A 113992-nucleotide genomic window follows, 5' to 3' on the forward strand; every position below is an offset into this window, starting at 1 on the left:
GCCCGCCGCGCGGACGGCGCAGCTGCTGACGATGATCTTCTTGCGGTCGTAGCGGTCGGCGAGCACCCCCATGGCGGGAGCGGCCAGCAGGGCCGGGAGGTGTTCGCTCAGGACGCCGAGGGACACGGCCCGCGCGGAACCGCCGGAGGCGGAGTAGAGCCAGAGGATGACGGTGATGCCGCGTAGGGCGTCGCCCACGAGCGACACCGCGTCGGCGGACCAGAAGAGGCGGAACGCCGAGGGCAGTTCGGTGCGGGGTGCATGAGGAGCTGGGGTGGTGGTCATGTGCCCGACGTATCGGGAGAGTCGCTGGGGATGGCGGATGCACTCGGAGCGTCGAATGCATCCGCGGTGAGCGGCGGGAGAAGCGGGAGAAGCGGGAGCGCCTTGGCGTCCTGGGAATTCGTGGATTGCTTGATCTCGGCGGGGGTGGCCGGGGGCGTGGCAGTGGCCTCCGCCCAGTAGTCGTTCTTCAACTGCCGCATCAGCACGTGCCACAGGTGCGGCATCACCGATTCGGGGGTGGGGCCGAGACCTGTGTCGAACTCGCCTGTCGTCACGGACGTGATGGGCCGCATCGGCAGCATGTGGTGCCCGTCGGCCGCGAGTTGGGCGACGTTGCGCCGTACGGCGGGGCTGTCCCACATCGCCGGGTTCATCGCGGGGGCGAACACGACCGGTCGCGGGCTGGCCAGGATCGCGGTGGACAGCAGGTCGTCGGCGATGCCGTGCGCCGCCTTGCCGAGGATGTCCGCTGTCGCGGGCAGCACGACGAAGAGCTGTGCCCAGCGGGTGAGGCGCATGTGCGGGCTGGGCAGCGCGTCGGTGCCCATGAGGTCGGTGAACACCGGTTCGTCGATGTACGTGCGTACGAGGTGCGGCGGCAGCATGCGGGCCGCCGTACCGGTCATGACGACCCGGATGCTCCGGGCGAACGTCCGGCGGAACTGGGTGAGGTACTGGGGCAGGTTGACGACGTGGATGGATCCGGTGACGCCGAGCAGGAGCCGCTCGCACGGAAGAGAGGTGAGCACGGTCGCTCCAGACTGGAGAAGGCGGGGGAGAGGAGGCGGGGTGTGGGGTGGCGACGGCTCGCGGAAGCGAGGCGAGGAGCGTCGCCACCCCTTTGGGTCAGCTGGGTCAGCAGCCCTGACAGTTGTCCAGGGACACCCCCCGTACTTCGGCTTCTTCTTCGGTGATGGGCTTGGCGATCCAGGTCACAGCGATACACCTCCCTCAGGGCGTCGAGATCGGGTGGTCGCCCACCTGCTGGCCCGTGGGCATCGGGGACGGGCCAGCGGGCGGGGGCTTCAGAGGAGCCCACGCGGTGATCAGCCCTTGGGGCATACCGCCGCAGGTCCCGAGTCCGGGAGCTCGAAGAGGCTCTCAGCGCGGATGAGGGTCAAGGAATCCTTGACGAAGTGCTTGTTGGTGGGACAGGCGCACTCCGGCTCGTCCATCCACTCCTTCGGGCAGACCGCGCCATGGCAGGTGGGGCTGAAGTAGCAGCTTCCGCACTTCTTGCCCTCGTCCATGCCGTTGGTCTCGCACCACAGCGCCATCTTCTGCCAGTCCAGGTCCATGCTTCCGTCGGGATGGAGCTGGCCGACGATGTTCCGGTCGTGGTAGTCGAGTTCGACGGTGCACTTGTAGGCCTTGCCGTCGGAGCCGATCACGAAGGACCTGGGGTTGGCGGCGTAGCAGACGTAGCCGTTCGGCTGCATGCCGGGCAGGGCGTGCGCGTCGCGGAACCCGGCCGCCGTGGTCATCCTTCGGGCCTGCTGGACGGCGTCGATCAGGGCCCGGTCCTCGCAGACGTCGAGGTTCTCGTCGTTCGCGCCGCCCCAGCGGCCGATCGCTTCCATCTCGACGTCGAAGCGGCTGTCGCCGCCGAACTCGCCTTTGAGCATGCCCAGGAAGTGGGCCATCTTCGGCAGGCCGGCCGGGTCGAAGTTGTGCCGAATGATGACTTTGACGTCGTGGTCGGAGGCGCCGAGGTGGCGCAGGTTCTCCCAGATCCGGGTGAAGGTGGGTTCGCCGTTCGCGCCGATGCGGCGTTTGTCGTGTTCGTGCTGTGGCCCGTCGAGAGTGATCTGGAAGTAGCGCAGGCCCGCGGGGATCACCTTGTCCGCGTACTCCGGAGTGAGCAGATAGCCGTTGGTGGTGGCGAGCGCGCTGAAGGGGACGCCGCGGCTCTCGCAGTGCCGCCGGAAGTAGTCGGTCAGTCCCAGCACGGTCTCGCCGGCCAGCAGGGGCTCCCCGCCGAACCAGGACAGCTGGAAACGGTCCAGGCTCTCCTGCCCGGTGACGAACCGCTTCAGGCCCTCCTGCAGTTCGGGGTTCATCTCGCCGCGCAGGAACGACTCGTAGCAGTAGATGCAGCGGAAGTTGCACTGCTCGGTGGGCATCACGATCAGATGCAGGCCGCCCGCCGTGTACCGGCTGATGTACTGCTCGTGCACAAGGGCTGCCTCGTCGGTGCCTTTCGGCACGAGGAACCCGCCGTAGGCGAGGTCCTGGAGCACCCCGGTGAGCGGCCCCTTCGTCACGGAGGTGGCGACCAGCGCCTGCCGAGCCTGCCGCACATCCTCCGCCGGCACCACGCCCACGGCCCCGGTGCGGGCGCAGTGCACCACCAGGGCGCCGTCCTTCTGGTGCGACAGGCTCACATACCGGGAGGGCACATACAGTTCGTCGTCGTGTTCGTTCTTCGCAGGCGCGGGTGCGTGCACGTCTTCCTCCAGATCAGGGCGTATCCGAGTGGGTCGGCCGGCCCGATGAGACGACGCTAGGCGGTGCGCCGACGCCGGTGTTATCCCTAGATCTCGGGGTTGCGGGCGGGCAGAGAACGTGCCTTACCCCCTGGCTCAGGTCTCTCATTCGGCTCGGTGTGGGGACCAGAGGAAGGTGCCCGCGAGGAGGAGTCCGGCGCGGTGGATGGTGGCGGTCTTGTCGTCACGAGTGGCCAGGCCGCGCGACTGCTTGAGCGCGTTGATGCGGCGTCCGACGGTGTCGCGGTGCTGGTGGGCGTCGTGGTCGAAGGCCGGTGCCCTGCCGCTCCGTTGGCCCACACACTTAGCTCCAATGCCGTTGCGTTAGCTTGCGGGCGTACGCTGAAGTTCAGTGGTCCCGGGGGTGGTTCGGGTGGCTGCAAGCGTCTCTGAGTTATCGGGTTTAGGCCTGCTGACCTGGGTCTATCCGCCAGGTCTGGTGGATCGGGTGGTGGCTGCCTGTGGTCGTGTGGAGCAACGCAAGCGCCTGCTCCCGGCCCGGCTGGTGGTGTATTTCGTGCTGGGGCTGGCCCTGTTCTCGCCCGCTCCGTATCTGGACGTGATGCGGCATCTGGTCGAGGGACTGCGCGGTCTGCGCCTGCTGGGCACCTGGCATGTCCCGGCGAAGTCGTCGCTGTTTCGGGCCCGGCAGCGGCTGGGCCCGGAACCGCTGCGGGTGCTGTTCACCACGACCGCGAAACCGATGGGCACCGAAGCCACCCCGGGCGCCTTCTGGCGCGGACTGCGGCTGCTGGCGGTGGACGGGACCTGCTGGGACGTCGCCGACAGCCCGGCCAATGAGGCTGCCTTCGCACGCCCCGGAAACACCCGCGGCCACGACAAAAGCGCCTTTCCCCAGGTGCGGATGGCCTGCCTGGTGGAGGTCGGCACGCACCTCGTACTGGACGCCGAACTCGCCGGCTGCCGCACCGGGGAAGTGACCTTGGTGAGCCGTCTGCCCCGTTCCTGCGGCCCCGGGCAACTGGTCCTGGCCGACCGCGAGTTCCTCGGTGTGCCGTTGTGGCGGTCCTTCACCGCCACCGGCGCTCAGCTGCTGTGGCGGGTGCCCGCCAACCGGGTCCTGCCCGTCGAGCGGCAGTTGCGGGACGGGTCCTGGCTTTCGCGCATCCACGCCCACACCGATCCGGCCCACACCGACCCGGTCACCGTGCGGGTAATGGCCTACCGGCTGAACGGCACCGGCCATGCTGCCGAGGGCTACCGGCTGGTGACCAGTCTGCTCGACGCCCGCCGCTATCCCGCCCGCCAGCTGGCCGCGCTCTACCAGGAGCGCTGGGAAGTAGAGAGCGTCTTCGCCGAGATCAAGACCCATCAACGCGGAGCCCACGTCGTCCTCAGCAGCAAAACCCCCGACGGCGCCCTGCAGCAGATCTGGGCACACCTGCTGGTCCACCACGCCCTGCGCGAACTGATGGTGAGAACGGCCGCGACCCGGGGCCTGGACCCCGACCGGATTTCCTTCACCGAAACTCTGCGCTCCGCCCGACGCAGTGTGACCGTCACGCCGGGCAGTTTTTCCCCCTGACCTCCTGGTCAGAACGCTCGTCCTGCTCCAGCACGACCTACTCGAACGACTCCTGCCGGCCAGACGCCTGCGCAGCCAGCCCCGCGTCATCAAACGCAAGATGTCCACCTACCGGCTCAAACGGGCCGAACACCACACCTGGCCCCAACCCACCCGAACCGGCACCCGAGCAATCACCATTCAACGACCCCAACCCGCAAACCCGTAACGCAACGGCATGACTCTGTTGGTGATCTCGGGCGTCAGGTGATCGCGAATCCGGCTGTGTTGCAGAGAGTTCGGAAGCGGGGTGCCCGGCGGGCCGACGGGGCGGTGTCGTTCCAGTCTGCGAGGCGGCTGAGGTTGCAGGCCATGGCCGTCAGGACGTGCTGCACGTGGGTGCGGGCCAGGCCTCGATAGCGGGCTCTGCGCAGGCCGTGAGTTCGGACGTTTTGCGAGAGGGTGGCCTCGATGCCGGCGCGGATCGCGTACCGACGTTGCCACTGCTCGGTCTGCTGGTCGAGCCGATTGCGCATCTGGATCTCGTGCAGTGCCCGCGGCAGCACCGCGACGGAGCGGGCTCGAGTGGCGGAGGAGGTGCACCGGGCACGGTCTGGGCAGGGCCGGCAGTCGGTCTCGGCGAAGCGGGCCTGAAGATAGGTGTGGCCGGAGATATTCAGCTTGGTCCAGGACGCACTGGTCGCACCGCGCGGGCAGATGGCCTGCTCGTTGACCCAGTCGATGGTGAAGGCCGCCTTGTCGAAGCCCGAGCCGGCTTTGGCCTGGCGGCTGTTGTCGGCGAGGATCGGGCCGAGCAGCGTGATGCCGTGGACGCGCTGGGCCCGCTCGACGTGGGCGGGAGTGAGGTAGGCGGTGTCCACGATGTGCTCGGCAGGAGCCAGGCGACGGGTCGCGAGGTCGTCGTGGATCTTCTCGGTCAACTGCCCATCCTGGACGGGAGCAATGGTGGTGGCCACGTGCACCACCAGGTGCGGCAGGTCCTGATCACACGACTCGGTGAAATGAACCCGGTATCCGCTCCACTCGACATCACGTTTGACGCAGTAGTGCGCGTCCGTGTCATACGGGGAGTCGAACCGCAGGGAGGCCGGCGGCAGGGCAGTGCCCTCCCGCCAGCGCAGCTGCCCCTCGCGATCCCAGTAGTACTGGTGGATCCAGACCTGCCGCAGGATCTCCACCTGCCGCAGCATCTGCAGACGGGGTGGGGCGTCGGCCGCCCAGGCCGCGGTGAGAAGTCTCTGCCCGTCCCGGCCGAACTCCTCGGCGCGTTCGCGCACCGCCACCTTGCCGCCCGGGACTTTCCCGATCTCGACTTTCCGGCCGTACCGCTTGGCCCACTCGGGCTCGATCAGCGGCACCAGCCAGTCCGGATCGGCCTCGGCGATCTCCTCCAGAGCAGCCCGAACGCTCTCGCCCGCCAACTCCAGCCGACTCAAACGCCGCACCGCCGCCAGGACATGGGTGGCGTCGGTACGCTGTCGGCCCCGCCCCTTGAGCAGCCCGGCCGCCACCAAGCGGTCCAGCATCAACTGCAGCAGTTGATCGGCCCGGTCGCCCTCGGCCAACCGGGCCCGGAACTCGCTGAGCATCGAATAGTCGAACCCCGGATCGTCCAGTTCGAGGCCGAGCCCGTACTTCCAGTCGATCCTCGTGCGCACCGCATCCGCCGCCGCCCGGTCCGAAAGGTTCTCCGCGAACTGCAGCACCGACACCAGCGCCAACTGCCCTGGCGAGAAACCCGGTCGGCCATCGGCCGGATACAGATGAGCGAAGTCCTCGTCGGCGAACACCACATCCAGCCGGTCCCGCATCAGCATCACCGGCGTCCCCCTCGGACACGCCGCCCACGCCGTCCGGACCGTCACCGGGGGAATCCGCTGGAAACTTGCCGGACGCATCGACACCGTCCACCGCCCCTAAACCGAGGCCGCCCCGCTACCGACCAGCCAACCACCACCAGCGACCGCCGTCACCACCCCGCCAAGATCACCAACAGAGTCACGGCATTGCACTTAGCTCGTGTCTCAAGGTCGGCTTCCCGACGGCATGGCCAGCGGCCGCGCCCGGCTGCCTGGACAGTGGCAGCCCGGAAATCACTTCGCCCGTGCTCGCCTCGTCCGGTACGGTCGCGGGATTGTTTTCGCTGCCGGGCGCCATGAGGTTCGCGTGTGGCCTCCCCAGCAGTTCCCACGCTGAGAGTAGGTTTCGTCGATGGCATGTCGTATCAGTGAGCTCGTGCTCGGTTGCCGCGACCCTGAGGCGCTGGCGCGGTTCTGGTGCGAGGTCCTGGACTTCGTAGTGCTCGGTCGCGAGGACGACGGCTCGATGGAGATCGGGCCGCGCGAAGGGTTCGGCGGTCCGCAGCCGACGATCTTCCTCAGTCGCAGGGATGAGCCGGAAAAGGGGAAGTCCCGGCTGCACATCGACGTCAACGCCACCGACCGTGATCAGGACGCCGAGCTCGAACGCCTTCTCAAGCTCGGTGCTCGCCCGGCCGACATCGGCCAGACAGGGGAGGAGCAGTGGCATGTCCTGGCCGACCCGGAAGGCAATGAGTTCTGTCTGCTCAAGGCCCGCCTCGCCCCACTCTGATGCCCATCGGTCACGCCTCGGCACCAGGGACCTGGGGTCTGCCGCGCAGTCCGGCGCGACGGGCGTGTCGTGATCGTGAAGCGAGTGAGGTCTCCGGTAGAGGGTCCATCGGCCAAGAAGAACCTGAACACCGGAGACCTCGTGGCCACCCCGGTGGTGACGAGGCGGCTTGACCTGACCGATGAGCAGTGGGCGCTGCTGGAACCGCTGTTGCCTGTGACCTGTCTTCGATCCGCTCCTTCGCCAGCTTCCTCTGACAGAACCTCGACGCCGTCACAGCTGGCCTCACCCTCGCCTACAGCTCAGGCGTCGTCGAAGGGCATGTCTGCAGAGTCAAGCTCCTGAAGAGGAGCATGTACGGGCGTGCGTCCTTCTCCCTCCTGCGAGCGCGGATTCTTACGCATTACGGGTAGGAAAGGACGTCACGTCACAGGCAACCTGCGACCAGCACGGCGCAGCGGCGGTCCCAGGACATCTTCAACCTCGGCGGCCACCGTATCCAGCAGCTCCTGGCCGAACAGACACACCGACGACTCCCAGGGGTGCCCGAAGCTGCCAAGCCGGAAGTCTCCCGAGAGGTAGACGTAGTAATCGCCGTCGGGGTAGGGACTCAACGGCCATGGTTCCTGTCCATGCCCGCCGACACGATGCGGAGCAAAGGAGTAGGAGATGTGCTGCCAGTCGAGCGCGAACAGCCTGGCTCCCGGCTCGACGCACGCGGTCAGCCCCTGCTCGACAACCGCGACAAAGTGGTCTAGACGTAGATGGCCCGGGTCTTCGTCCAGTGACGCCAGACTCCATGTGACGGAGTCAGCCGGCTCCTTGATGGCAGGCCACTTGGCCGGGTTCACGCTCGGACGGAATGCGAACTCCGCGTAGAAACGGTCCCAGACGCTTCGGTACTCGGCCTCCGCCAGCTCGGTTACGAACTCGCTCGTCATCCGCAGAGACTATCGAGCGAGCCCAGTGTGATCCCTTCGACGTGTATTCATCACGAGATCGCTGACAGAACCTTGAAATCCCCAGCACCGTTCTTCGTCCCCACTTGGTTGTGGGCTTGGCCAGGGGGCGGGTCCGTCTGATAGCCGCGAGATTCGAGGGGCGTCGCAGACTGTCAGGGGTGGGCATAGGCCATCGCGGGGCGACGCTCGAAGGGTGCCTTGATCGGCCGTGGCGCTCCCGCACCCTCCGGAAGCCGGGCGGACCCGTTTCTGTGACTGAGCGCCCTGGTTGGCCCGACGGGTCAACCAGAGCGCCCAAAGGAAGTGCTGGCCAGCCCGGTCGCCGGAGGCGGGGCACCACCCCGGCGTCCGGTCAGCGGGTGGCGAGGAACTCGAGCGTGTCGATCACGCGGTTCGAGAAGCCCCACTCGTTGTCGTACCACGCGACCACCTTGACGTGGCGGCCGTCGACGCGGGTGAGGGCCGAGTCAAAGATCGACGAGGCGGGATTGCCCGTGATGTCGGACGACACGAGCGGGTCGTCCGAGTACTCGAGGATGCCGGCGAGCGGCCCCTCCGCCGCGGTGCGGTACGCCGCCAGCACGTCGTCGCGCGTCACGTCGCGGGCGACGGTCGTGTTGAGTTCGACGATCGAGCCCACCGGCACCGGTACGCGGATCGAGTCGCCCGACAGTTTGCCGTTGAGGTTGGGCAGCACCAGGCCGATCGCCTTGGCGGCGCCGGTCGTGGTCGGCACGATGTTGACGCCGGCGGCTCGGGCGCGACGGGCGTCGCGGTGCGGACCGTCCTGGAGGTTCTGCTCCTGCGTGTAGGCGTGCACCGTCGTCATGAACCCGTGCTCGATACCGGCGAGTTCGTCGAGGACCGCGGCCAGCGGCGCGAGCGCGTTGGTGGTGCAGGAGGCGTTCGAGACGATCGTGTGCAGGGCCGGGTCGTAGGCGTCGGTGTTGACCCCGAACGCGAGCGTGACGTCGGCGCTGTCCGACGGCGCGCTGACGAGTACCTTCTTGGCGCCCGCGTCGAGGTGGGCGCCGGCGGCCTTGGCCGAGGTGAAGCGGCCGGTGGCTTCCAGGACGATGTCGACGCCGAGTTCAGCCCACGGCAGCTGCGCCGGTTCGCGCTCGGCCAGCACCGTGATCCGACGGCCGTCGACGACGAGGGTGTCCCCGTCGACGGTCACCGGGCGCCCGAGCCGGCCGGCCGTGCTGTCGTAGGCGAGCAGCCGGGCGAGAGTGGCGGGCTCTGTCAGGTCGTTGACGGCGACGACCTCGAGGGCGCTGTCGCGCTCCAGCAGAGCGCGCAGCACATTGCGTCCGATGCGGCCGAATCCATTGATGGCGATGCGAGTCATGAGTGATGTCCCTTCCCTTCCAGACCAGGCTCGCCCGCGGCTGGCGCCGCTGACAGTGGCGGGATCGCCATGGTTCAAAAGGATCCCGCCACGCGGTGCCGGGCGGTTATTCGCCCCGGGTGAAGGTGCGCCGGTACTCGCTCGGTGTGGTGCCGAGGATGCGCTGGAAGTGCAGGCGCAGGTTCGCGCCGGTGCCGAGCCCGACGTCGGCGGCGATCTGTTCGACGCTGCGCTGCGAGCGCTCGAGCAGTTCGCGGGCCAGGTCGATGCGGGCGCGCATCACCCACTGCATCGGCGTGTAGCCGGTCTCCTCGACGAAGCGCCGGGAGAACGTGCGCGGCGAGACCTCGGCCTGCCGCGCCAGTGTGTCGAGAGTGAGGGGCTCGCCGAGCCGGTGCAGCGCCCACTCGCGGGTGGCGGCGAACCGCTCGCCGAGTGGCTCGGGGACGCTGCGCGGTACGTACTGGGCCTGGCCGCCGCTGCGGTAGGGGGCGGCAACCAGACGCCGGGCCGCGTGGTTGGACGCGGCCACTCCGAGGTCGCCGCGCAGGATGTGCAGGCACAGGTCGATGCCGGAGGCGGCGCCGGCCGAGGTGAGCACGCTGCCCTCGTCGACGAACAGCACGTTCTCGTCCACCTGGACGAGCGGATGCCTGGCCACGAGTGCCCGCGTGTAGTGCCAGTGCGTCGTGGCGCGTCTGCCGTCGAGCAGGCCCGTGGCGGCGAGCGCGAAGGCGCCCGTCGAGATGGCGGCGAGCCGCGCGCCCCGGTCGTGGGCGGCGATCAGTGCCTCGACGACGGCCTGCGGCGGGTCGTCGCGGTCCGGGAACCGGTAGCCGGGGATGAAGACGATGTCGGCCCACGCAAGCGCGTCGAGGCCGTGGGCGACGTGGTAGGCGAGGCCATCGCCGCCGGTCACGAGACCGGGTGTCGCCCCGCACACCCGCACCTCGTACGGCATGCTCGCGCGGGTCGTGAAAACCTGCGCGGGAATTCCGACATCGAGCGGCTTCGCACCCTCGAGCACGAGGACGGCGACGCGATGCAGGCGGGGTGCAGACACAGGGAGAGGTTACGTGGGGTGTGACTTCGATACGCCCACTGCGCGGACCGGGCAGACGACACACCGGCCGGGCGGGCTGTCTTCCACGTTGCAGTCCTCCGCCCGTCCCACCCGGCGCCCGCCTCCAGCCGATCTGACACCGAACACGCGCTCAAGAGGAACCTCTACCCTCCACGCTCTCCAGAACCCCCGCGCCCACTGGGCATCAGTCAACGACAGGCCCGGACCAACGATCAGTTGGCCCAGAGGAAAGCCCTGGACGCCGTACGGACTGATCACGAACTCAGCCCCAGTGTCAGAACAAGCAGGCGATGAGCTCCTCCCTGCTGGTCACGCCGGTCTTGCGGTAGACCGCCTTGAAGTGGTCGTTCACCGTGTGCGGTGACAGGTCGAGCCGGCGGGCGATCTGTTTGGCGGCCTGCCCCTGCAGAGCCTCCTCGATGACCGTCCGCTCCCTGGCGGAGATGCCGTACCACTGGGCGAGCGCGGGCAACAGTTCAGTGGCCGTGGCGGGCTGGAGGGTGACCACGACATCGCCCGCCATCGCGCCGTCGAGCAGCTGCGCCTGCAACGAGAACCATCCCAGCGGAGTGGGGGCGCGCGTGATCGCAGGCATGCCCGTGCGCCGAACGGTGTAGGTGATGTGCCAGATGAAGCTGAACAGCTCCTGGTCACTGGCGGGGTAGACGCCGGGCAGGATCCCGCGCAGCGCGTCGCGTCCCGCCGAAGTCGCCCCCGCGATCTCGTCGTTCTTACCGACGACAACGACGGCAGACGGGAACCGCACCTGCCGGGGGCGCAGCGGCTTGTCCGTCACGTACCGCGTCACGGCCGAGGCGAGCGACTGCGCCAACTCGGCAGCACGCACGGTCTCCGCCGGCGAGAACGGCCTGGAGCCCCGCTCACGCAACAGCACCAGCGCGCCCCAGGTGACGCCGCGTTGGGTCAGGGCGATGCACAACTCGCTGCCGTAGTCGCCGGCGGCCATGATGTGGTGCAGTCGGCGCGTCTCGGGGCACGGGTCCTGCGAGCCCGCGCCGAGCACGATGGCCGGGCAGGGGCCGTGGATGAGATCGGCGACGGGCCTGCGGGTCCTCCCGAGGGCGTTTGCCTGGTCCATCCGGCGCCGCGCGCCGCTGCTGTAGCTGTTCTCACAGGCCAGGAAGCACCGCGCGCCGGTGATTGGGTCGAACCCGGAGAGTAAATACCCGTCGTGCGGCAGGACCCGGCTGAGATGGTGCGAGAGCACGCCGCCCAGCTCCGCCACGGTCCCCGCTCGCGCCGCAGCTTCCGGCACCGTGCGACCCACCGAGTCCACCGCATTCGTCCCCATAACCATGTATTGAGATTGGCAGCCACCATTCCGCAACTCCAATCAAATCGCGGCTGACATTGCCCTCGGGGGTCTCGACGATCACGTACACGTTCTTGTTCAGCACCGGAGTTGGCCGCAAGAAGTCCAGGGCGGCCGCGCGCGGGGTCAGCCGGGCTGGGGTTGCAGCCGGTGGACCGGCGGGACACGGACGACCGAGTGGGGAGCGGCCAACTGCTCGGAAAACCGCAGGTTTTGGGCTCAGTTGGCTCTGTCAGTGAGTCGCGATGTCGTTTGTCGTTCAGCGCGGATGGCACCGTCGTGTCGGCCAAGACGATGTCGCTGAGCTCTATTCGGATTGCAGTGCGCGATGTGCACCGGGGCGTGCCGTGTTCATCAGCACGTTGACGTTGACCTTCCTCTGCCCACCCCAGGGACGGACCGCGGTGCGATCGCGGGCGTGTCGCCGCCCCGCTATCCTGAACAAAGATGCATATATGTGTGCAAATAGTTCAAATGGCGTCGTTGCTGCCCCAACCCTGCAGGGAAAGGAAGATCAGCATGACTGCAGTGCTTCCCCCTCCCACTCCGATCCTGGAGCCTGCGGCGAAGGACCTGACCGAGGCGACCTCCCCGCACCCGCGGATCTACGAGGTGCCGCCGGATCAGGGGCGTGACATCCTCGCCGGCCTGCAGACCGGAGAAGGTGTCGCGAAACCCGACGTCGAGGAAGAATGGGTGACCGTCGACGCCGGCAGGTGGGGGCAGGTACGCACCCGCATCGTGCGCCCGCGCGGCATCTCCGGGACTCTTCCGGTCATCCTCTACATCCACGGAGCCGGGTGGGTGTTTGGCGACGAGAACACCCACGACCGCCTCGTACGCGAACTCGCCGTCGGCGCCGGCGCGGCTGCGGTCTTCCCCGTCTACGACCGGGCCCCCGAGGCCAAGTACCCCACCCAGATCGAGCAGAACTACGCCGTGGCCCAATGGTCCGTCCGCGAAGGCGCACAGCACGGCCTGGACGCCTCGCGCCTGGCCGTGTGCGGTGACTCCGTGGGCGGAAACATGTCCGCGGCCCTCGCCCTGATGGCCAAGGACAGGGGCGATGATGTCCGGGTCGGCTGCCAGGTCCTGCTCTACCCCGTCACCAACGCCGACTTCGACACCCCGTCCTACCTGCAGTTCGCGGACGGGGACTACCTGACCCGGGACGGAATGATCTGGTTCTGGGACCAGTACACCACCGATGCCGCCCAGCGCGCCGAGCCCTACGCCTCGCCGCTGCGGGCCAGCATCGACCAGCTGCGCGGCCTGCCCCCGACCCTGGTCATCACCGACGAGGCCGACGTCCTGCGTGACGAGGGCGAGGCCTACGCGGCCAAGTTGCGTGAAGCCGGCGTCGACGTCACCGCGGTCCGCGTTCTGGGCATGGTCCACGACTTCCTGATGCTGGACCTCCTTCGTGACACCAACGCCACCAAGGTCGCTCGTCACCTCGCCATCGACGCACTCAAAACCGCCCTGCACGACTGACCGTGATGATGTCAGTGGTGACGCTTCGGCGGTTCCTACTTCGCCGATGAGCGTGTTGAGCTTCCTTTCGGCGATGAGTTCACCATCAGCTACTGGCGGATGACGCTGCCGAGAGGGCATCGAAACTCACCGACATGCACAGGCTCACGGGCCCTCGCGTGACATCCGAACTCATCGACAAACGACATTCGTTGAGAGCCACGCAGCCACTCAGTCGCTGCTCGTGCCGCGGCCCAGCGCCCGATGAAACCGCCACACCGGGTTCTTCGCGCCCGAACGGGTTACCCGTTGGGGGATGTCACCGGTGCGGTCGAGGGAATCCAGTGCCGCGGATCCCGGCGCAGCAAGGCGCTTGACCCGGGTGACCGTGTTGTAGCCCTGCGGGCCCGCCGCATTGCTCAGCCGCCACCGCTTCACCAGCGTCGCACTCAACTCGTCAAGCTCGCGCGGCACAGGGTCCTGCTGGGCGACGAACGCCGCGAACTGCTCCGAGAATTGGTACGTCACCTTGGACGAGAGATGGCTCGACCACAGTCCCGCTCTGACCTTCATCATCAAGGGCATCTACGACGAAGCCTGGCTGCTGGAGATCGAAGCAGTCGCGGCGCAGTGGCAGAGCCGGTGAAGGTCCGCAGACTCACGTGACGAGACTTGTGCAGGGTCGGCGGGCGCGCGGTCAGAACCAGTGCAGGCAGTGCGGGGAGCGCTCGGCGCGGAAGAGGGCGTCAGCGAGGGTGGCCGCGCCCGGGCGGTGGGCCCGGATGTGTCCGGCACGCACGAGCGTGCTCGGGGCGGTTCCGCCGAGGTAGACCGCGCCCAGGTCTCTCACGTCCAGGGACAGGTCGGGCTCCCGGTCCGTCGGGACGCAGTCGGCCTTGCCGTCCCGGACGGTCAGCAGGTAGCGGCCGTGCTCGCCGAGGAACGGGTCGTCGACGTCGAGGACGAGCTCGCCGTCCATGAACCAGCCGCGCGCGGTCAGCGCATGCGGGACGTCCAGCAGCCGCACCCAGAGCCAGTCGGTGTCGTTGCTCACCTCGCCGGCGCGGAAGTCCGCAAGCTGCCAGCGCAGCGGGTGTTCGGGCGGGAAGTGCTTGAACACGACCTGAGTGACCAGGTCGTGTCCGAGCACGAACCGGGCCAGGGCCGTGGAGACGGCGTCGTCGGTCGCTATGGTCTCGTCGACCGTCAAGGTCTCGGACTCGCCGATCGAGTAACTGGCGTACCCGTCCGGGACGCCGTCGGCATCCCGGTGGACGGCGACGTAGCGCGGCGCCGGAGAGATCGGCGGCTGCCCCGCGCCCAAGGTCCACCAGCGGTGCGGCCGGGACAGCGCGCCGGGCTGTGCGCGGCGGTACCGGTCGTAGACCTCTTCCAGGATCTCGCCGCACTCGGCACGCCGCAGCAGCTCGACCGAGCCGGTGTCCGCGCCGGTCGCTGGGGCGTCGGCCGTTCCGCGCGCCCGGGGGAGGGCGAGGGTGGCCTGGCGGCGCGGCACCGTCAGCCGCGCCGTGTAGGTCGCCGGTCCGTAGCCGAACCTGCCGTAGATCGTGGCTTCAGAGGCCAGCAGTACGGAGAGGAACTCCCCTCGGGCCCGCAGATCGGTGAGCTGATGCCGCATCATCGCGCTGAGCACGCCCTGGCGTCGGTGCGAGGGCAGGACGCCGACGGCGGTCACCCCGGCGGCCGGGGCCAGGACCTCACCGGGCAGGGTGAGCTCGAAGGAGTACGCAGCGGCGGTGCCGACGGGCCGCCCGTCCGCCGTCATGGCGAGCAGGCTGCGGTCCATCTCGTACGCCGCCCAAAAGACCCCGCCGCCGTCCTCGGTCGGGGTTTCCGGGAAGCGCCCGAACGCGGCATGGACGGTGTCGACGAAGACGTCGAGATCCTGCTCGGTCGTGGGACGGATCTCCATTGCTGCCGCTGCCTCCTTGGGATACCGGCACCACAACTCGTGGTGTCCCGCCACAATGCAGCGTTGACCCGTGGCCAGGTCAATCGAATTATCAGGCCCCTGCCCGGTCGCCAGCGGCATGTCCGAGCAGTGCATCGCCGCCCGCTTACGGCGAGACCCCCCGCCTACCCGCACCCCGACCTCGAACCCGTCCTCGCCGACACGTACGGCGTCGTCATCCGGCACGAACAGATCATCGAGATCTTTCAAGGGCACCTGCTTGAAGTGACCTAGCTGGTCAGGCCGGTGGAGTCGATTTTCGGCTCCACCGCTTTCGGTGTCTGTGGCGCCTGATGGTTGCCTTGGACGCAACAGGATGCCCAGCGAGAGGGCCTTGTCGTGGTGAGTGACGTGATGGCATGCTCAGGGACATGATCAAGAGAATCGAGTCCTCCGTCCGCCGGTGAGCGAGATGCCCGGGACTGAGGTTTCCGGAACCAGGACCCCGCTGTTCGAGCACGCCCTCCGGCTTCATGAACTGACTCCCGACGTCCCACTGCCACGTGACGGCGAGCCGTACCCCGACGAGGAGCGCCGCCGCCGTAGTCCGCAACCAGGCTGTCCACGTGATCGTGAGCAGGTCGGGGCCGAGGTCGCGGCGATCCTTGATGAGCACTTCACCGACCCACGGTCCGTGCCCAGTCAACTGGTCGGCCGTTTCCAAGACGTCCACGTGCCCATTCATCCCAACGCACGCATCACAGAAGCTGCCTTGCGAGCAGGAGCACGGGCCAGGGAGGCCGGGCGCCGGCTCGTCAGGTACGGAACCGACACGGACGACGTCGTCGTAGGTCTGGCCCTGCTCGCCGCAGTGGGCACTGTCCACGATATTCCGTACGTACAGACCATTGGGCTCCTCTCCTGTACCTTCGGCCCACTCGCGGCGAACGCAATCGAGCGGCTGCCAGATGGAGCGGGGCCACTCCTATGGCTGGCGGATCGAGTGGCCGGCTGGGGGCGCGTGTATGTGGTCGAGGCGCTCTGCCGGCTGGGCGACGGTGATCCGGACGTTCAGCACTGGCTGCTGCGGAGAGCTGTTGACGGGGACTTCCTCAACGGCTACTTCGCCGGCAAAGTAGCCGAGGCGGCGGGCCTCCATCAGGCCCTCGCCGGATCGGCTGTGGATGCCGAGACCGTGGACCATGCAGGCAGGCTCGTCCATGTGCTCACCTACTGCCAGGGCATGGGCATGACGCTCGCGCGCTATCGGCACGCCGAGGAAGTACTGGCTGCACACCTGCGTCACCTTGAGCAACTGGGGCCTTCCCCCAGCCGGTACCACATCGCTGCCCTGCTCGCGAGGAATCTCGGCGAGAGTGGAGACGCGGGCTCAGTGGCACCCATCAGTCGGTGGCAGACCTATCGGGATGGCTACCTGGCACTCCTTGATCAGGAGGACTGGTGCGAGACGGCAAGAAGCGCCCTAGTGGCTGACGACCGTGAGATTGTCTGGCTTGCCGAGACGGCATCCGACTTGGGGCTGCGGGCCTTCGGTGACCCTGCACCATCCAGCGAGGAATAGCGCGCGTCGGGAATAGCCGCCCTCCGCCAGTGCTCTGAGTCTTCGCCATCTTCGAACATGCAGGTCGGAGGCTCTGGCGTGGCGCTCGCTCGGGATACTCATGCTGATCTCGGGCGGGAGTCTGCGGTCTTGATCATCCGTCATATCATGGGTCGAGGCTGTCACATTTGGGTCATTGAACCCAGCCCAGCCAGCCAGGTTGTCAATGTCAAACAGCCGCTCGCGGCGGCGCGGCCCGAAGGGAACATCAGCCCCGAGCGTCATCTCCCGGTGCGGTACGCTCTCGCGGCCCACGGCCGGCGACGGCGTCCGCGAGGGCCGCAGCCAGGTCTCCGTCGTATGTAGTGTGCGGAAATGACAAGAAGCGAGCGGCTCGCGGAGCAGCTGGACTGGTACTGGCACAAGAACCTGCGGCCGCGGCTGGACGGTCTTGCCGATGAGGAGTACTTCTGGGAGCCGGTGCGTGGCTGCTGGAGCATCCGCCCACGAGGCACGTCGGCCGCACCGATGTCGGCAGGCTCGGGGGAGTGGACGATGGACTCCGCGTCCCCTGACCCGGTGCCGGCGCCGGTGACCACGATTGCCTGGCGGCTGGCGCACATCATCGTCTCGTGCCTGGGCTATCGGGTCGGATGGTACTTCGGCGGCCAGGACGTCGACTCCGAGACATTCGCCTACGCGGGGACCGCTGACGAGGCGCTAAAACAGCTCGATGAGATGTATGGGAGATGGAACGCGGGGGTCCGCGAACTCTCGGACGCTGACCTGGAGAATCCGCCCACGGTGGGTCCCGAGCGGTTTCCCATGGAGAACAGGGTCCTGCACGTCAACAGGGAGCTGATCCATCACGGCGCCGAGATTTCCCTGCTGCGCGACCTCTACCGCTGGCAGGACGGAGCCGTACCGCGCCGAATATGACTTTCCGGTAACCGGCGATCGAGCTTCGGAAACCTACGCGGACTCCGTGACGCTCCGTGGCTGCGAGCTTCAGTGAAGCTACGCCCTCTTGAAGTAGCTGGTCAGGGTGGTGGCGTGAGGGTCGTTCGGGGTGGTCATGCTGGTGTTGGGCGGATGTCTCGGGTCTAGATCATCTGTCAGCGTGCTCCTTCGAGGTTCGTCAGGACGAACAGGACGCGCAGCAGGCCGATCGCGCGGGCGGGATCGGTGCGGAGCTTGGTGAGGATCCGCCAGTTCTTGAGATGGGCGAAGCCGTGCTCGACCAGGGCGCGTGCGGCGGCGAGCGCCCGGTTCCCTTCCTTTTCGCTGGTGGTGAGCTTGCGGGCGCGGGTGGCCTTGAAGCCGGTGACGACCACGGGGTCATCCGGGTCGTCGTCCAGGCCGAGGAAGCCGAGATCGGCCAGGGCGCCGAGGCCGGCGGCGCGTAGGTAGGACAGGATGCGGTCACGGCGGGCGCGGCGGTGATGTCGTGAGTGCGGCCGGGCCGAGCCGCGGAGATCCAGATCATCCGGCCCCGTTCGTCGGTCAGGGCGAGGACGTGCAGGCCGTGGCGGTGGTGTTTGATGCCCCTATGTTCGTCAAGCTGCGGTGGCTGTGGTTGGCAGCGGGATGCTGGACCGGATGATCTTGTAGATCGCTCGGGCGAGGTACCGCTTCAAGCAACGGATGATCTCGCGTTTGGTCCGTCCTTGTGCCGTTCGCCGTGCGAGGTAGTCGCGGGTGCTGTCATGGCAGCGCAGGCGGGTAAGGATCACTCTGAACAAGGCCGCGTTGGCCTGGCGATTACCCCCTCGGTTGAGTCGGCGACGCTGAGTCTTGCCCGAGGACATCTCGACAGGGCTGGTGCCGCACAAGGCGGCAAAGGACGCCTCGCTGGCGAGACGTTCAGGGTTGTCGCCAGCTGCGATGAGCAAGGTGGCGGCGGAATCCTGGCCCACGCCGAACAGTTGCAGTAGCTCTGGCGCAGTGTCGTTGACCTGGGCGGTCAGGTGTTTCTCCAGGCTGCGGATCTCCTCGGTCAGGTGCTGAATGCGCCGGGCCAGCAGCCGCAGTGTGTACTGGACGGCGTTGTCGACGTCAGCCCGAGGGATCGGTTCGAATTGTGCGCACTGGCTGACCAGTGCTGTGGTGCTCAGCCCGGCCAGGTGCTCACGCAGTGCTGGGTCCGCCGATATGAGCACTGATTTGAGCTGGTTGATCGCCTGGGTACGGGACTTGACGGCAGAGTCCTTGGCGAGTTTGAACAGCCGCAGCATTTCCACGGCCCCGTCGCCAGCCTTCGGTACGGTGGTTGCGCGCCCGGAGATGACCGAGCGGGCGGCGGCTTCGGCGTCCACGGCGTCACTCTTGCCGTGCCGGCGCCGTAGTGCACGGTCGGGCCGATTGACCTCGGTCACCGCGACCCCTGCCGCGCGCAGGTGCCGGCACAAGCCCGCACCGTAAGACCCCGTCCCCTCCACGCCAGCGCGCAGCACCGGGCCGAAATCTCTTGCCCAGGCGAGAAGCTCGTCATATCCGACAGCCGAAGCGGGGAATCCGCCGCTGTCCAAAAGCCGCCCGCCCTCTGTCACAACCGCGGCAACGTGCACGTCCTTGTGGGTGTCCACGCCGAGGATCACTGGCTCGGCAAACTGCTCGCTATTACGGGCTTGAGGCGTGACGGGCGCGGTCATAAGGCTCCTTGCCTGGCTTCGACGGTCGGATGGCCGACGCTGGCCCAGAGCAAGCAGTCAGGACTGTGACGGCGCTTTGCGGAGCAAGGCCCCTATTGAGACACGCATGCGCTGGACAAGCGGTAGCAGGCACCGCTCCGGCCGGTGATCGACAGACCAAACACAAGGCACCAAGGGCCAGCCAGAGTACGAGTCAGACCACCGGCCGAAGCGGAGCAGAACCCATACTCACAGCCGGAGTAGTTCGGCCGGTTCGCCGTCCCGGTGCGGCGCTGGGTGGGGATCACGGTGCCGTCGATCAGGACGACCTCGCCCCGCCGGGCGATCTTCTTCAGGGCGCGGTCCAGCCGTGGGGCCTTGGCGGCCAGCAAGGTGATCAGCTAGTCGCGCCGACGCCGGATGGTGGTGGCGGAGACGTCGTTGCCGCCGGCCATGTCGGCCAGGCGCTGATCGTGCCGTAGCACGGCCAGCACGATGGTCGCGATCCTCCCGGCCGGCAGCGCCCGCCACCACCACCGTATCGACTTCAGGTGGCCGCGCAGCAGATCGGCGAGGTAGTTCACGGTGCGCGTGGGCAGCGGCAGGCGGCACTGGTGGACCAGGGACACGGTGTCCCCGGCATGCTTATTGGTTTTCGTCACACAATTCCAACAGCCGCCGGGGGCACCTTGGTTACGCCCTGCCGTCCATGCGGGCCGGTCACCGGTGGACGGTGAACTTCCCGTCGGGCCGTTTGTGCAGCCGGCCGCGGTCGGCCGGCTTCGTCAGCTTCCCGCGCAGCGGCTCCAGCTTGCCCCGCACCCCGGTGTCCACGCCCAGCGCCTCGCCGATCTGCCGGGTAGCGACCGGACTGCCGGCCGCCCGCACGGCAGCCAGGATGCGCTGATACTCCGCCGGCAACGCGGACTCCAAAACTCCCGGCCCACGCTCCGGGACCACCCTCACTGCCCGACCCGCCACCTGAACCACCGGCGATCCGGCCTGGGCCCGCTCGTCGACGAGATGCTCACTCATCCGCTGCCACACCCGCTCGGCCACGGCAAGTTCATCCCGCTCGGCCCGCACCTCCGCCAGCTGCCCGACCAGCTGTTCTTCGAGTCGGTCCAGCTCCGCACGACGCGCGGCGATCCGTTCCTGTATGTCGGGATCCATCATGCGCCGGAGCGTACGAGCGGCGCCGATCCCGACGGACGAGAACCCGCAAAACCAACCCTGCCAGATGATCTACACCTCAGACTGCCGCCCATCACCAGCACGAGCACCCCGAACGACCCTCACGCCACCACCCTGATCAGCTACTTCAAGATGGCGCAGCTTCTCTGAACCAGGGCGTGTCTGATAAAGGCTCAGTCTTGGAAAATCACGTGACGCGCGGCACCCGATCGTCGATAGTCCACGCGTGGCCATCATGAACGTCGACAGGACCCAACGCGACCCGTCCCCCCGCTTCTCCCTGACCGCGCCGGCCGGACGTACCTTCGGCGCGATCCCGCCAACGGCACTGGTACTGGTCGGCATCGTCAGCGTTCAGGTGGGCTCGGCATTGGCCAAGCACCTGTTCAGCACAGTGGGCAGCTTCGGGACAGTCGCGTTGCGACTGTTCTTCGCGGCGGCGCTGTTGATGCTGTTGTGGCGGCCGTCATTGCGCATGAACCGTCGCACGTGGACAGTGGTGCTCAGCTACGGCGTGACTCTCGGCTTGATGAACCTGTGCTTCTACCTGGCGCTGGCCCGGCTCCCGTTGGGGATCGCGGTAACCATCGAGTTCCTTGGGCCGCTGGCGGTGGCCCTGGCCGGGTCGAGGCGATGGCCGGACGCTTTTTGGGCGGTGCTCGCGGCAGGCGGTGTGGTCCTGCTGATGGAGGGACGCGGCGACCTCAACCTTGTCGGTCTTCTGTTCGCCCTCGCCGCAGGAACGTGCTGGGGCCTGTACATCCTGGTCGGCGCGGCGCTGGGCCGCCACACCACGGAAGGCAATGGTCTGGCTCTGGGAATGGCCGTCGCGGCACTGGTGGCTGTGCCATTCGGCGTGGCCGACAGCGGAACAGCGCTGGTTGAGCCGTGGGTTCTGGTTGCGGGGCTCGGCGTGGCACTGCTGTCGTCGGTGATCCCGTACTCGCTGGACCTGGAAGCACTGCGCAAGATCCCACCGCGGGTGTTCGGCATCCTGATGAGCCTCGAACCAGCGATGGCGGCCCTCATCGGCCTCCTCGTTCTCCAGGAGTCGCTGCACTGGTCGCAGTGGATCGCGGTGCTGTGCGTGGTGGCCGCATCGGCGGGCGCCACACGCGGCGCCCGTCCAGATGTCTGAGAAGTCCCTGATTTGGTTGCCTCGGTAGGCTTTTGGCTCCGGAGGTACCCACGCGGCCCCGGGCGGTGGCCGGCCAAGGCATGGTGACCGTGAAGTGCTGGCTGCCATCGTGCTCGTGGCGATGTCCGGCTGTACCTGGCAGCAGCTGACTGCCCCATCGTTTGGCCCGTCCGGCATGGTTCGCCCTCGTTCGGCTCCGGATCCGGCTCCCACCGGGAAGAGGCGAGGCTACTGCGGGGCCTGTCACGGTCCGGCGAGAGCGGCCCGCGCCATCATCCGATGACGCGGGCTTCGGGGGAGCGGGCAACCGTCAATGGTCGGTGTCCCGGTGGAGCTTGAGCAGGTCTACGCCGTAGTCGTTGCCGTTGGGTGTGCGGACGATGGTGTGGATGTGCTGCGTGGTGGGGGTGGAGTCGCCCTGGGAGCCGCCGCCCGGGCCGGGGCTCGCGCTCGCGGAGGCGGAGGCGGTGGCCGAGGCGGAGCTGGTGTCCTTGTCGCCGTGGTACGCGAGCGCGTGCTCGGCGTCGTACTCGATGAGGATCACGGGGCTGTGGACGCGGTAGTAGAACGCCGAGTCGTCCTCGTACTCGCCGATCCAGTAGAAGTACGTGTCGTCGAGGTGCTTCTCGACCTCGCGCATCTTCACCCGCGCGTGGCCCTCGTCCATATTGCCGACGTACACCTCGACCAGATCGAGGAGCAGCTGCTGCTGGTGACGACCGGTCAGGTCCGAGCCCTTGACGCCGGCGTAGGGGATGACGCTGTTGTCCTTGCCGGCGCCGGCGATCAAGTCTTCGCCGGTCTTGTCGGCGGTGGAGAGCGCGGCGGCGAGTTGGGTGTCGTCCAAGGAGCGCAGCAGCCGGAGGCCGGCGGCGGTCTCCTCCTTGAAGAGGTGGTAATCGACGCCGTTGTACGTGATCTTCGTTGGCTCCGAACCCATGAAGGTCGGCGTCATGACGACCTGGTCGCCGAGGACGAAGTAGTTGATGACGAGGTGGTGGCCCTCGAACTGGAAACCCCAGGCTTCGGTCGCCGAAGGGGTGCCCATGATCGTGAACCAGTAGGCGTCCTCGTTGAGCGCCTTCGAGGTGTCGCCCGCGTACTCGCCGAGGAACTGGTTGAGCTTGCGGATCTGGTTCGACTGCTTGAGGCCGCGGGCCGACAGGGACGCTTTGAGCAGCCGCATGCCGAGCGCGTACTGCTTCTCGGTCAGGTCGCGCAGGGCGACACCGTCGCGGTCGTTGGAGTCGACGTTGGTCCAGTCGAGCCACTGGTCGGAGTCGACGTCGAAGAGGGTGGCAGACTTCTGATCGTCGGTCAGCGCGTCGACGAAGGCCTTCGCGGCGCGGATCACCGGGACGGTGGAGACGTGGGTGGAGTGGATCGCGTACAGGTCGCCGAGGACGGTGCCGTCCGTGGTGACGCCGACGAAGTCGTCGTACGCGATGGTCTGGCCACCGCCGGGAGGTGCGCCGGTCGGTGCGCCCGACGGTGATGCGCTCGCCGTTGCGTCGGTGGACGACGTCGTCTCGGCTCCGGCCGAGGAGGCTGCGTAACCGCCCATGACGGCGACGGCGGAGACGCCGCCGGCGAGCATGGCCTTGTTCATGAACCAGCGGCGGGAGCGGTGGGCGCCGGGGGTGCGTGACTTAGGAATCGTCGACGGATGTAGCTACACCCATCTTGTTGAGTGCGGCCCTCCTGAAGTGACTTGTCGGTCGGCGTAGTTGTGGGGCGGTCTTGCGTGATTGGCGTGGCGTGGTGGCCTCTGCAGATCACCTGGGAGACGGTCGCCGAGATCCTCGGCCAGACAGACGCGGATCATGTGGACGCGGCTGCGGCGGCTCGCGCCGTCAGCGCGCCGACGGCTCGGACGCGGTGAAGCGCTCGAAACCCGCGTGGAAGGCCGTGCCCTGCGGGTCGGTCGCGCTGTAGTGGAAGGCGGCCACACCGCAGCCCCGCTCGTCGAAGGCGGTGCCGGTGTACGAGGCGACCCGGGTGCCGTCGACGGCGAGCTCCACCTTGATCCGGCCCTCGCCGGCCGAGGAACAGGTCATCGACATGTCGATCTGCTGCTGACTCTCCACCTTCAAGCCCACGTCCGCGAGGTCGACCTCGACGACCCGGTCATGCTGGAAAGTTCCCTTGAACCGGAACTCGCGCACGATCAGGGCCTCCTGACCCGTGGTCAGGTAAGTCGCCCAGCGGGAACCCTTCTGGTAGTCCCCCGAGCCGTTGCACCACAGCCCGACCCCGCCCTCGCCCCCGTACCAGGCTGTCTGGGTGCTCAGCCGTACCGCGAACGAGGACGGCTCGAAGGGCGCCTGCGGCCACACCTCCAGCTCGGTCCTGGGATCCACCAGCATGGTCCCGCCCTCGTGCGTGATCTTCCCCAGGGCCGGGTCCTTGTGCGACCAGTCGCCCGAGTCGGTCAAATCGTCGGTGTACGAGCGAGGTTGGGAGCCGGCGGATCTCCCGGACGGCGCGGACGAGGACGCGGAGGACGAGCCATGGGCCTGCGGGCCGCCCTCCGTCGGCGATCCCCCCGAGGTGGTGCTGAGCACGATGGCAAGCAGCACTGCCGCCGCGGCACTACCGGCCGCCAACCCCCACAGCCGCAGCTGCTTGGCGCTCGTGCCGGGGCCGGGGCCGCCGCTCCCGTCTTTGGGCGGTGGCGGTTGCGGTGGCGTGCCCGACTCTGTCTGCGCGCTCTCCGTCGCCTCCGCCGCCCTCGCGAGCCGAGTGACGAGCTGGGCAGCGGTGGGGCGTTCCGCCGGGTCCTTGCGCAGACAGTCGGCGATGACCGAACGGACCGGCTCCGGGACCGCTGTGAGATCCGCGTCGCGCTCGCACACGGCGACGAGGACTTCGTAGTCGCTCTCGCCGTCGAAGGGATGCCGCCCCGTGGCGGCGAAGTACAGCGTGCCACCGAGCGAGAACACATCGGAGGCGCTGGTGACCCGGAGCGACTTGACCTGCTCGGGCGACATGTACGCGGGCGAGCCGAGCACACTGCCCGGTGTGGTGAGCGCCGACTCGAGCAACCGGTCGTCGCGGGCGATACCGAAGTCGATGATCCGCGGTCCGTCCGGGGAGAGCAGGATGTTGGACGGTTTGATGTCCCGGTGCACGACACTCACCCGGTGCACCTGCGCCAACGCGTGCGCGACGGCCAGCGCCAGGGACTGGAGCCGCCCGGAGGGTAACGGGCCGTTGGCGGCCACATGCTGATGGATCGTGGGACCCGGGACGAACTCGCTGACGATGTAGGGATGTCGCCCGGACAGGTCGGCGTCGAGGACCCGTGCCGTGGCCAGCTCACCGACTCGGCTCGCTGCGCCGAACTCCCGGCGTACGCGGGCGAGCGCGACCTCGTCGTACTCCTTGCCCGGCAGCAGGAATTTCACCACGACCTGCCGCCCCGTCCGGTCCCGGGCGAGCCACACCACACCTTGCCCGCCCCGGCCGAGCTCGCGCTCGCAGACGTACCCGCCCACCGACAACTGCATCCGCGGATCCATGCCCCCGCCCCCAGCCCCGCCCCCGGTTCATGGCTGCCTTCCAGCGTATCGGCTCCCCGGGCCGCGACACGCCTGTTGGCCGGGTCTCGTGCAAGCAGGAGTTTCAAGTCGATCCGCTGGGGTCAGCGGCTCACCAAGGCCGCAGTCAGGTTCGGGACCGATGTACTGCACCGCCGGTCTTCGGGTAACGCCGGCCCGTGGTCTGCCGTGAGGGCTGCTGCGGCATCGCGTAGGTCACGCCGCTCCGCCGTCGGGTGGGGCGGCGGTCGAGTTGCGCACCACGAGTTCGGTGCCGACCTCCATGTGCTCCATGAGTAGCTGCTGACCTTCGATGACGGACAGCAGCGCGCGGGCCGCCTTCTGGCCCATGTCGTGCAGCGGCTGGCGGACAGTGGTCAGGCCGGGAAAGCTCTGCGCCGCCTGCGGAAGGTCGTCGAAGCCGACGACCGAGAAGTCGGTGGGTACGTTGAGGCCGCATGCCCGAGCGGCGTCGACGGCGCCGAGTGCCATCAGATCGGCTCCGGCGACGATGGCCGTAGGGCGGTGTTCGGTGATCAGCCGCGTGGCGGTGCGGAAACCGCTGGCGTAGGAGAAGTCGCACGTGGCGACCAGTTGCTTGTCGACTTCCAGTCCGGCGAGCCGCATCGCGTCCTCGAAGCCCTGAAAGCGGATCGACGTGCTTTCGAGGTCCTCCTCGCCGCGGAGGTAGGCGATCCGGGTGTGTCCCAGGTCGATCAGGTGCTGTGTGCCCTGGCGCATCCCGTGGTAGTTGTCCACGCTCAGCCGGGGCAGCGGTACGTCCAGGCGTCGGGGATCGATGATGACGCAGGGGAGTTTCTGGCGGCGCAGCAGCTCGATCGTCTCGTCTTCCAGGACGGGTGCGATCAGGAGCACACCGTCGACGAGGCCGCGTGCCAGGAACTCGATCCGGTCCTTCTCCCGCACCGCGTCGTGGTACGAGGCGTTGACCAGCAACTCCTGCTCGGCACTGGCCAGCTCGTCGGCGACTCCGCGGAGGATCTCCAGGCCGTACTGGCTGGTCAGATCCAGGGCGATGAGGCCGATGAGGCCGCTGCGGCCGGCTTTGAGGTTGCGGGCCGAGACGTTCGGCCGGTAGCCGAGTTTCCCGGCCACCTCCATGACGCGGCGTCGGGTCTCCTCGGAGGCTCCCGGCTTGCCGTTGATGACGTTGGACACGGTCATCGCGGAGACGCCGGCCTCCTCGGCCACCTGTGCGATGGTCACCCGCCGCGCCACCCGAACTCCTTCTGTCTGCCGATTCTTCGGTCGAACCGACACTAGAGCCTGCTCTTCCCCGCGCCTGCCACATACTCAGGAAAACTTTAACGATAAGTAGAACTGGACGTCAATGGAGCCTTGGCGAGGGTGGGCCTCGGCCCTGTGGTCAGGGGGTGTGGGGCTCTGGCGCCTGGGGCCGCGAGAGGCGTGGCGACTTCCGACCCGGCCGGTCGGCCACGGAAAGTTACGTATAGATGTCACGTAAGTTTTGCGTTACAGTCCCGGCCATCGGCGCGTAACGTTCGCCGCAACTCGGGTCGACCGGCCCCTTTCCATACGCATCAGTGCTGTACCCACACGGCGCAGGCTGATCGATCCAAAACCCTTTGAGACATGACAAGTCGGTCCGTACCGACGAGTGAGGTGTGCAATGAAGCGTTCTGGGAGACGTCTCGCGGTCGCCACCACGGTCATCGCCATGGCGATGTCGCTGGCCGCGTGTGGCGGCGGGTCGTCCGGTGCCTCCAGCGACGGCACGGTGACCATCCATGTGCAGGCGTGGAAGGGCGGCGGCGCGGAGCCCGCCAACGTCGCGGAGATCAACAAGGCGTTCGAGAAGGCCCACCCGAAGATCAAGGTCGACTTCGAGTACACCACTGCGGACCCCACCTACACGCAGAAGCTTCAGCCGGAGCTGCTGGGCGGCAAGGCCGGCGACGTCCTGATGGTCGACGCGGACAAGATGAAGAAGTGGGGCGCCTCCGGGTACCTCGCCGACCTGTCCGGGGAGTCGTGGGCGAGCAAAATAGCCTCGGACGCGAAGCCCTTCGCACAGTCCGACGGCAAGACCCTCGCGATGCCGATGGAACTGATCGGCATCGGCCTGTACGCCAACATGGACCTGCTGAAGAAGGCGGGTATCACCGAAGTCCCCGCCGACTGGCCGACGTTCCTCGCCGACCTCGCCAAGGTCAAGAAGGCCGGCATCACCCCCATCGCGCTGCCCGACAAGAGCGCCTGGACCGGTAGCTCGGTGTTCCAGGCCGCCGGATCGACCCTCGTCTACCAGAAGAACAAGACGTGGGACGCCGACTTCCTGGCCGGCAAGACGTCCTTCGACCCGGACTGGAAGGGCTCGCTGGAGCAGTTGAAGACCCTGGAGGACAAGGGGTACGTCAACTGGAAGAACCAACTCGGCGTCGACGAGTGGGCGCAGGGCCCGCAGGACTTCAGCGCGGGCAAGAGCGCCTTCTGGTACCAGGGCGCGTGGCAGGTCTCCAACGTCAAGAAGGCCGGCTTCCCGGTCTCCTTCGCGCCCTGGCCGGGCGGTGCCGCGGGAACCAAGCCCAACGGGATGCTCTTCTCCGGCACCATGTGGGCCGTCAACTCCCAGTCCCAGCAGGGTGACGCGGCGCGCGAGTACGTCAAGTTCTGGTCGCAGAGCGAGAACCTCGCCAAGTACCTCGAAGCCGAGCACGCGGAGTCACCGTTCACGGGCGGCACGACGCCGGAGAGCACCGAGACGACGGCCTTCACCACGGCCTTCACGGACGGCCGTTACCGGATCCTCCCGTCCAACTCCTGGTACAGCACGGCCGCCGAGACCACGACCGGCTCCAAGATCCAGGCCTATCTGCTGGGCAACGCGTCCGCCGCGCAGACCCTCAAGGACATCCAGACCGCGGCGAACGCCAAGTAACCCGGCCACCCCCGGTCAGCCGTGGTGCGGGCGCGGTCGACGGCTCACGCCCCGCCCCACCACGGCCCCTTCCGGGCAAGAGGAGGATCCCGTGTTCCACCGACGGCGCGCCACCATGGCCGCCTTCCTGCTTCCGGCGATCGTCGTGTACGGCGTGTTCATGCTGTATCCGCTGGCCCGAGGCGTCTATCTGAGCATGACCGACAGTCTCGGCGGCCCGATCGCGAACTTCGTCGGCACCCAGCAGTACCGTGCCATGGCCGACGACCCGGCCGTCACCGACGCCCTGTGGCACACCGTGCTCTACGCGGCGGTCGTCGTGGTCGTACAGAACGGCCTCGGGCTGCTCTTCGCGAGCATGCTGTTCCGCCGCCCCGGGGTCCGCAAGGTGCTCAGCGTCGTACTGCTGACGCCGACGCTGATCTCACCGGTGATGGCGGCCTTCATCTGGTCGTACCTGTTCGCCCCGACCGGCGGCATCAACGGGCTGCTGGACCTGGTCGGCCTGCACAGCCTCAACCATGTCTGGCTCGGCGACACCTCGACCGCCCTGTACTCGGTGGCCGCAGTCAACATCTGGATGTTCACCGGCTACTCCTGCGCGATCTTCCTCGCCAGCTACATGAGCATGCCGACCGAACTGCTGGAGGCGGCCGCGCTGGACGGCGCGAGCGGCTGGCGGCGCTTCGTCAGCATCGAATGGCCGCTGCTGGCCCCGGCGCTCACGGTCAACGTGACGCTCAGCCTCATCGGTTCGCTGAAGGTCTTCGAGTTCCCCCTCGTCCTGACCAACGGAGGCCCCGCCGGAGCCACGGACACGCTGACCCTGCTGGTCTACCGGAACGTCTTCGGCGGCGGGAAGTTCGCCTACGGCGTCGCACTGTCGGTCGTCCTGCTCGTCACCGTGGTCGTCCTGTCCAGCGCCACCTCCTCCCTGCTCCGGCTCCGCGAGCGACGCATCTGAAATCCGACGGAAGCTGACGGATCGCCACCATGACTTCAGACACCACCGCGCCGGACGTCCCGTCGGTCTCCGGGACCCGGCCCGCCTCCCGCCTCCCCGGCAGTCGTACGACATCCGGGACGTCCCGCAGCCCGCTGCGCCGGCTGACCACCGGCCTCGGCACCGTCCTGCTGTGCCTGGGCACGCTGCTGTTCGTCCTGCCGTTCCTGTTCACGGTCGTCACCTCGCTGCGCACCGCGGCGGACGTGGCCCGCTCCCCGCTGGGCGTCCCGCACTCGCTGACCCTGAAGAACTTCTCCGACGCCTTCAGCCAGATCCACTACGGGTCCAGCACTCTCAACACCCTGCTCATCACCAGCCTTTCGTGCGTGGCCGTCACCGTGATCGGCTCCCTCGCCGCCTATCCGCTGGCCCGGATCACCCAGCACTGGTCCACCGCGGTGTACCGGCTGTTCATCCTGGGCACGTCCGTCCCCGTGTTCGTCGTGGTCGCGCCGCTGTACCTGCTGATGCGCGACCTCAACCTGCTGGACAGCTATGCGGGAGTCGTCCTCATCTACACGGCCCTGAACCTCCCGGTCGCCGTGTTCTTCTACACCAGCTTCATCCGCTCGATCCCGGGGGACCTGGAGGAGGCGGCGGCACTCGACGGCTGCGGCGCCTTCCGTACGTTCTTCACCATCATCCTGCCGCTGCTGCGACCGGTCACCAGCACGCTGCTGACGTTCATCTCCCTGCAGATCTGGAACGACCTGCTGGTTCCCCTGGTCTTCCTGCAAGACCCGGGCAAGCGGACCGTCATGGTGAACGCGTACTCCTTCATCGACCCGCACACCGTGCAGCCGACCACCCTGTTCCCGGCCGCCCTGCTGGGTGTCCTGCCGCTGCTGGTCATCTTCGTCTTCTTCCAGCGCCAGGTGGTTGCCGGCATGTCCGCCGGGGCGGTCAAGTGAGGAACGCGGGCACGGCCATGTCCCTCGCCCCTCGGCCGGGACGCTCCCGCGCTGCACGTCGGTGCCCTGGTGTCGGCTCCGGAGCCGGATGACCGGCCGACACACTCCGGGTCCAGGCAACGTCGGCCCGGAACCGGGCTGTGCCGGGATCGGACCCAGCACCGTGGGTGCCTCCGCCCTGCGCCCGACGCACGCACGACCGGACCGGCAGCCCGCCCCGTCGGTCCGCCGCACTCGGTGGATTCAGATCGCGCCTGCCAGGGCGGCCACCTGGCCGAACCACTCGCGGGCGATCCACAGGACCAGCCCCTGAGCAGGGCGGTCCCACTCACCGTCCGGAGTCCCCGCACCCCGCCCTCAACCGGCCTGCCGACCGCACCCGTTCCCTCGGTCGTCCAGACCTGCCTGTCGATCCGCGGGCTCCAAGCCACACGACGACCTCACCGTCCAGGGGCGCCCCCTGCCCCGATGTTCCGGAAGGACCCCACCACCGATGTACGTGGTCTCATACTTCACCGACGCCGACGAAGCGCTCCACCTGGCCTACAGCCACGACGGCGAGGAGTTCGCGACGGTGAACGGCGGCCGGCCCGTGCTGCGAGGCACGGTCGGCACCGGCAGACTGCGGGATCCGTTCATCGGGGTGGGCCCCGACGGCCTGTTCCATCTGCTGGCCACCGACGGCTGGACGAGCCCCCGCATCGTCCATGCCACCTCCGCCGACCTTGTCACGTGGTCGGCCCAGGAACTCCTCCCGGCCATGGCCGACGTGGAGGGTGCCCTCAACGCCTGGGCGCCGGAGTTCTTCCTCGACCGCGGGACCGGGCTGTACCACCTCATCTGGTCCTCGGTCGTCGAGGCGGGGGGCACGGCCGAGGGCCGCGACTTCGAGCACGTCGGCCAGAACCACCGCATCTGGCACTGCACCACCGGGGATTTCAGCACGTTCTCGGCTCCTGGTCTTTTCTTCGACCCCGGTCACTCGGTCATCGACGCCACGGTGCGGGAGCTGGACGGCGGCGGCTTCCTCATGGCCTACAAGGACGAGCGCGGCACCAATGACCTCGCCACCGCTCACAAGGACATCCACCTGACCACCTTCGAGACCCCCGGCGGTCCGTACACCGACTCCGCTGGACCGGTCACGCCCTCGGTGGTGGAAGGACCGTCGATCTTCCACCGCGGAGACGAGATGGTCATGATCTTCGACCACTACCTCGAAGGACGGTACGGAGCGGCCCGCAGCAAGGACGGCGTGGACTGGGAGCCCGCCTCCCTGGCGCTGCCGGAGGGCATGCGACACGCCTCCGTCCTCGAAACGCCCCTCCCGACAGCACTTCCCCCGCGGTAGGGCGGCCGCTCGCCGGACCACCGCGACGGCCCCGCCACAGACCCCGGGCAGGGCAGCTTCGGCCGGCCCGCCCGGTGCTGGAAGACCCCGCGTCGCGCCCCGCAGCGCGGAGGACACCTCACCCACCAAGGAGCGCCGCAATGAAGCGTCGCAGAACGGACCGCCCGGGCCGCCGGGCATCCCGGATCCTCACCCTGCTCGCCACCCTGGCGGGCGTCCTTCTCCTCCCGGCCTCAGCCGCCCTGGCCGCCGGTACCTCCTACTACGTGAACTGCTCCGCCACGACCAACGGCACAGGCACCCAGTCCAGCCCCTGGAACTCGGTCAGCAGCGTCAACAGCACCACTTTCGCCGCCGGCGACAGCATCCTGTTCGCCACCGGCACCACCTGCACCGGCCAGCTCTCCCCGGGCGGCTCGGGAGCCTCGGGCAGCAACATCTCGATGAGCTCCTACGGCTCCGGCGCCAAGCCGGTCATCGACGCGGCCGGCGCCACGGGCGCGGTCATCCACCTGCTCAACCAGCAGTACTGGGACATCGGCGGCCTGGAGCTCGTCGACAACGCCTCCTCACCTGCCTACCGCTCGGGCGTTCTGGCCGAGAACAGCTCCGGCGGCGTCCTGCACCACATACGCGTGCACGACATGTACATCCACAACATCACCGGCTACGGCGGCGGTTGGTACTCCACCAACGCGGGCGTGGGCGTCCAGACCGACCACACCACCCCCGTCTCCACCTGGGACGACGTCGTGGTCGAGAACAACACCTTCGACCACGTCGACCGCATCGCGGTGGCCGTGACCCCCGACGCCGACGGCCAGGGCACCGGCCTGACCACGGGCACCGTCATCCGGGGCAACACGATGACCTACGACGGCGCGGACGACATCCTCGTGGTGAAGAACGACGGCGCCCTGATCGACGGCAACAAGGCGGGCTACGGCGGCGCGAAGGCGACCTGCCCGCCGTCCGGCCAGTACTGCAACGGCGCCTCCGCCGGCATCTGGATGTCCGGCAGCAGCAACACCGTGGTCCAGAACAACGAGGTCTACTGCCACGTCAACGGCGCGGACGGCACCGGCTTCGACGTGGACTGGGGCAACCACAACACCACGTTCCAGTACAACTACAGCCACCAGAACCTCGGCGGCTTCCTGCTGGTGATGCCGCCCTTCACCATCGCCAACGAACCCACCTCGACCGTGCCCAGCGACGGAACGGTGGTCCGCTACAACATCAGCGAGAACGACGGCAGCAACTCCGGCTGCCCCACCTCCGGCACCCAGACCCACGGCGGCGGCGTCCTGCACTTCGTGGGCGGAGTACCGAACCAGAGCGGCAGTTCATCCGCGATCCCGCAGTTCTACAACAACACCTTCTCCGTCCGGGACGGCCTGAGCACCCCGATCCTGTACTCCCGTTCCGGCACGTCCATCAGCGGTGCCCTGTCCTTCCGGAACAACGCGGTCTTCAACTACGGCTCCGGCAACTACTTCACCACCACCGGTACTTCGACCTACTCCAACAACCTCTTCTACGGCAATCACCCCTCCCGCGAGCCCACCGACGCCGCGAAGGTGACCGCGGACCCCGAGTTCCGCAACGCGGGCAACGCCAGCACCTCGTCCTCGTACACCGGCAAGAACGCCTACCAGGTGCACGCGTCCTCCCCGGTGCTTCGGGCCGGGGCCGTGATCAGCTCCAACGGCGGCTACGACGCCTTCGGCAACACCGTCTCCGCGACGGCCGCCCCCAACATCGGCGCCTACAACGGCACCGGCGGCAACCTGCTCACCAACGCGGGCTTCGAGACGGGGGCGTTGTCGCCCTGGACCCAGGCGAGCGGCAGCGCGTCGTCCGTGACCGCGGCCAACGCGCACACCGGCAGCGACGCCTTGACCACCGCGGCGAGCGGCAGCGGTTCCAACCAGGCGCTGACCGGCCTGAGCCCGTCGACCACCTACCTGCTGACCGGCTGGGGCAAGGTGGCCACGGCGGGCGAGACCTTGGCGATCGGCGTCAAGGGCTTCGGCGGCACGGAGACGTACGCCAACATCGCCGCGACGTCGTACTCCCAGGCCGCGGTCCTGTTCACCACCGGCTCCTCCAGCACCACCGCCACCGTCTACTGCTGGAAGAACGCCGGCGGCAGCGGCGCGGGCTACTGCGACGACCTCGCGGTCGAGCCGCTGTCCTCCGCCACCAACGCGGTCACCAACCCCGGCTTCGAGACCGGCACCCTGACCCCGTGGACCCAGAGCACCGGCACGGCGTCGAGTGTGGTCGCGTCGAACGCCCGCACCGGCACGTACGCCCTCCAGACCGGAGCCAGCGCCAGCGGCGGCATCCAGACGGTCAGCGGCCTCACCTCCGGCGCCAGCTACCTGCTGGCAGCCTGGGCCAAGGTGGGCACCGCCGGTGAGGAGGTCGCGGTCGGCGTGAAGAGCTTCGGCGGCACCGAGACCTATCTGCGGGCCTCGACGACCTCCTACGCCCAGCAGCCCATCTTCTTCACCACGGGCGCCTCCACCACCTCGGCCGCCGTGTACTGCTACAAGAACTCCGGCTCGGCGGCCGGCTACTGCGACGACTACACCCTGATCAAGCTCCCCTGACCACGGGCGACTCAGAAGGAGGGCCGGCGAGAGTGGGCGGGCCGGTGCATCCGACCCGCCCTCGGGCCTGCCGACGGCTGACACGCAGCCGTTCTTCGCACCGACTGCCGACCGTCGATGTCGACGGTGCCGGTGCGCCGGTTGCCGTGCAGGAACGTGACGTCACCGAACGTCGCAAGGGTGACGCAGTAGGCCGCGCCGGCATAGGGCCCCTTGCCGGCCGGCAGAGGCGTCATCGCGACCACCAGGCCCGGATAGCTGGTAACAGCTGTTACCATGCCGGTATGGCGAAGACTCAGCTAGGTGTGCGCGTCGACCCCGAGGTCAAGAAACTCGCACAGGCCCGGGCCAAGGACCGCGGCCTGGACCTGGGCGACTACATCGCCCGTCTCGTCCGCGAGGACGCCGACGGCCTGCGCCGGCGCGGCCTGGACGCCGCGCGCCGCTTCCTGGACGAGCACCAGCAGCTCTTCGACGAGGCCGAGGACGCCGACCGCAACGCGCCGGGGGCACACGCCGCGTAATGGAACTGCACATCGACGTCCCCTGGATCCTGCAGGTCGCGGAGATCGCGGGCTCCGGAGACCCGTCCCCGGACGACTACGGCGTGCCGGTGGCCGCGGTCGCCTGCCACAAGGCTGAACTGCTGGACCAGCCCGTCTACGACGGTCCCTACGCCCGTGCCGCAGCCTTGATGCACATCCTCGGCCGCTGCCGCTGGCTGGAGCGCTCCAACATGGCCGTTGCCGCGGCGACGGGCGTCATGTACCTGGAAGCCTCCGGAATCCCGGTCAAACCCACACGCGAGGACGCGCTCAGCCTGCGCGAGATACTGCGCGACCCCACCTGCACGGCCACAAAGATCGCTGCCCTACTGCGCGTGTGGCCCGTCGCCAGCTGACCTGGCAGGTTTCACCATCACCCGCCGATGTGCCGCCCGTTGGCCCGGTCGCGCTCGTCGCTCGTGGATCCGCCGGGTGAAGTACCCGGGGACCGGCGGTGTCACCAGCGTCTCCTTCGGTCTCGGCAACGCCCGGTATCAGCCGGTGCAGATGGTCAGGCTGAACAGAGCAGAGCCACAATCCTGCGCGCACTGTCCGACGTCGTCGTCAGCCGGGCCCACGACCCATCCCGGAACGAGATCTTGAAGTCGGACTCGGCCATACTGAATCGCTTGAGCTCCGCGCCGACGATTTCCTTCCGAGGCAGCGACCAGAGGACAGCCTCGGATCCGGGCACCTTCTCGCCACCGCCCCATGAGACGAGCCAACTGCCCCGCGCCGTGTCCTCGTACGACGTAATGCGCACGAGCCCATCAGACTCGGCCAGTTCGATCTCGGTCACCGTGCGCCAGGACCGCCGGGAGGGATCGAGCTGCCAGGGCAGCGTACGAGCCGTCTCGCCCACGCCCGCCCACATGACAGGGAAGTCGTCGACTTCGTTCTCACGCTCCTCCAGCTTCCCCCGCTTGTCGGGCGACGCGGGACTGCCGAGGGCGCTGGCGATGATGTACAGCGGCAACATCAGAAGCCCGGTGATGAAAGCACGGACGTGTTGGCCGAGCTTGCCGAAGAACCCCCGCACCGCGAAGGCCTGTCCAGGGGGCCAGCCGGGCAAGTCGGGTTCTATGTCGTTGCGCTCGCAGTCGCGGAAGGAGCGCCGATTCTCCACCGAGGCGGCACTACCACTCGCGAACTCGACCCGGTAGCGCACCGGTTCCTCGTCCATGACCCTTCCTTCCCTGCCGCTTTGGCGGGGTCAACTATGTCAAGCGAGGGCACAGCACCCGCACCCGGCACCTGACTGGCACCAGCAGAGCCGTCTTGTGCGGATGTGAGCCGTGCACGGCAAACTTGATCTTCGAGACGCGTGAAATTCTGCGAGGGTCCCTCGCACCGGCCGGACCCCAGTTCGCGGTCCCCGGTGGCGCGCGTTGTGCAGGGCGGTGATCCAGTACTGGCTGGCGTGAGTGTGGCTGCCCAGGTCGAAGCGCTGCCAGGCGATGGTCTGGGAGGCGTTCGTGGCCAGGAAGTGCAGGCGCGTTCGACGGCAGGTGTGCGGCGGACGTACGCGAGCAGATCGGCCACGGAGTCGAGGCAAGCCTTCAGCAGAGGGATCGCGCGCTGGCGCTGCTCGCCGCGCAGTCGGTGGCCGGGGCAGCGCCCGGGATCGTGAGGAAGATGCGGCGGTCCGTCGCAGTTCGCAGGGCCTCTCTCCGGGAGGGAACGGGCGGGCTGAAGGCGCGCACCGATGCCGACCGGGCCGTGGCCCCGTGCCCGGTCGGCGGGAACGGGGCCACGTACGCGGGTGGGTCAGAGGGCTGCCGCGGCGCTGTGCAGGTTCTTGGCGGCCAGGGCGAGTCCTTCGGTCTGGGAGTAGGCGGCGTCCTCGTGCTCGATGTTGACGGCCATGTCCGGGTCGATCTCCGCAAGGGCGCGCAGGAATTCGGTCCAGAAGGGCACGTCGTTGCCGAGACCGACGGCGACGAACTTCCACGCCGGGTTCTCGGGCCAGGCGTTGCACCAGAAGCCGTAGCCGGTCGGGACCTTGCCGGGTGCGTCGGCGGGCACCCGGGTGAACGACGTGTCCAGCACGCCACGGATGTCGGCGCCGGGGCAGAGCATCGCGTCCTTCGCGGCGGCGTGGAACACCAGCGGGCCCAGCCACTTGATCGAGGCGACGATGTCCATGCCCTGCCACATCAGGTGCGAAGGGTCCATCTCCGCGCCGACGTTGGTCGCGCCCGTCTCGTCGACGAGCCGCTTCAGGGTGACCGGGGAGAACACCAGGTTGTGCGGGTGCATCTCGATGGCGACCCGGACGTCGTTCTCGCGGGCCAGCGCGTCGATCTCCTTCCAGAACTCGACGGCCACGCCCCACTGGTAGTCCAGGACGTCCATGTAGACGCCGTCCCACGGATTCACCACCCAGGACGGGTACTTGGCGTCGGGGTCGGAGCCTGGCGTGCCGGACATGGTCACCACGTGTCGCACCCCGAGCAGGCCCGCCAGCCGGATGGTGCGGCGCAGGTCGTCGGCGTGCTTCGGGCCGACCCCCGGGAGCGGGTTGAGCGGGTTGCCGTTGCAGTTGAGCCCGGTCAGCTCCATCCCCCGGTCGGCGAAGGCCGCCAGGTACTCCGCACGCGCGGTGGCCGAGGACAGCAGCAGATCGACCGGGCAGTGCGGGGAGGGGATGAAGCCACCGGTGTTGACCTCCACGGAGGTCAGGCCGTTCTCCTTGAGGATGTCGAGGGCCTCGGGAAGGGGGAGGTCGTGCAGACAGGCGGTGTAGGCGCCGAGCTTGAGAGCCATGTGTCTCTTCCTTCTGAACAGGGTGTACGAGCTGTATGCGAGGTCAGGCGACGGGCGGGACCGCGGTGACCGCGCCGCCGCCCAGGGAGGAATCGACGACCGCCTGGATGATCTGCATGGTCCGCAGCGCGTCGGCGAAGGTGGCACAGGCCGGCAGCGGATCGGCGACCCCCGCCACCTGGTCGAGGAACGCCCGGGCCTGGTAGGTGAAGTTGTCGGCGTTGCTGGCGCCCACGCCCGGCGCCTCCATCGGGACCCCGCCCGCGAAGTAAGGCAGTTGCGGGCCGGCGATGATCTGACGGGCGCCGCGCGTACGGGCCTCGGGCTGGGCGTCGTCGAAGAGGTACTCGGCGGGCCGGTGCTGGTCGAACGCGGCCCGGCCGCCCAGGCCCAGGACGTCGAAGGAGAGCCCGTTGGGCAGACCGAAGCCGGTGCGCGTCACCGAGAAGGTGCCCACGAGCCCGGACTCGAAGCGGGCGGTGAAGGACGCGGTGTCCTCGTTCTCGACCTCGCCGAACTCGTCGGAGACGGGAGCGGCGTTGTGCCCGACGACCACGCCGAGCGGCAGCGGCCGCTTGGGGATCTGCGTCGACAGCGAGGCACCGGACACCGAGGCGATCGGCCCGGCGACGTACTCGGCGGCGTCGATGATGTGCGAGCCGACGTCCCCGAGCGCGCCGGAACCGGGGCCGCCCTTGAACCGCCAGCTCAGCGGCCCGTTCGGGTCGGTCGCGTAGTCGCACCAGTACCGGCCGCTGAACAGCGAGAGGTCGCCCAGCTCGCCGCGCTGGACATGCTCGCGGATCGCCGCGATGCCGGGGGACCGGCGGAAGGTGTAGCCGACGGCGGTCACGACCTCGGCGGTGCGCTCCAGCTCCGCCATCGCACGGGCGTCTTCCAACGACCCGGCCAGTGGCTTCTCGCACAGCACGTGCTTGCCCGCGGCGACCAGCGCCTCCGCGATCGGGCGGTGCAGCGCGTTGCCCACGACAATGCTGACGGCGTCGATCGTCGGGTCCTCGGCGACGGCCTCCCAGCTTGGGAGCGCCTTCTCGAACCCGTAACGACGGGCGGCGTCGACGCCGAGCTCGACGTTGGCGTCGGCTATCGCGGCCAGCCGGACCGGCGGCAGACCGGCGCCGAAGACCGTGTTGACGTTGCGGTAACCCGCGGCGTGGCTGCGGCCGGCCATGCCGGCTCCGATCACCGCGACGGAGATCGGCTTGCTGGATGTGGTCATGGCGTGTCCTTGGGGGAGGGATCGGGAGATCTCAGTTGGAGGTGGGGAAGTTGAACCCGGCGTTCACCTGCTGGGCGGGCTGCGGCCAGCGCGTGGTGACGACCTTGGGGCGGGTGTAGAAGCGGATGCCCTCGGGGCCGTGGACGGGGGAGTCGCCGATGAGGGAGTCCTTCCAGCCGCCGAAGGAGTAGTACGACATCGGCACCGGCACGGGGACGTTGATGCCGATCATGCCGACCTTGATCCGGCGCTGGAACCGGCGTGCCGCCTCACCGCTGCCGGTGAACAGGGCAGTTCCGTTGCCGTACGGATTGGCGTTGATGAGGTCGATCGCCTCGTCGAGCGAGTCCACCCGGACGACGGCGAGCACGGGCCCGAACAGCTCCTCCTTGTACGCGTCCATCTCGGCGGTGACCCGGTCGAGCAGGGACGGCCCGGTGAAGAAGCCCTCCTCGTGACCGTCGACCTTCAGCCCGCGCCCGTCCACGACGACCGTCGCGCCCTGCTTGGCGGCGACACCGACGGCGTGCTCGACGCGCTCCTGCGATGCCTTGGTGACGAGCGGCCCCATCTCGACGCCCGGCATGTCACCGGGGCCGACCTTGACCTCGCGCGCCTTGAGCTCCAGGGCCTCGACCAGTGCATCGGCCGCCGTACCCACCGCGACGGCGACGGACACGGCCATGCACCTCTCGCCGGCCGAGCCGTAGGCGCCCGCCGTGATGTGGTTGGCGGCGAACTCGATGTCGGCGTCGGGCAGCACGACGGCGTGGTTCTTGGCGCCGCCGAGCGCCTGGACCCGCTTGCCGTGCGAAGTGGCCTGCTCGTGCACGTACTTGGCGATGGGCGTCGAGCCGACGAAGGAGACGGCCTCGATGCCGGGATGGGTGAGGATCGCGTCGACCGCGTCCTTGCCGCCGTGCACGACGTTGAAGACGCCGTCCGGGAGACCGGCGCGCCGGTACAGCTCGGCGACGAAGTTCGCGGCGGACGGGTCGCGCTCACTGGGCTTCAGGACGAAGGTGTTGCCGGTGGCGATGGCCATCGGGTGCATCCAAAGAGGCACCATGGCCGGGAAGTTGAAGGGCGTGATCCCCGCGACGACACCGAGCGGCTGCCGGAAGTTGTGCACGTCGACACCGCGCGACACCTGGTCCGAGAAGCTGCCCTTCAGTACGTCGCCGAGCCCGCACGCGAACTCCACGACCTCCCGGCCGCGTGTGATCTCGCCGCGCGCGTCGTCGACCGTCTTGCCGTGCTCGGCCGAGATGATCCGGCCCAGCTCCTCCTCATGCTCCACGAGCAACTGCCGGAAGGCGAACATCACTTGGGTGCGCTGCGCCAGCGACGACTCCGACCAGGTCTCGAACGCGGCAGTGGCGACCGCGACGGCGGCATCGACATCGGAGCCGCCGCCGAGCAGGACCCGCGCCTGCTCCAGGCCGGTGGCCGGGTTGAACACCGGCGCGGTGTGCGGGGCGGAGCCCTCGGCGGGCGTGCCGTTGATCCAGTGCTGGATGGTTGTCACGTGAGGGTGTCCTTACAGGTAGTGGCGCTGGTCGAGCTTGTGGGAGGCGTACGTCTCGTATGCGGCACGGGTGGAGTCCAGGGCGGACGTCTGGGCGACCGGTACGTCCCACCAGCCGTGGCCGGGCGGATTCGGCCCGTACAGATCGGTCTCGACATGCACGACCGTGGTGCGGGTGGCCGCCTTCGCCTTCTCCATCGCCGCACGGAATTCGTCGACGGAGGTGGCGTGCAGAACGTCCGCGCCGAGCGAGGAGGCGTTGGCGGCGAGGTCGACGGGGAGTACGTCACCGTCGAGCTGGCCCGAATCGCCGTTGCGGAAGCGGTACTTGGTGCCGAACCGCTGCGAGCCGAGCGACTCCGACAACGCGCCGATGGACGCGAAGCCATGGTTTTGCACCAGGACGACGATGACCTTCAGCCCCTCGGAGACCATGGTCACGATTTCCTGAGCCATCATCAGATATGAGCCGTCGCCCACGAGTACGACGACCTCGCGCGACGGATCGGCCATCTTGGCGCCGACGCCGGCCGCGACCTCGTACCCCATGCAGGAGTAGGCGTATTCGACGTGGTACGCCTTCGGATCCCGGGCTCGCCACAGCTGTTGCAGGTCGCCCGGCAGGGAACCGGCGGCGTTGATGACGACGGCGCGGTCGTCGAGGACGTCGTTGAGTGCGCCGAGGATCTCGGTCTGGGCGGGCAGTGGGCCGTGCGCCCGGTTGAAGCACTCGTTCTCGATCTCCCGTGTGCGCGCGATGAGTTGACGTATGCGGTCCCGGTAGGCGGGGTCGACCTCCCAGTCGGAGAGCACACCCGCCAGCGCCTGGATGCCGAACCGGGCATCCGCCACCAGCGGTTCCGCCGAGTGCTTCACGGCGTCCAGCCGGGCCACGTTGAGGTTGACGAACGTGACGTCCGGATTGCCGAAGACCGTGTGACTGGCGGTGGTGAAGTCGGAGTAACGGGTGCCGATGCCCAGCACGACATCGGCGTCCTTCGCCAGCTCGTTGGCCGCGTACGAACCCGTGGAGCCGATGCCGCCCACCGCGTACGGGTGGTCCCACGGCACCGCGCCCTTGCCCGCGTGCGTGTCCGCGACCGGGATGCCGGTGGCCTCCGCGAAGGCACGCAGCTCGGTCTCGGCACCCGAGTAGACGGTCCCGCCTCCGGCCACGATCAGCGGCCTGCGTGCGCCGCGCAGCAGCCGCGCGGCCCGCTCGACGGCGGCCGGCTCCGGCACCGGGCGGCCCACATGCCAGACCCGGCGCCGGAAGAACTCGGCCGGCCAGTCGAAGCCTTCCGCCTGCACGTCCTGCGGCAGTGCGAGCGTGACGGCGCCGGTCTCCACCGGGTCGCTCAGCACCCGCATCGCGGCCAGCGCGGCAGGGATCAGCTGTTCGGGACGCGAGATGCGGTCGAAGTACTTCGATACGGCACGGAAGGCGTCGTTGACCGTGACGTCCCCGCCCCGGGTGTCCTCCAGCTGCTGAAGCACCGGGTCTGCGGCCCGGGTGGCGAACATGTCGCTGGGCAGCAGCAGGATCGGAATCCGGTTGGTCGTGGCCAGCGCCGCGCCGGTGATCATGTTCGTGGAGCCGGGGCCGGTCGACGCCGTACAGGCGAAGGTGGCCAGCCGGTCGCGCATCTTGGCGTACGCCACGGACGCGTGCACCATGCCCTGTTCGTTGCGGGCCAGGTAGTAGGGGAGGTCGGCTTCCCGGGTGACGGCGGCCTGGAGCAGGGCCTGCCCGATCCCGGCCACGTTGCCGTGCCCGAAGATGCCCCACACGCCGGGGATCAGCCGTTGCTCCTGGCCGTCGCGCTCGCTGTACTGGTTGGCCAGGAAGCGGACCAGGGCCTGGGCGGTGGTGAGGCGGATCGTGGTCATCGTGGGGCCTCCTCGCCGGCGAAGGGGAGACGGGGGTCGACGGTCTGGGACTCCCAGGTTTCGCGGACCCACCCGTGCGCGGGGTCGTCGCAGATCAGCCAGGCGCGGTCCTGGCCTGGGCCCGCCATGACGTTGAGGTAGTAGAGGTCGTAGCCGGGCGCGGCGATCGACGGCCCGTGCCAGCCGTGCGGGATCAGGACGGTGTCACCGGAGCGGACCTCGGCGAGCACGTCGATCGGCCGGTCCGCGGTGCCGTACACGCGCTGGTAGCCGAAGGCCCGCTCGCCGCCGCCGACCTCGAAGTAGTAGATCTCCTCCAGCTCGGATTCGGCTCCGGGGCGCGCTTCGTCGTGCTTGTGCGGCGGGTACGAGGACCAGTTGCCGCCGGGCGTGAGGACCTCGCACACCAGCAGCTGCTCGGCGTCGAAGGTGCCGGGCAGGCAGTAGTTGTTGACCTGGCGGGAGCAGTTTCCGGCGCCGCGCAGCTCGACGGGCACTGTGTCCTTCGGGCCGTAGCGGGCGCGGAGGCCGCCTTGCCCCGTACGGGCCGAGGGCAGTGCGAAGGTTCCTCCGGCGGCGCTGCCCAGGACGGCCACGGACCCCCGGGGTACGTACGCGAAGTCGGTGACCGAGGCGAAGACGCCCGTACGGCCGTCGAGTTCGAAGCTCTGCCCGCCGACGGTGACTGTGCAGCCGCCGCGCAGGGGGAGCACCAGGAACTCGGAGTCACCGGTGGTGAGCGTGTGCGTCCCGCCCGGCCTCAGGGTCAGGATTCTGAGGCCGGAGTATCCCCAGCCCGCCGACTCGGGCGTGACGAGGAGGTCGTACGGACCGTCGGACGAAGTCCCTTTCGGCAGGTGGTACTTGCTTGTGTCCGTCACAGCAGGCTCACCGCCTTGTCCACCGCCCCGGCGACATCGCCGTTCGACGGGTAGAGGAGCGAGCGGCCCACGACCAGGCCCTGCGCGGTGGGTTGCTTGAGAGCCTTGCCCCAGGATGCGAACGCCGCCGCGGGATCTGTGACCTCGCCGCCCAGCAGGAGTGCGGGCAGCGTCGAGGCGGACAGCACACGCTCCATGTCGTTCACGACCGGCAGCTTCAGCCAGGTGTAGGCGGTGCGGCGGCCCAGCCCGGAGGCGATGGTGATCGACTTGACGACGGCGTCGGGGGAGAGGTCGTTGCGGACTCTCCCGTCCTGCCAGCCGCTGAGGAACGGCTCGACCATGGCGATGAGCTGACGGTCATTCAGCTCGTCCACGGCCCGGGCGGTGTTCTCCAGTACGGACGGGGTCGCCGGGTCGTCGAGCGCGATACGGGTGAGCATCTTGCCGCCGTCGAAGCCCATCTCGGCGATCGTCTCGGCGTCGTAGCCGGTGAACCGGTCGTCGATCTCGAACGCCGAGCCGGCGAGCCCGGCGCGGTTCATGGAGCCGAAGACGCTCTTGCCGTCGAGGACGCCGAGGAGCAGCAGGTCCTCCAGGATGTCGGCGGTGGCCAGCACACCGGTCACACCGGGCCGCTCCAGGGCGACACACAAGCGGTCGAGCAGCTCGAAGCGGTCGGCCATGGCGTTCGGGTCGCCGCCCACGCCGTTGGCGCCGCGCGCCGGATGGTCCGCCGCGATGATCATCGCCTTGCCGTGCCCGCCGAGCGGGGAGGTGGCCTTCACGCGTCGCGCGGCCGCTGCCGCGATGGAACCGGGGGCGTTGACCCGGGCCTCCACGATCCGGTTCACATGGTCAGAGAGCACGTCGTCACACCTCTCGCTGGGGATCGTCGAGGGAATCGGGGGCCGTAGGAGCGGGGGTCGCCGGGTGGAGCTTCGCTTCCACCTCGGCCTCCGTCGGCATGGCGTCGGAGCAGGCGAGGCGGCCCGCGACGATGGCGCCGGCGGCGTTGGCGAAGGCGAGCGTGCGGCGGATGTCCCAGCCGGACAGCAGGCCGTGGCAGAGCGCGCCACCGAAGGCGTCACCGGCACCGAGGCCGTTGACGACGTCCACCGGGACCGGCGGTATCGCGGTGGCCGAACCGTCGCGGGCGACAGCCAGCACGCCCTTGGGCCCCTGCTTCACCACCGCCAGCTCCACTCCGGCGGCGAGCAGGGCCTTCGCGGCGGCGTACGGATCACGCTCGCCGGTGGCAACCTCGCACTCGTCGAGGTTGCCGACGGCCACCGTGGTGTGGGACAGGGCCTCGGCGTAGTACGTACGCGCCTGGTCGGGATGGCGCGAGGCTGCGTCTTTCCAAAACGCCGGCCGCCAGTCGAGGTCGAAGACCGTCGTGCCGGACTTCGCCCGGTGTGCCAGGGCCGCGAGGGTGGCCGAGCGGCTCGGTTCTTCGCTCAGGCCGGTGCCGGTGACCCAGAAGACACGGGCGTCGCGCACGGCGTCCAGGTCCAGCTCACCGGGGTGAATGTCCAGGTCGGGGGCGCTCGGCAGGCGGTAGAAGTAGAGCGGGAAGTTGTCCGGCGGGAAGATCTCGCAGAAGGTCACCGGCGTCGGCGCGATGTCCGACGTACCGACGAAACGGCTGTCGACGCCGTAGCCCTCCAGGGCCGTGCGGACGTAGTCCCCGAACGGGTCACGGCCCGTCTTGGTGATGACGGCGGAGGAGTGCCCGTAGCGGGCGGCCGCCACGGCGACGTTGGTGGGACTGCCGCCGAGGTATTTGCCGAACGAGGTGACCTCCGCCAGCCCCACGCCGGTCTGGAGCGGATACACATCCACTCCCACACGGCCCATGGTCAGGACTTCCAACGGCATGACGCGGTTTCCCTTCGCTCCGGAGACCCGGGGGTTGACTGGATTTAAAGCGCTTTAAAAGACCTTCCAGCGGAGTACGATGCCTACGCTGATATGTCATGTCAATAGGTTTTTATTGCGAGATTTCGCGATTCTGGTGACCGCACCCTGGCCGACGCGGATCGGCGGTGCGACGAAGGGGCCGGCGGCCCGTGTGAGGCGTCCACACGGGCCGCTCACGGCACGGCGGCACCGTCAGGACAGGCCGGCCAGGTATGCGTCGATCGTCTTCCGCATGAAGACGGAGGACTCCTTGGCCCGTTCTTCCCAGGCGAAGACGCAGGCCGTCAGGGTGCCGTCGAAGTTGTGGGTGCGCAGTTCGCGGAAGAGTCCGTCGAAGTCGACTTCGCCCTGGCCGATGTCGAGGTGCTGGTGGATGCGGGCGGCAGTGCCCGGTGGATTGAGGATGTAGCGGTTGCCGGATGACGCCGTGTGGTCGAAGGCATCAGCCAGATGGACGTGGGTGAGCAGGTCGCCCGCGTACTCGATGATGCCGGGGGCGTCGTTGCCGATGTGGAACGTGTGTGGGGCGCAGTAGAGGAAGCTGACGGCCGGGTTGTTGATGCCGCGGATCAGGTTGATCGCGTCGTGGCCGTTCTCGATGAAGTCGTCGGGATGCGGCTCCAGGGTGAGGCGGATGCCTTCGCGTTCGAAGAGCGGGAGCAGTTCGTCGAGGGAGTTCCAGAACTGGGCCTCCGAGCGGTCGGCCGCCTCGGGGCGGCCGTTGAACTCGGAGATCATGCTGTCGACCCCGAGGTCCGCGGCGATCTGGATGGACCGCTTCCAGTAGCGCACCGCGGCCTGCCGGTCGTCCTCGTCCGGCCCGGACCAGCGGAACAGCGGCAGCAGGGAGGAGATGCCGACGCCCGCCGCGTTGAGAGCCTTGCGGAATTTCCGTACGGTCGCGTCGTCGACGCGTGGGTGCCGGAAGAAGGGGATGAAGTCCTCCCGCGGGGAGAGTTCGATCCATTCGTAGCCCAACTCGGCTACCACGGCGGGCAGTTCGAGCAGCGGGACGTTACGGATCATGTACGGGTCGAGGGCGATCTTCACGTGACTGTGCCTTCCGGGAGTTCCTCGACGTCGACGCCGCGTACCTGTGCCAACTCGTGCTTGAGCGCGGCGAGTTCGGCGCCGCCGGCCATGTGGTTGGTGAGCTCTTCGAGGCTGACCTCGCTGCGGTCGGCGCTGAGTTCGAGGGTGCCGAGGCGGAGCACGCTGAAGTGGCCGCCGACCATGTAGGCGTGGTGCGGGTTGTGGGTGATGAAGATGACGCCGAGACCGCGGTCGCGGGCGGCGGCGATGTATTTGAGGACGACACCGGACTGCTTGACGCCGAGCGCGGCGGTCGGCTCGTCGAGGATGAGGACGCGGGCGCCGAAGTAGACGGCGCGGGCGATGGCCACGGACTGGCGCTGGCCGCCGGAGAGGGTGCCGATGGGCTGGTCCAGGTCGTCGAGGACGATGCCCATGTTGCGCAGTTCCTCGTCGGCGGTCTGCTTCATGCGGGCGATGTCGAGGCGGCGCACGGGCCAGGGGCCCTTGGTCATCTCGGAGCCGAGGAAGAAGTTCCGCCACACCGGCATCAGCGGGACGGTGGCGAGGTCCTGGTAGACGGTGGCGATGCCGCTGTCGAGGGCTTCGCGGGGGGTGTTGAAGCGCACCGGCTCGCCGTCGACGAGGAACTCGCCCTCGGTGTGCTGGTGCAGACCCGAGATGATTTTGATGAGGGTGGATTTGCCGGCGCCGTTGTCGCCGAGCACGCACGTGACCTGGCTGCGGTGGACCTTCAGATCGACGCCGTGCAGGGCGCGGATGTTGCCGTACGACTTGCCCGCGTTGCGGAGTTCGACGACGGGACTGCCCTCCCGGGACGGGGCGTCGGCGAGGATGGCTCCGTGCGGAGCGGTTCCGTTGGTGGTTGTCATGTGGGTCACCTCCGGGTCGCCGTGCGGCTGACCCACAGATTGATGAGGGTGGCGCCGAGCAGCATCACGCCGAGGAAGGCCTTGAACCAGTCGGGGTTCCAGCCGGCGTAGACGATGCCCTGCTGCACCATGCCGAACATGAAGGCACCGAAGACCGGGCCGATCGCGGAGCCATGGCCGCCGGTGAGGAGGCAGCCGCCGATCACCGCCGCGGCGATGTAGATGAGTTCCTGGCCGACGCCCTCGCCCGACTGCACGGTGTTGAAGGAGAACAGCTGGTGCATGCCGATGAACCAGGCGCCGAAACCGACCAGCATGAACAGGGAGATCTTGGTGAAGGTGACCGGCACGCCGACCGCGCGGGCGCTGTCCTGATTGCCGCCGACCGCGAAGATCCAGTTGCCGTACTTGGTGCGCAGCAGCACCCAGGTCGCGATCGCCGCGAAGACCAGCCACCACACGATGGTGATCTTCACCTGGACACCGCCGACGTCGAACGACGAGGCGAAGACCTTCTTCGCCTGGTCGAAGCCGTCCATGCTGCTGATGTCGTCGGTCGCGACGTTTTCGGTGACCAGCTTGGTCACCGCCAGATTCACACCTTGCACGATGAGGAACGTGCCGAGGGTGACCAGGAAGCTCGGCAGCCCGGTGCGGACCAACATCCAGCCGTTGAACAGGCCGATGGCGAGCGACACCAGGAGGGCGACGATCACACCGACCCAGACGTTCATGGTCAACTGGTAGCTGACCATGCTCGCGGTCAGTGCCGAGGTGATCACCGCGACGCCGGCCGACAGGTCGAACTCGCCGCCGATCATCAGCAGGGCCACGGGCAGCGCCATGATGCCGATCGTCGACGACTGGTACAGGATGTTGGCCATCGAGCTGCCGTCGCGCACCGGCGGCGCCGTGATCAGGAAGAACACGAGTACCGCGGCGGCGCCGAGGAACACGCCCACTTCGGGTCGGGCGAGCAGCCTGAGCGCCAGGGAGCGCTGCGCGGTCCGCCCGTCGGTCTCCTTGGGGCCGGAGGCCGGCGGTGTGGTCACCGCCGGCTCAGCCTGCTGGGTCATGTTCGTCACCGGGTGCCCTTCGCGGCGAACTTGGCGACAGCGTCGACGTTGGACTTGTCGACGAAGGCCGGGCCGGTCAGGATCGGCTGCTCGCCGCCACCGCTGTAGTTGCCGTTGGTCTTGTAGAGCCACAGGGAGTCGACCGCCAGGTAGCCCTGGAGGTAGGGCTGCTGGTCGACCGCGAACTGGATGCTGCCCTTCTCGATGGCGGAGATGAGGTCCTTGTTGAGGTCGAAGGTGGCGACCTTCGCCTTACTGCCGGCCTCGGACGCCGACTGTGCGGCCGTCAGGGCGAACGGGGCGCCGAGCGTGACGACCTCGTCGATGGACTTGTCCTGCGTGAGCTTGGCGGTGATCGTCGACTTCACGGAGGGCATGTCGGTGCCGTTGACGTAGAGGATGTCGGTCTTGCCGCTGAAAGTCTTCTTCACACCGGCGCAGCGCTCTTCGAGGTTGATGTCGCCCTGGGCCTGGATGACGCACAGGGTGTGCTTGGCGCCGGTGGTGTTGAGCTTGGTGCCGAGTGCCTGGCCCGAGACGGACTCGTCCTGGCCGAAGAACGACATCAGGCCCTGCTTCTTCCAGTCGGACAGGCCGGCGTTGAAGCCGACGACCGGAATGCCGGCCTTCTCCGCCTTGGCGACCACGGCCTTCATGGCGTCCGGCTTGGCGAGGGTGACGGCGATGCCGTCGACCTTCTGATCGATCGCGTTCTGCACGAGGTTGGCCTGGTCGCCCGCGGTCTCGTCGTTGGAGTAGATGAGCTTGACGTTGTCCTTGGCGGCGGCTGCCTCGGCCCCCTTCCGGATGGTGTCCCAGAACGTGTCGCCGGAGGGCGCGTGGGTGACCATCGCGATCGTCATCCGGGGGGTGTTGGCCTTGCCGGCGGAGGCGGCGGCCCCGCTCTCCTCGGCCTTCTTGCCGCCGGAGCCGCTGGAACAGCCGGCGAGGGTGAGCGCGGCCGCGGCGGCCACGGCCACGGCGGGGGCGATTCTGCGGGAACGGGGGAGGGGAGTGCGCTTCATGGTTCATGCACCTCGCTGTGCGAACGGGGATGGGGTGGTTGACAGTGATCCGCGGCTGCCGACTGCCGGTAGTCGGCTGGGGAGATGGCGGCGGCCGCGGTGGGTACGGGCGCGGGAGCAGGGGCGGGAGGCTGAATCCGGTTCGGCGGGTCCGGCGGCGAATGGGCGCCTTGTGGGCGTCGTCGACGGTGACCCGGCACGTATCAGGAAGCCCGGCGTCCAGCACGGCGGCGTCGTTCGGCCTCCCGAGCTGACCTGGCTGACTTGGTCGGTACAACAGGACAATTTAAAGCGCTTTAAGTTCTGGTACTATCGGCTTGTTTCGCGAACGTGTCAAGGGAGTTGCGCGAGGAGATGTACCGGGAGGTGCAAGTGGACGACGTCGGTTCCGAGCGTCGTCGGGACGGTGCGAACAAACGCCCCCGGCTGGAGGACGTGGCCGCCCGCGTAGGTGTGTCCACCGCGTCCGTCTCCCTGGTACTGCGCGGTGTGTCCGGTCCCAGCGAACGCACCCGGCAACGCGTCCTGAAAGCCGCCGCCGAGCTCGGATACCAGGTCGACCGCACCGCCAGCCTGCTGGCCAGCAGGCGCACCCGGCTGCTCGGCGTCATGGTCGACATCCACAGCCCCTTCCACGCCGAACTGGTCGAGCATCTGCACACGGCCGCCGAGGACGTCGGCTACGACCTCGTCCTCAGCACCCAGACCCGCACCCGCGGCGAGCACACCGCCGTCGAGACACTGCTCGCCTTCCGTAGCGAGGCCCTGATCCTGCTCGGACCGACCGCCCCCGCCGACACGCTCGCCGCCCTCGACCGAAAGGCACCGGTCATCGCCGTCGGCCGCCGGATCGCCGACGCCGACCTGGACGTCGTCCGCACCGCGGACGACGACGGGGTCGGCCAGATCGTCGACCATCTGGTGACACTCGGCCACCGTGCGATCACCTACGTCGACGGCGGCAAGGGCGTCATCGCCACCGATCGCCGCCGCGGCTACCGCACCGCCATGCGCCGCCACGGCCTGGACTCGCACATCAGAGTCCTGCGCGGAGACCACACCGAAGCCGCGGGCGAGCGTGCAGCCCGCCACCTCCTCGACGGCGGCGAACTGCCCACCGCCGTCGTCGCGTTCAACGACCAGGCCGCCATCGGAGTCCTGGCCGCCCTCTCCCGCGCGGGTGTCGCCGTCCCGGAGGAGGTGTCCGTGGTCGGTTACGACGACGACGCCCTCTCCCGTCTGAGCTGCTTCAATCTGACCACCGTCAGCCAGAGCGCCGACGAACAGGCCCGCCACGCGGTGACCGCCGCCGTCGAACGCCTCGACCAGGGCCGCACCGAGCCCCGCGAGGTCGTCCTCGCCCCGCACCTCGTCGTACGCGGCACCACGGCCGAGCCCGTATGACCGGCTCTGCCCGCTCTGAACCGGCGGCAGGTGAAGTGCCCGATGCCCGGCACCCGCGGTCCGCGGGCGGCAAGGCGGGGCGCGTGCCACAGCAGCGCCGTCACCGTGAAGGCCGCAGTCGAGGGCTCGCTCAAGCGGCTCGGCACCGACTGCATCGACCTGTACTACCAGCACCGCGCCGACCCGGCCATGCCCATCGAGGAGCGGCGCTGTAGGGACGGCCTGCATCGGTGAGCGCGTGCACCGCTTCGAACAGCCGTCGGGCATGCCTGCCGGCGCGAGTGTCCGCTGAGGGATCCTCGACGGCTTCCTCGCCAGACGGCGGATCGCATGCCTCGACCGGAGACAGAGCTGCGGGCAGGCACCCGCGGTGGGCGGCGGCGATCTCCTGGACGCGCCGGGAGAGGCCCTGCCACAAGTGGAAGCGGACGCTGACCTGCACAGCCGTCAGGGCACCCTCGGCGATGCCCTGACGGTAGGTCAGCGGGCCGTCCCGGCAGGCCACTTCGGCACCGGGATGCGCGCGCAGCCGACGGCATTCGCATCAACAGGGAGAGCGCGGTGCACCGCGAGAGCTCGACCTTGAGGACGCGCAGCATCCGGGCCCCGCCCCGGCTGGCCCGCATCACACCGACCGCCTCGACCAGGTGCTCCCAGCAACGGCGTGCACCGCTGAGAGCGCACCGTGAGCTCCGGCACCTGTTCAGCAAAGGTCACCTTCGGGCAGACCGTGTTCGCGCAGTACAGACGGCGAACGCTCAAATCGATCCGCACCGGACGGCCCCCGAGCGCGGTGTCAGCAAGGTGCCGCACATAACGGCTGTGGCTGGAGACCGCCGCTCGAAGTGGGCTACAGAAGGGATGGTCCTCCCATGAGGCTCTCGGTACAGATCCGGCCGACCGCCCGGTCTGCGGGCACCTGCTCGACCTCACCGAAGTAGGCATCGCGCGGAAGCGTCTCCTGCTGGAGACGGAGGTCGCCGGGGTCCGGGACACGGACATCAGAGGCAGGCAGCAACTCGTCGGCGTGGGCAACAAGATCGCGCAGGCCGTCGAGGAGGCGCGCCGTCGTCGTCTCGTCATCGGCGTGGGTGAGCTGCGCGTCGACGCGCCGGTGGTCGGAAGTGTGCAGGTTGATGCGGTGGCGTCGACGCGTCCGGTCGGCGGCATCGTAAGCGCTGAATTCGACCCCGCTCAGGTCGATGAAGATCTGGAGGGGGTCCATGTCGAAGGCGCGTGCCTCGCCGACGAAGTCATCGCGGTCGTAGACGTGCAGGCCCTCGATGTACTCGATGGCCGCTCGTACACGGCGGGCGCTGGAAAGCGCCTCATCCATGAGCTCACGGCCATGTTCCGCCATCTGGCGGCGCCACCCGTCGTGGGCTTGCGTCGGTCGGCTGCGGTCAGGCTTCTGGGCTCCTTGCCGCTGGCTGGTCGCTGTTGCCGTGTGCCAGTGACGCGAGAATTTCCTTGCGGCAGACATCGAGGATTTCGTCCGCAAGCGGAGAACCGTCCGGGCACGCCCGCGACAACATGACCGCGCCGACCGAATGGGCGAGCATGTCGATCACCGTGCTGCGGGCCGCGCGCTGGTCCTCATCCCCCGGCGTATCGCTTTGGGACTGAAGGGCCGTCAGCATGTTCTCGATCCCGGCTGCGAACTCTGTTCGGATGTCCGCCGGCTGACGTGCGGCGTCGCCGCTGAGGGCCGCGATGGTGCAGCCGTCACCGCGCTCGTCGCGATGCTCCCGGGAGACGTAGGCCTCGACGAACTCGGCGGCGTCCAGACCTTCTGTCCGTGCCGCGGTCTGGGAGAGCCCGCTTGCGGACGCTTCGGCCATCAGGTCGGCCTTGGACCGGAAGTGCTTGTAGAACCCGCCATGGGTGAACCCGGCGGCTGCCATCAGTTCCGCCACGCCGACACCGTCGTAGCCGCGCTCACGGAACAGCCTGGCGGCTGTCGCGACGATGTGCGCACGGTTCTGCTGTGCCTGTGCCTTGGTGACCCGCATGTCCAGCCGCCCCTTCTTCGGTCGACGCTCGACGGTCAAGCATACATAGATGTCGATCGACATCCAAGTGGTTGACTTTTTAGATTATGACCGTCATCGTATTGCTCATCCACTACAGAAAGGGTCAGGCCATGAGTGACACGCACCTGACTGCACCGACTCGTTTCATCGAGGTCGACGGCGACCGATTCGCCTACCGACGCTGGGGCAAGCCCTCCGGCGTCCCGATCTTCCTCGTCCAGCACTTCCGCGGCGGAATGGACCACTGGGACCCCCTGCTCACCGACGGCCTGGCCGAAGGCCGTGAGGTCATCCTGTTCGATGGGCGCGGCATCGCCTCGTCATCCGGCACGCCGCGTAACCGGATCGAGGACATGGCCGACGACATTGCCGCGGTCATCCGGGCGCTGGGGCTGGAGCAGGTCGATCTGCTGGGCTTCTCGGTCGGCGGTGTCCAGGCACAGGAGGTCACGCTGCGCCACCCTCAGCTGGTGCGCAAGCTCCTCCTGCTCGGCACCGGCCTGCGAGGCGGGGACCCGACGGTCGACCCCAAGGTGCCTGAGCACGCAGCGGCTCCGGTCCCCAGCGTGGAGGACTTCCTCTTCCTGTTCTTCGGCCGCTCGGAAGCCGCGGTGGAAGCGGGCCGGGCCTTCTGGGAGCGACGTCACCAGCGGGCCGACCAGGACGTGCCGAGCTCGCTCGAGGTCGCACAGGCGCAGCTTGAAGCGATTACGGCCTATGCGGAGCCCCTGCCGGGCGAGAATCCCTACGCCTACCTGAACGCGATCACCCAGCCGACGCTGGTCCTCAATGGTGAGAACGACGTGATGATCGCCTCGATCAACTCCTGGCACCTCTCCCAGAACATCCCCGACGCTCAGCTGCTGATCTACCCCGACGCCGGGCATGGAGCGCAGTTCCAGTACCCCGAGCGGTTCCTGAAGCACGCCATTCAGTTCCTCGACGAGTAACACCTGCGGGGCTTCGGTGTAGTCGCTGACGTCTGGTCGGTGATGATCGGCCGGCTCATCGGAGCCCGGAAGGTGACAGGCACACTTCCCAGGCCATGGAGTCCTCTACGCCCCGTGGCCGAAACGGAAGACAGTCCCGCCGACGGATCGTCGCCGATTTCGCCTGCTTGACCAGCGGCGCGAAACAGGCCGGGCCCGGGCCTGCCGGAGCGGCCGACCGAGGCCGACGCATCCTGTGCGATCCGGGCGGGGCGCGCTGTCGCCCGGGTGCCGTGCCCGCACTCACCGCCTTACTCGGCTCTACCGAAGCCAAGCCTGAACGCGGCGACAGAATCCCCGGGATTGCTTGTCGCGGGCGCCGCCCACCGGTGCGTTGCACGCACTCATCCCGCCAGACCCCTCGGCGGTCAGGTCCGCAAGGTGTGACCGGACCGACAGCCGCCCGGACCGCCGGACCACCATGCCGCCACGCCCCCGTGGCGCATCACTCTTGAGGAGTACACCATGACGCAGCCCAGCACGATCAGCGTCGAGAGCCCGACCCCCCGGATCCGCAAGATCACATTCTCGAACCCGCCGGTGAACCTGTTGGTCCCGGAGACCTTCGCCCGGCTGCGGGATGTCATCACGGAGATGAGCGAAGACCCGGAGGTCCGCGTCGCCATCTTCACGAGCAGTACACCCGGCTACTTCATCAACCACTTCGACATCGCCTCGGCCGGCGACGTTGCCGAGCCGCCAGCCGAGGGTGAGGTGCCGCCCGCCGTCGACGTCCTGATGCGGTTGACGAAGGCCCCGTTCATCAGCATCGCGGCCATACGCGGACGGACCCGGGGCGGCGGGAACGAGTTGGCGCTTGCCTGCGATCTGCGCTACGCCAGCCGCGAGCAGGCACTGTTCGGCCAGCCGGAGGTCGCCAGCGGCCTGCTGCCCGGCGGTGGCGGCAGTGAACGGCTGCCTCGGCTGATCGGCCGCGACCGCGCGCTGGAGGCCATCCTCGGCAGCGACGACTACGACGCCGACCTGGCCGAGCGCTACGGCTGGATCACCCGCGCCCTGCCGGACACCGAGCTGGACAGCTTCGTCGAGGGCATGGCTGCACGGCTCGCGTCCTTCGACAAGACCGTGCTGGGCGCCGCCAAGGCCCAGATCAACCGGGCGACCCTGCCGCCGGACGCCGACCTCCAGGCGGCGTACGGGGAATTCCTGAACTCGCTGACAGGGCCAGGGTTCCAGGAGCGGCTGCCCGCAGTCGGCAAGCTCATCACCGAACTGGGCGTCGAGGAGTGGCAGCGGAACCTGGGCAAGTACCTCGGCCTCGCCAACCAGCAGGCTTAGGTCGTCCACACCCGCTGCGACGACGCCACGGCCGCCGCACACCTCATCCAGACGCACAGCAGCCCCAGCTCCATGTCCCAGTACCTCTCGGTACCGGACCGACCGGAAGAGAGGGTGACCACGACGAGCTGATCCCGCAAAAGTGCCCACCACGGGCACGGCCTCACCCCCCGTCGGCAAGAAGGTCTTCGACAAGCAACTGCCCAACAGCGAGCCGAAGCTGCGGGCCGTCTTCGACAAGCTGGCCGCGGAGTTCGGCACCGTGCTGGTCATCGTGGACCAACCCGCCTCGATCGGAGCCCTGCCCTGACGGTCGCCCGGGACGCCAGCTGCAAGGTCGCCTACCTGCCCGGACTCGCAATGCGGCGGATCGCCGACCTGTATCCCGGCGAGGCGAAGACCGACGCCAAGGACGCCGCGGTGATCACGGACGCAGCCCGGACGATGCCGCACACCCTGCGCTCGCTGGAGCTGACCGACGAGATCACCGCCGAACTGACCGTTCTGATGGGCTTCGACCAGGACCTCGCGGCCGAGGCCACCCGCACCTCCAACCGGATACGCGGCCTGGTCACCCACTTCCACCCCAGCCTGGAACGCGTCCTCGGCCCGCGCCTCGACCCTCAGGCAGTGACCTGGCTGCTGGAACTCGATCCCGGGGGTCGCGGTCAGGACCGCCGCCACCTTGCTGGTCACCGTCGGCGACGGCACCAGCTTCCCCACCGCCGCCCACCTGGCCTCCTACGCCGGCCTCGCCCCGACGACGAAGTCGTCGGGGACCTCGATACACGGCGAACACGCGCCCAGAGGCGGCAACCGGCAACTCAAGCGCGCAATGTTCCTGTCCGCGTTCGCCGCACCGCACGATCCCGCCACCCGCACCTACTACGACAAATGCCGGGCCCGCAGAAAGACCCACACCCAGGCCCTCCTCCGCCTTGCCCGTCAGCGGATCAACGTGCTCTTCGCGATGCTCCGCGACGGCACCTTCTACGAACCCCGAACCCCACGCCACATGGGACTCTGCAGCTAGCCGATGAGCCGAGCCGGAGTACCCATGACACTTGCAGAACTGATCAGCCAACTGACTGAGAAGGATGACGGTCTGACCGTCTTCGCCAGCGAGCCCTGGACTGCGCAGAGCGACGCGACGGCTGTCGCCAACCGGGAAGGCACAAGCCAGCCAGATGCAGAGGGCCGCACCTACCTCCTGGAAACCGCCCTGATCCACGACGTCCTGGAGACCTGGCGTGCGCACCATGACGGGGCCATTCCTTCCCCGCAACAGGCATGCAAGGCAGTCGTCTACTACGCCGAGAACGACACATACCTGTACCCGGACGAAGACCTGCCCTGATCAACCCGCCCCGGACTCGCACTCCTAGTGGGCCCACTTCACGTCGACCAGGGCTGGGAAATTTCCGCGCAAGACCCTCTCTACTTGACCAAAGACATAGAGACACCCCCCCCAATTCGGCAGTTCGGCCTGGCCGCGCTCGCGACGGTGCGCGATGACCAGGCCGGTGTTCGCGATGATTCGAGCGAGGTCGGAGAAACCCTCGCCGCGACTCCGTGGGCGGCCGCGAGCCGTCACGCCCGGGGTGCACGGGACCGTCACCGCGTCCGGCCTCGACGTCCTCACGCACGGCACGGCGGAAGCGGACAGCCGCCCGGCCGCGGATTGACCGCCCCCTCAGCGTATGAAGGCGAGGGCGTTCTCAGCTCCCTGCTCAAGTACCTCGTCGGCGAACTTCCGGTCGGAGAGTGCGCGGGACAGCTGCAACGTCCCCACCATCATGGTGAAGAGCCCGATGGCCTCACCGCGGGCGGACTGCGGATCCTCAGGTGTCAGGCGGACGGCGATCTCTTCCAGGATGTTCCGCGCGCCGTCGGTGTAGGCCTGCTTGGTCCCGTCTTCGCAGCGGCCGATCTCGTCGAGCAGGGCGGCGGAGGGGCATCCGACGCCGGGGTGGTCCCGGTGTTCAGGCGACAGATAGTCGCGAACGAGGTCTTCGAGTCCCGGGCGGCCGGGCCGCAGCGTGCTGTACCTCGCCACCTGAGTGCGCAGTTGGTCGGCGACGACGTTGGCGATGAGGTCGTCCTTGGACGCGAAGTGGGCGTAGAAGGCTCCATTGGTGAGCCCGGCGTCCGACATCAGCGTGGAGATGCCCGAGCCGTCTAGCCCGTCCTGCTTGAACCGCTCGCCGGTCTTCTCGATGATCCGCTGCCGCGTCACCTGCTTGTGCTCCTTGGCGTAGCGCGCCACGGGGCTCCTCCATTCGCTCCACAGGGCCATTGCCCCGAGACCCATCCTAATCTATGGTCTGACGAGCGTAATATTATGATCGACAGATGATTGTGCGGCTGATCTGTCACCGTCAGAGATGAGGCATGCCGTGAGTGACGTCCCCTTCCAGTCCGCCGTGGAGCAGTCCCGCGCGCTGGCCGCGGGTGAGATTTCGAGCCGGGAGCTCGTCGAGCTCTATCTCGAGCGGATCGCCACCCACAATCCCGCGCTGAACGCGGTGGTGACCCTCGACCCCGAGCGGGCCCGTCGCGAGGCCGGGGAAGCGGACGCCGCGCGGGCGGCGGGGCAGGACCTCGGTCCGCTGCACGGCGTGCCGATCACGGTCAAGGACAGTTTCGAGACGGCCGGGATGCGCACCGTCTGCGGGCGTACGGACCTGAAGGACCACGTGCCCGACCGGGACGCCGAGGCGGTCAGGCGGCTGCGTTCGGCCGGTGCCGTGATCATGGGGAAGAGCAACATGCCTCCGGGCAACCAGGACGTCCAGGCCGACAACCCGGTGTTCGGCCCGTCCTCGAACCCGTGGGACACGACCCGCACCTCGGGCGGGTCCGCAGGGGGCGGCGCCGTCGCCACCGCCGCGGGCCTCACGGCGTTCGACTTCGGCTCGGAGATCGGCGGATCGACCAGGATCCCGTCCCACTTCAACGGCCTCTACGGGCACAAGTCGACCTGGCGGTCGATACCCCTCATCGGGCATGTGCCCTACGGCCCGGGCACGGGACGATGGACGGACGCCGACATGGCCTGCGGCGGCGCGCAGGTCCGCGACGCCCGTGACCTCGTCCCGATCCTGCGAGCGACCGTCGGGACGGCCGACTACGACGGCGGTTTCAGCTACACGCTCGCACCGCCGCGCGCGACCAAGCTCGCCGACTTCCGGGTCGCCGTCTGGGGCGAGGACCCCTCCTGTCCGGTCGACAGCGACGTCGCGGCAGCCGTGGACGACGCGGTCACCGTGCTGAGGGCGGCCGGCGCGAAGGTCACACTCCAGCCCGCGAGCCTCCCCGTCGACATCGCGACGAATCACCGGAAAGCCTTCCTGCCCCTGCTCTTCGGCGCGCTGTCCTACGACCGCTCCGGCCTCACTCCTGCCCCCAACGCCGCCCTGCTGGCCCGGCTCGTCCAGCGCCCGCGGGGCGACGCCGGTCCCGCCCTGCTCGGAACCTTCCAGTCCCACTACCACTGGCTGAAGGCCGACACGGTGCGCAACGAGATCCGGCAGCGATGGTTCGAGTTCTTCCAGGACTTCGACATCGTGCTCATGCCGGTCACCCCGACGGCCGCCCCCGCCCACCACAACAAGCTGATCGACCGGTTCGGGCGACCCTTCGAAGTCGACGGTGTGCGACGCCCTTACTGGGACCAGGTCAAGTGGAACGCCATTGCCAACGTCTCCGGCGGTCCGGCGACGACCATCCCGGTGCGCAAGGGCAGGAGCGGACTCCCCATCGGTCTGCAGGCCATGGGCCCGAGCGGGGGCGATCTCACCACCATCGAGTTCGCCGCGCTGCTGGGCCGGGAAGTCGACGGCTTCGTACCGCCTCCGGCCTTCGTCTAGACCCCGACCGCCCGCCCCAAGGACCAGGAGAGCAATGATGCTCAGCCCGAGCCGCAACGTGTCACGACTGCTGACGGATGCCGCGTTCCTCTACCCGGAGCGCACCGCGATCGTCTTCGGCGACGACCGCATCACGTACGGCGCCCTCGACGCCGCTGCCAACCGGGTCGCGAACCTGCTCGTCTCGCGCGGGATCCGGCCGGGGGACAAGGTCGCCCTGTCCTGCCCCAACCTGCCCCACTTCTCCAGCATCTACTTCGGCATCCTCAAGGCCGGGGCCGCGGTCGTGCCGCTGAACGTGCTGCTGAAGGCCCGCGAGGTCGCCTACCACCTCACCGACTCCGACGCGAAGGCGTACTTCGCCTTCGAGGGCATGCCGGACCTGCCCATCGGGCGGGCCGCGTGGGAGGGGTTCCGGGCGAGCGCGGGCTGCACCGAGTTCTTCCTGATAGAGAGCGGCGGCGCGCCGTGGTCCGGGGGCGGGACGCCGGAGTCCTACACCTCGGTCGTGGCCGAGCAGCCCGTGACGTTCCGGACGGTCGAACGCGACGAAGACGACACAGCGGTGGTCCTGTACACGTCCGGCACGACCGGCCATCCCAAGGGCGCGGAGTTGCGTCACCGCAACGTGTACGACAACGCGCTCGCCGGCACGGACCTGTTCGCCTCCGATCCGGAGCGCCCCGACATCTACCTGTGTGTGCTGCCGCTGTTCCATGCCTTCGGCCAGACCGTCATCCAGAACGGCGCCTTCGCCTTCGGCGGCACGATCGTGATGCAGCCGCGGTTCGAGGCACAGGCCACTCTGCGTCTCATGCTCGCCCACGACGTCACGTTCTTCGCCGGGGTCCCGACGATGTACTGGGGTCTTCTCGCGGCACTCGACGAGACGGTCGACGTCGCCCGCCTGGCCACGAACCTCCGCGTGGCGGTGGCCGGTGGTTCGGCACTGCCCGCCGAGATCCACAAGCAGTTCGAGGAGCGGTTCGGGGTCACGATCCTGGAGGGATACGGACTGTCCGAGACCTCGCCGATCGCGTCCTTCTCCCGGTTCGGCGAGGAACCCCGCGTCGGGTCGATCGGGGTGCCCATCCCGGGCGTGGAGATGAAGCTCATCCACGACGACTGGTCCGAGGTCAAGTGCGGCCCCGACGAGATCGGGGAGATCGCGATCAAGGGCCACAACGTCATGAAGGGCTACTACAAGAAGCCCACGGCGACGGCCGAGGCGATCAAGGACGGCTGGTTCCGCTCCGGCGATCTCGCCCGCAAGGACGAGGACGGCTTCTACTACATCGTCGACCGGTCCAAGGACATGATCATCCGCGGCGGTTTCAACGTCTACCCGCGCGAGCTCGAGGAGGTGCTCATGGAGCACCCCGCGGTCTCGCTCGTCGCCGTCATCGGCGTACCGCACGACTCCCACGGCGAGGAGATCAAGGCCGTCGTGGTGAAGAAGGCCGGGAGCGGCACCACCGAGGACGAGCTCGCCGCCTGGGCGAAGGAACGGCTCGCCGCGTACAAGTACCCGCGCACCGTCCAGTTCGTCGACGCACTGCCCACGACGTCCACCGGCAAGATCCTCAAGCGTGAACTCGCCTGACCGGACGTCGCCCAGGAACGCCGGGGCCAGGATCGACATCCCGCGTCGCCCCTCACCCATGCCCACGCCCCCATCCCCGACCGAAGGAAATCCGCTCATGACCTCCCTGCACGACCACCTGACCCTGCCCAACGGCCAGGTGCTACCGAACCGGATCATGAAATCCGCACTGAGTGAAGCGCTCGCTGACAAGGGCAACGCCCCGGACCATCGCCTCGAACAGCTCTATCGGACCTGGAGCAGGGGCGGGTACGGACTGATCATCACCGGCAATGTCATGGTCGACCGCACCCAGCTCGGCGAGCTGGGCAACGTCGTCATCGAGGACGACCGCGACCTCGCCGCGTTGACCCGATGGGCCGCGACGACCAAGGACGCCGGCATCCCGACCTGGGTGCAGCTCAACCATCCCGGCCGTCAGGCCAACATGCTCGCGCTCGGGCACACACCGGTCGCGCCCAGCCCGATCACGCTCAACCTGCCTGGTGCCGCCAAACCCCGCGAGCTGACGTCTGCGGAGATCGAGGACATCATCGAGCGGTTCGCGACCGCGGCGGCGGTGTGCGAGAGGGCCGGCTTCGCCGGGGTGCAGGTACACGGAGCTCACGGATACCTGGTCAACCAGTTCCTCTCCCCGCTGTCGAACCGGCGGGACGACGAATGGGGCGGCGACCCCGAGCGCCGGATGCGTTTCGTCCTCGAGGTCGTGCGCCGCATACGATCACGGGTTTCACCCGGCTTCGCCGTCGCCGTCAAGCTCAACTCGGCCGACTTCCAGCGCGGTGGATTCACCGAGGAGGAGTCCCGCTCGGTCGTCGCGGCTCTGGCGCAGGAAGGACTCGACCTGATCGAGGTCAGCGGCGGCAGCTACGAGTCGCCGGCGATGATGGGCACCGCCGCGGCGTCGACGCGCGCCCGTGAAGCGTATTTCCTGGAGTACGCCCGCACGGTGCGCGGTCTGGTGGGCGACATCCCGCTGGCGGTCACGGGTGGCTTCCGCTCCCGTGGCGCGATGGAGGACGCCGTCGCCACGGGCGAGTGCGACGTTGTTGGTATGGGCCGGCCCACCGCCACGACGCCTGATGCCGCGGACGTGATCCTCGGGGGTCGCGCCGAGGCGGTCGTCGCACACCAGGTGCGCGTCGGGATGCGCCGTGTGATCGGCAAGGTCGCCGACGTCAAGGCGCTCGACGGTGTGCTCGACCTCAGCTGGCACACCGATCAGTTGCATCGACTGGGCGCGGGCCTTGAACCCGACCTGCGCCGCGGGCGTCTCGCCACCACCGTCTCGATGGTGCGGCGAAACGGCAGGGCGTCCTTCCGTCGCAAGCGCGGGGCGTGAGGCCCCACCCGGTCCTCCGGCGAGGCAGCGTGCGAGATCAGATCGGCATTGATGCCGACTGAACTGCGGAATGCCGTCGGGCTGTGTCGGCGAAGGTCTCGAAGAGACGACTGACCGCCGCGATGTCGCCGCCTGTCGCGAGGCGGCCGGAGGTGACGGCGGCGGACGGCGTCTCACTCCCGAGGGACAGGGCGATGAACGTTCCCGCGTCGCAGGCGATCGTAGAGGGGGACGGCGCGGGTGACGGTCCGGACCGGACCTGGAGGGCTCCGTCGGCGACAGTCAAGGAGAACCGTTCGCCGGCATCGACGTCGCACTCAAGAGCGAGGGCGGCCAGTCGAGCGGGATCCACCGCTGCTGTCATGCACAGCGCCACCATGTCCGGACGAGCGGTCGACGTGTCGAAGCCGTCGCTCATGAGGCCCAGGCCCCACAGTCCGAGTCCGATGATCGGGGTTCGCAGCCCTTCGCCGAACTCGGTCAGGGCGTACTCCGACGTCGGCTCGGCCTTGGAGACGACGCCGGTCGTGTGGAGGGTTCGAAGCCGGTCGGTGAGCCGGTTCGGCCCGATCGACGGCATGCGGCCGAGGATCTCGGTGAACCGCTTCGGGCCCAGCAGGAGTTCGCGGAGGATGAGTACAGTCCACCGCTCGCCGAGCACATCCATCGCCGTGGCGAGTGGACACGCCTGCCCGTACCTGCGTATCGCTCCCATGTGTTCCACCCTACTGGCTTGCCCTGGCGAGGTTTTGTCCGCGTTGTCCGCGCACCACCTCAGTTCGCTGCCAGGCCCCGGTGCTTGTCGAATTGCACCATCGCGGGTCGGATCTGATGCTTGCGAGCAGGATGTCCGCGCCCGCCGTTACTTCGCGAACGCGGGTGGCCGTTGGTACCCATCGAGTTCGGCGCCGACCAGCGCGGCGAACTCGACGGTTGTAAGGTCGCCCCCGGCGGGGCCCATGGCCTGGACGCCGACCGGCAGCCCGGCGGCGTTGGGGGGGCGTGGCCGGAGTTCCGGCGATGTTGGCGATCGCGTTCCCCCTGGGCTGGTCCCAATACGACCGCTTGGATCCGTCCACGTCGATGTGACGCCCGAACCGGTCGATGCGCTGCCGTGATGCGGTGGCGCCGCAGTCGGCGTCACCGGCATCAGAACGACATCGAACTCGTCGTAGAACTCCTGCCACCGTTGCCTGATCTCATAACGAGCCGCGTCCGCCCTGAGCCAGGAGTAGTGCGACTGGAAGCTCCCCCGGAGCGCCGCAAGGGCGTCCCCGCGCGGATGCTGGAGCATGGGGGCGACCAGTCCAGCCGCGAACCTCGGTGTGATTCCGGTGCGGTCGACCCCGAACGCGCCGTTGACGAGCGTTCGAACATCCGGTGCGAGGTGGCGATGTCGACGGGGAGTGAGGTCGGCGGGATCGTCACCTTGGCACCGCCGGCGCGCAGGACCGAGACGACATCCTGGATCGCGCCACTGACGTCGATGTCGATCGGGCACGACGGATCGTCGTACCAGACCGCGACCCGGAAGTCGGAGAGGCGGCGCGCCCGTGGCGGGGTGAGCGTGTAGGAGAATCCGCCGTCATGAGCCGTCATGAGCCGTCACGAGCCGTCACGTGGTTGCCCGGGGGCATGTTCAACTTGCCGATGATGATGGCGCCCGACCGGCGCAGGCGGCTGACCGCCTCGGCGTTCTGCGGCGGTGCGTTGTCCGCCAGGTCCTTGCGGCCGCACATCGTTCGCATGCCCGCGGTCTTGTAGCTGTCCTTGGCGGTGGTCGGCAGGCCGTCGAGAACTCCGCGGTCTTCTCCCCGGGCGCGAGCGGCGTCCGCCGCGTCGACTTCCTCCCGGGCGCGAGCGGGATCGAGTGTCACGATCGCGTTCAAGGTCGCGTCGTGGACCTCGATGCGCTGCAGGTAGACCTCCAGCAACTTGGGGCTCGTCATCTCTCCTGGGCGAAGAGCCTTGAGCTGACTGGTGGCCGAGGCCAAAGGCAGATCAGACATGGTTGCCTCCGAACTCTTGGTTCGCGGATCTCGCGCGGTGCGCGGGTCCGTGCTGAGGGCTGTATCGCCAGCGGCCCGGCTCACCGTGCCTCGAGCTTGTGGAGAAGCGCGCGCAACTTGCGATCACCTGCCATGCGCGCGTCGATCGCCGGGTTGATCACCCCTCGGAGGACGGACAGCGGTGTCCAGCGGGCCGGCCGGATCACGCGGGGCGAACGGTGCTCAATGGCATTGACGATGGCTTGGGCAGCCTCGTCCGGCTCGATGCGCTTGAGCAGTGGTCGCGGGGAGGTCCTCGACAGAATCTCGGCGATGGTCGGATCCTCGTCGACACCGTGTTTGATCATGTCCGTCTGGATGAGCGAGAAGTAGGCGGTGGTGGCGGAAGCGCCGTGCTGGGCGAGTTCCACTCGCAGGCCGCGTCCGAGCTGCTCGACTGCGGACTTGCTCATCGCGTAGGGAATCGCCCCTGCACCGTTGAGGAAGGCGAATACCGAACTGATCAGTACGATCTGCCCCTGGTTGGCGACGATCTGCTCCATTGCCGCGTTCACGGTGTTGATGACACCGTTGACGTTCACGGCCAGCACCTTGTCGATCGCGGGTGCGGGCATAGCGCGGAGTGTGGCTCCACGTCCCATGATGCCTGCGTTCGCGATCGCGACGTCGACCCGGCCGAACCGCTCACACAGCAGGGCGACGGCATCATGAAGTGCGTCGCGGTCGCAGACGTCCGCCGTGATGCCGACCACGCCGGACGGTGAGATGCGTGCCGTGATCTCCGGCGTCTGTGGATCCAGATCCACGATGCCGACGCGCGCGCCGCGGGCGACGAGTGCCCGAGCCGTCGCGCTGCCGAGCCCGCCAGTGCCGCCGGTGATGAGCACAACCTTGCCGTCGAGTTCATATTTGGTCATGCGGATGCCTTGCCTTCAGTCACGGGGATGGTTCGTCCGCGTCCCAGGTTCACGTTGGTTGCGGCGAGTCCGAATTCGGGGCCGAGCGACGGGACTTCGCGTTCCCATGCCGGCATGCTCGACTCGAGGCGGAGGCGACGAGCCAGGATCCATGTCTCAAACGCACTCACGACGAGGCTTGGAGATGTACAGCCACCTCAGGTCGACGCGAAACGTCGGCCTTGTCGCTGCATCTGGCTACGCATCTCCTGGCACAGCGGCGCATCGGTCAGGATTGGCCGTTGTTCATAAGACGCCCGACAGTCCCAGCTCAGGGAGCACTGCGTGCCCGGTCCGGACAGGCTCGCCGATGATTCGCTCAACCGTTCGTCCGTGTGTATTCGCTGATTCCGCGGCGACCGGATTGCGGTCCGCCGTTTTGACGTGGGTGACCGCGGTGTTGATGCGTCCGAAGGCGATTGGGGCGGCCCCGACTGCCTTCTCGGGCTGACTGGCGGGCGCGCCGCGACCGGGCGTCACGCCCGTCATTGCGATGCCCGCACTGCGCGTTGTGCCCGTTGTGAGCGCACGTTGACCATCCGGCGACGCCTTCGTCATGGAGCGGGACATTAGCAAAGCGCTATATGAAATGTATAGTCCCGTGACGGCCCTCGGGCGGCGGCGCTGGAGGTGGCCAGCTCTTGTCGGTAAGCGGGGGTGCCCGTCCACCTCACGGTCGGCGGCGACGAGTTGAGGGCTGGGCTCTCGTCGGGGAGGCCGACGGCATGAGGCGCGAAGGTCAAGCAGGTGGGCATCCCGTAGCAGGCCCTTGGCGCCCATGGGGGACTGGTTGCGCGGCGTCGGTCGGCTTGCGGTCGCCGATCTGCTTCCACCGCGCCTGCAACCCACGCCACCAGTAGCTGCCTGCTCTTCAAGGGGGATTCCATCGGCGGGACAGTCCGTCTGCCTTGTTCTGCTCCCGGCGGATCCAGCCCGGTTCCATCCCTGGATCGCACCGGCTGTGGTGTCACCCCCGCTGTGAAGCTGAGTCCCTTTGGCCTCGGCGCATCCTGGGTGATGACGCTCTCTGAAAGCGACCACCGGGGTGTTCTGAGGTGGGGGCAGGACGTACACGGCGGTCGGTCCGCAGGCACTCCGACGGATCGCGCAATCCGTCTCGGACGGCAGCCGGGACCCGGCAGTCGACACAGGGACGAGTCACACCTGCCCGGAAGGGTCTGAGCCGGCTCTCGTCCTGGCCACCGGACAACCCCGCACGGCATCACCGCCTCCAACGCATCGACGTCGACCACGACCAGGCCGACCGGGACGCCGGCAACTGTCTACGGATGCCGGTCACCGTGGCTCCAGCAGGACTGGGGCGCTGCCCTCGGCTTCGACGCGGCAGCCCTGTGAAGGGCCTGGGCACCGGATCTGCGGCACACCACCGTCACCTGCGGTCACTTCATGGCTGAAGAAGCCCCTGCCGACGTTGCCAAGGCACTTCGAGACCTCCTCGCCCGCTGAACCGAGGCCGGGAGCCGCGCCAGGGCAGCGCCGGGGAATGGTCCGGTGCCCATGCCCGCCTGCTGCCGGTACAGCCGGCCCCGGGCAGCTACCCGATGGTGCAGGCCGACAAGGAGGAGGTCGAGGGCCTCGGGCTGCTCAAGCCCAACGCCAAGGGCCACAAGGGCGCCGCCGATCACGTCTCCGCGGCGATCCTGGGCGCCCTGGGCGTGAGCTGAGCGATCTCCGGCATCCTCGGGGAGCCGCATCGGGCCGCCGGCCGGATGCGGCTCCCGGCAGTTGTCTGCCCGAGCGCGGCTCTGCCTGTTTGGAGTTCGTGAACCTCATGGTCGGGTGAGGATCCGGATCCGGATGCGGAGGAGACGGAAGGATGCCCGGCCTTATATGGCCCGCTTGAGGGTTCACGCTTCTGTGGTTCAACGATGTCGTGTGGGCGGTGTGGGTGCTGTCAGTGGGATCGACTTGGATACGGCTGTGTCTGTCTATGAAGTCATCCGTCAGCTGCCGGAGATATCGATCGTGCGGGATCGCTCTCGCGCCATGGCCGTCCTCGACGCCATCATGAGCCCGGACTGGGAGTCCCGGTTCTACTCGTTCGACTCCCAGTGGTCGCCCACCGAGGAGATGGCCTCGATGCGTGACGGGTGCGGTAATGATTACTCGATCGTCTTCTCGCCAGCGGGCGCGTATGCCCGGGGCTTCGATCATGAGTCGCCGATGAGCCCGTATCGGGTCACGCCTCCAGTTCCGTGGCCTGGGTTGTTCGACGGGGTGCCGGAGGCATTTCTCCACCACGTCGCGGAACCTGCGTTCAGCGAACAGGACGGGACGCCGCGGGCAACCGTGTGCTTCTGGCGTGAACAGGCAGACTCCGGGTGGAGGGCCGGGGCCATCGAGGCTCTGTCGGCGAGGGTGGCGGACGACGGCAGCGCGGAGTGGCTGTTCGACGTTCTGACCGATGGCCGTCCCGAGGCGTATCAACAGTTCGCGGAGGAGAACTACGAGGTCGCGGTGGACATCGAGGCCATTCGTCACGTCTATGCGCTGCGGCCTCTCACCCAGAGCGTCGTATCCGCGCTGAGTCCGGATGTCGGCCTTGCCGATCTCGATGACGATCTGACGCAGATCGGATATCCCGTCCCAGGGCCAGAAGCTGGCCACGGGACCTCGTGATCACGTTCGTGTCGGCGTACGGGTGAACGTGGCTCTGGTTAGGGTTTCGTAGCCGGAGATCATCTGGTTGTGGCGGTCGTCGGAGCCGCGTAGCGGGCAGTCTCAGGCTTTGGTCTGCCAATTACCAGCCCGTCCTGCCATGCAGCCCCGCGACAACCGCACGGAAGGCGTTCACGGTCACACCACTGCTCTGCGTCCGCACCCGTATTGACTGCGGTAGGCGTGCCTGACCAATCGGAGCGCCCGTCGTGCTGCTGGTCAACGGCATTGGCGCAGCGGATGTGAGGCCCTCCCCGATGCCATCCGCTCCGGCTCAGGACTCGAGGAACGCAAGCGCCGTTGTCACGAATTCATCGTGGTACTGGAAGATCGCCCCGTGGCCGGCATCCGGGTAGAGGGGGACGAGTTCGCTCTTGGGCAGACGTGCGGCCAGGTCGAGTGTGTTCTGACTGGGCACCATCCGGTCGTTCTCGCCGTTTGTCACGAGGACTGGTTGGCGCATGCCTGACAGATCTGACGGTGCCTGGCGGGCCCACCGTTTGATGGCCTTCAGCTGGGCGCGGAACGACGGCGGCGAGATGTCTTTGTCGCGGTTGTCCGTGCGCTCCTTCAGCCGTTTCAGGAAGGCGCGTCCCGCCCGTCGGCCGCCTGCGGTGTCGGTGAAGAAGAGGGACAGCTTCGGATCCTGACGTGTCAGGGCGCCCTTCAACGTGGCCCGGATCGTGAGTGCCGGGACCCTGTCGATGCCCTGGCCTCCGGCGGGGCCGGTGCCCGCGAGGACGACCTTGCGAACCAGGTCCGGTTCCTCCTCCGCGATGACCTGCGCAAGGAAACCACCCATCGACAAGCCGAGCAGATCGACCTGGTCGAACCCGAGAGCTCGGATGAACAGCACCGCATCGCGAGCCATCGCCTCGATCGTGTCCGGCGTGGAGCCGCTCGATCCGCCCACTCCACGGTTGTCGAAGGCGATCACCCGACGTCGTGCGGCGAGTCCGTCGACAACGCGCGGATCCCAGTTGTCCAGAACCCCGGCCAGGTGAATCAGGAGAATCAGTGGCACGCCGTGCTCGGGGCCGAGTTCCCGATAGGCGAAGTCCGCGCCCCTTACGCGCACGGAACGGGTTGCCACGTTGTTGTACGACGACGCCGAGTGGGAAGGGGAGTTCCGCGGTGCGCTCATGTCCAGGTCCTTCTGATAGCGGATTTGAGGGCACTTCTCATTGCCGGGGCGGTCACGTTCTGGGGCTCGTGGATGCCTTGATCGCCGGGCAGGACTGGTCTCTCACGTCATCTTGAGGACGACCTTGCCGGCCTTCGCACGCCCCGCTTCGACGTACTCCAGTGCTTCTCGGGTCGACTCGAACGGGAAAACGGTGTCGACGACGGGTCGGATCCTGCCGGCGTCGATGAGCGGGGTGAGCTCGCGCAGCTGGTCCCCGCTTGCCTTCATGAAAAGGAAGGAGTACGTGATGTTGCGGCGCCGGGCGCGTCGTCGCGTCTGGAAACTCAGCGCGGACATCACCAGCCGGATGATCGGATTCGCTCCCAGCTCCCTGCCGAAGGCGGCGTCGGGAGGGCCCGCGACGCTGATGACCTTCCCGCCGGGCTTGAGTACGTCCAGGGACTTCTTGAGCGTCTCGCCGCCGAGCGAGTCCAGAACGACGTCGTAGTCGTGCAGGACCGTCTCGAACGCCTGCTTCTTGTAGTCGACGACAACGTCCGCGCCCAGACGCTTCACCAGGTCGACGTTGGCTGTGCTCGTGGTGGTCGCCACGTGCGCACCCAGGTGCTTCGCCAGTTGGATGGCGATGGTGCCCAGGCCGCCGGAGCCCGCATGGATGAGGACCTTCTGGCCCGGTTGAACATGGGCCCGCTCGACCAGCACCTGCCACGCGGTCAGGGCGACCAGGGGAAGGGAGGCGGCCTCCTCCATGGTCAGTGTGGTCGGCTTGATGGCCACGTCGTCCTGGTGCACCGCGATGCGTTCGGCGAACGTGCCGATCCGGTCCTTGTCGGGTCGCGCGTACACCTCGTCGCCCACTGCGAACCGCGTGACGGCCGGGCCCACCTCGACCACCACTCCGGCCAGGTCGTTGCCCAGGGCGAACGGAACCCGGTACGGCAGGATCGTTTTCATCTCCCCGTCCCGGATCATGCGGTCGAGCGGGTTGATGCTCGCGGCCTGGATCCGGACCAGCACGTCGTCCGCGCCCGGCTCCGGGTCCGGCACCTCACCGGCTCGCACGCCGGCTTTGTCGCCGTAGCGCTCGACCAAGAAGGCCCTCATCGTCGTCTCCGTATCTCGTCCGCCAAGCGGACAGGCGGTGCTGTTCATCCCGGGCTTCTCCGGGCAGTGGACGCCGCTTTGTGGTGGTAAGCGAAATTTCTTGCACACGGGGTGTTCAAGGGAGGCGGACTCTGGGCCCTGGCTGGCGGCGGAGGGCTGGGAGTCCTCGGTGATGACCGCGCGCGAGGCGTGCTGAGTGTGGTGCCCAATGTCCGCCTCGCACGGCGGGTGTGTCGGGGTGACCCTGCCTTGCGTCATGGATGTCGTCGTAGACCGGTGCGGTCCGCGTGAGCCCAGCTCCATTGGATTGCATTCGTAATGCTAAGTGGCCGGTCGATGGATCGCAAGTGGGCCCTCCGCTCACATGGGGGTGTCGCGCCGGCGGTGGATGCGGGCTGATCGGCGAGGGCTGGCTGGCCCGGTCGTTGCCCTCAGGGCCTTGCGAAGGCTTTCGCCACCGCGGCGAGGGGCTGACGCGGTGTGGGGCCGAGCGATGTGCCGCCCAAATGTTCCTGTGGATATGTCAGTTCGCGGTCCTGACGTTCTCATGCTCGACGCCCAGCACTGCGAGAGCGTTGTGGATGCCCTGCGTAAGAAGTTCATCGGCGAGTTGCTGGTCGGCGAGCGCCCGGGAGAGCTGCAGCGTTCCGGCCATCAAGGCGTAGGCGCCGAGTGTCTTGGTGCGGACAGAGTGCGGATCGTCCGGTGCCAGGCGGGCGGCGATACCGTCGGCGACAATCAGTACGCCGTCGGTGTACGCCTGCCTGGTCGAGTCTGTGCAGCGCCCTATCTCGTCGAGCAGGGCGGCGGAGGGGCAGCCGTCGCCAGGGCTGTCGCGATGCTGGGCGGACAGATACCAGCGCACGATCTGTTCGAGCCCGGCGAGACCGGGGGCCGCGTGCGCGACGATGTTCGCGTTCTGTGCTTGCAACTGGTCGGCGACCGTGGTGGCCACGAGGTCGTCCTTGGATGCGAAGTGGGTATAGAAGGCGCCGTTGGTCAGGCCTGCGTCCTTCATGAGTGTCGAGATGCCCGAGGCGTCGATGCCGTCCCGCTTGAACCTGCGGCCGGCCGTCTCGATGATCCGTTGCCTGGTCGCCTGCTTGTGCTCATTTCTGTATCGCACCACGTGCTCCTTCACTCGCCGGAAGGGCCGCTCGCCCTCCATCCGGCGCCTTCACTGTATTGTATGGTGAACGTAATGTAATGAATGCGGGGTGTCGGCGGCTGCTCGACTGATGGCGAGCTGTCGCCGGTCGGCCCCGCGTCCACTCCTGTGGCGGGTCGTGTCGCTATCGGTCCGGACTCATCTCCATGGCGCGCCGCGGGCCTCCCTTTTGCCGCAAGGGCTCACTTGCGCCCATGGCTCTTCCTGCATAGCATTACGAGCGTAATTTAATTGCCTCGCCACCTCGGAAGGCGACCGCGTTCGCGCTCGGCGAGGCGGCCTTCGTGGTGGCCGGAACGAGTCGGAAGGCCCCCGCGTCACTCGTCGCGACGGCTGATCTTCCTCGGGCTCGATGTAACCGGTGACGCTCAGGTCGCCGAAGTGGTCGAGCGGGTGACTGAGCAATTCGAGCAGGCCGACGGCCTGGTCGACAACGCCGGCTCAGCGCGTCGGGTGCCGGGCCAGACAACTCCCGGAGTCCCGGCACGTCTTCGGTGCGCTGCGCGAGCAGGCCCGCGCGATGTCGCGGACAACCGCCAACAAGAGAAGGGCATGATGAGTACATATCTGGCAGACAAGGCCGAGGACCTCACCGTCGAGGGTTCCTCCGCGCGGTTCACCTACCGGCGTACGGGTCCGCAGGGCGGCGTCCCGCTGGTCCTGCTGAACCGCTTCCGCGGGACCATCGACTGGTGGGACCCGGAGTTCCTGGACTACCTGGCCGCCGACCATGACGTGATCGTGTTCGACAACGTCGGCGTCGGCTACACCGACGGCGAGCCGCGTGACTCGCTCGAAGGTTTCGCCGAGGGAGCCATCGAGTTCATCGACGCACTCGGCCTCGCGCAGGTCGACCTGCTCGGCTGGTCCCTGGGTGGCATCGTGGCCCAGCGTGTCGCCCTGCGACGCCCTGAGCTGGTGCGCAAGCTCGTCGTGGCGGGCAGCGGCCCGGCCGGCTGGGTGCCCGATGCTCCGCCCTTCAGTGAGAAGGTCCTGGGCATCATGGCCAAGCCCGACGCCGACCTGGAAGACATGCTGTACCTGTTCTATCCCGAGACGGAGCCGGCTCGCGCCGCCGGGCGCGAGCACTTCGACCACGTCTCGACCCGGCTCGCGGGCGGCGGCCCGGCGGTCTCCGAGACGGCGGCACAGGGCATGCTCACCGCGGCGGCCTCTCTCCTGGCCGCCCCCTTTGACCAGGTGGTGGCGGAACTGGAGGCCATCAAGCATCCCGTCCTCTACGCCAACGGCCTGCACGATGTGATGATCCCCGCCCACAACTCCTACGTCGCGGTCCAGCACCTCGACAACGCCACCCTCGTCCTCTACACGGGCGCCGGCCACGCCTTCCTCTTCCAGTACGCCAAGGCCTTCACCAAGCAGGTGGCCGACTTCCTCGCCGCCTGATCGCGCCGGCCGTGCCACCGACCCCGAACGATGCAGGGTGGTGGCCGGTGGCTCGTCCCGCAGGCGCCGCCTCACAGTCGTCTGAGGCGGCGCCTGCACGATTGCCGAACGTCACCACCACGAGACCCGGCCGGCAGTCAGTGCTACCCGGCGACGTGGCCTCGTGTAGATGACCCATGCTCAACATGGCTGCCTTGCACAGCCCGCGTCCGCCATGGCGGCGAACTGTCGAAGCCGTCTCCCTGAACCGGCGGCCGGCCGTGCCGGTGATCCATCGCATCGTCGCCGGCCTGTGCTCGGCACGGCGCGTTGGCTGCCGCCACGGTCTCGTTCTTCATCGTCCGACAGGTCGGTAGTCCTCGGGCTCCTGGTTCTTCAGGAATGCGGCGACCCTCAGGAGGGTCGCAGGCGCAGCCTTCGCCTGCGTCGGCTCCCGTGCCGCGCAGTCTCGTAGCGGTTCATCGGGCGGCCTCGACGGCTGCGGCACGGAGATGGACGCCGTCGGCGATCGCCGACGGCTGATGGGGATCTCCGAAATTCACCAGGCCTGCTCATTGTCCCCAGTTGATTGCGCAATGAACGAACGCAGCATCGTCACAGTCCAGTTGCCCCGCTTGGGGCACGGGCCCCAAGCGGGAGGCCCGATACAGGCAGGTCATCCGTCCAGGGCAGCGACTACTCCAGCCAAGCACCGTCACGCATGATGACCCTGCCGCTCAACTCCGGCTCTCCGCGCCAAGCATGTACCACCTTCGGCGCTATGCGCAGATACACAAAAGGGCCGTTCTCCACGCGCGGGTCCCAGCCGAACTTGCCGGCGAATGCGTCCGCTGCGGCCGTCGGCACGTCCTGGTCCGTGAAGCACTCTGCCGCCCCTTGGAGCAGCACGACATCGAAGGTGTCCGGTAGTGACAGACGCACCCGCGGGTCCTTGCGTACATTCCGCACCGTCGCGGACGTCGCGCTCGTGCACACCCAGACCGCTTTCCCGTCCCATGTGAACCACAAGGGGACCTGGTGGGGGCCGTGATCGGGATGAGCTGTCGCCACCCAGGCATCCCGCTCTGTGGCAAGGCGGTCGAAAGTCTCGCGCCTACGTTCGACCACCGAGCGGTGAACGATTCTTCTGTTCTCCATAGCCGCCGACGCTAGTCAGCAAGATCGGAAAGCACATGGGGCTGTGGCCCTACATCCCTTGACCGATATCCACGTCCGTCTCGGATAGGAACGAAGGTGAGCAAGTCTGGGGAACCTTCGAGCGTCGGGTGGGGAGATTCAAATTTAACGAGCCCCAACAGACGAAAGAGGCCGGAGTCGCCCCCACCTGCCCGCCCGCCCCACCTGGGTCCGCATCAGGGAGCACGCCGCAGTGCGACCTCAGGGCGACCGTCACATCAACATGCATGCCCATGCCACGGCAGCCTCGTTCAGCTCACCGTCTTGCACCCTCATGGAATTACGGTCATACTTTAATGGTCGGCGTGATGCTGAAGGGCTCGACCGCACATGGGTCCCGCTCCCACGGCCTTCGACCGTCGACCCGCAGACTGCAGCCGCAGTCGATGGACCCGGGTAACTGCTCTGCGTCCTCCCCCTCCAGGAAAAGGGGCCGCCGCACGCTCGCAGAAGCCCCACGCCGAAGGGCATGACCGTGAATGACGCACAAGAAGTACGAGGCGACGTGGTGACGTCGTACAAGAACGCGCCGACCCGCACCGTCGCCGCCGGGGGAGTGACCTTCGCCTACCGCGAGCTCGGTCCCCGGTCCGGCGTCCCGGTGGTCTTTCTCACCCACCTCGCCGCGGTCCTCGACAACTGGGACCCCCGGGTCGTCGACGGCATCGCCGCCAGGCGCCGGGTCATCACGTTCGACAACAGGGGCGTCGGCGCTTCCACCGGCTCGACGCCGCGCACCATCGAGGCGATGGCGAAGGATGCCGTCATCTTCATCCGGGCGCTCGGGTTCGAGTACGTCGATCTCCACGGCTTCTCGATGGGCGGCATGATCGCCCAAGTGATCGCGCAGACTGAACCGGACCTCGTCCGCAAGCTGATCCTCACGGGTACCGGTCCTGCGGGCGGCGAGGGCATCAAGGACGTGTCCCGCTTGTCCCACCTCGACACGGTCCGAGGACTGCTCACCCTTCAGGACCCGAAGCAGTTCCTCTTCTTCACCCGCACCGCGGGCGGGCGTCGGGCCGGCAAGGAGTTCCTGGCCCGTCTGAAGGAGCGCACCCAGGACCGGGACAAGGCGATCTCCCTCACGTCGTACGGTGCCCAGCTCAAGGCCATTCACCGTTGGGGGCTGGAGCAGCCCCAGGATCTCTCCGTCATTCACCAGCCTGTGCTCGTCGCGAACGGTGAGAGCGACAGGATGGTTCCGTCGAAGAACTCTCACGACCTGGCGCGGCGAGTGCCGAACGGCGAGTTGGTGATCTACCCCGACGCCGGCCACGGCGGCATCTTCCAGTTCCACCGGCAGTTCGTGGAGACGGCTCTCGAGTTCCTCGAACGGCAGTAGACCCGGAGTGTGGTCGTTGCTCGAGCCGAGGGCGTTGCCTCAGAGCCGTGACGCCCTTTGGGCGAGCGGCTCGAGCCGCCTGTTCGGAATCGCGAAGACGCGCTCGACGGGTGAACGGGCGCCTTGTGGCGCGGGCGGTTGGGCCCCTGGTCGGCAGTTCGGCCTGGCGGCGCTCGCGACGGTGCGCGATGAGCAAGCTGGTGTCCAGGCCGCCACCGCCCACGATGACGGGGGTTCCGCGGCAGAGGCGGTCGGCCCCCCGGCCGCGGATTGGCCGCCCCCCTCAGCGCATGAATGTGAGGGCGTTCTCAATTCCCTGCTCAAGGACCTCGTCGGCGAACTTACGGTCGGAGAGTGCGCGGGACAGTTGCAACGTCCCCACCAACATCGTGAAGAGCCCGAGGGCCTTACCGCGAGCGGACCGCGGATTCTCAGGTGCCAGGCGGGCGGCGATCTCTTCCACGATGGCCCTCGCACCGTCGGTATAGGCCTGCTTGGTCCCGTCCCCGCAGCGCCCGATCTCGTCGAGCAGGGCGGCGGAGGGGCATCCGACGCCAGGGTGGTCCCGGTGCTCGGGCGACAGATAGTCGCGAACGAGGTCTTCGAGTCCCGGGCTGCCGGGCTGCAGTGTGCCGTACCTCGCCACCTGCGTGCGCAGTTCGTCGGCGACGACGTTGGCGACGAGGTCGTCCTTGGATTCGAAGTGGGCGTAGAAGGCTCCGTTGGTGAGCCCGGCATCGGACATCAGCGTGGAGATGCCGGAGCCGTCGATGCCGTCCTGCTTGAACCGCTCGCCGGCCTTCTCGATGATCCGCTGCCGCGTCACCTGCTTGTGCTCCTTGGCGTAGCGCACCACAGGCTTCCTCCACTCGCTCTGTAAGGCCGTTGCCTCGCAGCTAAGCCTAATCCATGGTCTGACGTACATAATGTGATAAGCGGCGGACAAATTCCGCAGCGCGTTCTGCCGTGGGCCAGTCACGGGCTGGCCGCAGGGGAGGTCTCGCGCCAAGAGCTCGTCGAGTCCCCCTCGAGCTGATCGCCATCTGCGACGTCAGGTCTGGCCCGCGATTCTCGGGGTGCTGGGCTCGCGACCGGAGGTGGGGCGAGCTGTCCAGTCAACCCTTCCGCACGGTATGGCGTACACATCGCTCGACCTGACCGTGAAGTTCCTGCGGCGAATCACCGTGGACACGGCACGGTGCGCGCCAGCGGCACGGTTGCCAGCAGCGGCCGTCAAACCGCCCTGGCGCAGGCCCAGTTGGTCGACGCGACAGACCGCCTGCTCGCCCACGCCACCAGTAGTTGCATGCCTCCTCCCTGTTGACCTGCGGAGGGCGATCTCTGGCAGGTGATCCCGGACTCCCTTGATCTCGGCTCACAACGCCGGGGTACGAGGTGAGACAGCCGCGGCGCACGTCGGTGGCGGCCCTTGACTCCTCGGGTCGCCGGGCCGTCGTGCGCCGCAGCCGTGTCGGGGCGCCCGAAGCTGGTGGTTTCCTCGGGCGCCGGGGTCTTCGTCAGGCGGCGTAGGTGGGGTAGTCGGTGTAGCCGGCTGCGCCGCCGCCGTAGAAGGTGGCGGGGTCGGGGGTGTTCAGCGGGGCGTCGGCGCGTACGCGCTCGACCAGGTCGGGGTTGGCGAGTGCCATCGAGCCAACGGTGATGACGTCGGCCACGCCGTCCTCGATGTCCTTGGCGCGGGTGGCTATGTCCGTGCCGGCCCGGTTGAGGAGCAGCGTGGTCGGCCACAGTTTGCGGAGGGTGTGCAGGAGTTCCTCGTCGCCGCCGTGGCCGATGTGCAGGTAGGCGAGGTTGAGGGGGGCGAGGGCGCGCAGGAGGTGCGGGTAGAGCTCGTGGGGGTCGCTCTCCGCGAGGTCGTTGATCTGGAAGGGGTTGCCGGGGGAGATCCGGAAGCCGGTGCGGCCGGCGCCGATCTCGTCGGCCACGGCCGTGGCGACCTCCACCGCGAAACGGATGCGGTTGTCGAGGGAGCCCCCGTACTGGTCGGTGCGCTGGTTGGTGCTGGGGAAGAGGAACTGGTTGACCAGGTAGCCGTTGGCCCCGTGGATCTCGACGCCGTCGGCACCGGCAGCGATGGCGGCCGCGGCGGCGCGGCGGAAGTCGTGGACCGTCGCGGCGACCTCCTCGGTGGACAGCTCGCGCGGCACCGGCATCTCCTGGAGCCCGGACCCGGTGAACGTGAGGCCCGTCGGCTTGATCGCGGAGGGAGCCACCGGCTGCCGGTGGTGGGGGGTGTTGGCGGGGTGCGAGATCCGCCCGGCGTGCATCAGCTGGATGACGATGCGCCCGTCGGCCTTGTGTACGGCGTCGGTGACCTTGCGCCAGCCGGCGATGTGTTCCTCGGTGTAGATGCCCGGGGTCACCGGGTAGCCCTGGCCGTCGGCGGAGGGCTGGGTGCCCTCGGTGATGATGAGGGCGTGCGAGGCGCGCTGGGCGTAGTACTCGGCGTTGAGCTCGGTGGGTACGCCGTCGGGGGTGGCCCGGCTGCGGGTCAGGGGGGCCATGGCGAGCCGGTGGGGCAGGGGGATCTCTCCGACGACGGTCGGGTTCCACAGGGCGTTGAGCATGGGTGATTCCTCAGATGATGGGTTGTGGATCGTTGAAAGGCAGTGGCGCCGTCTGGGCGTGATCGACCGGGACCGGGCTCTCCTGCTTCCGAGAGCCCGATGGCGAGCCGTCATGACCCCTGCTGTCCGAGCTGTGTCGGCGCGATCCATAGAATTATGTCCATAATACTATGTGGGTGTGTGCAGTTTCAAGACCAGGACAGTCCGGGGTCGCGCGCCCGGGACTGCCTCGCGGAGCCCGGCCGACAAGCTCGCACGCCGTTGGCCAGGCTGCGGGTCAGCCGTTCACGGGGTGTGACCGGGGCGGCGGCGGAGAACGGGGCGCAGGACCTCGATGACGCCGGGGTCGTCCACCGTGGAGGGGATGGGTTCGTCGTGCCCGTCGGCGATGCCGCGCATCGTCTTGCGCAGGATCTTTCCCGAGCGGGTCTTGGGCAGGGCGGCCACGACCGCGACGTCCTTGAGGGAGGCGACGGCGCCGATGCGCTCGCGCACGAGCTGGACGAGTTCGGCCTCGACCTCGCTCGGTTCGCGGTCGACGCCGGCTTTCAGGACGACGAAGCCGCGCGGGACTTGTCCCTTCAGGGCGTCGGCGACGCCGATGACGGCGCATTCGGCGACGTCGGGATGGGCGGCCAGGGCCTCTTCCATGCTGCCGGTGGACAGCCGGTGTCCGGCGACATTGATGACGTCGTCCGTGCGGCCCATGACGAAGACGTAGCCGTCGTCGTCGATGTGGCCGCTGTCGCCGGTCAGGTAGTAGCCGTCATAGGCGGAAAGGTAGGAGGCGACATAGCGGTCGTCGTCCTTCCAGAGAGTGGGAAGCGCGCCGGGCGGCAGGGGGAGCCGCACGACGATCGCACCGTCGACGCCCGCGGGTGCGGGATCGCCCGAAGCGTCGAGGATACGGACGTCCCAGCCCGGCAGCGGGCGGGTGGGGGAGCCGGGCTTGAGCGGAGCGGCTTCGATGCCCACAGGGTTGGCGACGATGGGCCAGCCGGTCTCGGTCTGCCACCAGTGGTCGATCACCGGGATGCCCAGAAGAGCGCTCGCCCAGTGATAGGTCTCGGGGTCGAGGCGCTCGCCGGCGAGGAAGAGGTAGCGCAGGCCGGTCAGGTCGTAGTCCGCGGTGAGCGTTCCCTCCGGGTCCTCCTTGCGGATGGCCCGGAAGGCGGTGGGCGCGGTGAACATGGTCTTGACCCGGTGCTCGGCGGCGACGCGCCAGAACTGGCCCGCGTCCGGAGTGCCGACCGGCTTGCCCTCGTACAGGACCGTCGTGGCGCCGGCCAGCAGGGGCGCGTAGACGATGTACGAGTGCCCGACGACCCAGCCGACGTCGGAGCCGGTGAACATCGTCTCGCCTGGGCCCACGTCGTAGACAGCTCCCATCGACCAGTGCAGGGCGACCGCGTAGCCGCCGCAGTCACGCACGACTCCCTTGGGTTTTCCGGTCGTTCCGGACGTGTAGAGGATGTAGAGGGGATCGGTGGCGGGGACGGGAACGCAGTCGGCCGGAGGTGCGGTGGCGACCAGGTCGCCCCAGTCGAGATCGTCGGGCCCCAATTCGGCCCGCTCCTGCGGGCGTTGCAGGATCACGCTCTTTTCCGGCTTGTGGACCGCGAGTTCGATGGCCCGGTCGAGCAACGGCTTGTACGCGATGACACGCTTGCCCTCGATGCCGCAGGAGGCGGAGACGACCACCTTGGGGGCCGCGTCGTCGATGCGGAGGGCGAGTTCGTGCGGCGCGAACCCGCCGAAGACGACCGAGTGGACCGCGCCGATACGTGCGCAGGCCAGCATCGCGACAACGGCCTCGGGGACCATCGGCATGTAGACGACCACACGATCGCCGTGCCCCACGCCGAGCTGCACGAGCGCTCCGGCGAAGGCCGCCACCTCGTCCCTCAGCTGTGCGTAGGTATAGGTGCGCCGGGTGTCGGTCACGGGTGAGTCGTAGACGAGCGCGGACTGTTCGCCGCGGCCGGCTTCGATATGCCGGTCGAGCGCGTTGAAACAGACGTTGAGCCGACCGTCGGGAAACCAGCGGTAGAAGGGCGCGCCGGAGGAGTCCAGGGCGCGTCGCGGAGTGACATCCCAGTCGATGCCTTCTGCCGCCTTCAGCCAGAAGCTCTCCGGGTCTTCGGTACTGGTGCGGAAGACGTCCTCGTACTTTCCCATCGCGCACTCCTTTGTGGCATCGAGGGGCAGGCGTGTGGCGGCGTGCAGAACGGTGTCGGACACCAGTACCGTATGCCGCCGACATGGCCGAGCAGGATGCCGGAGACCAGCGGCCTGGTCACCGGCATCGCGGTGGTGCAGCGGGCGCGGCCGGTAGGCCCCGCCTTCAGATTCTGATTCTGCTCACGCGCCGAGGTGCTGGCGCAGCCACTGGCCCATCTGCTGGATGGCCTGGTCGACCTCGGGTACGCGCCCCGCGCCCAGGACGAACGAATGCTGTCCTTCGGGCAGCGGGTGGACCTCGGAGGTGACCTTGAAGTCCGCGAGCCGGCGGCCGAGCTGGGCGCCGTCGTCGGCGAGGGTCTCGTACTCGCCGTAGTGGACGATCGTGGGAGGCAGACCGGTCAGATCGGCGTTCACGAGGCTGATCTGCGGGTCGGTGAAGTCCACTGCGGGGTCCTGCAGCCAGGCTCCCCGGAAGAGCTCGAGCGTGTTCCTGCTGAGCATCTTGTCGTTCTCTTCGTTCTTGTCGACCGACGCGTTCTGGATGGTGAGGTCGGTCCACGGCGAGACGCTGACGATCGCGCCCGGGGTTGCCTCGCCCTTCGCGAGCAGACGCAGCGGCAGCATCACCGCGAGGGTGCCGCCGATCGAGTGGCCCGTGCTGCCGATGTTCCGCGGCTCATAGCCCTGCGAGAGCAGCCACCGGTAGGCCGTCTCGGCATCGTCGAGCTGCGCCGGGTAGGGGTGTTCGGGCGCCAGACGGAAGTCCACGACGAGGGAGCGGGCGCCGGCAGCCTTCGCGATGTGGCCGGCCGCCTTGCGGTCCGAGTGCATCGAGGCGGTGACCGACCCGCCGAAGTGGAAGTGGAGCAGCGCCCGGTCGGGGTCGGCGCCCTCGGGGATGCACCAGAGGGCGGGGACGCCGTTCGCGTCCACTTCGGCGTAGGTGACGCCTTCCGGCTCGGTCGACGCCTTGTGGTTCGAGTCGACGATGTCGCGGATGACGGCCAGGTCGAGGCCCGGTGTCGACGACTTCGCACTCACGCTCTCGAGGAACTGCGCGAACTGCTGTGCCTCTGGGCTTGCTCCCATGGTGGCGCTCCTTCACGGGTCGGTGCCGGTCCGCTTCTTGTGTGCGGCCGGGTGGATGTGATGGTCGTGACGCTACTTGCTGAGTATAGGAAAGTAAACTCAGATGAGCCGGGAATCACCCCACGGATGCGCGGGCGCCGTCAGCGTTCCTGCTCCCTGGGCCGTCGCCGAGTACGACGCGCTGGTACGGGAAGCGGGAGGGTCAGTGCTGCGGATGCACCTATGTCTCACCGGGGCTGCGGGCGGTCCCGTCGGTATGCCGGCGAGGGGCAGACGGCGATCGCGACGTCCGGCCCGCCGTGGAGCGACACGGCTCGCGATGCGCACGCGCCTCATGACAGCAGGGCAAGGCCAACGGGTGCGCGGGGGTGTCGACTCGCCGGAAAGGAGAGTGAGACCGGCGGGTGTTCACGGCACCGGAATTTCCTTGGCGTTCATTCGGGGATCAGTTCGGCGGCCCGTTCGGCGACCTCATGCCGTAGAGCGGTCCATAGGGCGCGTACGGCGGGGTGCGTCACCGCCTCGCGGCGGACGGCCAGGGTGATGGGGAGGCGGATGTCGATCTCGTCGGCGAGCAGCCGCCGTAGCTGCGTCCGCTCGGCCAGAAAAGCCGGCAGGACGCCGATACCGGCCCCCTGTTGGGTGGCTTCGAGCTGGGCGAAGACGTTCGTCGAGGAGAATGCCGGGGTCATTCCGGGAAGGTGGCGTTCGATGTCGAGGTCGCCGACCTGCAACATCGACTCGATGTAGAAGATGAGCGCGTGATGCCGAAGCTCGGCCACCGTCTCCGGCCGGCCGTGCCGGGTGAGGTAGTCGTCGGAGGCGTAGAGCCCCAGCGCGTAATCGGTGAGGTGCTCGGTCACCAGACGGCTGCTCGAGGGAACGCCGATGACGAGAGCGAGATCGAAGCCGGACGGGCGCAGGGCGAGCTGTCGTGTCGCAGTGATGAGTTCGACCTGGAGCTGGGGGTGCCGATGGCGCACCCGCACGAGGGCGGGCGTGGCGAAGGCGGTGCCGAAACCATCGGGCGCGGTGACGCGCACCGTACCGTGCAGGGACGGTGAGTCCTGGCCTGCCACGGCGTCGACGACGCGGTTGAGGGCCTCCTCGATCGCGCGCGCGTTCTCAGAGACGGCTCTTCCGATGTCCGTCAGTGTCCATCCCTCGGCGCCGCGCTCGATGAGGCGCAGGCCGATGCTTTTCTCCAGTGCGGTGATACGGCGTGACACGGTGGTGTGATCCACGCCGAGCGCGTCGGCGGCTGCTACCAGGCGCCCGGTACGGGCCACCGCGAGCAGGTAGCGCAGATCGTCCGCGCGGAGTTTGCGTGGATCGACTGAACGGTGCGAGCCGACCGGCTCCGCGGAGGGGCTCTCATCCGGGGCGTGGGGGTGCATGGCATCACCGTATCTGCGTTTTTGCACAGTGGGTGTGCGTCATTGGTGGTTGATTGCACATGGTGCTGGGTCGCACAGTCAGGTCAGTGGGAGCGACATGCCCCGCCATTCCTGCTGAAGCTGAAGGGGCCCCATGGTCGCCAGCCTTTCCCTCCCGCGGATCCTGCGCGTCGGCCGCGGCGCTGTCGGTGAACTCGGCGACGTCTTCACGGAACTGGGCCTGTGCCGCCCCCTGCTGGTGACGGACGCGTTCCTTGCCGGAACCGGTACGGCAGAACGACTGATGGCGACGCTGAGAGACGCCGGACTGCAGCCGCGCCTGTTCGCCGGCACCGTCCCGGATCCGACGACCGACTCACTCGACGCGGGCCTGACCGCGCTGCGGGAACATGGGGCGGACTCGGTGATCGGATTCGGCGGCGGCAGCCCGATGGACACCGCCAAAGCCCTCGGCCTGCTGGGCGTCCAGGGCGGGCAGATGCGGGACTACAAGGCCCCGCGTACCAACCTCGGTCCGGCGCTTCCGGTGATCGCGGTCCCGACGACCGCGGGCAGCGGCTCGGAGGCCACTCAGTTCACCGTCATCACCGACAGCGCCACGGACGAGAAGATGCTCTGCCCGGGACCGGCGTTCCTGCCGGTCGCCGCCGTCGTCGACTTTGAACTGACCCTGTCGATGCCGCCCCGGCTGACGGCCGACACCGGCATCGACGCGCTCACGCACGCCGTCGAGGCGTACGTGAGCCGCAAGGCCAATCCGTTCTCCGACGGCCTTGCGCTGAACGCGGTCAGGACCATCGGGCGGTACCTCCACCGCGCCCACGCCGATGGGGGAGACACCGAGGCTCGCGAGGCGATGATGCTTGCCGCGACCCAGGCCGGCATCGCCTTCTCCAACTCCAGCGTGGCGCTCGTGCACGGCATGAGCCGCCCGGTAGGCGCTCACTTCCACGTCGCCCACGGTCTGTCGAACGCGATGCTCTTCCCCGCGGTGACAGCGTTCTCCGTGCACGCCGCCGAGAGCCGGTACGCCGACTGCGCCCGCGCACTCGGAGCCGCCACCGACGACGACAGCGACGCCACGGCCGCCGAGAAGTTCGTGGAGGCGCTCCGCACCCTGTGCCAGGACCTTGAGGTGCCCACCCCCCAGGCCCACGGCATCGACAAGAACGAATGGTTCCGTCTGTCACCCCTCATGGCCGAGCAGGCGCTCGCGTCCGGATCCCCCGCCAACAACCCCGTCGTACCCACCGCGGACGAGATCCAGGATCTCTACGCGCAGATCTACGCCTGACACCCGGCGAGCAAGGAACCCTGATGACCACGACAGCCGCCGCCCCGGCGCACATCGACCACTACATCGACGGCCGCGTCGACGATCGCGGAGCCGAGATTCGCGGCGAGGTCTACAACCCCGCCACCGGCCAGGTGACCGGCCTCGTCGCGCTGGCGACCGCCGAGGACGTGGACGCCGCGGTCCGGGTCGCCTCCGAGGCGTTCGATACCTGGTCCGCCACCCCGCCCCACATCCGTGCCCGCGTCCTCTTCCGGTTCCGCGACCTGGTCGAACGGGACACGGACCGGCTCGCCGCGATCATCACCGCCGAACACGGGAAGGTGCTCTCCGACGCCAGGGGCGAGGTCATCCGCGGGCTTGAGGTCGTCGAGTTCGCGTGCGGCATCCCGCAGCAGCTGAAGGGCGAGTTCTCCGAGAACGTCGCCCGCGCGGTGGACGCCGTGTCCCTGCGCCAGCCGCTCGGGGTGGTCGCAGGCATCTCGCCGTTCAACTTCCCCGCCATGGTGCCGATGTGGATGTTTCCCGTCGCCCTGGCCTGCGGGAACACGTTCGTGATGAAGCCGTCGGAGAAGGACCCCACACTCAGCGTCGAACTCGCCAGGCTGCTCACCGAAGCCGGCCTGCCGAAGGGCGTGTTCAACGTGGTGCACGGCGACAAGACGGCCGTGGACGCCCTCCTCGCCCACGACGACGTCGAGGCGGTCAGCTTCGTGGGCTCCACCCCGATCGCCGAGTACGTCCACCGGACGGCCACCGCCAACGGCAAGCGTGTCCAGGCCCTTGGCGGTGCAAAGAACCACATGGTCGTCATGCCCGATGCCGACCTCGACCAGACCGTCGCCGCGCTCATGGGTGCCGCCTACGGCTCGGCCGGCGAACGGTGCATGGCCATCTCGGTCGTCGTACCCGTTGGCGAGGACATAGCGAACTCCCTGCGCGAGCGGCTCGTCGCCGCCCTCGCCGAGCTCAAGGTCGGCCCGGGCACCGAGGACGGGGTCGAGATGGGACCGCTGGTCACGAAGGTCCACCGGGACAAGGTGGCCGGCTACCTGGAGGTGGGCACGGACGAAGGCGCCGAGTTGGTCGTCGACGGCCGTCAGACTTTGTTCCCCGGCCACCAAGACGGCTTCTTCCTCGGCGCATCGCTCTTCGACCACGTCACCCCGGAGATGCGGATCTACCGCGAGGAGATCTTCGGCCCGGTGCTCGCCATGGTCCGGGCGCAGTCGTTCAACGATGCCCTGAAGCTGGTCAACGACCACGAGTTCGGCAATGGCACGGCGATCTTCACCGCCGACGGGAACACCGCCCGCACCTTCCTGGCCGAGGTCAAGGCCGGGATGGTCGGGGTCAACGTGCCGATCCCGGTCCCCATGGCCTTCCACTCCTTCGGCGGCTGGAAGAGGTCCCTGTTCGGCGACCACCACATCCACGGCCCCGAGGGCGTGCGGTTCTACACCCGCTACAAGACCGCGACCACCCGCTGGCCGAACGACAGCCGGGTCCGCGCGGAGTACGCGATGCCGACCTATGGCTGAACCCGCTGCGGTCGAGGTTCTCGCCGACGTCCACCGGGGCGTCGGCCGGATCCTGCTGAACCGCCCCAAGGCGCTCAACGCCCTGACGACAGGCATGGTCGCCGCAATCGACCGTGCGCTCGCCGCGTGGGAGGACACACCGCTGTCCGCCGTGGTGCTCGCCAGCAGCAACACGAAGGCGTTCTGCGCCGGCGGAGACATCCGCACGATCCGCGAGCACAGCCTCGCCGGGAATGCCGAAGCCAGTGAGCGGTTCTTCGCCTCCGAGTACCGACTCAACGCCCGGATCGCCGAGTATCCCGTCCCGGTCGTGTCGCTCATCGACGGCCTGTGCATGGGCGGCGGCCTCGGCCTGTCCATCCACAGCGCCTTCCGTGTCGTCACCGAGCGCGCGGTGCTCGCGATGCCCGAGACCGGGATCGGGTTCTTTCCGGACGTCGGGGCCAGCTACTTTCTGCCGAGGCTGCCCGGCGCGATCGGCATGTACCTGGGACTGACCGGGCACCGGCTCGACGCGGCCGACGCCCTGTACACGGGGCTGGCCACGCACTTCGTCCCCGCGGACAGGCTCGATGCGGTCAGGGATGCCCTGGCTGACAACTCCGGCGAGGCGGTGGATGTCGTCCTCAACCGCCTCGCCGGCCGTTCCCCGGTGGCGGAGAGCAGGCTGGCGGAGGCACGCGGGGATGTGGACTGGGCGTTCGGCACGGCGACCCTCGGCGAGATCGAGAAACGCCTGCGCCACCTCGATACCCCCTGGGCGACCGCCACGCTGGTCGCCTTGGAGTCCGCCTCGCCGCAGAGCCTGGAGATCACCCACGCCCTGCTGGCCCGGGGCAGGCAGCACACGTTGCGCGAGTGCCTCGGCATCGAACTCGCCCTCACGCGCACGACCATCCGCACACCGGACTTCCTGGAGGGCGTGCGCGCGGCCCTGGTCGACAAGGACCGCACTCCCACCTGGCAAATTGTGTCGCGCGGCGGACGAACGCCTCGGCCTGATCATTTCCGCCATGAGGCAGGACATCGCCGTCCCGCGCACTCATGCCTGGGCAAACACTCTCCTCAACGGGTGGTCAGCGCCGATCAGGTGCGAGAGGAAGCCGACCGGATCGAGGCGGACCTTGCCGAACTCGGCGTGTGGAAGGACGTCAAGCGCCCTCGCGCGTACCGCGAGCGGCCCTCGGAGGCATGCGGGCGGCGATGCTGTCCACGACAGTCGGTACGGGGTCGGGGCAAGCCTGTCTCGTGGCGTCCGTGCAGCGTTCGATCTCGTCGAGCACGGCGGCGGAAGGGCGACCGTCGTCACGGTCGTCACGGTGCTGGACCGAGAGGTACCGGGGAACGATGTGCTCGAGTCGGGCGCGGCTGGGCACCGCCTGCGCGACGTCGGTCGCGCTCTGTTGGTGCCGTTGGTCGGCGACTGAGGCGGCGACGAGATCGTCCTTGGACCCGAAGGGGTAGCGGAAGGGCCGTCGGTCAGTTCCGTGTCACGTCATGAACGTCGAGCCCTGCGAGCTGTCGAAGCTGTCTCGCCCGACGCGGCGAGGGCTGTCGCGCCACTGACTGCCTCGTCGTCGGATTGCGTTCTCCCGGCCGGCCACGCGGCGAAATCCTTGTCTCCCGACCGCCCGTCCATCCGGTCGTGTGCCCGCGTCGCTGACGTACCAGGGGTGCCTGCCGGCACGACCTGCGCGGGCAGGGACGGTACCGGCGCACTGTGGCGCGGGAGGACGGACACTGGGCCGAGATGCCTACAGCGCGGCCCTCCGCGAAAGTGGTCTCCGATGGATCGCCGACGGTGTCGGCGCCTCCTACGGTGACCGCGCCGGAAGGAAGGCCCGCGGCCGGCCTGATCTCAGTCCTTGCCGGACACCATCGAGACCACGACCTTGCCGGCCTTGGTGCGGCCCTGCTCGACGTACGCCATCGCCTCGAGCGTCTGGTCGAACGGGAAGGTCCTGTCGACGACCGGGCGGAGCTTCCCGCTGTCGTAGAGGGCGCTGAGCTTGCGCAGCTGGGAGCCGTTGGCCTGCATGAAGAAGAACTGGTAGCGCACGCCCAGTGCCTTGGCCTGCTTGCGGACCTTGCGGCTGAGGGTGTTCATGACGATACCCATGAACGACGGGGCGCCGAGCTGCTTGGCGAAACCGGCGTCCGGCGGACCGACGACACCGATGGCCAGCCCGCCGGGCTTCAGCACTGTCAGCGACTTCTCGAGATTCGCCCCGCCCAGGGAGTCCAGCACCAGGTCGTAGCCGGACAGCACCTTCGAGAAGTCTTCCTTCGTGTAGTCGACGACGACATCGGCGCCGAGGCTCCTGACCAACTTCTCGGTGTCGGTGTCCGTCGTCGTCGCTACCGTGGCGCCGAGGTGCTTGGCGAGCTGGATGACCGTCGACCCGAGGCCGCCGGCACCGGCGTGGATGAGCACCTTCTGACCCGGCTTCACGCGGGCACGGTCGACGAGGATCTGCCAGGCGGCCAAGGCCACCAGCGGCACTGCGGCTGCCTCTTCGAAGGTGAGCGAGGCCGGCTTGGGCGCGACATCGTCCTGGTCGATCGAGACGAACTCCGCGAAGCCTCCGATCCGCAGGTCGCGCGGACGGGCGTAGACCTCGTCGCCGACGCTGAAGCCGTGTACGGCGGAGCCGACCCGGGTGACGACGCCGGCCAGGTCGTGGCCGAGCACGAACGGAAGCTTGTACTTCAGGAGCTGCTTGAACTCCCCGTTGCGGACCATTTTGTCCAGCGGGTTGATGCTGGCGGCGCTCACTCTGACCAGGACGTCGCGGTCCCCGACGGTCGGCTCAGGTATCTGTGCGGCGCGTGCGCCGTCCTTGCCGTACTTCTCGACGACGATGGCCTTCATGTCAGCCGCCCTTCTGCGTGATTTTCGCGGTGGTCTTCTTGGTGGTCGATGCGATGGTTCGGGCAGTTCCTCTGCCCGGGTGCCGAGGTGCTGGCGGAGCCGCCGGCTCATCTGCTGGATGGCCTGGTCGACCTCGGGTACGCATCGCTCATGACGCTACTTGCTGAGTATAGAAAAGTAAACTCAGGAGAGGTTAGAATCACCCTCATGGATGCGTGGACCGAAGTTCTTCAGGACACCGGCATGGACCCCCGTCTCGACCGGGACATGTCGAACTGCTCGATTGCGCGGACCCTTGAGGTCGTGGGTGAGAAGTGGACGATCCTGATCCTCCGCGAGGTCTGGTACGGCTCGTCCCGCTTCGGCGACTTCGAACGTGTCCTCGGCTGTCCTCGCAACCTCCTCGCAACGCGGCTCCGGATGCTCGTGGAGGAAGGGATCCTGGCTACCGAGACCTACAAGGAGCCCGGCTCGCGGAGCAGGCCGAAGTACGTGATCACCCCCAAGGGCATGGATCTGGTCCCGGCCGTGATGGGGCTCCTGCAGTGGGGCGACCGATACCGCGCCGACCCTGAGGGGCCCGCTGTACTGACGCGACACCGCGCATGCGGCGCCCACGTCGACGTCCAGGTGCGCTGTGAACAAGGCCACTCCGTGCAGGCGGAAGACGTCGAGAGTGTCCCCGGCCCCGCATTTCGCATGAAGCCCGCCGAGTGAGCTGAGCGCGGTCGCGTCAGGCGATCGGCGTGAACTCCCCGTCGTGAGAAGAAACCAGCGGGTTCGAGGCATCTGGACGGTGCTCCGGCGAGAACCCGCTGGGCGTGTGGTGGTCCCGGTCGGGGATACCGCGCGGGTTCGGCTTCGCGCTGTGGGACAAGATGGGGCCTCCGATCTGGAGGGGGCGTTGGGATGGGTTACGACCTGCAAGCTGTGATCGCCGGCGGCGAGGTGCTGCGCGCCGCTTCGCGGGATCTGCCTGCTGCTCGGCTGGCGCCGCTTGGGCAGGGCCTGTTGCTGATGCCGATGACAGACGTGCTTTTCGATTCCGTCGCGAATGGCGGCGATGCAGCCACTTTGGGGTTCTGGCGGCTGCCGGGAGGGTTCGAGAAGACCCTCGCTGACTGGTCGACCGCTGGGCCGGTGGCCTACATGGAAGCCGAGTACTTCGGCGGTGTGGGCGAGCAGCAGGCTGCTGCGTGGGATGGCGGCACCCTCGTGCTGGGACCCCTCCACGTACGGGAGGGCCAGCCCTTTCCGTCGGCCGGCAGCGCCATCTCGCAGGCACTTCGACGGCTGGGCGTCATGGCGAGCCCCGGAGAGGACGAGTTCACAGCTGTGGGACTGGACCGTCACCGCCACGGCGAGGGATGGATCGCCTGAGCGGCGGCTTCCGGTTACGCATAAACGAGCAGGTTTCCTGGCTCTACTCGCGGAATCTGCCCGTAGGTGCGAGAACCTCGTGCCCTTGTGGGATCACCCCGCGCTGGATGCGCACTTGCGCGCTTGCGACGATGCGGCCGCCGCACACCTTGGGGAACCCGCGTGAACTCCAGTTGTGCCGCATGGCGGGTCTCATTCTTCCGGGGCGCGCTCACTCTGTCTGGCTCGGGCCTGGTGGAGGCGGACCTTGGTGCGGTTGCCGCAGCGGGACATGGAGCACCAGCGGCGGTTGTGGGCGGGGGAGCGGTCCAGGAAACGCAGGGCGCACGTGTCCGCGCCGCATACGCGTACCCGCCGGATCTCGGGGGACAGGAGCAGGTCCACGGCGTCCTGAGCGACGAGTGCCAGCGCCTCTGCGGGGTCGGCGGCGAGGTTCGTGGTGCCGGCGGGCTCCAGGCGTCCGTCCGTGATGGCGATCTGCGGGGCGGGCAGGGGCGCCTCCGCTGCACAGCGGTTGAGCAGCGTGACATCGCCGGATGCGGGTAGCCCGCCGTCGGCGACGGCGAGTACGGCCCGGTCGACCGCCTCGCGCAGTCGTCGGCCCGATGTCAGGGCGGCGGCAGTGACGGGGTCCGGGGTGCCCGGTGCGAGCAGACCGGCCTCTTGAAGCCAGTGGACCAGGTCGCCCGAATTGCGCAGAGTCTCCTCCGGCGTGGGCCGCCACCGGCTGCGGAGGGTGTTGGCGAAGTCCAGGCAGACCCGCCCGCCGTCCCAGATCCACATGTCGTCCATTGCCACGCCTCCATTGTGCACGCTAGCTTAACCATCTAAGGGGGTTAGTTCGTGTCGAGGAGGCGCACTCATGGGACAGCCGACAGTGACGACCGGAGTGACGCAGGTGGACGGGGTCCGCCTGCACTACACCCGAGCGGGATCCGGCCCCCTGCTCGTACTGCTCCACGGCTGGCCGCAGACCTCCGACTGCTGGCGGCCGGTGCTGGCGGATCTCGCCGTCGGCCACACCGTCGTGGCCCCCGACCTGCGTGGCTACGGTCTGAGCGACAAGCCCACGACGGGCTACGACAAGCGGCGGATGGCCGCCGACATCGCCGGTCTTGTCGAAGCGCTCGGCTTCGACAAGGCCGCGGTCGTGGGCCACGACCGCGGCGCCCGCGTGGGGCACCGCTGGGCGCTGGACCGTCCGGATCAGGTGGAGCGGCTGGCCGTGCTCGACATCGTGCCCACCCGGGAGATGTTCCGCCGCATGGACGCCTCCCTCGCGTCCGGGTACTGGCACTGGCTGTTCCAGATGCAGCCCGATCTGCCAGAGCGCCTCGTAGGGCACGACATCCGTGGGTATCTCGAGTACTTCTTCGAGCGGTGGACCTACAACCGCCACGGACTGACCCCCGAAGCGATCGACGGTTACGTCCGCGCGTTCTCCCGTCCGGGTGCCCTGCGTGCGAGCCTCGACGACTACCGCGCCATGGAGGAGGACATCGCCCTTGACGATGTCGACGCCGCTGAAGGCCGCCGCCTCTCCATGCCGGTGCTGGCGGTGTGGGGTTCCTCAGGGCTGCCGGCCCGCCTGCCCACGCTGGAGATCTGGCAGGCCTACGCGGACGACGTGACCGGTGCCGAGATCCCGGAGTGCGGCCACTTCATCCCGGAGGAGCAACCTGAGGCGCTGCTGGCGTATCTGAGGCCCTTCCTGGCCAACGGGACGAACCGGTGAACCCACCATCGTGATGTCCCCGCACAGCGAACGGGCCTGGAAGGCAGGACAGAGCGAGGGGGCGGCCCAGCCGCAACCGGCTGGACCGCCCCCTCGGTACGGGCCTCAGATCGCGTCGCGCAGTACGGGCCTCAGATCGCGACCGGGGCCGGAACATCCCCCGCGGCGAGGCCGGATGCCGGGCCATCTGCCTTGCGTTGCCGGGGCATGAGCAATGCCAGGGCCGCAGCCAGGGCGACCGCGCCGGCCCCGACCCAGAGCGCCGGGACCAGCCCGTCCACGAACAGCGAGGCGGACCCGTAGCCGCCCTGGGCGGAGAAGACCGCCGCGAGGGACGCGACGCCGATGGCACCGCCGACCTCGCGGATCGCGTTGTTGGCGCCGGAGGCGATGCCCTGCTCCTCCTGGCGGACCGTGCTCATGACGAGGTTCGCGCTGGGGGCGAAGAACATGCCCATGCCGATTCCGCAGACGATCAGCGCCGGCAGCAGAGCGGTGTACGAGACCTGCGGCTCGACGGCCAGCGCCCAGAGCCCGAGGCCCACCGCGTTCAGGGCCATGCCCACCGTGACGACGGGAGCGCCGCCGATGCGGTCGGACAGTGCTCCGGCGAGCGGCCCGGCGATCATGGGCATGGCGGTCCAGGGCAGCATCCGCACGCCGGCCTCCATCGGCGAGTAGCCGCCGACGGTCTGCAGGTACTGGCTGAGCAGGAAGATCGATCCGAACATGCCCAGGAACATCAGCAGGCTGGCGGCGTTGATGGCGCTGAAGGAGCGGTGGCGGAAGAGGCGCATCGGCAGCATCGGGTGCTTGGCGCGCAGTTCGTAGAGGACGAAGCCGACGAGCAGGGCCGTACCCGCGAAGAAGCCGCCCAGAACCGGCGTGCTGGTCCAGCCGTCGGCGTTGCCGCGCACCAGGGCGTAGACGATGCCGAACAGGCCGCCGCTCGCCAGGGCCGTGCCGACGAGGTCGAGGCTCGGGTTCGGGCCGTGGCTCTCGTCCAGCCGCAGCAGGGCCAGCGGAATCAGCGCCAGGCCGAGTGGGACGTTCACCCAGAAGATCCACTGCCAGGAGAGATGCTCGGTGAGCGTGCCGCCGATGAGCGGTCCGGTGGCGACGGCGATGCCACTGGCCGCGCCCCATATGCCGAAGGCCGCGCCGCGCCGTTCGGCGGGGACGGCCGCCGACAGCAGGGTGAGCGTCAGCGGCGTGACGATCGCGGCCCCGACGCCCTGCGCCGCCCGGGCGGCGATCAGTTCACCCATCCCGGGGGCGAGCGCGGCCGCGGCCGAGGCCGCAGTGAAGATCGCGAGCCCGGTGACGAACAGTCTTCGGCGGCCGAAGCGGTCGCCGAGGGAAGCGCCGAACATGAGCAGGACCGCGAAGGTGAGGGTGTAGGCGCTCACCGTCCATTCGAGGTCTTCGAGGCCGCCGCCGAGGTCCTCGCGGATGGAGGGGAGGGCGGTGGTGACGATCAGGTTGTCGAGCGCGGTGATGAACCCGGCCATGCTGGTGATGGCCACGGCCCAGACGGCGCTGCCGCCCCGAGCCGGTTGCTTGCGGTGCTGTTTCATGAGTTCCCTTGGCGGACGTACGTGGTGATCGAGCAATGGATGTGGACGCCGGGTCGGCGGCACGGCCTGCGATGCCGAGCCCCGGACCGGCATCCACGGGCGCGGTGCGGATTCCTGGGCGGCGGCCTCTCAGGGGAGCTGCGGGTAGAGCACGGAGACGCCCCCGGACAGCGCGGCCTGCGCCTGACGCGCGGCATTGTCCGCGAGGATCTCGTAGGCGCCGGCGGCGATGCCGTCGACCGCGATCCGGGCGATGTCGGCCGGGTCCGACTTGGCCGCGTCGACCGCCCGGACCATGTCGGTGTCCATGTAGCCGACGTGCAGGCCGGCAACTCGGATGCCTTGGTCGGCGAGCTGCACGCGCAGGCTGTTGGTGAGCGACCACTCCGCGGACTTGGCGGCGCAATAGGCGCCGAGCTCCGGGAAGCTGACCCAGGACAGGCCGGACAGGATGTTCAGGATCGTTCCCCCGCCGCCCGCCGCGATCTGGGGTGCGAAGGCGCGGACCACCGACAGGGTGCCGAAGTAGTGGGTGTCCATCTCCAGGCGGATGTCGTCCAGGTCGGCGGCGAGCAGGCCGGCGCCGGTGGAGGACCCCGCGTTGTTGACCAGGACCGTCACGTCGCCTGTGGCCGCGGCCGCAGCGGCGACCGAGGCGGGATCGGTGATGTCGAGCGCGATCGGCTTGGCGCCGGGCAGGTCGACCTGGTCGGGGTTGCGGGCGCCGGCGTAGACGGTGGCGCCGCGGCTGAGCAGTTCGGCGGCGAGGGCCCGGCCGAAGCCCCGGTTGGCTCCGGTGACAAGGGCGGTGCTAGTGGAGAGGTCCATGGAGGGTTCCTGGTGAAGTGGATGTTCCCGGCCGGTCACAGGGCAGTTGGTGGGGCCGGAAGGGGGGATCTGAGCCGTCGACAGCGAGGGCTCACGACAATGGCATTATGACCGTAATCTTAAGAGGGTGGGTCGGTGATCGCAAGCACTGCGCGGGGGAGGGGCGCTTTCGGGCGGGGTGCGGTCGCAAGGACACTGCCGTTGCTGAAGCGATCGTGCCGCGAGCAATGTGTGAGGGGCCTGCCGCATGCGCGGCAGGCCCCTCGCGCCGTCCGCTGTGGGCGGACTCAGAGCTTGACGATCATCTTTCCGACGTTGTCGCCCCGCATCATTGCGAGGAAGGCGTCGAGGGTGTTGTCGAGGCCGTCCTTCACGGTTTCGCGGTAGTGGAGCTTGCCCTGGGCGAGCCAGCCGCCGACGTCGCGGACGAAGTCCGGCTGGAGGTCCAGCTCTTCGCTGAACATGAACGACAGGATGTCCGAACGCGTCACGGACAGGTTCCACAGGTTGCGCGGCCCCATGACCTTCTCGTCGTTGTACTGGGAGACCATCCCGCTCAGAACGATCCGTGCGTGCAGCTTGAGCGCGCCGATCGCCGCTTCCAGGTGCTCGCCGCCGACGTTGTCGAAGAAGACGTCGATCCCGTCCGGCGCCGCCTGCGCCAGCTGTTCGGCGACCGGCCCGTTCTTGTAGTTGAACGCCGCGTCGAAACCGTACTCCTCGACCAGTAGCTTGACCTTCTCGTCCGAGCCCGCGCTGCCGATCACCCGTCCGGCACCCTGTAGCTTCGCGATCTGGCCGACCTGGCTGCCGACCGCGCCCGCCGCGCCGGAGACGAAGACCGTGTCGCCCTCATTGATCTTGGCGAACCGGGTCAGGCCGATGTACGCGGTGAGGCCGGTGACGCCGAGCACGCCAAGGTAGGCGGAGAGAGGTGCCAGATTCGGGTCCACCTTCTGGGCGGTAGTCGCGTCGAGTACCGCGTGATCGCGCCAGCCGAGGACGTGCAGGACGTGGTCGCCGGGTGCGAAGCCCTCGGCGTTGGATGCCAGGACGCGGCCGACCGCGGGGCCGTCCATGGGTGCGTCCACCTCGTACGGTTCGATGTAGGACTTCTTGTCGCTCATCCGGCCGCGCATGTAGGGGTCGACCGAGAGGTACTCGTTGGCCACCAGGAGCTGGCCCGGGCCGGGCGTGGGGAGCTCCACCTCGCGCAGCGAGAAGTCCGACGGCGTCGGCCGGCCTTCCGGGCGGGAGTCCAGGTGCCATGCACGTGCGGTGGTGGGCAGGGTCTGCTCGGACATGGGGATCAAGTCCTTTCGGTGGGAAGATGGCGCTCGGGTGAAGTGAACAGAAAGGTCTGTCTAGTGAACAGAAGGGTCTGTCTGGGTGAGGTCTGGGAAGAGAGTTGTATCCGGATGACGGTGAACGACCGACTCCAGAAGTGATCGAGACGGCGAGTCGGGGGAACCGTCGAGTGGCTCAGGCCCGACAGGTCAGTTGGGCCCTGTGCAGGCCGCGTCGATGAGGCCGCGTGCCGCTTGCTTGGCGGCCTCGGCGGCGAGGTCGGCATGTTCGACGCGCGTGGCCGCCAGCGTCCCGTCGATGAGAACCGTGAGCTGGAATGCGAGCGTGTCGGGGTCCGTCGCGCCGGCCGCGGCGGCCAGGTCGCGCACCCAGGCACGCACGGCGCCCTTGTGCTCGGCGGTGATGGCGTGCGCGGTGCTGCCGGGGTCGTACTCCGCCACCGCGTTGATGAACGCACAGCCCAGCGTGCCCTCTCGCGCCGCGTGCTCCAGCGCGACGAAGAGGCCGAAGAGCTGCTCGCGCGGGTCGCCCCCGGCCGCGAGTGCCGCTGAGCGCAGCTGGCGCCGCCAGCTGTCGTCCATCCGTCGCAGGTAGGCGGCGACCACGTCGTCCTTGCTGGGGAACTGCTTGTACAGCGTGGCCTTGGCGACTCCCGACTCGGCGATCAGCCGGTCCACCCCCACGGCGTGGATGCCGTGGGCGTAGAACAGCTCGCAGGCGGTATCGAGAATGCGGTCCCGGGCGGGGCGTCGCGTGGACACGGTGGTCATGGAGTGAAAGTTAACAGACAGGTCTGTCTACCACAATCGAAAGGGCACTTCCTGGCTTGTCGCCACGCTCGCGCGGACACTTCAGAGCGATGAGCACCGCCCCCGGCGTTCCCCGACCGCGTGTGTCACGCGGTCGGGGAACGGAGGTCCTTGCGGAGGATCTTGCCCGATGCGGACTTGGGGATGACGTCGATGAACTCGACCCGCCGGACCTTCTTGTACGGGGAGACCTGGCGCGCGACGAATTCGATGACCTCGTCCGCGGTGAGGTCGGTACCGGGCCGACGGACGACGAAGGCCTTGGGGATCTCCTCGCCGTCGTCGTCGGTGACGCCGATGACCGCGGTGTCGGTGATGGCCGGGTGGGTCAGCAGCAAGGCCTCGAGTTCGGCGGGCGGGACCTGGTAGCCCCTGTACTTGATCAGTTCCTTGAGCCGGTCGACGATGAACACCCGGCCGGCGTGGTCGACCTGGGCGAGGTCGCCGGTGTGCAGGAACCCGTCGGAGTCGATCGTGGTGGTGGTCGCTTCCGTGTTGCCGAGGTAGCCGCTCATCACGTTCGGTCCCTTGACCCACAGCTCGCCCCGCTCGCTGAGCCCCTCCGTGGGGTAGGCGACCTCCTTGCCGGTGGCGGGATCGACGATCTTGTTGACCATGTTGGGAACCGGCCATCCACAGGAGCTGAGCGGCGCGACCTCACCGAAGTGCTCCTGGCCGCCGTCCGCGGGCATGATGTGGCTGACCGGGCTCAGTTCACTCATGCCGAAGGCCTGGAGCACCCGTACGGCCAACCGCTCGGCCACGGCGGTTCCGAGTTCGGCGTCCAACGGCGCGGCGCCGGACAGGATGACGCGCAGCGATGACAGGTCGTGCTGGTCGACCAGAGGATGCTTGGCCAGCGCCACCGCGACCGGAGGCGCGATGAAGCCGTAGGTGACCCGGTGTTCCTGGATGGTGTCCAGGAATGCCGTCAGATCGAACCGGGGCATGACGACCAGTGTCGCCCTCGCCTGCAACGCGGCGTTGAGCAGCACCGTCATGCCGTAGATGTGGAAGAACGGCAGCACCGCGAGAATCCTGTCGTCGGAACTCATCGCGAGCAGCGACCGGATCTGCGCCATGTTGGCCACGAGGTTGCGGTGGGTGAGCATGACGCCCTTGGGGTTGCCGGTGGTTCCGGAGCTGTAGGGCAACACCGCCAGGTGCGTGGCGGGATCGAAGTCGACCTGTGGTGCCGGGGCGCCCGGGGCGAGCAGGTCGTCGGCGTTCGGGTGTCCAGTGGCGGCAGCGCCGTCGCCGTCGAGGACGATCAGGTTCTCCGGCGTGATCCCGACCGTCCGCGCCGCCTCCTGCGCCTGCGGCAGCAACGCGCTCACGGTGATCAGCATCGTCGCCTTCGCGTCGGTGAGCTGTTTGGCGATGTCATGGGCAGTGAACAACGCGTTGATCGTGGTCGCGGCGGCACCGGCCCGCAGAATGCCGTGGAACGTCACGGCGAACAGCGACGAGTTCGGCGCCAGGAGGCCCACCACGTCCCCGACGCCGATCCCGCGAGCGGCCAGCGCGCCGGCCGTCGCGTTCACCCGCTCGATCAGCTCCCGGTAAGTGGTCTGCGCGCCGCCGGAGGTGTCGATGAGCGCGACGTGATCCAGATCCGCCTGATCGACTTCTGCGAAGAGGAAGTCGTAGACGCTGACTTCGGGGATCTCAACGTCGGGGAAGGGGCTGGCGAACATGAATGATCTCCATTACTTGTGCAGCGATCAGCGGCTGGTCGCCGCGTCGTGCGTGACGGTGCGATGAGTCGACGCCAACGAGGGCCGCGCCGGGCCGGGTTGGCCGGTGCCTTGTGCGTCGGTGAGAAACGCCAGGACGCGGGCGGCGAACTCGTCGGGGCATTCGATCTGCGGCATGTGACCGATCCCGGTGAACAGATGGGTCTCGGCGTGCGGGAGGAGCCGACGGGCTGAGTCGAGGTGACGGGCGGGCAGGACACGATCACAGTCGCCCCAGATGATCAGGGTGGGGCGGGGGGCCTTCGCGACCGCGGCGGTCAACTCGGCGCGCCAGCGGGGCTTGGTGCCGCGCAGGGTGGCGAGTTCGCGTACGGCCTCGAGCAGTACGGCGCTCGGGCCGGGTTGGCGGGCGATTGCCAGGGCGTGATCGATCCGCACCCTGGTGGCCAGGCTCGGGTCGGCGAAGGACAGGCGTTCGGCCATCCTCGCGCCGGCGCGGGTGGTGCGGCGAGTGGCAAGACGGCCGAGAACGGGGACGGCAAGGAGCCGCAGGGGGAGCGCGACCTCGGAGCCGAAGCCGGCACTGTTGACTAGCACGAGGCCGGCCACCCGTTCCGGATCGAGGACGAGCAACTGCTGCGCGACCGCGCCACCGAGGGAGTTGCCGAGCACGTGCAGCGGCCGCTGCTCGCCGAGGGCGTCGAGAGTCTCGATCACCCCACGTGCCAGCACCTCCAGTGTGGTGGGTTCGGGGGAGCGGGCAGAGAACCCGAACCCCGGAAGGTCGAGGGCGATCAACCGATGTCCCTGGCCAAGACGTGGGTACTGCGCGGCCCAGTCCTCGAGACTGCGGCCGATGCCGTGCAACAGCAGCACGGGCGGGTCGGCCGGGTCACCCTCGATGCGGACGCGGGTGCGTCGGCCGTTGACGGAGATGAAAGCGGGCGTGCTCATGCCGCCGCTTCCCGGGGTGTCGCCGTCGCGCCCGGTGTCGAGGCCGAGCCCACCACGGTGGCGGTGAACTTCAGAGCGGGGTCCTCGACCGGGCCGGTGCGCAGCCGGGCACGGTCGAGCGCGTAGTTCTGGTCCACCGTCCATGGGCCGTGCGAGCCCTGTTGCGGGAACAGGTGCATGGAGCGGTTGATGTATGCAGTGTCCATGTCGAGGAACGGCCGTCCGGTGAGTGTCGGGTCGTCGGCGACCGGGGTGACGGTGGCGTAGCCGTGGCGGTCCATGTGGGCGAGAAGCCGGCACAGGTGATCGGAGACCAGGTCGACCTTGAGCGTCCACGCGTTGGTGGTGTAGCCGAGCGCGAACGCGAAGTTGGGCACGCCGCTGATCATCATGGACTTGTAGATGAAGCGGTCGTGGAGATCGACGGCCTGCCCGTCGACGTGCAGAGCGATCCCGCCGAAGGGCAGCATGTTCAGTCCGGTGGCCGTGACGATGATGTCGGCGTCGAGTTCGGTACCCGACTCGAGCAGGATCCCGTGTCCGGTGAACCGCACGATGCGATCGGTGACCACGGATGCCACACCGCTGGAGATGGCCTTGAACATGTCGGAGTCGGGGACCACGCACAACCGCTGCTCCCATGGGTTGTAGCGGGGGTTGAAGTGGGTGTCGACCGCGTAACCCGCGGGCAGCGCTCGGGCATTGAGCTTGCGGATCAGCCGGCGCATCTGCCGTGGGTAGCGCCGGCTGAGGGCCAGGATCAGGCGCTGGCGGTTGGTGTTCAGCCGCCTGGAGATCCCGTACGCGACAGAGTCCGGCAGCAGCCGGCGCAGGGTGTTGGCGATCGGGTCCTGGCGCGGGACCGGCAGCACGTACGACGGTGAGCGCTGCAGCATCGTGACGTGGCCCGCCTTCTCGCCCATCGACGGCAGGAGCGTCACGGCGGTGGCGCCGCTTCCGATGATGACGACGTTCTTTCCGGTGTAGTCGAGATCCTCCGGCCACTGTTGCGGGTGGACGATCGGGCCGCGGAAGTCCTCGCGCCCCTCGAAGTGGGGGGTGTAACCGCCGGCGTAGTCGTAGTAGCCGGCTGCGGAGTACAGCACGCCGCAGGTGACGTCGAACTGCTCGCCGTCACTGGTGCGCTCGAGGGTGACGGTCCAGCGCGTCGTATCGGACGAGAAGTCCGCGCGGAGCACCTTGTGGCCGAGGTGCAGGTGCCGGTCCAGGCCGTCGTCGGCGATCGCCTCGTGCAGGTAGTCGAGGATCTCGTGGGCGTCGGCGATCGCGTTGTCCTTGGTCCACGGCTTGAACTCGAAGCCGAAGCTCTGCATGTCGGCGTCGGACCGAATACCCGGGTAGCGGAACAGGTCCCAGGTCCCGCCGATCGCGTCGCGTCCGTCGACGATGGCGAAGGTCCGGCCCGGCTGCTTCGTCTTCAGGTGATGACCCAGGTCGATACCGGAGATCCCGGCTCCGACGATCAGCACGTCGACGTGCTGGAGTCTCCGTGTCACCTCAGCGGTTCCGCTCATGTCAGCTTCCTTCGGTCGGCGAGATTGAGGACACGAGGTCCGGTACGGCGGAGATGTCGGGTACGTCGAGGAAGCCGGGACGCTGGTAGGCCGGGTCGGGGCAGTCGTAGTAGCCCTTGCCGTTCTGCAGTCCCAGCCGTCCGCGGTCGAGGAAGTTCTTCTTGATGTAGTCGGCGTTGGCGCTCATCTGCGCATCGTCGTTCTCCCGCGCCCAGTGGGAGAGGACGAACTCCGTGACCTCGGTGAGCGTTTCGCGCGACGTACCCGGGTGAGCCATCAGGTCGGTGCCGTACGTCAGCCGCTCCCGAGTGGCGGCGATGTCCGCGTCGTCGGCGCCGACGTCCGACGGGTAGACGGCGGCCAACTGGTCGTGCGCGGCCCGGCAGCGCTCGATGGCGTCCGGTGCGATGTCGTACACGGCGAGGGCCTTGCCCTTGAACGCGCTGTGCCAGGCGATCTGTCCGCCCAGCACACCCGAGCCCAGGACGGTCGCTTTGTCGAGTCGGGACATGGCTCTCTCTTCCTCTTGGCATCAGGAGTTCGGAGAGGCGAGAGCCGGCACAGCTCACGCCGCATGGGGGTGCGCTGACGGGCAGGCCCGTCCAGGGGACTGAACTGCAACATCAGGAGAGCGTGGTAACTCCACGACCGGTGATCCGGGTGGGTGTCGACGCGGGCAAGACCGGTCGTCAGGTCTGAGCGACCGACAGCGGAAGCGTGACGGTGATATCGCGGGAGGTGTTCAACGGTCGTCCGCTGTCGAGTAGTTGATCGCTCTGCGGCACGACGGCGAGTTGTCCACACGCTGGGCCACGTGCTCGATCGGAGGACCGGCGCGTTGTACGACGAGGCCAGAAGGGGCACGGGTGTACGGCCGCCCGAGCGGATCCGAGCTCACGTGCAGGGCTCATCACTGAGTGTCGGTCGAGTTCGGCCTGCGGCACCCGTGGTGACGGCCCTTCCGGCTCCTTCCGCAAGGAACTGCTGGGTGACGGCCGGTCGTTCACTCCGGTCGAGCCGTAACCGATCACTCCGGCGGCCCGACGTGATCGTCGCGCGGTGCTGAGGAACGGCTCGGTCGCTTGCTGAAGCGCTCATTGCACACCTCGTCGTGTGACTGCCCCCGCCTCGGCGGCGGCCGGTGGAGCGGTGCTCGGTCATCTGACCCGACCGGGCCGCCCACGTGCTCACGCTCGCTTGCGGGCTCAGGGGCTCACAGTAGGAGAGTCACTACCATCATGCAAGTAACTGGCTATCGTGACGGTAGTCACCGTGGGCTCATGAGGCCTGCTCGTTTCTCCGCTCGAGGACGGCTCGGAGTCGGTCGTCTGCGGACGGTCCCGGCAGGAATGTGGTGTGCTCCTCGTCGATGGGGTGGCCGGTCGCGCGGTCGATCAGCAGTGGATCGACGTCGGCGCCCGACTCCTTGTCTACTAGGCGGACGTTCGGCGCCGCCGGGGGGAAGTGGTCGATGCCGAAGGAGTACAGGGCGATGAGCACCGGGCGGAATGCGTGTCCGGCCTCGGTGAGCACGTACTCGTCCCGCGGAGGACGTTCGCTGTAGCGGTGGCGCTCGAGGAGGCCGTCCTCGACGAGCGCGCCGAGTCGGCGGGTCAGGGAGTTCGGAGAGATGCCCAGGCTCTTCTGGAATCCGTCGAACCGGGTGATGCCGTGGGTCGCGTCGCGCAGGATGAGGATGCTCCACCACTCGCCGACCCGCTCCAGCGCCAGCGCCACCGGACAGCTCATGTCCTGAAAGCTCTTCCGTTCCATGATGGAAGTTTACGGATGCTCCATCGGCACCCGATGCTGTGAGGGGTCCGGTCGGAGCAGCCACGCGTACGGGCGGTCATCCCGTCGGGCCCTTCGACGGAGCCGGTCCGTGGCCCGGGGGCGCGTTCCGGCGGCGCGCGCGCAGCTGCCTTGGGGATTCGCCGTACCACCGCCGGCAGGCACGGGTGTAGCTGCTGGTCTCGGAGTAGCCGAGCATGGTCGCGATCTGAGAGATCTGCATGCCGGTGGCGGAGAGATCCCAAGCCATGTCGCGCCGCACGTCGTCGAGGATCTCCTCGAAGGACGTGCCCGAATCGGCGAGCCTGCGCTGGAGTACCCGTGGGTGCAGGGACATCGCCCTCGCGACCGCGACGAGGCCGGCCTGGTTGACGGCCAGGAGCCGCTGGGTCATGTCTCGTACGTGGTCGGCGACTGCGAGGTCGGGCCTCACGCCGGAGAGGTAGTTCTCGGCCAGGGCCAGTGCTGCCGCGTCCCGGCCGCGGATCGGCTGGTTCAACGAGTGAGGGGGCAGATGCAGGGAGTTCACCTCCCGCTCGAACTCGACGGGACACCCGAACATCTCGCGATAGCTCTTCAGGGGCGAGATGCGGCGGTGCTGCAGTGTGATCCGCAGAGGAACGAAGCTCTCCCCGAGCATCAACCGGAAGGCGTCCATCGCGATGCCCAGGCCCTTCTCGACCATCTGGTCGCGATGAGCGAGTCGTCGCACGTTGGTCGAGAACGTGAAGATCGCCGCGTGCGATTCGCGGATCAGCTCCGTGGAGTCGGTGGGTGCGAGGTTGTGCAGGTACCGCGAGACGCCATCGATCGCCGCGGCCACCGTCTCGGCGTTGCGGATGATGACCGCGACGGGACCCAGCATCTGGATGCCCTGCCGACGGGCCAGTCGCATCCCGAAATCGGGGCAGTTGAGTTCCTGGGCCGCGTCCCCGACCACAGCGGCCACGGAGGCGTAGGGGAGAAATGTGTCGTAGTCACCGGCGGCCGCAGGGTCGACGCCGTGCGAGCGCATGAGGGCGTCGGGGTCGCCGCCGAGGCTGGACACCAGCTCGGCGACGTTGAGGAGCGCGAGACCACGGATCAGGCTGGTCACAGTCGCCAAGTGTCAACTAATAGTCGCATCAGGACAAGTTCCAGCACCCCTCTCGGTGCCAGCATCCTCATCGGCGTCACCTCGCCAGCGTGACGATCTCCGTCTTCGAGGAAGCAGACAGAGCCATGCGAAACAACGTTCATGCAGGACAAACCCTCGTCGCCAGCGGTCGCTGCGGCGCCGGCGCGAGGAGCATCTCATGTCGATGAAGGCAGTCGTCATGATCAACAGCGGCCTTGAGGTGGTTCAGGCCCCCCTTCCGCAGCCCGGCCCCGGAGAGGCCCTCGTCAAGGTCCTCGCCGCGGGGATCTGCGGCAGTGACCTGCACTGTGTCACCCATGGCGCCCAGCTGCTGGACAGCGCCAAGGAAGCAGCCGGAGTCGAGCTCTTCAAGCTGGACGAGCCGGTCGTCCTCGGCCACGAGTTCTGCGCCGAGATCGTCGAGTACGGACCTGGCTGCCGGGCGACCCTCGCCCCCGGCAGCCGAGTCGTCTCGGTGCCGTTCCTTCTCCGGCCGGAACCCGTGACCATCGGCTTCGGGGGCCCCGGTACCCCAGGCGCGTACGCCGAATACATGCTCCTGTCCGAGGACCTCCTCGTTCCGGTTCCCGACCACGTGCCCGACGACCTCGCCACCCTGGCCGAACCGCTCGCGGTCGCCCTGCACGCGGTCAACCGCGGCGCCCTGGGGCCCGACGACGTGCCGCTCGTGATCGGCTGCGGCCCCATCGGACTCGCGGTGATCGCGGTCCTGAAGATGCGTGGCATCGGCCCGATCGTGGCGTCGGACTTCTCGCCGTCGCGGAGGGCGATGGCCGCTGCCCTCGGTGCGGACGTCGTGGTCGACCCGCGTGAGACGTCGCCCTACGAGTCGTGGCAGGAGGCCGCCGCCACCCCCGACGCGGAGAAGTGGGGCCGCCAGACCCCGATGTTCCCCGGGGCGGGGTTCCGTCCGTCCGTCGTCTTCGAGTGCGTCGGCGTCCCCGGAATCCTTCAGCAGATCCTGTCCGGAGCGGCGCCCTGCTCGAAGGTCGTCGTCGCGGGCCTGTGCATGGAGCAGGATTTCGTCTATCCGAGCTTCGCGATCATGAAGGAGATCGACCTCGCCTTCTGTATCTCCTACACGCCCAAGGAATTCGCCCAGGCGCTGGGGCACATCGCCTCCGGAGAGCTGCAGGTCGAGTCGTTCATCACCAGTCGCGTCCAACTCGACGAAGTGCCCGAGGCCTTCGCGAGGCTGGCCGACCCCGAGAAGGACGCCAAGATCATCGTCCTTCCGTGAACTGATCCGCATCCGAGCCGCCCTTCCGTCCGCTGCCGACGACGGGACCCACGTCGATGGGCCGCGGCAATCATGAGAAAGCAGGCCCTCCATGACCGCTGAACTGACCGCACGCAAGGTCCCCGTCGTCTCCCTCCCGCAGACCGAGCTGCTCACGGTCAACGTGAACGAGATCCCCGTCCTGAAGGACTCCCTTGGCCCCGGGATCGACTTCCAGCCGCTGTTCCTCGACCCCGAGGTCGGGGTGTGGGTGATCATCGGCACCTTCGCTCCCGGTGTGGAGCTGCCCATCCACCTCCACACCGGTCCGGTCCACGGTTACACCCTGAAGGGAGAGTGGATCTACAAGGAGTACGCGGACCAGCCGCAGACCGCCGGGTCGTACCTCTACGAGCCCGCCTCATCGGTCCACACCTTCCATGTGCCGGAGACGACCAACGAGCCCACGGTCGTGCTGTTCATCGTGTACGGAGCCAACGTCGGTTTCACCGACGACGGTCAGTTCCACTCGGTCCTCGACGCCGTCACTGTCCAGAAGCTGACCGAGGACTGCGCACGGGCGCAAGGCCTCGACGCCATCAAGTACCTGACCGGTGGGACGGCCAAGTTCAGCGACGCATGACCAAGGACCGGCGGTGCGGGCATCGGGCCGCAGCGGCGAATCGATGCCTGCACCGCCTTCGCTCGGGGCGGCACGGGCGGGACCGTGCCGTATCGAAGAAACGTTTGGCGCAAGAGTGACATAGAGGCCGCCAATGCCCCTCTCTGAATGGAAAGAGCGCACCGTCCGGGTCAATGGACAGCGCATCCACCTTCGGATCGCCGGAACGTCCGGCCCGACCGTCCTGATGGTCCATGGCTTCCCCGAGTCCTGGTACTCGTGGCGGCACCAGATGGACGCGCTGTCCGACGCCGGCTACCGCGCCGTGGCGATGGACATGCGGGGATACGGCCGATCGTCCAAGCCCGCTGACATAGCGGCCTACCGGATCACCGAGTCGGTCGCCGACTGCGTCGGTGTGGTCGAGGCCCTGGGCGAGTCGAGCGCCGTGATCGTCGGTCACGACTACGGGGCTCCGGTGGCGTGGGCCTCGGCCTGGACCCGGCCCGACGTCTTCCGCGGGGTCGTAGGGCTGAGCGTGCCATTCGGCGGGCGAGGCCAGGCGGGGCTGCCGGGCAACCCCTTCGGCGAGCGGCGGCCGAGCGAGGTCTTCCGCGAACTGGCGGGGCCCGACATGCTGTTCTACCAGGAGTATTTCTCGCTTCCTGGCGGCATTGCGGAGCAGGAGCTCGAAGAGGATGTGCGGTCCTGGGTGATCAGCGGCCTCTACACCCTGTCCGCGGACCGTCCTCTGCCCCCTGAGCTCGTAGGCGTCGACCTCACGTCGCTTCCGCCGGACCTTCTCCGTGAGTTCGTGCGAGGCACCATGTGCGTGCCGCGGACGGAGAAGTTCGGCGCGAGGCTGGAACTGCCGGAGAAACTGCCCGACTGGCTCGACCAGGACGAGGTGGACTTCCTCGTGGCCGAACTGGAGCACAGCGGACTGACCGGCCCGCTGAACTACTACCGGACCTACGATCTGAACTGGGAGGTCCTCGGGGAGTACGAGGGCAGGCCGGTGACCGTGCCCGCGCTCTTCATCGGAGGAGACCGCGACGTGGCGACGATCTGGAGCCAGGAGGCGATCGCCCGGATCGGGGAGAACGTCAACGACCTGCGGGGATCGGTGATCCTGGCCGACTGCGGGCACTGGATCCAGCAGGAGCGGCCGGAGGCGGTCAACAGGGAACTCCTCGGCTTCCTCGACTCTCTCTGATCCGGGTAGGGGCACCTGGCCGGGCTGGGTGACGGCGGTGAGGGCCGTCGTCGCCCAGCCCCTCGGACGCGCCGCCCTGGGCTGAGTACGGGGAAGGTGCCCACACATACCATTGCCCGTACATTTTGGGTTATGGGAACCGACGCCCATGCCTTCCTCCGAGAGCTCGCCCGAAGGCTCCAGCCCCGATCGGACCAATTGACCGAAGTGGTCCTGCAGCGCTTGCGCAGCGAGCTTCCCGAGGTGTGGAGGTACGAGGACATCGCCGCAGTGGCGCCGGCGGGTCTGTCCGAACACGTCGACACCGTTCTGGACCTTCTTGAGCGCGACCGGGAACTGTCCGAGGTCACGACGCCGCCCGCGGCCATTGACTTCGCTTCTCGACTCGCTGAACACGGGGTGCAGATCAGTGAACTCCTACGCGTCTATCGGCTCGTCCACGCGGGGTTGCTTCATCTGCTCTATGAGGAGACAGGCCGTCTCACCAAGGATCCTGAGCTGATCAACGCGGTGACGGTCGAACTGAGCGCGATGGCTTTCGAGTATGTCGATCGCACCTCGCAGCAGGCGGTCGCGGCGTACCAGAAGGCACGCGACCGCTGGCTGCAGCGGCGGCTGATCACGATCGTCGAGGCCGGGACGCGGATCGGTACGACCCTGGACACCGCCCGCACCGCCCAGGAACTGGCAGACGTCGGTACCGACCACTTCGCCGACCTCGTCACCGTCGACCTTCTCGACGCTGCCCTCCAAGAGGAAGAGACGCAGCCAGCAGACGATCCGCGGGTACTCCACCGGATCGCACAATCCGTCTCGGACGGCGGTCCGGACTCCGCAGTCGCCTCAGGGCCCAGGCACACGTACCCGGAAGGGTCGGAGCCGGCTCTCGTACTGACCACCGGGCAACCAGTCCGGCTCGGCATCACGGCCTCCGACGCGCCGACGTGGCTGGGGGTGCCTGCGGACCATGGAGGTGCCTCGGGTGCGGGCGGCATCCACTCCATGCTCCTCGTCCCGCTGTGGGCACGGGGAAATCCGCTGGGGCTGGCACAGTTCTGCCGCCGTCGAACGGTGGATCCGTTCGACGACGACGATTTGCTCCTTGCCCAGGAGATCTCCTCCAGAGCAGCGGTGAACATCGACAACGCCCGTCGCTTCACCCAGGAGCGTTCCACCGCCCTCACCCTCCAGCGCAGCCTGCTGCCTCAGCACGCGCCGGAAGAGTCCGCTGTCGAGACAGCCTCCCGCTACCTGCCCAGCGGATCCCGAGCGGGCGTGGGCGGTGACTGGTACGACGTGATCCCGCTCTCCGGAGCCCGTGTCGCCCTTGTCGTGGGCGACGTGGTCGGCCGCGGCCTCCAGGCCTCGGCCACCATGGGCCGCCTGCGAACGGCCGTCCGCACGCTGGCGGACATCGACCTGACCCCCGACGAACTGCTGACGCATCTCGACGACGTGGTCATCCGGCTGCAGCGCGCGGAGCAAAGGGGCATGGACGAGATCAGCGCCACGTGCCTGTACGCCGTCTACGACCCTGTCTCCCGGCTGTGCTCCCTGGCCAGCGCCGGACACGTGCTGCCGGCCGTAGTGAGTCCCGGTGACGCGCGGGCCCCCCGCACGGTCGTCTTCCCGAAGCTGCCGATCGGACCGCCGCTGGGCCTGGGAGGGCTTCCCTTCGAGACCGCCCAGTTCGAACTGGACCAAGACAGCCTTCTGGTGCTGTACACCGACGGCCTCATCGAAAGTCGCGCGCGCGACGTGGACGCCGCCCTCGGCGTGTTGTCCGACGTGCTCGCCCAGGCACCCGCGTCGCTGGAGGAGATCTGCGACCGACTGCTCCACGCACTGTTGCCCGGCCGCCCCGCCGATGACGTCGCTCTTCTCGTGGCACGCACCCGAGCGCTGGACACCGACCACGTCGCCACACTCGATCTCCCGTCCGATCCGGCCGTCGTCTCCGAGGCGCGCACTTTCGCCACCGAAGTGCTGGCCGTCTGGGGGTTGGAGGAGGAGATGGCCTTCACCACGGAGCTCGTGGTCAGCGAACTGGTGACGAACGCCATCCGCTACGGCAAGAGCCCCATCCAGCTGCGGATGATCCTCGATTCCTCCGTGACGTGTGAGGTCTCCGACGCCAGTAGCACCGCTCCGCACCTGCGCCGCGCCCGGGCCTTCGACGAGGGGGGCCGGGGCCTGCTGCTGGTCGCCCAGCTCACCGAACGCTGGGGCACACGGCACAACCGCGAGGGGAAGGTCATCTGGGCGGAGCAGCTGATCCCACGGGGCTCGCTCCCGGCGGGGCTAGGGGCCGCTGCCCGAAACGGCCCGTAGCACTCTCCGCGTCGATCAAGAACTGGCAGACACCGCGGCGTGGCCGGCCCGCAGCGAGGCTTTGTCGATCTTCCCGACCGCGTTCTTCGCGATGGCTTCCACCACGAAGAACGCGGTCGGGCGCTTGTAGCCGGTGAGGCTGCGCGCACAGAGCGCCTTCAGTGCCGCCGGATCGATGGTCACGCCAGGTCGCGGCTGGACGTAGGCGACGACCACCTCTCCCCACTTTTCGTCGGGTACGCCGATCACAGCGGCCTCGAGCACCGACGGGTCGCCTGCGAGGACGTCCTCGATCTCCTTGGGGTAGATGTTCTCCCCGCCACGGATGATCATGTCCTTCGAGCGTCCGACCAGGGTCAGATAGCCCTCGGTGTCGAGGTGGCCCACATCGCCCGTGTGCAACCAGCCGTCGACGATGACTCTGGCCGTCTCGTCCGGCCGGCCGAGATAGCCACGCATGACGTTGGGGCCCTTCACGAGGACCTCACCGTCCGTGCCCGGTGCCACCTCGGCACCGTTGGCGTCGACGATCCGGATCTCCTGGCCGGGAAAGGGAAGCCCTACGGTTCCGGCCCGTCGCGGGCCCGCGACGGGGTTGATGGTGGAGCCGCAGGTTCCTTCGGACAGGCCGTACCCCTCGACGAGAGGGAACCCGTACCGGGCCTCGAACCGGGTCAGCAACTCGGCGGAGGCGGGTGCGGCGCCGCAGACTCCGAACCTCAGCGACGAGGTTTCGGGCCGAACGTTGTCCGGGAGCGCAGCGAGCATGCTGTAGATCGTCGGCACGGCGCTGAAGAAGGTGGGGCGCTCCTGGTCGACGAGGTCGAAGAAGCCGCGCGGATCGAACCGGCGGCCCGCGATCACGACGCTCGCGCCCGCGAGCAGAGGCATGAGGATGCTGACCACGATGCCGTTGACGTGGAAGAGCGGCAGGATCAACAGGCACCGATCGGCCGGCCCGACGTCCAGCGACAGGCGCCCCATCTCCGCCATGGCGTCGATGTTGGCGTGGTCGAGCATCACGCCCTTCGGTACCCCGGTGGTGCCGCTGGTGTAGATGAGAAGAGCCAGCGCGGACGGGTCCAGATGCGGTGCGTGACCCGACTCCACCGCTTCTTCGTACAGTGCGCCGACGGCGAGTACGGCAATACCGTCCGTGACGACGGCTGCCCCGTCCTCGACGACCAGCAGGCGCGCGCCGGAGTCCCTCAGCTGTCGGACCACCTCGCCCTGGGTCATGCTCGGGTTGACCGGCGTGATGGTGGCGCCGATCCGCCAGGCGGCGAACAGCAGAAGAACGAACTCGACGCGGTTCGTCAGCTTGAGGGCCACGACATCTCCGGGACCGATCCCGAGGTCCTGGAGCTGACGCGCTGCCGCACGGACGCGGTCCAGCAACTGAGTGTTGGTGAGCGACTGGTGCCCGTCCGAGACCGCCGGCCCATGGGGGTCGAGAGCGGCGCGGCGGTCGGGCAGAGAAGCGAAATTCATGGCGGGCGTACCTGTCTCGGTGTGGTGCGATCCGGTCAAGGAGTCGAGGCGGCGGGTGCCGGGTGCAGTTGGCGGGTGAGGAACTCGATCTGGTCGCGTACCAGTGCCTCGAAGGTCTCGCCGGTGTAGAAGTCGAAGTGGCCGGCGTCGTACCTCTTGATCTCTCCCCGGGGCGCGGTGCGCGCGTACTGCAGGGTCTGGGCGGGAGGCGTGACGGAGTCGGTGTTGCTGATGCAGAAGAGGATCGGGATGGCGACCTTCTTGGCCGCGCGCCCGGGCCGGTAGGCGGCGATGGTCGGAATGACCCGTGCCGCCACCTCGTTGCGGAACGTCGTCCCCGCCGGCTGCAGCGCCTCGTAGCCGGGCAGTGCGTCCGGAGCGTTCATGAGGGCCGGCGAACCGGGGGAGGCCGCGATGGGAACCATTGCGGGCGCCTTGCCGCGGACCCTGGTCGCCAGATCCCGGGCGAGCACAGGAGTCATCCTGAGGGAGGCGACCGGGCCCAGCGCGAGCGCGGAGGCGAGGCCGTCGGTGAAAGGGCACTGGGCCACGGCCGCGCGCAGTTCGGGATGGCGTGAGGCGACGGTGATGGCGTGGCCGCCGCCGAAGGAGCTGCCCCACACCGCGATGCGGGCGCGGTCGACGTCATGGCGGGCCTTGACGTAGGCGATGGCGGCGTCCCAGTCGGCGAGTTGACGCTTGATCGACAGGAGCTGGCGCGGGTGGCCGCCGCTGTCGCCGAAGTGCCGGTAGGTGAAGGCCACGGCGGCGATGCCGGCCTGCGCGAAACGCTCGGCGAAGGCGTCCAGGCGCATCTCGCGTGTGGCGCCGAGGCCGTGCCCGAGGATGACGACGGGTGGGGAGGTGACGCCCGTGGGGAGGTAGAGCCACCCGGCACACGTGCTGTCGCCGGAGGGGAAGGTGATGTCGTGACGGGTGAAGGACTGCGAAGTGGTCATCGTCGACTCACCGCCGCGTCGTCTTCGTCGAGCCATGCCCGGGAACGCTGCCCAAGGCGAGCGCTTGTTCGTACGTGTCCGGGTTGTAGAGCGGGAGCTCGCCGGTGACGTCAGTCGTCGTGATGTAGTCGAGCATCAGTTCCTGACCTTCCTTCGACATGACTCTGGTGAAGAACTCGGTGCGCTCGACGTGCAGCCCTTCCGCCAGCGACATCGAGCCACCGAAGTACACCGACCGTTTGGCAGCCGCGACGGACCCCTTGGACCGTGCGCCGAAGTGTTCCGCCAGTGCCGTCGCCGTCGCGACGACCTCGTGCTGTGGCACGACCTCGTCGACGGCTCCGTTGGCGAGCGCCTCCCCGGGCGTGAACGGCTTGCCTTCGAGGATGGCGACCAGAGACCTGTGGGTGCCGATCAGGCGGGTCAGCCGTTGGGTGCCGCCGCCCCCCGGAATGATGCCGAGGAGGATTTCCGGCTGGCCGATGAAGAAGTCGCCTTCAGCCATGACGCGCAGATCGCACGCCCAGGCGAATTCCGCGCCGAGGCCGAGGGCCGAACCGTTGAGGGCGGCGACGAAGATGACTCCGCTGCCGTTCATCCGCAGGAATGTGGCGTGCAGGCGGTCGAGCTGGGCGGCTCCCCGCATCGGGGTCCTGCTCACCACAGGCTTCAGTACGCGTGCCCGGTCCGCGCCTCTGGCCACGCGTGCCACGGCGGAAGCACCGCGACGGCCCACCGTGGGGCTGGCGGCGCCCTCCTCCTGCAGCCACTGGACCGCGGCATGGCTGACGAACCGCTCGGGGTGCGCCCCGGTGAAGACGACGGCACGGATGTTCGGATCGCGGTCGACCCTGTCCACCAACTCGTCCAGCTGGTTGGCGATGTCGAGGCCGAACACGTGGTGCGGGCCGCCGTCGAGCCGGACGATCAGGACGGCTCCGCGGTCCTCGATCTCCAGATGGCCCTTGTCTTTGTATGGCATGGATTCTGCTCCCGTGCTGAGTTCATGGGGAGTGGGAAGCGTGTGGGGGAGGGGCTACCGGCGCCAGGAATTCGGGACAGCGCGTGAAGGCGCGTCCAGGGCTGTGCGCCCCTTCCGAAACGGCACGTCACACGTGATGTGTACTATTGCCGTGACGAGTGAGATAACCAAGTTATTTCAAGTGTGTCAACCGTGGAGGCAAGAGAGACATGTCAGGGCGGGCGAGGCTCGATGACGCGCCGGAGCGGCTTGTGCGGGCCGCCATCGGTCTGTTGGCCGAACAGGGGCCGTCGGCCGTCAAGGCGCGTGCGGTGGCGTCCGCGAGCGGGCTGTCGACGATGGTGGTCTACAGCCACTTCGGTGGGATTCCTGAACTGATGCGAGCCGTTGCCGACCATGGGTTCAGGGAGCTTGGCCGGGCGTTTGCCCAGGTGCCGGTGACGGAGGATCCGATCGCGGATCTCTTTGCCATGGCCTTGTCCTGTCGTCGACTGGCACGCGAGAACCCTCACTTGTACGACCTGATGTTCGGGCTCTCCACTCGTGCGACATACCGGCCGCTCTCGGATGCGGACCTTCGTCTGAGTGGGCATTCGCCGGCCTTCCGCGACGCCCACGCTCATGTCACGGCAGCGTGTGAACGGCTCGTGGGCTCCGGCAGGGTCGAGCAGCAGGAACCTGAGGTCATAGCAGCTCAGTTGTGGAGTCTGGTCCACGGCTACATCACCCTCGAGTTGGCCGAGCACTTCATCGAGTTCGATGACGCGGTGGTGCAGGTGCTGCTGCCGATGGGCGTGAATTTCTCTGTCGGGTTGGGCGACGAACGGGAACGCGCCGAGGCCTCGCACCAGGCCGGCGCCCGCCTTTACGACTCGATCGTTCAAGGCCAGTGAGAAGTCGGGTGGTTGGGCGCTGCTCCGTGCGCCGCTAGGACGACTTGGTCTCCGCGGCGGGGGCATCGGTACCTGGCGTGAGTTGGTCATGCCTCCCCAACGCCGCGACCTCCCGTTCGAGGGACGGGACCGCCCGGGCCGCGAAGCGCCTCGCCCAGGGCCAGGCCAGCGGCGAGTTCAGCGCCGCCTTCGCCCAGTTGGCCACGACGACCGCGCGCGGGACGTACACGCGGCTGCGTCGTCGCGCGAGCCCGTCGACGATCGCGGCAGCCGCCCGGTCGGCGCTCGTGGTGACGTTGCCCGGATAGGGCAGCCGTCGGCGCAGGCCCTGGAACGAGGGGAGGTCCGTCTCGGCGCCCCGGACGAGGTCCGTGTCGATCCAGGAGGGGTGCACCAGGCCGACCGTGACCCCGAGATGCGCCACCTCCTGGCGGTAGGTCAGGGCGAGCAGCTCGGTCGCGGCCTTGCTCGCGCCGTACGAGGCCATCGCGGCCAGCGGCATGAAGGACAGCGCGGACGCCACGACCAGCACGTGGCCCCGGCTGCGCTCCAGATGGGGCGTCGCGTACTTCAGGGTGCGGAACACGCCGTTCAGATTGATGTCCACCACCCGCTCGAACGACGCCTCGTTCGTCTGCCGCACCGTCCCGTACGCCACGACGCCGGCATTGGCGACGACGAGATCGATGCCGCCCATGACCGCCGCAGCGTCATCGATCGCCGACCGCAGGGCGGTGCCGTCGCGCACATCGGCCTCACGCCAGGAAGCGGTGGGGCCCAGATCGCGGGCGATGTCACGGAGCCGGTCCGGCTCCAGTCCGATCAGGGTCACCCGAGCGCCTCGGGCGGCGGCCAGGCGCGCAACCTTCTCGCCGATGCCGCGTGCCGCTCCGGTGACAACCAGCCTTCTGCCCAGCAAGTCACGTTTCATGGCGGCAACATAACTTCGTTATTGATGGAGCGCAAGGTGTCCTGCGCGTTAACCGCCGTCGCTCCACCTGCTGGGTCTCACGACTGGACGAACCTATGCTGGCTGTCATGAGGCGGACATCCTTTGTGCAGTGGCCCTGCTCGATCGCGCGAACCATGGACCTGCTCGGGGACTGGTGGACGCCGTTGGTGCTGCGTGAGGCGTTCTACGGGATCCGGCGGTTCGACGCGTTCCAGGAGTCGCTGGGGATCGCACGCAACACACTGACGGACCGGCTGCGGCGGCTGGTGGACTCGGGGCTGCTGGAGAAGCGGCCCTATCAGACGGAACCGGTTCGGTACGACTACGTGCTCACCGAGAAGGGGCGCGACTTCTACGGCGTGCTGCTGGTGATGAACCGGTGGGGAGACCGTTGGCTGGCCGGTGAAGAGGGCCCGCCGGTGGCCATGTACCACGAGGCGTGCGGGCGGGAGAGCCATGCCAAGGTGGTGTGCGCCGCCTGCGGCGAGCCGATGACCGCGGAGAACACCCGCCCCCGGATGGGCCCCGGCTATCCACCGCATCTGGCCGAGCGACCGGATGTGCGGGAGCGTTTCGCGGACTGACTCAACAGCTCTGTGGGGGCTGTGTCCACCCTTGACAAGTGAGTCTATCTACGCAACTTTACTGGTCAGAAACTGGCAAGAGGGTTCTCGGATGGGCAGGGAGGCCGCAGGATCATGGAGTGGACGGGTGCGCGCTATGCGGACAAGCCGACGGCCGAGGTCCACACCTGGATCGCCGCCGCACCGGAGCAGGTGTGGACGCTGGTGTCCGACATCGAGCTGATGCCGCGTATGAGCTCCGAGCTGCAGTCGGTGGCATGGCTGGACAGCAGGAGCGGCCCTGCGCTGGGAGCCCGGTTCATCGGCCGGAGCAAGCACGAGGCGTTGGGGGAGTGGGCCACCACCTCCCACATCGTCGAATACGAGCCGTCGAGAGTGCTGGCCTGGGCGGTCGAGGATCCGCAACACCCCACCGCCATCTGGCGGTTCACCCTGGAGCCGCAGAACGGCGGCACTCTGCTGCGGGAATGGATGCAGATGGGGCCGGCCCGCTCGGGCCTCTCCTTCGCCATCGACCGCATGCCGGAGAAGGAGCAGAAGATCGTCTTCGTGCGCATGCGGGAGTTCGAGGCCAACATGACCGTCACCCTCGAAGAGATCAAGAAGCTGGCCGAGCGGGCCTCGACCTCGGGCGAGGCGAGCCTCTGATGCGTACCTCCACCACGATCGAAGCCTCCGGGGGCGACTGGCGGGAGATCGTCGACTACGTTACCGAGGCGGAGAAGCTCGGTCTGGACATCTGCTGGGTGGCGGAGGCGTGGGGCTCCGAGGCGCCCTCGCCGCTGGGCTACCTCGCCGCGAAGACCGA

At 68.3% G+C, this 113992-nt stretch carries 101 protein-coding genes and 7 pseudogenes (2 of these 108 only partly in view); 45 read left to right on the top strand and 63 right to left on the bottom strand.

From position 1 onward, the window contains the following. The 4 genes from OG975_RS45975 to OG975_RS45990 form a co-directional block, all read right to left on the bottom strand. Positions 1–285: the beginning of an MFS transporter gene (locus tag OG975_RS45975; protein WP_406335722.1), read on the bottom strand. It extends 948 nt beyond the left edge of the window; the window shows 285 of its 1233 coding nt (coding positions 1–285); its start codon is at positions 283–285; the stop codon falls past the left edge of the window. Further along, complete coding sequence (locus OG975_RS45980; protein ID WP_406335724.1) at positions 282–1034, bottom strand: flavoprotein; 753 nt, start codon at positions 1032–1034, stop codon at positions 282–284. Before OG975_RS45980 ends, OG975_RS45975 begins: the two co-directional genes overlap by 4 nt. Positions 1035–1331: 297 nt before the next feature. After that, positions 1332–2732 (bottom strand): radical SAM protein, encoded by a 1401-nt coding sequence (locus OG975_RS45985; RefSeq protein ID WP_406335725.1) that lies wholly within the window; start codon positions 2730–2732, stop codon positions 1332–1334. 144 nt (positions 2733–2876) lie between these two features. After that, on the bottom strand, positions 2877–3071 hold the full coding sequence (locus OG975_RS45990; RefSeq protein WP_406335726.1) for a hypothetical protein: 195 nt from the start codon (positions 3069–3071) through the stop codon (positions 2877–2879). A gap of 73 nt (positions 3072–3144) precedes the next feature. Here OG975_RS45990 and OG975_RS45995 point away from each other — a divergent pair, with 73 nt between their 5' ends. Next, positions 3145–4317 carry an IS4 family transposase gene (locus OG975_RS45995; protein ID WP_405868176.1) on the top strand — a complete coding sequence of 391 codons (1173 nt, stop codon included), beginning with the start codon at positions 3145–3147 and terminating at the stop codon, positions 4315–4317. A gap of 242 nt (positions 4318–4559) precedes the next feature. Here the strand turns inward: OG975_RS45995 and OG975_RS46000 are convergent, their stop codons facing one another. After that, entirely contained in the window at positions 4560–6215 is a 1656-nt protein-coding gene (locus OG975_RS46000) for an IS1182 family transposase (RefSeq protein WP_406326582.1), read from the bottom strand. 313 nt (positions 6216–6528) lie between these two features. Between OG975_RS46000 and OG975_RS46005 the strand changes: the two genes are divergently transcribed. Beyond that, a complete protein-coding gene (locus OG975_RS46005) occupies positions 6529–6909 on the top strand; it encodes a VOC family protein (RefSeq protein ID WP_406335727.1) in 381 nt (126 codons plus the stop codon). A 422-nt stretch (positions 6910–7331) separates the two neighbouring features. Here the strand turns inward: OG975_RS46005 and OG975_RS46010 are convergent, their stop codons facing one another. The 4 genes from OG975_RS46010 to OG975_RS46025 form a co-directional block, all read right to left on the bottom strand. Beyond that, the gene (locus tag OG975_RS46010) at positions 7332–7850 is read right to left on the bottom strand and encodes a DUF2716 domain-containing protein (protein WP_406335728.1); all 519 of its coding nucleotides are present in this window, start codon (positions 7848–7850) and stop codon (positions 7332–7334) included. A 373-nt stretch (positions 7851–8223) separates the two neighbouring features. Then, positions 8224–9222: a type I glyceraldehyde-3-phosphate dehydrogenase gene (gene gap / locus OG975_RS46015; RefSeq protein WP_406335730.1), complete on the bottom strand. Its 999-nt coding sequence runs from the start codon at positions 9220–9222 to the stop codon at positions 8224–8226. A gap of 106 nt (positions 9223–9328) precedes the next feature. Beyond that, on the bottom strand, positions 9329–10285 hold the full coding sequence (locus tag OG975_RS46020; RefSeq protein WP_406335732.1) for a GlxA family transcriptional regulator: 957 nt from the start codon (positions 10283–10285) through the stop codon (positions 9329–9331). Positions 10286–10580: 295 nt separating this feature from the next. Further along, the gene (locus OG975_RS46025) at positions 10581–11603 is read right to left on the bottom strand and encodes a LuxR C-terminal-related transcriptional regulator (protein ID WP_406335733.1); all 1023 of its coding nucleotides are present in this window, start codon (positions 11601–11603) and stop codon (positions 10581–10583) included. Between the two features lie 555 nt (positions 11604–12158). Here OG975_RS46025 and OG975_RS46030 point away from each other — a divergent pair. Continuing rightward, positions 12159–13133, top strand: a complete 975-nt coding sequence (locus OG975_RS46030) for an alpha/beta hydrolase (RefSeq protein WP_406335734.1) — start codon at positions 12159–12161, stop codon at positions 13131–13133. A 210-nt stretch (positions 13134–13343) separates the two neighbouring features. Here OG975_RS46030 and OG975_RS46035 read toward each other — a convergent pair whose 3' ends face one another. After that, complete coding sequence (locus OG975_RS46035) at positions 13344–13640, bottom strand: hypothetical protein (protein ID WP_406335735.1); 297 nt, start codon at positions 13638–13640, stop codon at positions 13344–13346. 169 nt (positions 13641–13809) lie between these two features. Beyond that, on the bottom strand, positions 13810–15045 hold the full coding sequence (locus OG975_RS46040) for a GNAT family N-acetyltransferase (protein WP_406335737.1): 1236 nt from the start codon (positions 15043–15045) through the stop codon (positions 13810–13812). A gap of 70 nt (positions 15046–15115) precedes the next feature. On the opposite strand from OG975_RS46040, the pseudogene OG975_RS46045 reads away from it, so the two are divergent. From OG975_RS46045 to OG975_RS46055, 3 genes and pseudogenes are all read left to right on the top strand, one after another. Beyond that, positions 15116–15288, top strand: a pseudogene (locus OG975_RS46045) (hypothetical protein); the annotation flags it as partial. A 208-nt stretch (positions 15289–15496) separates the two neighbouring features. Beyond that, positions 15497–16606, top strand: a complete 1110-nt coding sequence (locus OG975_RS46050) for a hypothetical protein (protein ID WP_406336750.1) — start codon at positions 15497–15499, stop codon at positions 16604–16606. A gap of 354 nt (positions 16607–16960) precedes the next feature. Further along, the gene (locus OG975_RS46055; RefSeq protein WP_406335738.1) at positions 16961–17524 is read left to right on the top strand and encodes a DinB family protein; all 564 of its coding nucleotides are present in this window, start codon (positions 16961–16963) and stop codon (positions 17522–17524) included. Between the two features lie 176 nt (positions 17525–17700). Here OG975_RS46055 and OG975_RS46060 read toward each other — a convergent pair whose 3' ends face one another. The 5 genes and pseudogenes from OG975_RS46060 to OG975_RS46080 form a co-directional block, all read right to left on the bottom strand. Continuing rightward, a complete protein-coding gene (locus OG975_RS46060) occupies positions 17701–18003 on the bottom strand; it encodes a transposase family protein (protein WP_406336752.1) in 303 nt (100 codons plus the stop codon). 65 nt (positions 18004–18068) lie between these two features. Further along, positions 18069–18128 (bottom strand): annotated as a pseudogene (locus OG975_RS46065) (hypothetical protein); the annotation flags it as partial. A 13-nt stretch (positions 18129–18141) separates the two neighbouring features. Further along, entirely contained in the window at positions 18142–19236 is a 1095-nt protein-coding gene (locus OG975_RS46070) for an IS110 family transposase (protein WP_406335740.1), read from the bottom strand. A gap of 380 nt (positions 19237–19616) precedes the next feature. Further along, positions 19617–19877 (bottom strand): hypothetical protein, encoded by a 261-nt coding sequence (locus tag OG975_RS46075; protein WP_406335741.1) that lies wholly within the window; start codon positions 19875–19877, stop codon positions 19617–19619. Between the two features lie 58 nt (positions 19878–19935). Next, on the bottom strand, positions 19936–20391 hold the full coding sequence (locus OG975_RS46080) for a hypothetical protein (protein WP_406335743.1): 456 nt from the start codon (positions 20389–20391) through the stop codon (positions 19936–19938). A 253-nt stretch (positions 20392–20644) separates the two neighbouring features. Between OG975_RS46080 and OG975_RS46085 the strand changes: the two genes are divergently transcribed. Further along, positions 20645–21547: an EamA family transporter gene (locus OG975_RS46085; protein WP_406336753.1), complete on the top strand. Its 903-nt coding sequence runs from the start codon at positions 20645–20647 to the stop codon at positions 21545–21547. Between the two features lie 44 nt (positions 21548–21591). Beyond that, a pseudogene (locus OG975_RS46090) lies at positions 21592–21725 on the top strand (IS5/IS1182 family transposase); the annotation flags it as partial. 132 nt (positions 21726–21857) lie between these two features. Here the strand turns inward: OG975_RS46090 and OG975_RS46095 are convergent. The 3 genes from OG975_RS46095 to OG975_RS46105 all read right to left on the bottom strand — a co-directional run bounded on the left by OG975_RS46095 (position 21858) and on the right by OG975_RS46105 (position 26325). Continuing rightward, entirely contained in the window at positions 21858–23156 is a 1299-nt protein-coding gene (locus tag OG975_RS46095; protein ID WP_406335744.1) for a DUF3500 domain-containing protein, read from the bottom strand. Positions 23157–23400: 244 nt separating this feature from the next. After that, entirely contained in the window at positions 23401–25056 is a 1656-nt protein-coding gene (locus OG975_RS46100) for a serine/threonine-protein kinase (RefSeq protein WP_406335746.1), read from the bottom strand. 246 nt (positions 25057–25302) lie between these two features. Beyond that, positions 25303–26325 (bottom strand): LacI family DNA-binding transcriptional regulator, encoded by a 1023-nt coding sequence (locus OG975_RS46105; protein WP_406335747.1) that lies wholly within the window; start codon positions 26323–26325, stop codon positions 25303–25305. 412 nt (positions 26326–26737) lie between these two features. On the opposite strand from OG975_RS46105, the gene OG975_RS46110 reads away from it, so the two are divergent. The 7 genes from OG975_RS46110 to OG975_RS46140 all read left to right on the top strand — a co-directional run bounded on the left by OG975_RS46110 (position 26738) and on the right by OG975_RS46140 (position 34793). Then, a complete protein-coding gene (locus OG975_RS46110) occupies positions 26738–28006 on the top strand; it encodes an ABC transporter substrate-binding protein (protein ID WP_406335748.1) in 1269 nt (422 codons plus the stop codon). A 91-nt stretch (positions 28007–28097) separates the two neighbouring features. Next, the gene (locus OG975_RS46115; RefSeq protein WP_406335750.1) at positions 28098–28970 is read left to right on the top strand and encodes a carbohydrate ABC transporter permease; all 873 of its coding nucleotides are present in this window, start codon (positions 28098–28100) and stop codon (positions 28968–28970) included. A 29-nt stretch (positions 28971–28999) separates the two neighbouring features. Then, the gene (locus tag OG975_RS46120) at positions 29000–29923 is read left to right on the top strand and encodes a carbohydrate ABC transporter permease (RefSeq protein WP_406335751.1); all 924 of its coding nucleotides are present in this window, start codon (positions 29000–29002) and stop codon (positions 29921–29923) included. Positions 29924–30416: 493 nt separating this feature from the next. Continuing rightward, on the top strand, positions 30417–31274 hold the full coding sequence (locus OG975_RS46125) for a glycoside hydrolase family 43 protein (protein ID WP_406335752.1): 858 nt from the start codon (positions 30417–30419) through the stop codon (positions 31272–31274). Positions 31275–31414: 140 nt separating this feature from the next. Further along, positions 31415–33892, top strand: coding sequence for a carbohydrate binding domain-containing protein (locus OG975_RS46130; RefSeq protein ID WP_406335753.1), 2478 nt, complete (start codon positions 31415–31417; stop codon positions 33890–33892). 284 nt (positions 33893–34176) lie between these two features. Beyond that, on the top strand, positions 34177–34416 hold the full coding sequence (locus OG975_RS46135; protein WP_327434526.1) for a hypothetical protein: 240 nt from the start codon (positions 34177–34179) through the stop codon (positions 34414–34416). Then, positions 34416–34793 carry a fic family toxin-antitoxin system, toxin component gene (locus tag OG975_RS46140; RefSeq protein ID WP_406335754.1) on the top strand — a complete coding sequence of 126 codons (378 nt, stop codon included), beginning with the start codon at positions 34416–34418 and terminating at the stop codon, positions 34791–34793. Before OG975_RS46135 ends, OG975_RS46140 begins: the two co-directional genes overlap by 1 nt. A 155-nt stretch (positions 34794–34948) precedes the next feature. Here the strand turns inward: OG975_RS46140 and OG975_RS46145 are convergent, their stop codons facing one another. The 12 genes from OG975_RS46145 to OG975_RS46200 all read right to left on the bottom strand — a co-directional run bounded on the left by OG975_RS46145 (position 34949) and on the right by OG975_RS46200 (position 48691). Next, on the bottom strand, positions 34949–35620 hold the full coding sequence (locus OG975_RS46145) for a hypothetical protein (protein WP_406335755.1): 672 nt from the start codon (positions 35618–35620) through the stop codon (positions 34949–34951). Positions 35621–36204: 584 nt separating this feature from the next. Next, entirely contained in the window at positions 36205–37203 is a 999-nt protein-coding gene (locus tag OG975_RS46150) for a sugar phosphate isomerase/epimerase family protein (protein ID WP_406335757.1), read from the bottom strand. Between the two features lie 43 nt (positions 37204–37246). Continuing rightward, positions 37247–38443: a Gfo/Idh/MocA family protein gene (locus OG975_RS46155; RefSeq protein ID WP_406335758.1), complete on the bottom strand. Its 1197-nt coding sequence runs from the start codon at positions 38441–38443 to the stop codon at positions 37247–37249. A 31-nt stretch (positions 38444–38474) separates the two neighbouring features. Further along, entirely contained in the window at positions 38475–39971 is a 1497-nt protein-coding gene (locus OG975_RS46160) for a CoA-acylating methylmalonate-semialdehyde dehydrogenase (protein WP_406335759.1), read from the bottom strand. A gap of 12 nt (positions 39972–39983) precedes the next feature. Then, positions 39984–41861, bottom strand: a complete 1878-nt coding sequence (gene iolD / locus OG975_RS46165; protein WP_406335761.1) for a 3D-(3,5/4)-trihydroxycyclohexane-1,2-dione acylhydrolase (decyclizing) — start codon at positions 41859–41861, stop codon at positions 39984–39986. Beyond that, positions 41858–42742, bottom strand: a complete 885-nt coding sequence (gene iolB / locus OG975_RS46170) for a 5-deoxy-glucuronate isomerase (protein ID WP_406335762.1) — start codon at positions 42740–42742, stop codon at positions 41858–41860. Before iolB ends, iolD begins: the two co-directional genes overlap by 4 nt. Further along, positions 42739–43611, bottom strand: a complete 873-nt coding sequence (locus OG975_RS46175) for an aldolase (RefSeq protein ID WP_406335764.1) — start codon at positions 43609–43611, stop codon at positions 42739–42741. The genes iolB and OG975_RS46175 overlap by 4 nt, the downstream gene beginning before the upstream one ends. A gap of 4 nt (positions 43612–43615) precedes the next feature. Further along, complete coding sequence (iolC, locus tag OG975_RS46180) at positions 43616–44623, bottom strand: 5-dehydro-2-deoxygluconokinase (protein ID WP_406335765.1); 1008 nt, start codon at positions 44621–44623, stop codon at positions 43616–43618. Positions 44624–44857: 234 nt separating this feature from the next. Next, positions 44858–45715, bottom strand: a complete 858-nt coding sequence (locus OG975_RS46185) for a sugar phosphate isomerase/epimerase family protein (protein WP_406335767.1) — start codon at positions 45713–45715, stop codon at positions 44858–44860. Next, positions 45712–46590 carry an ATP-binding cassette domain-containing protein gene (locus OG975_RS46190; protein ID WP_406335768.1) on the bottom strand — a complete coding sequence of 293 codons (879 nt, stop codon included), beginning with the start codon at positions 46588–46590 and terminating at the stop codon, positions 45712–45714. The genes OG975_RS46185 and OG975_RS46190 overlap by 4 nt, the downstream gene beginning before the upstream one ends. Positions 46591–46595: 5 nt before the next feature. Further along, on the bottom strand, positions 46596–47666 hold the full coding sequence (locus OG975_RS46195; protein WP_406335770.1) for an ABC transporter permease: 1071 nt from the start codon (positions 47664–47666) through the stop codon (positions 46596–46598). A 5-nt stretch (positions 47667–47671) separates the two neighbouring features. After that, on the bottom strand, positions 47672–48691 hold the full coding sequence (locus OG975_RS46200) for a sugar ABC transporter substrate-binding protein (RefSeq protein WP_406335771.1): 1020 nt from the start codon (positions 48689–48691) through the stop codon (positions 47672–47674). A 372-nt stretch (positions 48692–49063) separates the two neighbouring features. On the opposite strand from OG975_RS46200, the gene OG975_RS46205 reads away from it, so the two are divergent. Continuing rightward, on the top strand, positions 49064–50095 hold the full coding sequence (locus OG975_RS46205; protein ID WP_406335772.1) for a LacI family DNA-binding transcriptional regulator: 1032 nt from the start codon (positions 49064–49066) through the stop codon (positions 50093–50095). 90 nt (positions 50096–50185) lie between these two features. Beyond that, positions 50186–50299: pseudogene (locus tag OG975_RS46210) on the top strand (aldo/keto reductase); the annotation flags it as partial. Between the two features lie 646 nt (positions 50300–50945). Here the strand turns inward: OG975_RS46210 and OG975_RS46215 are convergent. Both OG975_RS46215 and OG975_RS46220 read right to left on the bottom strand, forming a co-directional pair. Then, entirely contained in the window at positions 50946–51431 is a 486-nt protein-coding gene (locus OG975_RS46215; RefSeq protein ID WP_406335773.1) for a hypothetical protein, read from the bottom strand. Between the two features lie 67 nt (positions 51432–51498). Next, positions 51499–52170: a TetR/AcrR family transcriptional regulator gene (locus tag OG975_RS46220; protein ID WP_406335774.1), complete on the bottom strand. Its 672-nt coding sequence runs from the start codon at positions 52168–52170 to the stop codon at positions 51499–51501. Between the two features lie 68 nt (positions 52171–52238). Between OG975_RS46220 and OG975_RS46225 the strand changes: the two genes are divergently transcribed. From OG975_RS46225 to OG975_RS46240, 4 genes and pseudogenes are all read left to right on the top strand, one after another. Then, positions 52239–53078, top strand: coding sequence for an alpha/beta fold hydrolase (locus OG975_RS46225; RefSeq protein WP_406335775.1), 840 nt, complete (start codon positions 52239–52241; stop codon positions 53076–53078). A gap of 504 nt (positions 53079–53582) precedes the next feature. Continuing rightward, entirely contained in the window at positions 53583–54416 is an 834-nt protein-coding gene (locus OG975_RS46230; RefSeq protein WP_406335777.1) for an enoyl-CoA hydratase/isomerase family protein, read from the top strand. Positions 54417–54554: 138 nt separating this feature from the next. After that, positions 54555–55449: pseudogene (locus OG975_RS46235) on the top strand (transposase); the annotation flags it as partial. A gap of 24 nt (positions 55450–55473) precedes the next feature. Next, positions 55474–55773, top strand: coding sequence for a hypothetical protein (locus OG975_RS46240; protein ID WP_406335778.1), 300 nt, complete (start codon positions 55474–55476; stop codon positions 55771–55773). A 336-nt stretch (positions 55774–56109) separates the two neighbouring features. Here OG975_RS46240 and OG975_RS46245 read toward each other — a convergent pair whose 3' ends face one another. Next, on the bottom strand, positions 56110–56682 hold the full coding sequence (locus OG975_RS46245; RefSeq protein WP_406335780.1) for a TetR/AcrR family transcriptional regulator: 573 nt from the start codon (positions 56680–56682) through the stop codon (positions 56110–56112). A 130-nt stretch (positions 56683–56812) separates the two neighbouring features. Between OG975_RS46245 and OG975_RS46250 the strand changes: the two genes are divergently transcribed. The 3 genes from OG975_RS46250 (at position 56813) to OG975_RS46260 (ending at position 61230) form a co-directional block, all read left to right on the top strand. Beyond that, positions 56813–58285: an amidase gene (locus OG975_RS46250; protein WP_406335781.1), complete on the top strand. Its 1473-nt coding sequence runs from the start codon at positions 56813–56815 to the stop codon at positions 58283–58285. Between the two features lie 37 nt (positions 58286–58322). Next, entirely contained in the window at positions 58323–59888 is a 1566-nt protein-coding gene (locus OG975_RS46255) for a long-chain-fatty-acid--CoA ligase (RefSeq protein ID WP_406335782.1), read from the top strand. 97 nt (positions 59889–59985) lie between these two features. Further along, on the top strand, positions 59986–61230 hold the full coding sequence (locus OG975_RS46260; protein ID WP_406335783.1) for an NADH:flavin oxidoreductase/NADH oxidase family protein: 1245 nt from the start codon (positions 59986–59988) through the stop codon (positions 61228–61230). 37 nt (positions 61231–61267) lie between these two features. Here the strand turns inward: OG975_RS46260 and OG975_RS46265 are convergent, their stop codons facing one another. Together OG975_RS46265 and OG975_RS46270 are read right to left on the bottom strand one after the other, a co-directional pair. Further along, complete coding sequence (locus OG975_RS46265; RefSeq protein WP_406335784.1) at positions 61268–61945, bottom strand: winged helix-turn-helix transcriptional regulator; 678 nt, start codon at positions 61943–61945, stop codon at positions 61268–61270. Positions 61946–62092: 147 nt separating this feature from the next. Then, positions 62093–62524, bottom strand: coding sequence for an amidase family protein (locus OG975_RS46270; protein ID WP_406335786.1), 432 nt, complete (start codon positions 62522–62524; stop codon positions 62093–62095). Between OG975_RS46270 and OG975_RS46275 the strand changes: the two genes are divergently transcribed. Continuing rightward, positions 62465–62803, top strand: coding sequence for a hypothetical protein (locus OG975_RS46275; protein ID WP_406336806.1), 339 nt, complete (start codon positions 62465–62467; stop codon positions 62801–62803). The genes OG975_RS46270 and OG975_RS46275 overlap by 60 nt on opposite strands. A gap of 22 nt (positions 62804–62825) precedes the next feature. On the opposite strand, the gene OG975_RS46280 is transcribed toward OG975_RS46275, so the two are convergent. Next, positions 62826–63179 carry an amidase family protein gene (locus tag OG975_RS46280; protein WP_406335787.1) on the bottom strand — a complete coding sequence of 118 codons (354 nt, stop codon included), beginning with the start codon at positions 63177–63179 and terminating at the stop codon, positions 62826–62828. A 140-nt stretch (positions 63180–63319) separates the two neighbouring features. Beyond that, entirely contained in the window at positions 63320–64156 is an 837-nt protein-coding gene (locus OG975_RS46285; RefSeq protein WP_406335788.1) for an SDR family NAD(P)-dependent oxidoreductase, read from the bottom strand. Between the two features lie 1277 nt (positions 64157–65433). Between OG975_RS46285 and OG975_RS46290 the strand changes: the two are divergent. From OG975_RS46290 to OG975_RS46300, 3 genes and pseudogenes are all read left to right on the top strand, one after another. Next, positions 65434–65662 (top strand): annotated as a pseudogene (locus OG975_RS46290) (alpha/beta fold hydrolase); the annotation flags it as partial. A 95-nt stretch (positions 65663–65757) separates the two neighbouring features. Further along, positions 65758–65880 (top strand): hypothetical protein, encoded by a 123-nt coding sequence (locus tag OG975_RS46295; RefSeq protein ID WP_406335789.1) that lies wholly within the window; start codon positions 65758–65760, stop codon positions 65878–65880. Between the two features lie 256 nt (positions 65881–66136). Then, a complete protein-coding gene (locus tag OG975_RS46300; protein ID WP_406335791.1) occupies positions 66137–66835 on the top strand; it encodes a hypothetical protein in 699 nt (232 codons plus the stop codon). 313 nt (positions 66836–67148) lie between these two features. Here OG975_RS46300 and OG975_RS46305 read toward each other — a convergent pair whose 3' ends face one another. From OG975_RS46305 to OG975_RS46315, 3 genes are all read right to left on the bottom strand, one after another. Continuing rightward, positions 67149–68018 carry an alpha/beta fold hydrolase gene (locus OG975_RS46305; protein WP_406335792.1) on the bottom strand — a complete coding sequence of 290 codons (870 nt, stop codon included), beginning with the start codon at positions 68016–68018 and terminating at the stop codon, positions 67149–67151. Positions 68019–68120: 102 nt separating this feature from the next. Next, positions 68121–69125 (bottom strand): NADP-dependent oxidoreductase, encoded by a 1005-nt coding sequence (locus OG975_RS46310; RefSeq protein WP_406335794.1) that lies wholly within the window; start codon positions 69123–69125, stop codon positions 68121–68123. Between the two features lie 523 nt (positions 69126–69648). After that, complete coding sequence (locus OG975_RS46315; RefSeq protein ID WP_406335795.1) at positions 69649–70254, bottom strand: TetR/AcrR family transcriptional regulator; 606 nt, start codon at positions 70252–70254, stop codon at positions 69649–69651. A gap of 594 nt (positions 70255–70848) precedes the next feature. Here OG975_RS46315 and OG975_RS46320 point away from each other — a divergent pair. Beyond that, positions 70849–71700: an alpha/beta fold hydrolase gene (locus tag OG975_RS46320; protein ID WP_406335796.1), complete on the top strand. Its 852-nt coding sequence runs from the start codon at positions 70849–70851 to the stop codon at positions 71698–71700. Positions 71701–72375: 675 nt separating this feature from the next. Here OG975_RS46320 and OG975_RS46325 read toward each other — a convergent pair. After that, positions 72376–72837, bottom strand: coding sequence for a pyridoxamine 5'-phosphate oxidase family protein (locus tag OG975_RS46325; protein ID WP_406335797.1), 462 nt, complete (start codon positions 72835–72837; stop codon positions 72376–72378). A gap of 508 nt (positions 72838–73345) precedes the next feature. Here OG975_RS46325 and OG975_RS46330 point away from each other — a divergent pair. Then, positions 73346–74221 carry an alpha/beta fold hydrolase gene (locus tag OG975_RS46330; protein WP_406335799.1) on the top strand — a complete coding sequence of 292 codons (876 nt, stop codon included), beginning with the start codon at positions 73346–73348 and terminating at the stop codon, positions 74219–74221. 283 nt (positions 74222–74504) lie between these two features. On the opposite strand, the gene OG975_RS46335 is transcribed toward OG975_RS46330, so the two are convergent. Further along, a complete protein-coding gene (locus OG975_RS46335) occupies positions 74505–75077 on the bottom strand; it encodes a TetR/AcrR family transcriptional regulator (RefSeq protein ID WP_406335800.1) in 573 nt (190 codons plus the stop codon). A gap of 244 nt (positions 75078–75321) precedes the next feature. Here OG975_RS46335 and OG975_RS46340 point away from each other — a divergent pair. Next, positions 75322–75545, top strand: a pseudogene (locus OG975_RS46340) (PaaI family thioesterase); the annotation flags it as partial. A gap of 193 nt (positions 75546–75738) precedes the next feature. Here OG975_RS46340 and OG975_RS46345 read toward each other — a convergent pair. The 4 genes from OG975_RS46345 to OG975_RS46360 form a co-directional block, all read right to left on the bottom strand. Next, positions 75739–76806 carry an alkene reductase gene (locus OG975_RS46345; RefSeq protein WP_406335802.1) on the bottom strand — a complete coding sequence of 356 codons (1068 nt, stop codon included), beginning with the start codon at positions 76804–76806 and terminating at the stop codon, positions 75739–75741. A gap of 285 nt (positions 76807–77091) precedes the next feature. Beyond that, positions 77092–78984, bottom strand: a complete 1893-nt coding sequence (locus OG975_RS46350) for a propionyl-CoA synthetase (RefSeq protein WP_406335803.1) — start codon at positions 78982–78984, stop codon at positions 77092–77094. Positions 78985–79167: 183 nt separating this feature from the next. Continuing rightward, entirely contained in the window at positions 79168–80079 is a 912-nt protein-coding gene (locus tag OG975_RS46355; protein ID WP_406335804.1) for an alpha/beta hydrolase, read from the bottom strand. A 434-nt stretch (positions 80080–80513) separates the two neighbouring features. After that, the gene (locus OG975_RS46360) at positions 80514–81476 is read right to left on the bottom strand and encodes a LysR family transcriptional regulator (protein WP_406335805.1); all 963 of its coding nucleotides are present in this window, start codon (positions 81474–81476) and stop codon (positions 80514–80516) included. A 133-nt stretch (positions 81477–81609) separates the two neighbouring features. Between OG975_RS46360 and OG975_RS46365 the strand changes: the two genes are divergently transcribed. The 3 genes from OG975_RS46365 to OG975_RS46375 are packed head-to-tail and all read left to right on the top strand — an operon-like array spanning position 81610 to position 85812. After that, positions 81610–82770, top strand: coding sequence for an iron-containing alcohol dehydrogenase (locus OG975_RS46365; protein WP_406335806.1), 1161 nt, complete (start codon positions 81610–81612; stop codon positions 82768–82770). A gap of 23 nt (positions 82771–82793) precedes the next feature. Then, positions 82794–84311: a CoA-acylating methylmalonate-semialdehyde dehydrogenase gene (locus tag OG975_RS46370; RefSeq protein WP_406335807.1), complete on the top strand. Its 1518-nt coding sequence runs from the start codon at positions 82794–82796 to the stop codon at positions 84309–84311. Beyond that, complete coding sequence (locus tag OG975_RS46375; RefSeq protein ID WP_406335809.1) at positions 84304–85812, top strand: enoyl-CoA hydratase/isomerase family protein; 1509 nt, start codon at positions 84304–84306, stop codon at positions 85810–85812. Before OG975_RS46370 ends, OG975_RS46375 begins: the two co-directional genes overlap by 8 nt. A gap of 357 nt (positions 85813–86169) precedes the next feature. Here the strand turns inward: OG975_RS46375 and OG975_RS46380 are convergent, their stop codons facing one another. Then, positions 86170–87183: an NADP-dependent oxidoreductase gene (locus tag OG975_RS46380; RefSeq protein ID WP_406335810.1), complete on the bottom strand. Its 1014-nt coding sequence runs from the start codon at positions 87181–87183 to the stop codon at positions 86170–86172. A 243-nt stretch (positions 87184–87426) separates the two neighbouring features. On the opposite strand from OG975_RS46380, the gene OG975_RS46385 reads away from it, so the two are divergent. After that, positions 87427–87900, top strand: a complete 474-nt coding sequence (locus tag OG975_RS46385) for a winged helix-turn-helix transcriptional regulator (protein WP_406336754.1) — start codon at positions 87427–87429, stop codon at positions 87898–87900. A gap of 192 nt (positions 87901–88092) precedes the next feature. Then, on the top strand, positions 88093–88563 hold the full coding sequence (locus OG975_RS46390; RefSeq protein WP_406335812.1) for a hypothetical protein: 471 nt from the start codon (positions 88093–88095) through the stop codon (positions 88561–88563). Positions 88564–88755: 192 nt separating this feature from the next. On the opposite strand, the gene OG975_RS46395 is transcribed toward OG975_RS46390, so the two are convergent. Continuing rightward, positions 88756–89355 carry a CGNR zinc finger domain-containing protein gene (locus tag OG975_RS46395; protein ID WP_406336756.1) on the bottom strand — a complete coding sequence of 200 codons (600 nt, stop codon included), beginning with the start codon at positions 89353–89355 and terminating at the stop codon, positions 88756–88758. Between the two features lie 70 nt (positions 89356–89425). On the opposite strand from OG975_RS46395, the gene OG975_RS46400 reads away from it, so the two are divergent. After that, complete coding sequence (locus OG975_RS46400) at positions 89426–90298, top strand: alpha/beta fold hydrolase (RefSeq protein ID WP_406335814.1); 873 nt, start codon at positions 89426–89428, stop codon at positions 90296–90298. Positions 90299–90429: 131 nt separating this feature from the next. On the opposite strand, the gene OG975_RS46405 is transcribed toward OG975_RS46400, so the two are convergent. The 10 genes from OG975_RS46405 to OG975_RS46450 form a co-directional block, all read right to left on the bottom strand. Then, entirely contained in the window at positions 90430–91875 is a 1446-nt protein-coding gene (locus tag OG975_RS46405) for a DHA2 family efflux MFS transporter permease subunit (protein ID WP_406335816.1), read from the bottom strand. Positions 91876–92004: 129 nt separating this feature from the next. After that, the gene (locus tag OG975_RS46410; RefSeq protein ID WP_406335817.1) at positions 92005–92703 is read right to left on the bottom strand and encodes an SDR family oxidoreductase; all 699 of its coding nucleotides are present in this window, start codon (positions 92701–92703) and stop codon (positions 92005–92007) included. A 287-nt stretch (positions 92704–92990) separates the two neighbouring features. Then, the gene (locus OG975_RS46415) at positions 92991–94007 is read right to left on the bottom strand and encodes an NADP-dependent oxidoreductase (RefSeq protein ID WP_406335819.1); all 1017 of its coding nucleotides are present in this window, start codon (positions 94005–94007) and stop codon (positions 92991–92993) included. A gap of 192 nt (positions 94008–94199) precedes the next feature. Next, positions 94200–94781 carry a TetR/AcrR family transcriptional regulator gene (locus OG975_RS46420; RefSeq protein ID WP_406335820.1) on the bottom strand — a complete coding sequence of 194 codons (582 nt, stop codon included), beginning with the start codon at positions 94779–94781 and terminating at the stop codon, positions 94200–94202. Between the two features lie 125 nt (positions 94782–94906). Further along, positions 94907–96517 (bottom strand): 4-coumarate--CoA ligase family protein, encoded by a 1611-nt coding sequence (locus tag OG975_RS46425; protein ID WP_406335821.1) that lies wholly within the window; start codon positions 96515–96517, stop codon positions 94907–94909. A gap of 27 nt (positions 96518–96544) precedes the next feature. Further along, complete coding sequence (locus OG975_RS46430; RefSeq protein ID WP_406335822.1) at positions 96545–97471, bottom strand: alpha/beta fold hydrolase; 927 nt, start codon at positions 97469–97471, stop codon at positions 96545–96547. Further along, the gene (locus tag OG975_RS46435) at positions 97468–99006 is read right to left on the bottom strand and encodes a flavin-containing monooxygenase (RefSeq protein WP_406335823.1); all 1539 of its coding nucleotides are present in this window, start codon (positions 99004–99006) and stop codon (positions 97468–97470) included. Before OG975_RS46435 ends, OG975_RS46430 begins: the two co-directional genes overlap by 4 nt. A 1-nt stretch (position 99007) precedes the next feature. After that, positions 99008–99517 (bottom strand): 3-hydroxyacyl-CoA dehydrogenase NAD-binding domain-containing protein, encoded by a 510-nt coding sequence (locus tag OG975_RS46440; RefSeq protein ID WP_406335824.1) that lies wholly within the window; start codon positions 99515–99517, stop codon positions 99008–99010. Between the two features lie 767 nt (positions 99518–100284). Then, positions 100285–100779, bottom strand: coding sequence for a winged helix-turn-helix transcriptional regulator (locus OG975_RS46445; RefSeq protein ID WP_406335825.1), 495 nt, complete (start codon positions 100777–100779; stop codon positions 100285–100287). A gap of 76 nt (positions 100780–100855) precedes the next feature. Next, positions 100856–101893, bottom strand: coding sequence for an AraC family transcriptional regulator (locus OG975_RS46450; protein ID WP_406335826.1), 1038 nt, complete (start codon positions 101891–101893; stop codon positions 100856–100858). Positions 101894–102092: 199 nt separating this feature from the next. On the opposite strand from OG975_RS46450, the gene OG975_RS46455 reads away from it, so the two are divergent. The 4 genes from OG975_RS46455 to OG975_RS46470 all read left to right on the top strand — a co-directional run bounded on the left by OG975_RS46455 (position 102093) and on the right by OG975_RS46470 (position 107323). After that, positions 102093–103175 carry a zinc-binding dehydrogenase gene (locus OG975_RS46455; protein ID WP_406335827.1) on the top strand — a complete coding sequence of 361 codons (1083 nt, stop codon included), beginning with the start codon at positions 102093–102095 and terminating at the stop codon, positions 103173–103175. A 91-nt stretch (positions 103176–103266) separates the two neighbouring features. Further along, positions 103267–103797, top strand: a complete 531-nt coding sequence (locus OG975_RS46460; RefSeq protein ID WP_406335828.1) for a 2,4'-dihydroxyacetophenone dioxygenase family protein — start codon at positions 103267–103269, stop codon at positions 103795–103797. A gap of 133 nt (positions 103798–103930) precedes the next feature. Then, positions 103931–104992, top strand: coding sequence for an alpha/beta fold hydrolase (locus tag OG975_RS46465; RefSeq protein WP_406335830.1), 1062 nt, complete (start codon positions 103931–103933; stop codon positions 104990–104992). A gap of 132 nt (positions 104993–105124) precedes the next feature. Next, positions 105125–107323 carry a SpoIIE family protein phosphatase gene (locus OG975_RS46470; protein ID WP_406335831.1) on the top strand — a complete coding sequence of 733 codons (2199 nt, stop codon included), beginning with the start codon at positions 105125–105127 and terminating at the stop codon, positions 107321–107323. Positions 107324–107338: 15 nt separating this feature from the next. Here the strand turns inward: OG975_RS46470 and OG975_RS46475 are convergent, their stop codons facing one another. From OG975_RS46475 to OG975_RS46485, 3 genes are read right to left on the bottom strand one after another with little or no spacing between them, the layout of a single operon-like run. Beyond that, a complete protein-coding gene (locus OG975_RS46475; RefSeq protein WP_406335833.1) occupies positions 107339–108814 on the bottom strand; it encodes a class I adenylate-forming enzyme family protein in 1476 nt (491 codons plus the stop codon). Positions 108815–108849: 35 nt separating this feature from the next. Beyond that, positions 108850–109773, bottom strand: coding sequence for an alpha/beta hydrolase (locus OG975_RS46480; protein ID WP_406335834.1), 924 nt, complete (start codon positions 109771–109773; stop codon positions 108850–108852). Between the two features lie 7 nt (positions 109774–109780). Continuing rightward, on the bottom strand, positions 109781–110755 hold the full coding sequence (locus tag OG975_RS46485) for an enoyl-CoA hydratase/isomerase family protein (RefSeq protein WP_406335835.1): 975 nt from the start codon (positions 110753–110755) through the stop codon (positions 109781–109783). 209 nt (positions 110756–110964) lie between these two features. On the opposite strand from OG975_RS46485, the gene OG975_RS46490 reads away from it, so the two are divergent. Beyond that, entirely contained in the window at positions 110965–111648 is a 684-nt protein-coding gene (locus OG975_RS46490; RefSeq protein ID WP_406335837.1) for a TetR/AcrR family transcriptional regulator, read from the top strand. A gap of 34 nt (positions 111649–111682) precedes the next feature. On the opposite strand, the gene OG975_RS46495 is transcribed toward OG975_RS46490, so the two are convergent. Then, positions 111683–112579, bottom strand: coding sequence for a short-chain dehydrogenase/reductase (locus OG975_RS46495; RefSeq protein ID WP_406335838.1), 897 nt, complete (start codon positions 112577–112579; stop codon positions 111683–111685). 107 nt (positions 112580–112686) lie between these two features. Between OG975_RS46495 and OG975_RS46500 the strand changes: the two genes are divergently transcribed. The 3 genes from OG975_RS46500 to OG975_RS46510 form a co-directional block, all read left to right on the top strand. Next, complete coding sequence (locus OG975_RS46500; protein ID WP_406335839.1) at positions 112687–113184, top strand: winged helix-turn-helix transcriptional regulator; 498 nt, start codon at positions 112687–112689, stop codon at positions 113182–113184. A 114-nt stretch (positions 113185–113298) separates the two neighbouring features. Further along, positions 113299–113832 (top strand): SRPBCC family protein, encoded by a 534-nt coding sequence (locus OG975_RS46505; RefSeq protein WP_406335840.1) that lies wholly within the window; start codon positions 113299–113301, stop codon positions 113830–113832. Next, positions 113832–113992 carry the 5' portion of an LLM class flavin-dependent oxidoreductase gene (locus OG975_RS46510; RefSeq protein WP_406335842.1) on the top strand. The gene runs 901 nt beyond the window's last position, so only the first 161 of its 1062 coding nucleotides appear in the window; the start codon lies at positions 113832–113834; the stop codon falls past the right edge of the window. The genes OG975_RS46505 and OG975_RS46510 overlap by 1 nt, the downstream gene beginning before the upstream one ends.

This window comes from Streptomyces sp. NBC_00203 (assembly GCF_045206325.1).
In the GTDB taxonomy this organism is placed as follows: domain Bacteria; phylum Actinomycetota; class Actinomycetes; order Streptomycetales; family Streptomycetaceae; genus Streptomyces; species Streptomyces lutosisoli.

Bases quoted from the DNA above. Each gene is read 5' to 3' on its own strand.
- OG975_RS46220 (WP_406335774.1), bottom strand. From the start codon at position 52,170: ATGTCGATCGACATCTATGTATGCTTGACCGTCGAGCGTCGACCGAAG.
- OG975_RS46460 (WP_406335828.1), top strand. From the start codon at position 103,267: ATGACCGCTGAACTGACCGCACGCAAGGTCCCCGTCGTCTCCCTCCCG.
- OG975_RS46135 (WP_327434526.1), top strand. From the start codon at position 34,177: ATGGCGAAGACTCAGCTAGGTGTGCGCGTCGACCCCGAGGTCAAGAAA.
- OG975_RS46345 (WP_406335802.1), bottom strand. From the start codon at position 76,806: ATGCTCAACGCCCTGTGGAACCCGACCGTCGTCGGAGAGATCCCCCTG.
- OG975_RS46465 (WP_406335830.1), top strand. From the start codon at position 103,931: ATGCCCCTCTCTGAATGGAAAGAGCGCACCGTCCGGGTCAATGGACAG.
- gap (WP_406335730.1), bottom strand. From the start codon at position 9,222: ATGACTCGCATCGCCATCAATGGATTCGGCCGCATCGGACGCAATGTG.
- OG975_RS46040 (WP_406335737.1), bottom strand. From the start codon at position 15,045: ATGGAGATCCGTCCCACGACCGAGCAGGATCTCGACGTCTTCGTCGAC.
- OG975_RS46325 (WP_406335797.1), bottom strand. From the start codon at position 72,837: ATGGAGAACAGAAGAATCGTTCACCGCTCGGTGGTCGAACGTAGGCGC.
- OG975_RS46295 (WP_406335789.1), top strand. From the start codon at position 65,758: ATGGTGCAGGCCGACAAGGAGGAGGTCGAGGGCCTCGGGCTGCTCAAG.
- OG975_RS46100 (WP_406335746.1), bottom strand. From the start codon at position 25,056: ATGCAGTTGTCGGTGGGCGGGTACGTCTGCGAGCGCGAGCTCGGCCGG.
- OG975_RS46190 (WP_406335768.1), bottom strand. From the start codon at position 46,590: ATGACAACCACCAACGGAACCGCTCCGCACGGAGCCATCCTCGCCGAC.
- OG975_RS46365 (WP_406335806.1), top strand. From the start codon at position 81,610: ATGGTCGCCAGCCTTTCCCTCCCGCGGATCCTGCGCGTCGGCCGCGGC.
- OG975_RS46080 (WP_406335743.1), bottom strand. From the start codon at position 20,391: ATGATGGATCCCGACATACAGGAACGGATCGCCGCGCGTCGTGCGGAG.
- OG975_RS46440 (WP_406335824.1), bottom strand. From the start codon at position 99,517: ATGTCCCGACTCGACAAAGCGACCGTCCTGGGCTCGGGTGTGCTGGGC.
- OG975_RS46265 (WP_406335784.1), bottom strand. From the start codon at position 61,945: ATGGGAGCGATACGCAGGTACGGGCAGGCGTGTCCACTCGCCACGGCG.
- OG975_RS46260 (WP_406335783.1), top strand. From the start codon at position 59,986: ATGACCTCCCTGCACGACCACCTGACCCTGCCCAACGGCCAGGTGCTA.
- OG975_RS46285 (WP_406335788.1), bottom strand. From the start codon at position 64,156: ATGACCAAATATGAACTCGACGGCAAGGTTGTGCTCATCACCGGCGGC.
- OG975_RS46225 (WP_406335775.1), top strand. From the start codon at position 52,239: ATGAGTGACACGCACCTGACTGCACCGACTCGTTTCATCGAGGTCGAC.
- iolC (WP_406335765.1), bottom strand. From the start codon at position 44,623: ATGCCGTTGGAAGTCCTGACCATGGGCCGTGTGGGAGTGGATGTGTAT.
- OG975_RS46125 (WP_406335752.1), top strand. From the start codon at position 30,417: ATGTACGTGGTCTCATACTTCACCGACGCCGACGAAGCGCTCCACCTG.
- OG975_RS46280 (WP_406335787.1), bottom strand. From the start codon at position 63,179: ATGACGAGCCCCAAGTTGCTGGAGGTCTACCTGCAGCGCATCGAGGTC.
- OG975_RS46350 (WP_406335803.1), bottom strand. From the start codon at position 78,984: ATGGGAAAGTACGAGGACGTCTTCCGCACCAGTACCGAAGACCCGGAG.
- OG975_RS46200 (WP_406335771.1), bottom strand. From the start codon at position 48,691: ATGAAGCGCACTCCCCTCCCCCGTTCCCGCAGAATCGCCCCCGCCGTG.
- OG975_RS46330 (WP_406335799.1), top strand. From the start codon at position 73,346: ATGACCGTGAATGACGCACAAGAAGTACGAGGCGACGTGGTGACGTCG.
- OG975_RS46150 (WP_406335757.1), bottom strand. From the start codon at position 37,203: ATGGCTCTCAAGCTCGGCGCCTACACCGCCTGTCTGCACGACCTCCCC.
- OG975_RS46050 (WP_406336750.1), top strand. From the start codon at position 15,497: ATGCCCGGGACTGAGGTTTCCGGAACCAGGACCCCGCTGTTCGAGCAC.
- OG975_RS46000 (WP_406326582.1), bottom strand. From the start codon at position 6,215: ATGCGTCCGGCAAGTTTCCAGCGGATTCCCCCGGTGACGGTCCGGACG.
- OG975_RS46475 (WP_406335833.1), bottom strand. From the start codon at position 108,814: ATGAATTTCGCTTCTCTGCCCGACCGCCGCGCCGCTCTCGACCCCCAT.
- OG975_RS46360 (WP_406335805.1), bottom strand. From the start codon at position 81,476: ATGCACCCCCACGCCCCGGATGAGAGCCCCTCCGCGGAGCCGGTCGGC.
- OG975_RS46140 (WP_406335754.1), top strand. From the start codon at position 34,416: ATGGAACTGCACATCGACGTCCCCTGGATCCTGCAGGTCGCGGAGATC.
- OG975_RS46010 (WP_406335728.1), bottom strand. From the start codon at position 7,850: ATGACGAGCGAGTTCGTAACCGAGCTGGCGGAGGCCGAGTACCGAAGC.
- OG975_RS46405 (WP_406335816.1), bottom strand. From the start codon at position 91,875: ATGAAACAGCACCGCAAGCAACCGGCTCGGGGCGGCAGCGCCGTCTGG.
- OG975_RS46215 (WP_406335773.1), bottom strand. From the start codon at position 51,431: ATGGATGAGGCGCTTTCCAGCGCCCGCCGTGTACGAGCGGCCATCGAG.
- OG975_RS46070 (WP_406335740.1), bottom strand. From the start codon at position 19,236: ATGACCGCGCCCGTCACGCCTCAAGCCCGTAATAGCGAGCAGTTTGCC.
- OG975_RS46430 (WP_406335822.1), bottom strand. From the start codon at position 97,471: ATGAGCACGCCCGCTTTCATCTCCGTCAACGGCCGACGCACCCGCGTC.
- OG975_RS46305 (WP_406335792.1), bottom strand. From the start codon at position 68,018: ATGAGCGCACCGCGGAACTCCCCTTCCCACTCGGCGTCGTCGTACAAC.
- OG975_RS46420 (WP_406335820.1), bottom strand. From the start codon at position 94,781: ATGACCACCGTGTCCACGCGACGCCCCGCCCGGGACCGCATTCTCGAT.
- OG975_RS46240 (WP_406335778.1), top strand. From the start codon at position 55,474: ATGACACTTGCAGAACTGATCAGCCAACTGACTGAGAAGGATGACGGT.
- OG975_RS46375 (WP_406335809.1), top strand. From the start codon at position 84,304: ATGGCTGAACCCGCTGCGGTCGAGGTTCTCGCCGACGTCCACCGGGGC.
- OG975_RS46490 (WP_406335837.1), top strand. From the start codon at position 110,965: ATGTCAGGGCGGGCGAGGCTCGATGACGCGCCGGAGCGGCTTGTGCGG.
- OG975_RS46120 (WP_406335751.1), top strand. From the start codon at position 29,000: ATGACTTCAGACACCACCGCGCCGGACGTCCCGTCGGTCTCCGGGACC.
- OG975_RS46370 (WP_406335807.1), top strand. From the start codon at position 82,794: ATGACCACGACAGCCGCCGCCCCGGCGCACATCGACCACTACATCGAC.
- OG975_RS46495 (WP_406335838.1), bottom strand. From the start codon at position 112,579: ATGAAACGTGACTTGCTGGGCAGAAGGCTGGTTGTCACCGGAGCGGCA.
- OG975_RS46030 (WP_406335734.1), top strand. From the start codon at position 12,159: ATGACTGCAGTGCTTCCCCCTCCCACTCCGATCCTGGAGCCTGCGGCG.
- OG975_RS46130 (WP_406335753.1), top strand. From the start codon at position 31,415: ATGAAGCGTCGCAGAACGGACCGCCCGGGCCGCCGGGCATCCCGGATC.
- OG975_RS46310 (WP_406335794.1), bottom strand. From the start codon at position 69,125: ATGAGGGCCTTCTTGGTCGAGCGCTACGGCGACAAAGCCGGCGTGCGA.
- OG975_RS46230 (WP_406335777.1), top strand. From the start codon at position 53,583: ATGACGCAGCCCAGCACGATCAGCGTCGAGAGCCCGACCCCCCGGATC.
- OG975_RS46410 (WP_406335817.1), bottom strand. From the start codon at position 92,703: ATGGACCTCTCCACTAGCACCGCCCTTGTCACCGGAGCCAACCGGGGC.
- OG975_RS46270 (WP_406335786.1), bottom strand. From the start codon at position 62,524: ATGCTCCAGCATCCGCGCGGGGACGCCCTTGCGGCGCTCCGGGGGAGC.
- OG975_RS46095 (WP_406335744.1), bottom strand. From the start codon at position 23,156: ATGAACAAGGCCATGCTCGCCGGCGGCGTCTCCGCCGTCGCCGTCATG.
- OG975_RS46505 (WP_406335840.1), top strand. From the start codon at position 113,299: ATGGAGTGGACGGGTGCGCGCTATGCGGACAAGCCGACGGCCGAGGTC.
- OG975_RS46500 (WP_406335839.1), top strand. From the start codon at position 112,687: ATGAGGCGGACATCCTTTGTGCAGTGGCCCTGCTCGATCGCGCGAACC.
- OG975_RS46055 (WP_406335738.1), top strand. From the start codon at position 16,961: ATGACAAGAAGCGAGCGGCTCGCGGAGCAGCTGGACTGGTACTGGCAC.
- OG975_RS46390 (WP_406335812.1), top strand. From the start codon at position 88,093: ATGGGTTACGACCTGCAAGCTGTGATCGCCGGCGGCGAGGTGCTGCGC.
- OG975_RS46455 (WP_406335827.1), top strand. From the start codon at position 102,093: ATGTCGATGAAGGCAGTCGTCATGATCAACAGCGGCCTTGAGGTGGTT.
- OG975_RS46320 (WP_406335796.1), top strand. From the start codon at position 70,849: ATGAGTACATATCTGGCAGACAAGGCCGAGGACCTCACCGTCGAGGGT.
- OG975_RS46385 (WP_406336754.1), top strand. From the start codon at position 87,427: ATGGACCCCCGTCTCGACCGGGACATGTCGAACTGCTCGATTGCGCGG.
- OG975_RS46110 (WP_406335748.1), top strand. From the start codon at position 26,738: ATGAAGCGTTCTGGGAGACGTCTCGCGGTCGCCACCACGGTCATCGCC.
- OG975_RS46400 (WP_406335814.1), top strand. From the start codon at position 89,426: ATGGGACAGCCGACAGTGACGACCGGAGTGACGCAGGTGGACGGGGTC.
- OG975_RS46480 (WP_406335834.1), bottom strand. From the start codon at position 109,773: ATGACCACTTCGCAGTCCTTCACCCGTCACGACATCACCTTCCCCTCC.
- OG975_RS46145 (WP_406335755.1), bottom strand. From the start codon at position 35,620: ATGGACGAGGAACCGGTGCGCTACCGGGTCGAGTTCGCGAGTGGTAGT.
- OG975_RS46470 (WP_406335831.1), top strand. From the start codon at position 105,125: ATGGGAACCGACGCCCATGCCTTCCTCCGAGAGCTCGCCCGAAGGCTC.
- OG975_RS46425 (WP_406335821.1), bottom strand. From the start codon at position 96,517: ATGTTCGCCAGCCCCTTCCCCGACGTTGAGATCCCCGAAGTCAGCGTC.
- OG975_RS46005 (WP_406335727.1), top strand. From the start codon at position 6,529: ATGGCATGTCGTATCAGTGAGCTCGTGCTCGGTTGCCGCGACCCTGAG.
- OG975_RS46155 (WP_406335758.1), bottom strand. From the start codon at position 38,443: ATGACCACATCCAGCAAGCCGATCTCCGTCGCGGTGATCGGAGCCGGC.
- OG975_RS46255 (WP_406335782.1), top strand. From the start codon at position 58,323: ATGCTCAGCCCGAGCCGCAACGTGTCACGACTGCTGACGGATGCCGCG.
- OG975_RS46085 (WP_406336753.1), top strand. From the start codon at position 20,645: ATGAACGTCGACAGGACCCAACGCGACCCGTCCCCCCGCTTCTCCCTG.
- OG975_RS46355 (WP_406335804.1), bottom strand. From the start codon at position 80,079: ATGGGAGCAAGCCCAGAGGCACAGCAGTTCGCGCAGTTCCTCGAGAGC.
- OG975_RS46380 (WP_406335810.1), bottom strand. From the start codon at position 87,183: ATGAAGGCCATCGTCGTCGAGAAGTACGGCAAGGACGGCGCACGCGCC.
- OG975_RS46445 (WP_406335825.1), bottom strand. From the start codon at position 100,779: ATGGAACGGAAGAGCTTTCAGGACATGAGCTGTCCGGTGGCGCTGGCG.
- OG975_RS46395 (WP_406336756.1), bottom strand. From the start codon at position 89,355: ATGGACGACATGTGGATCTGGGACGGCGGGCGGGTCTGCCTGGACTTC.
- OG975_RS46435 (WP_406335823.1), bottom strand. From the start codon at position 99,006: ATGAGCGGAACCGCTGAGGTGACACGGAGACTCCAGCACGTCGACGTG.
- iolD (WP_406335761.1), bottom strand. From the start codon at position 41,861: ATGACCACGATCCGCCTCACCACCGCCCAGGCCCTGGTCCGCTTCCTG.
- OG975_RS46415 (WP_406335819.1), bottom strand. From the start codon at position 94,007: ATGTCCGAGCAGACCCTGCCCACCACCGCACGTGCATGGCACCTGGAC.
- OG975_RS46195 (WP_406335770.1), bottom strand. From the start codon at position 47,666: ATGACCCAGCAGGCTGAGCCGGCGGTGACCACACCGCCGGCCTCCGGC.
- OG975_RS46485 (WP_406335835.1), bottom strand. From the start codon at position 110,755: ATGCCATACAAAGACAAGGGCCATCTGGAGATCGAGGACCGCGGAGCC.